This is a genomic window from Rhizobium sp. NZLR1 (assembly GCF_017357385.1).
Lineage (GTDB): Bacteria > Pseudomonadota > Alphaproteobacteria > Rhizobiales > Rhizobiaceae > Rhizobium.
On the sequence record NZ_CP071635.1, the window covers coordinates 1 to 112,726 of the forward strand.

Sequence of the window (112,726 nt, forward strand, 5' to 3'; positions counted from 1 at the left end):
GGTAGTCAATATGGTCGCTGCTCCGCTGGCCTATGCGAGTATTCCGACTGTTGCGACTTGTCACAAAGCATCGCGAAAGGCGCACCTAAACATACCACTTACTGGATCAGGCGCACGTCACTTGTAACCGGCAGCGTCCCCGGGGTAACGCTGAGCGCAACAAGCTGGGCGAGGATCGAAAAGACTTGTTTGGTGTTTTCGGCGCCCCTCTCTGGGACGCAATAAGCCGAGCCACGGTAGACTGTGGCGGCAAAGCAGTTGTGCGATCGTCCCCGAGTGACTTTGATAATCGATGTGTCGGTCGCCCGCCGAAGGGCCTCCTCCGTCTGGAGCCTGAAGGCATTGGGGTTGGATCGCATCAATGCTCCAAGATAACGAAAGACAGCAAAAGGCGAGCGCAGGGAAATGGAGAAGGTGAAGGAAGCTTCACCTTCTATATCGTTGTGAAACCTTACTACGAGGTCCTTCGGCGTCGCGCCCGTGCCCGACCAGTTCGCGCTGCAGATCTGGCCAGGGCCCTGACGGACTAGGTTGCGCTTGAAGGCGTCGTCGCTGTGTTCGGGTCGGTCCCCGATTTCATAATCACGATCGATGCCAACTTCTGGATGTCTGCAAGCGACGCTCAGGCCCGCGCCCTCATGGAGCATGAGCTATCGCACTGTGCGCAGGAGCTCGACGACTTCGGAGCCCCGAAGTTCCGCAAGCGTCGGATTCACCCGAAGCCGCGCACAACGCCAGGGTCGCAGAAGCCCAAAACAGCCTATTTTTGCGCCATTACGATGACCCGCTGGCAATAAATTTCATTTTTTTATGGACATCGAGCGTATATCCACCTACATAGCGTTCAACGCCTCCGCAGAAGCGCTGGTTTCGAATGGAACATGAAGCGCCGAACGCAGACGTTACTGTCGAGGATTGCCATTATGGCAGAGCCATACTTGGATGGCCAGATACGTGATTAAATCTATAACGCTTTTCTACATTGAAAACACAACCGACACTTGGAAATGCACAGCAAATACTGTCGTCTCGACAAGCGTCGGCTAAAAAAGGAGAATGCCTAGCCTCTTGAGCTCGGCGCCCAAATTATATGAATTCTGCAACTGAAAAAGACGCGCCGACACAATCGGCAACGACCAAGATCAGCCTCAAGAACATCTACAAAGTCTTCGGCGAGCATCCGAAAAAAGCCTTCGCACTACTGCGGGCCGGAAAGACCAAGTCTGAAATTCATGCAGCAACGGGCTGCTCGATCGGCGTCAACGACGCCAGTTTCGATATTCGTGCCGGCGAGATATTCGTGATCATGGGCCTGTCGGGCTCCGGCAAATCAACGCTGCTGCGCCTTCTCAACCGACTGATCGAACCGAGTTCCGGATCGATCGAGATCGATGGCCGCGACATCACCGGCATGTCGCGCAGCGAGCTGATCGCGCTTCGCCGCCGCGACATCAGCATGGTCTTCCAATCCGTTGCACTGCTGCCGAACCGCACGGTCCTCAACAACGCCGCCTTCGGTCTCGAAGTCGCCGGTGTCGGCGAGGCCGGCCGCAAGCAGAAGGCACTGGCGGCGCTGAAGGCCGTCGGCCTCGATGGCTATGCCGACAGCCGCCCGGACCAGCTCTCCGGTGGCATGAAGCAGCGCGTCGGCCTTGCCCGCGCACTGGCCAGCGAGCCGACGATCCTGCTGATGGACGAAGCCTTCTCGGCCCTCGACCCGCTGATCCGCACGGAAATGCAGGACGAACTGGTTCGCCTGCAGTCGGAACACAGCCGCACCATCGTTTTCGTCAGCCACGATCTCGACGAGGCGATGCGCATCGGCGACCGGATCTGCATCATGCAGAACGGCAATGTCGTGCAGGTCGGCACGCCCGACGAAATCGTCACCCAGCCGGCCAACGACTATGTTCGCTCGTTCTTCCGCAATGTCGATGTCGCCCATGTCTTCAAGGCCGGCGATGTTGCCCGCAAGTCGCAGGTGACGATCATCGAGCGCGAAGGCGTGTCCGCTGCCGCAGCGCTCGAGCGAATGAAGAACTACGATCGTGAATACGCGATCATCCTCGGCCGCGACAAGACCTATCACGGCATGATCAGCCAAACTTCGCTGATCGAGAAGATGCGGGCCAAGGCAGCCGACCCCTATCGCGGCGCTTTCCTGACCGAGATCCAGGCCATTCCGGCTTCCGAGCCTTTGTCGAACGTGCTCGGCAAGGTCGCCGCTAGCCCATGGCCGGTACCCGTCGTCTGCGATCGCAACCGCTATATCGGCTCCATCAGCAAGTCGGCGCTGCTCGAAACGCTCGATCGCGCCAGCTGACCCCAAACACATCGGATATACTATGAACTTCGATATCGGAAACGGCATCGACGCTGCCGTCAATTACGTCCTCGACAATTTCTCACCGCTGCTGGACGCCATCGCCGCGACCATCGGCTTCGTCACGGATGGCATCCAGAATGCCCTGCTGGCTATCCCCATGCCTGTCGGCATCGCGATCTTCGTGATCCTGTCGCTCTGGCGTGTCGGCATCGGCTTTGCGGTGTTCACCGCGCTCGGCCTGCTGCTCGTCAATCACATCGCCCTCTGGGGCCCGATGATGGAGACACTATCGCTGGTGATCGCCTCGACGCTGATCGCCATGCTGGTCGGCCTGCCGCTCGGCATCTCCATGGCGCGCAAGGATTCCGTCGCCGCCTTCGTGCGCCCTGTTCTGGACCTGATGCAGACTATGCCGGCCTTCGTCTACCTGATCCCGGCCGCGATGTTCTTCGGCCTCGGTGCCGTACCCGGCGCGATCGCCACGGTGATCTTCTCGATGCCACCGGTGGCCCGCCTCACCAATCTCGGCATCCGCCAGGTGGATGGCGAATTCATCGAGGCCGGCAATGCCTTCGGCTGCACCGCTACGCAGTTGCTCTTCAAGGTGCAGTTGCCGAATGCCCTGCCCTCGATTATGGCCGGCATCAACCAGACGATCATGTTGTCGCTGTCGATGGTGGTGATCGCCTCGATGATCGGTGCCGGTGGCATCGGCAACACGGTACTGACGGGCATCCAGCGTCTCGATGTCGGCACCGGCTTCGAAGGCGGTATCGCCGTTGTCATCCTGGCCGTCATTCTCGACCGGATCACCCAGAGCCTCGGAAAACCCCGCGCCGCCTTCTGGCTGGGACTGTTCCGCAAGACCGAGCGCGAGGAACTGGCGACCGCTACCGCCTGACCCCCGCGTCAGACCAATGCGGGCAACGACCCGTCTAATGCGAACCTTCACAAAAGGAGCACATATGTTCAAAACACTCGCAACCCTCGGCCTCGCCGCCGCCCTTCTCGTTGGCACCGTCACAGCGACCATGGCTGCGGATGCCAAGCCGGTGAAGATCGGCTGGGCCGCATGGTCCGACGCCGAATTCGTCACTAAGCTCGCTGCCAGGCTGATCGAGACCAAGCTCAACCAGAAGGTCGAGCTTGTGCAGGCAGACGTGGCGCCGCTCTACCAGGGTGTCGGCCGCGGCGATCTCGATGCGATGATGATGGCCTGGCTGCCGCAGACCCATGCGGACTATTATGCCAAGGTCAAGGAGAAGGTCGAGACGCTCGGCACCGTCTATGACGGCGCCAAGCTCGGCTGGGTCGTCCCGGACTACATTCCCGCAGACCAGATCGGCTCGATCGAGGATCTCAAGAAGGAAGACGTCCAGAAGAAGCTCTCCGGTACCATCCAGGGCATCGACCCCGGCGCCGGCCTAACGCGCCTGTCGGAGAAGGCCGAGAAGGATTACGGGCTGGGCAGCTACAAGCTGCAGATCTCCAGCGAAGCCGGCATGCTGACCACCGTCGATCGCGCCGTGCGCGGCGAAAAGTGGTTCGTGGCCACCGCCTGGAGCCCGCACTGGATGTTCGGCAAGCACCAGCTGCGCTACCTCGACGACCCGAAAAAATCGTTGGGTGAAGCCGAGCACGTCGACATTCTGGCGCGCAAGGACTTCAAGTCGGAATTTCCCAAGGTTGCCGACTTCCTGTCGCGCATGAAGCTGCCGATTCCCGATCTGGAAGCGGCGATGTTTACCGCGCAGCAGAGCTCCTATGATCAAGCAGTCGACAAGTACATTGCCGACCACCCCGACCAGGTGAAGAGCTGGATCGGCGAGGAAGGCTGATCTCCGACATCATGCTCCCCAGCACCATCGTGCTGGTGAGCATCTTCGCAAGATCGAGCAGGAGCGACAGTTGTATATCGACAGCCCGGACACGTTCTACACGACTGACGACACCATCGGCGGCCGGATATCGCTGGCGCGCGACGCGAACGGCCTGTCGGTCGAAGCCGCCGCCCTCGCAATCGGCATCGCGGCAGGCACCTGGATCGACTGGGAAAACGATCGTGACGCTCCCTTCCCCGACCGCCTCGTGATGATTGCCGAAGCGCTCGGGGTCAGCCTGGCGTGGCTCGTCAGCGGACGTGGCGAAGGGCCAACCTGGATCACCAGTGACAACGCTTCTGCCTTTCGTCCGGACTGACGGCCAACGGCCGCGCCAAACGATTTCAGCAGGACAAGGAACGACATCGATGGATACCAGCACAATCACATCCGAACTGACGCAGAACATACCTGGGGCGCCGGCCCTGGAAGCAGGATCGACAACCGGCCAGCCGATCGATCTCTCCGCCATGCACGCCCTCTATTCGGATATGGGATGGCTGATCGCCGAGCGTTTTTCATCGCTTGAAGACCGCCAGAGGGTATTCGAGCTGATCGAGCTCGGCATGCGAAGCGGTGACCCCAAACTGAAGCATGCGGTATCGACCGGCTTGATCGAAGCGATGATTTCCCGCACCGGCGCGCAGCCGGCGAGGTGGCGACAGATCTCGGCGGAGCTCGGACCGTTGTCCGCTGCCTATATCCACGGATAGCTTTTTCCCCTGCCAAGTTCCGCCCATCTCGGCCGGCATCAGCGTGGATCGCAGATGCCGGCCTGTTCGTCTTCGGCCAGCCCCCTTCCTCGTGGCGTTGTTGCGTGGATCACCCGGCGACTGATATTGAGCGGTTGTTTTCAGTCTCCTGATCCGGATTTCGACGATGCCGCACACGTTCGATGCCGATCGGCGGGACAAGATTGCCAAGCAGAAATATCAAGTGACGAATTGGCCGGCATATATTGAAAGCCTGCGTCAACGTGGTGATTTGACCATCTGGGTGAAGGATGAGGCCCTGTCTTTATGGACGGCGCGGAGGCGGACATCGCGGGGTGGTCAGCCGAAATACTCGGATCTGGCGATTACGTTGTGCTTGACCCTGCGCGTCGTCTACGGGCTGGCGCTACGCCAGACCCAAGGCTTGATGCGCAGTGTCGCGGCGCTGATGGGGTTCGATATTGCCGTGCCTGACTTCTCCACCCTGTCTCGCCGGAGCAAAGGGCTGGCGTTGCCGTCGACAAAGTCCCGACCCGCAACATCAGGTCCGGTCCATCTGGTTGTCGACAGCAGCGGCTTGAAGGTCTTCGGCGAGGGCGAGTGGCTGGAAAACAAGCACAAAACCAAGGCCAAACGCAAAAGATGGCGCAAACTGCACCTTGGTCTCAATCTTGTCAGTGGTGAGATTGTTTGTTCCGATCTGACCGCGGATGATGTCGGCGATCCGACAGCGTTACTAGGACTTCTGGACCAGATCGGTGGCCCCGTCGAGAAGTTCATTGCCGACGGCGCCTATGATGGAACGCCAACCCGAGATCTTCTGGCGACACGCTTTGGTGAGATCGTGGAGGTCATTATCCCACCTCCCAAGACTGCCGTTGCCAGCCCTCAATCGGTGCTGGTTCCATCTGTCCGCGATCGCCATATTGCAGAAATCCAGACCAAAGGGCGGATGGCATGGCAGAAATCCACCGGCTACAACAAGCGCGGTCGCGCTGAGACCCAGATGGGTCGACGGAAGGCTGTGATCGGGCCCAAACTCAAAGCCCGAAATTTTGACAATCAGAAGACTGAAGCGAAGATTGGCGTCCGTGTTCTTAACAGGATGACAGAACTTGGCCGGCCCAAGTTCGAGCGCGTTGCATGAAAAATGCAGTGGATAGGGTTGCCTTGTCCAAAGTCTGATCCATGCAACAGTGTTGTTGGTGGGAGCCCAGGCACGTGATATTGCGGCACGGTGACAAATGCCCGATGTCACCGCATTTATTCTTCCACCAACCGCAACACTGGCGGGGCTCCACATGCGCGGAACGCCTTTAGGTCGACTTGAACCATCGGGCCACGCGGCGTGTGCATGGTGAGGGTGCTGATATCGACATCAATACCGGATTTGTGTACGTCGCGGATGGCGTCGTTCATTTGTTGAAGGGCTGCGCCTAGTCTTTCCTCAGCATGCTTCTGTCTTGCGAGGTGAGATGTCATGGTTATCCTGATCGTTTGCTGTTCGCTTTCCGCTTATGCGGGTAGCTTTTTGGTCCGCGCTGGGGTTATCTCATCCCTGGGGAAACGTGCGCGGATCCACGGAAGTTTTTCGTTATAACAGTCGAGAAGACAGCCTCATCCGACACTATTCGTTTTCACCGTCGGATCGACTGGAGATCGAACTGCGGAGGCGTGATCATAATCGGCTCGGCTTGCCATTCAGCTATGTTTAACGCGATACCCGGGCCGGTTAACCTGACGGTGCCAATCACCCGTCCTTGTAGTAATAGCTATAGCCGTTGAGCGCCGGGGCGCCGCCGAGATGGGCGTACAGCACCTTCGAGCCCTCGGGGAAGAAGCCCTTGCGTGCGAGATCGATCATCCCCTGCATCGACTTTCCCTCATAGACTGGGTCGGTAATCATCGCCTCGGTGCGCGCCGCGAGCCGGATCGCCTCGTTGGTCTCCTCCGAGGGCACTCCATAGGCGGGATAGGCGTAGTCAGGGTTGATGACGATCTCGTCTTCACGCACCGACCGACCAAGGTTCACGAGTTCCGAGGTCGCATCGACGATCTTCCGCACCTGATCCCGCGTCTGCTGGAGGGTGCCCGAGGCATCGATGCCAATCACCCGGTCGGCCCTGTCTAGTGCGGCAAAGCCGACGATCATTCCGCCCTGGGTTGAACCGGTGACAACGCAGACGATGATATAGTCGAAGATGAAGCCGAGGTCCTTTTCCTGTGCCGCGACTTCCTCGGCGAAGCCGACATAGCCGAGGCCTCCGAACTTGTGTACCGAAGCGCCAGCCGGGATCGCGTAGGGCTTGCCGCCCGCATCCTCTACCGACTGAATCGCATCCTCCCAGCTCTTGCGGATGCCGATGTCGAACCCATCCTCGACCAGCCGGCTGTCGGCGCCCATCAGTTTCGTCATCAGGATATTGCCGACACGGTCATAGACCGCATCGTAGTGCGGTACCCATTTCTCCTGGATGACGACACATTTCATGCCGATCTTCGCCGCAGTCGCAGCCACCATGCGGGTATGATTCGACTGGACCCCACCGATCGACACCAGCGTATCCGCGCCGGAGGCGATCGCGTCGGGCACGATATATTCGAGCTTCCTGAGCTTATTGCCGCCCATGGCGAGGCCGGAATTGCAGTCGTCGCGCTTGGCATAGATGTCGACCTTGCCGCCCAGCGCCGCAGTCAGCCGCGGCAGGTGCTCGATCGGCGTTGGGCCGAAGGTGAGCGGGTAGCGTTCGAACTTTTCCAACAGTGACATCGATCAGGGCCTCCGTGCCGAATTTGTGGTCGAAGGCTAGTAGATATCGTTTGAAAGGTGCTCTCTAATTTTGCTTTAAAAGCTTTCTTTATCGGCGTAATTTTTCGGTGGTAGAATCCACTTCTTCAATAATACGAGGTAAAATGAAAGAGTCTTCCACAGAGGATTTCGATAGGATAGACCTCAAGATTTTGCGCGCCCTGCAATCGGAGGGCCGGCTCAGCAATGCCGATCTCGCCGAGCGCGTGAATGTCAGTGCTGCAACTTGCCACAGGCGAACTCAACGCCTCTTCGAGGAGGGCTACATTACCGGCGTGCGGGCGGAAGTCGCGCCGGGCGCCGTAGGCCTCGGCGCGATGGTCATGGTTGGCGTGGTACTGGATCGCTCCACGCCTGAGAGCTTTGGTGCCTTTGAGGGCGCGGTCATGGAGCTGAAGGAAGTACTGGACTGCAATTTGGTCGCCGGAGATTTCGATTATCTCCTGAAAATCCGCGTCCGCGACATGGCCGATTTCAACAAGCTCCACGGCCAGAAGCTGATCGCCCTCCCAGGCGTGCGCCAGACGCGCACCTTCTTCGTGATGAAGGAAGTCAAGGAGAACGCGAGGTTGCCCTTCTAGCGTCGTCGGCAGCTATTGTGGATGCAGCATCTATTGTCCGGTTCCGCGCAGACAGCGGATGTCAGGCGACTTTTTCTGACATCACCGGCCCCACGCTCTGTGCATCAAACATACGGTCTCACCGTTCACACGATGGAGGCACTCCATGGCGAGGTTATTTGGAGGTCTGCGATAGTTCAGTCTCCCGACGATCCTTGATGCGCAGCTGCACCAGCTTGACGCCAAGCGGTACCAGCCGGGCAATCCACTCGGCGCCGTCGACGATCAGGTAGAACGGATCAAGCTTCATGTGAACACCGCCTTTCCGATCACCGGCGTGGAGGGGACGGCCATGTCGCGTGGCTCCAGCACGCCAGCGTCAAAGGCCTGCTTGCCGGCGGCGATTGCCGCGGCAAAGGCGGCTGCCATCGCCGCGGGATCTCCGGCGCCGGCAACGGCGGTGTCGAGCAGAACCGCATCGAAACCGAGCTCCATGACCGCAGTTGCGTGCGACGGCCGGCCGATGCCGGCGTCGACGATCAGCGACACGTCGAGAGCGGGATCGAGATGCTCGGAATGAAGCAATGGGAAACAAAGGGCGTGAAGGTCGACCTAACTGATCTAATAAGGCGTCGCCGGTTCAGATCCTTTCAAGAGCAGGCATGGCGCATCGACTGATCACCTCAACCAGTACCCAAAGAAACTAAGGTCGGTGGACTGCAATCACCACCGCGGTTACGCCTCTTCATCGCTTTGCTGGGATATGGCCCAGGACAGTCTCGATGATTTGAACGGCGTCGCCATCGCCATCTCCGCGCCAAGCGATGACCTGGTCTGGCCGAATGAGCACAAGCGGCTCGCGATAAATTGCCCGGAGTTGATCCTCTTTTATATCGACGACGGTAAGATCCATTCCGGCCATTCTAGCGGCTGTAACGAACTCGGTTCCTGGCGAGGAGGAGGGGCGAAGCCGCAGGAGGGTCCATTCAAACCCAAATCGGTCGAACAATGACGTTTGACAGTTCAACCAAACATGGGGCGCTCTGCCCCCGGGCGCGGCATTTGGAACGTAGACTTCCGGCAGGTCCGGAGCTTGTCCTTCCCCTTCGGCGAGGACTATCGGTGAATGGTCGTAGCGAGCGCCGAACGTCACGCCGGGTATGTTGAACTCGGACCGCCCATGTGCCTCCAGATAGGCGCCGGCTTCCCGTCGCAAATCCGATCCGAGATCCGAGTCCGCCTCGATGTCGGGTTTCGGGACGTAGTTTCCGATGGATTCGGCGAACGCCCGAGCGAAACCGGTGTTTCGCACGGCCACCGGGCGTCGCTCCAGTTCATAGGTATCGAGAAGGAATGACGGTGCATTTCCTTTCACAACAGAGGCGAGTTTCCAACCTAGATTGACCGCGTCATCCACCGCCGTATTGTACCCCAAGCCACCGGCGGGCGTAAAAAGATGAACCGCGTCACCGCCGAGAAATATCCGCCCAGCCTGAAACTTCTCGGCGACAAGGGCAAACCCGGCCGTCCAGGTGCCGCGAGAAAGAATTTCCCCCTCAACGGGATACCCGACCACCGTCTGGAACATCTTCAGCGCTTGCGCATCGGATATATCGTCTTCGCTCTCGCCTTCCTTTAGTTGGGTGTGAAAAGCAAACTCGCCTTTGCCGTCGACGGCGGCCATAAACGCCCGGCGCTCAGGATTGAACGCCACGTTCATCCAGGCGGGTGCAAAGGGAACAACCTCATAGAACTGCGGGCAGCGAAGATAGAGGGCAAACATTTTCCCGCCGAAGAAATCTCTGACTGCCCCGCCATCGCCCTGATATCGAATGCCAAGTGTCCGACGTATGAAGCTTTTCGCGCCGTCTCCTCCAATAAGATACTTGGCTCTTACGGAGCGCGTGCTCTCGGAGCCGACCTGACTTGCGGTCATGGTCACGGCGTCACCAACGTCTTCGAACCGGGATATCCGCCACCCGTAGTTCACCGAAACCGTAGACAGAGCTTCGGCGTGCTTACGCAGAACTCGCTCGACAAACTTCTGAGAGACACGGTGGGGCAATTCGGCCGCGCTCCAGGATCCTGTCATTGTCAGGATCTTCTCGCGCGCCTCTTTGGCTGAGGGAAGACGAAAGCGCGCCAATTCATGGCGAGCATATCGCGTGAAATATGCGATATCGGTTGGAAAATCTTCAGGCATGCCGAGTGCACGGATCTCATCCGCAAATCCCAGGCGTCGAAAATGCTCCATGGTCCTGGCCTGAGTGGCATTGGCCTGCGGATTAAAAGCCGTCGAAGATTTCTCGTCAAAAAGAACGGTTGAAACGCCTCGGCGGCCAAGCTCATTGGCCAGCATCAGTCCGAATGGACCGCCACCCGCGATAGCGACATCGTAAACTTCGTGAGTCACGGTAAAACCTCCCAAATCCGCTGGCGCGAAAATAGTAAGGAAACCGGACCAATGTCAATCGACTTGATCAATCTCTTTGTTGATTTGACACTCTACATATTTCCCGAGTGCTTCCACCATGAGATCGACCATTGCCGGCCCGAGCTGATCACGCATCTCACCTTCTGCCACCTCCAGGCTTTGATGAAAGGCCTCCAGCCAAACGAAGCCGCTGTCTGTGAAGCATACGAGCTTTGCCCTGCCGTCGGCGGGATCTTGGCGTTTTTCAATGAGGCCGGTTCGTTCCACCTGATCGACCAGTTCACTCATCGATTGCTTTGTGAGAGAGGCGCGTCGCGCGAGTTCAGTGAGCCTGGTCCCGTCCTCGTCGAGGTTTCGGGTTAGATTAATGTGTGCCGCGGTAAGTTCGGAATGCCCTTTGGCTTTCAGATTTTCGATGATCCTGTTCTCGAATATCCTGACGGCCTCATTCATCCGGCGGCCAATGTTGCTCCTGCGCCATGCGTTTCGTAAAATCATTTTATACCACCTCGGAAGCTATCAATTTATACGAGTAAGCCTGCGGCAAGTATTTTTCCAGCCCCTCGATTTAAATTGGTTGACATGTACCGCTCTCACAAAATATAGTCAGGATACCGTACTAAATAAGGCGTCTTGGAGGAGGCTTTATGAAGGCGAGGCTCTTGCGGCCGAAATGGGGACCCACTGTGCTGCACATGGTTCTCGCCACCAAAAGAACAGTCGACTCAATAGGCCACCCGTCGACGTACAGTCAAATCGCTCAGCAGAGCGGAACATAAGAGGAGGATGTCTGAGCAATGGTAAAGGCAAACGGCGCGCGATCACTACAGGATTTGGTCGACGAGAAAGCCAACCTCGTCGAGTATTTTTACAACGACACGCTTGCGCCCCATTACCGGGCGCGTACCGGGCTCACCGCTGCGTTCATTCCGCCGGAATTCACAAACTGGCGCGACGAGCAGCGTGCCTGGCGCGAGACCGCGATCCTGTTCGACCAGTCACACCACATGCCGGAACTGATGCTCAAAGGTCCCGATGCATTTCGTCTGCTTGAAAAGCTCGGCATCAACAGCCTGGCGAATTTTACGATCGACCGCGCCAAGCAATTCGTCGCTTGCACGCCACGCGGCCATGTCATCGGCGACTGCGTCGTCTACAGACTTGCCGAGGAAAAGTTCGAGCTGATCAGCGGCATGCCTGTCCTGAACTGGGTACAGTTTAACGCGGAACAAGGCGGCTACGACGTGACGATCGAGCGCGACGACCCGACGCCTTACAACCCGACCGGCAGGCGCTGGTTCTACCGTTTCCAGTTGGAAGGTCCCAATGCCGGCCTGATCTTCAACGCTGCGGTCGAGGGCGGCGCCCCGGAGATTGCATTCTTCAGAACCGCGAAGGTTAAAATCGGCGGATGCGAAGTGCTCGTTCTGCGGCATGGAATGGCGGGCCATCTGGGAGCAGAGCTTTCCGGACCGTACGAGGACATGGAAAAGGTGCGCGCCGCGCTGCTTAGAGCCGGTGAGGCGCATGGGCTGAAGCAGGGCGGGACGAAGACCTATTTTAGTACGATCTTCGAATTTGGCTGGATGCCTTACCCACTGCCGGGTATCTACACCGGGGAAGAGCTGCGCGATTTTCGCCAATGGCTATCTGGAAACGGTTGGGAAGCGAACGCCCAACTTGGCGGCAGCTTCGTCTCGGATAATATCGAAGATTACTACGTCACCCCGTGGGATCTCGGCTACGGCCATATTCTCAAGTTCGATCATGACTTCATCGGGCGCGAAGCCCTGGAAGCCCTGCCCGTGGAGAAGCGGCGCCAAAAGGTCACGCTGGTATGGAACCGCGACGACGTTGCGGCAATCTTTGCGTCTTGCCTCGGAGACGGGCCACGATACAAGGCTATAGACCTGCCGGTCGCCTATTATGGCTGGCCCCAGTTCGATGAGGTGCGGGGTCGGGATGGCATGCTCGTCGGTCACTCCTGCCATTGCGGTTACAGCAACAACGAAGGCGAAATGCTGTCTCTCGCCATGCTCGACGTCCAAAACGCGACTCCCGGGACGGAAGTGACGCTCACCTGGGGAGAGCCTCGTGGCGGGTCCCGGAAGCCGCATGTCGAACGGCACGAGCAGTTCAAGGTCAGAGCGGTCGTGGCGCCCGTTCCCTATGCAAGTTCCGTTCAAAAGATGAAGCGCGCTGCGATCAGCTGATTATTGCCGGTATTCGCTCAGCGCATCTTCGTCAGAGCGAACACCGGTGTTGTCCTGGCTACGGATACCCTGCGGTCTGCTACTCGGCAACGTTCACATTCTTCTTGCTCAATGAGAATTCGCCTGTCTCGCAGGCGGGATGGGTTTTTATGGCTATGTCGCAAGCAATACATCTCCGAGACCAGAGCGATGTACTGGATGACTTTTCGGTGGAAGTGACGACAAAAGATACCGCACAGCTGGCGGCCATGTCTGGCGCGATCCCCAAAGGCACGATCATCTCGATTCCGTTTCTGTCAACGGAAAGCGATGCCGACCGGATTAGGGCGGCCAAAATGGTCCGACAGGCGGGATACGTACCCTTGCCTCACATTGCCGCCAGACGTCTGGAGTCGGAATCCATGCTATCGGCAATGCTGTCGGCGCTTGTCAATGACGCCCAGGTGAGCCGATTGCTCCTAGTCGCGGGCGATGCCGACCCTCCCAAGGGCCCGTTCTTGGATACCGCTACGATCTTACGTAGCGGTATCCTCGAACAGCATGGGATCAGCAATGTCTCGATAGCCGGGCATCCGGAAGGACACCCGGTCCAGAACGCTGCCATGCTCACCAGTGCGCTGCTGGAAAAGCGACTAATCATGGAAGCAGCAAATATCGAGTGGTCGATTTTCACTCAGTTTGCGTTCGCATCGGAACCCGTACTTGCCTGGATAGGTGAACTGCGTCGATTGGGTATCGAAGTCCCGATCCACATCGGTATTCCTGGCCCGGCAAGCGTCAGAACGCTATTGAAATTTGCAGCGGTTTGCGGCGTTTCCGCATCCACATCCGTCCTCAAGAAGTACGGTCTATCGATCACTCAGTTGTTGTCGAGCGCGGGGCCAGACGCTCTGGTCAATGAGTATGCTACCGGCTTGAGCAACGCCGAATATGGCGATGTTCGTCTGCATTTCTATCCGTTTGGAGGACTACACAAAACAGTGGACTGGTTGCAAGAGTACCGGACGCGACCTTCCTAAGGCGCCGATGTGATTGTCAGGACGCCTGACTAGACTGGAGCATTTCCGACTCGGACAACACGGATAGGCGGTCCATGTATGCGGAGAAAACTTGACGTATTAGTACGGTTTCCGTACCAATACTAGCGGAGGAAGTGGCGCTTCAGCGTCAAGGCGCCCGGACGCTTTTCCGGTTGGGAGGGAAAAAAATGACATTTTCGAAATCGACGTTGTATCTCGTCGCATCGGCTGCGTTTTTCGTAACCGGCACGCTCGCTCAAGCCGAGACGATCAAGGTCGGCGTTATCGCTACATTCTCCGGGCCAAACGCAATCTGGGGCAAGCAATTCCGCGAAGCGATCGATGTCTATGTCGCGCAGCACGGAGACGAGGTTGGCGGTCACAAAATTCAGTTCATCTACAAGGACGTTGGCGGACCCAACGCCGACGCCAGCAAGGCAGCGGCCCTGGAACTTCTTGTCCGCGACGGCGTGAAGTATCTTGCTGGATTTGACTTCACCCCCAATGCCGTTGCGGTCGCTCCCCTGACAAAGCAGGCAAAGGTGCCGGCGGTGATTTTCAATGCCGCGACATCATCGATCAACAAGCAGTCGGACTTCTTTCTCCGCACAAGTTTTACGTTGACGCAGCTCGCTCAACCGGCAGCCGAGTGGGCGGCCAAAAATGGCTCCAAGAAAGTCGTGACTGCCGTTTCGGATTACAATCCCGGCATTGATGCAGAAACGGCCTTCTCCGCCTCTTTTGAGAAAGACGGCGGGGCGGTTCTCGAAAAGATCCGAATGCCGCTTCAGACCAATGATTTCGCGCCATTCATGCAGCGTATCAAGAGTTCCGGTGCCGATACCGTCTTCACTTTCCTGCCGGTGGGCCCTGCGACGTTCGCTTTCACCAAGGCCTATAATGAAAATGGCCTGAAAGCTGCTGGCGTTTCTTTCCTTGGCGGTGGCGAGACCGACGAGACCACACTTGATGCGCTTGGAGACCAAGCTATCGGCCTGGTGACCGCATACCACTACTCCGATGTCCACGATTCTGCGCTGAACAAAAGCTTTGTCGCAAAACTGCAGGAACTTCATCCGGGCTCGCGCGCCAACATGGCATCAATCGGCGCCTATGACGGCGCGGAGTTGATCTACCGGATGATCAAGGCTGCAGGGTCTGACGGCACAAAAGCCATCGAGGCGGCCAAGGGCATGGAATGGGAAAGCCCACGCGGGCCGGTGAAGATGGATCCGGTCTCACGGACGGTGGTGCAGAATGTCTATCTTCGGCGTGTTGAAAAAGGCGCGGACGGCAAACTGGTCAATCGGGAGTTCGCGACTGTCCCGAACGTACCGGACCTCGGCTTCAATCCCTGATCCACGGTGAGCGCGGCGGGAGTTTTCCGCCACGCAACGCCCGACCTCGCAAATCTCAGGTTAGAGAATGTCCCTCATTCTAAGTATCGTCGTCGATGGCGTCGCCTACGGGATGATATTGTTCATGATTTCCGTCGGGCTTTCGATCACGATGGGGCTCATGCGCATTATCAACCTCGCGCACGGCGGGTTTGCCCTGCTTGGCGGCGCAGCCGTTCATCTGCTCACCACACGTCTGGACGTAGCGTTCATTCCGGCGTTCCTCGTCGCCGTTCTTGCGGTTGTCCTCGTTTCCGTGCTTCTCGAGCGGCTGCTCTATCGCCACATCTATGGCTTCAACGAGCTGGGCCAGGTGTTGGCGACCATTGGAATCGTCTTCATCATGATCGCAACCGTCAATCTGTTCCTGGGCTCCACGATCCTGCCGCTTGGCGCCCCGGCGATTTTCACGACACCGATCGATCTCGGGTTCAGGACGCTACCGTTCCACCGGCTGGTCGTTATCATTTCCGGTTTGCTTGTGCTGGCCGGTCTCTGGTTGCTGATGGAAAAAACAAGGTTCGGCATCTACTTGCGCGCAGCTGTCGACAACAGGATTGCGGCCGCCTCGCTCGGCATCAACACGCCGCTCGTCTATCTCGTTGCATTCGCCACCGGCGCCGGTCTCGCGGCGGTAGGAGGTATACTCGGTGCGGAACTGCTTCCGATCGAGGCCTACTATCCGCTTCGTTATATGGTGCTGTTCCTGATTGTTGTGTCTGTGGGTGGACTTGGCAGCATTTCCGGCTCCTTCCTTGCTTCGATTAGCCTTGGTATTCTCGATACTGCTGGTCGCTATCTATTGCCGGGCATTGGTACCATCTTCTTTTTCGTGGCGATTGTGGTGTTGCTCGCGCTTCGGCCCAACGGTCTGATGGGGAAAGCGCAATGATGGACCCCGTCCTTTCGACGTCGCCGAGGCGCGCGCCGACCGCCCTGAGCTTCCTCATCCCGTCCATTTCCGTCGTGGTCGGTGCGAGCCTTGCCTTTCTGATATTCCCGTACGACCTGTCGTTTCTAACCCGGATCGTCATCATGATGATCTTCGTCGTGTCATTCGACCTCATTCTCGGGCAGGCGGGAATAGCAACACTTGGTCACGCGGCCATGTATGGATGCGGCGCCTATGCCGCGGGACTAATTTCGCTTCACCTGTCGCCCGACCCGCTGCTCGGGCTCCTGGTCGGTGCCGTGGCGGGCGCAGTGATGGCGTGGATTTCCGGGCTTGTCCTGCTTCGCACCCACGGCATAACTCTGTTGATGATTTCGATAGCCGTGACCATGGTTCTTCAGGAGACCGCATCCCAGGCACGTTGGCTAACGGGCGGCGCCGACGGCCTGGCCGGCATCACGGTTGGACCGCTGCTGGGGCTGTACGAATTCGATTTTGTTGGACAGGTCGCCTTCATCTACAGCGTGTCCATTCTTGCGGCCGTTTTACTGCTCTGTCAGGTTCTGATCGGCTCCCCGTTTGGGCTCGCTCTTCGAGGAATTGAAGGCAGCGCCAGCCGGATGCGCGCAATCGGTACGCCGGTCTATCGCCGAAAGGTGACGGTCTACGTTATCGCCGGCGCTATTGCCGGAATTGCCGGCGCCCTTGCGGCCCAGGTGACAGGCCTGGTTGGCATCGAAGTGTTCAATTTCTCCTTGTCTGCCGACGTTATGGTGATGCTGATCCTGGGAGGAGCCGGACGGCTGTATGGCGCGCTGGTCGGGACATTGCTCTTCATGGTGGTCCATCATGTCGCGGCAAGCATCGATCCCTTGAACTGGCTCTTCGTGATCGGCTTCATGCTTCTCATCGTGGTCTTCGTGCTCCCAAAGGGTCTAGTTGCTCTTCCAGGTCGCTTGGCGCGATTGCTCAGGAGGACGTCATGAACGACGGGCTTTCCATTGTTGGGCTTTCGAAAAATTTCGGAGGCCTGCAGGTCGCCCGGGACCTGACTCTCACGTTGCCGCGGGGCTCGCGCACCGCACTGATCGGGCCAAATGGTGCCGGCAAGACGACTTTCGCAAATCTCCTGACCGGTGTCCTGAAGCCGACATCGGGCAAGATCGTGCTGAACGGTCAGGATATAGGATCCCTGAGCGAATCGGCTCGGGTGAGGGCAGGCGTCGCGAAAACCTTCCAGATAACCAACCTGTTTCGCGACCTGACCGTTCGCGAAAACCTGCGGCTGCCGATACTGGAGCGGGAAGGCCGCACGCATCAGTTCTTTCGTCGGGCGGACGGGTGGAGCGATATCGAGGCTGAGATCGCCCGGTTGATGCAGGATCTCAATATCCAGCCGCTGGCAGACAAGCCGGTGCGTGGACTGGCTTACGGGCAGCAGCGGCTGGTGGAATTGGCACTGACACTGGCGGTGAAGCCGAAGGTTCTTATCCTGGACGAGCCGGCGGCAGGCGTACCCTCCACCGAAAGCCATTTCATCGTGGAGGCCATCAAGCGGCTTCCGCAGGATCTGTCGGTCCTCATCATCGAGCATGACATGCAGTTAGTGTTCGAGGTCGCAGACCGTATCATCGTGCTGGTGAATGGCGCGATCCTGATGGAGGGAACGCCCGACGAGGTTGTCGCCAACAAGCAGGTTCGCGAACTCTACCTGGGAGCGGGCCATGTCTGACATTCTCCTCGAACTGGACGGTGTCGTGGCCGGCTATGGCGATACCCATATCATCCGCAATGTTTCGATCCGCATTCCAAAAGGCGAGCGGCTGGCGATCGTTGGGAGAAACGGCGTCGGTAAAACCACCTTGCTCTCCACGATCATGGGCCAGACACGGCAACACGCCGGAAGCATTAAACTCAGGGGGGCGGCGATCGATACGCTCGCCTCGCATCAGAGGGCGAGACTGGGGATTGGCATCGTGCCGCAGACCCGCGACATTTTCGGATCGTTGACGGTCGAGGAGAACCTGGTTGCGGGACTTCGGAATGGATCGACTCTGGAAGAGGCTTACGATCTGTTTCCTCGGCTGAAGGAGCGTCGTTCCAACGGCGGGCGCCAGCTTTCCGGAGGCGAACAGCAAATGCTGTCGATTGCCCGTGCTCTTCTGGGAAAGCCGGAAATCATTTTGCTGGATGAGCCGCTGGAGGGGCTGGCACCGGTTATCTGCGAAATGCTGATGGACGTTTTCCACAAGCTGGCCGATCAGGGCCACACGATCGTTCTGGTGGAACAGCATGTCGGCCTGGCACTCAAGTTTGCAGAGCGCGTCATTGCGCTCGACCAAGGCAAGATCGTCTTTGAGGAAGAGGCGGCAAAACTGGCCGCCAATCGCACCGAACTCGACCGCTTTATCGGTCTTTCCGCCCAATAAACCGGCGCGGACGGCAGACCAGGCACGATGGCCTTCCATGAGCTCAGCGGGCTGAAGCATTTGTCGGGAAAGCCCGATGAGCATCTATTGAAGAGCCCTAACAGATACGGGGATAGAATGAAGAACTATGTCTTGACGGTTGCCTGCCAAACCACACGTGGCGTTGTCGCGGCGATTTCCGGCTTCCTCGCGGCCAAGGGTTGCAACATCGTCGACAGCTCGCAGTTCGATGACCGGGACACCGGCAAGTTCTTCATGCGCGTCAGCTTCATCTCCGAAGAAGGCGTGTTGCGGCCCGAGCTGTCGGAAGGCTTCATGACGGTAGCGGACAAATTCGGCATGGAATGGGATATTTTCGATGCGCAAGAGCGCATGAAAGTGCTTCTCATGGTGTCGCGTTTCGGCCATTGCCTCAACGACCTGCTGTATCGCTGGAAGATCGGTGCGCTGCCGATCGACATCGTTGGCGTGGTGTCAAACCATTTCGATTACCAGAAGCTGGTGGTCAATCACGACATCCCCTTCCACCACATTCCGGTGACCAAGGCCAACAAGCCGGAGGCGGAGGGACGCATCATGGCGCTGGCCGAGAGCACCGGCACTGAGCTGATCGTACTCGCCCGTTACATGCAGATCCTCTCCGACGAGTTGTGCCAGAAAATGTCCGGGCGGATCATTAATATCCATCATTCCTTTCTGCCGAGCTTCAAGGGCGCCAATCCCTACAAGCAGGCCTATACGCGCGGCGTCAAGCTCATCGGCGCGACGGCCCATTACGTCACTGCCGATCTAGACGAAGGGCCGATCATCGAGCAGGACATCGTGCGCATCACGCATGCGCAGTCGGCCGAAGACTATGTCTCCCTAGGTCGTGACGTGGAGGCACAGGTGCTCGCCCGCGCCATCCACGCACACATCCACCATCGGACCTTTATCAATGGAAATCGCACCGTCGTCTTCCCGCCGAGCCCGGGAAGCTATGCCTCCGAGCGCATGGGCTGACCCGGCAGCGAAGACAGTTGCACCGTTTGCATCCAAGAGGAGAAGACCATGCGCGAGCCGTTTATCTACAAAGGCACTATTCCTCGCATCGTGTTCGGTGTGGGGACGATCTCCATGGTGGCCGAAGAACTGCATTACCTCGATCGGCGTAAGGCCCTTGTCCTGTCGACTCCATTCCAGGAAAAGGATGCGCAGCGCCTTGCCGAACAGTTGGGATCCGCCTGTGCGGGGCTCTTCAACGGTGCCATGATGCACACGCCCGTCGACGTGACGATCGAAGCGCTTCGCGTCTTCTCTGACAAGGGCGCGGACTGTGTCATTTCCTTGGGCGGTGGTTCGACGATCGGGTTGGGAAAGGCGATCGCCTACCGAACCGATGCGCCCCAGTTGGTCATCGCCACAACCTATGCCGGATCGGAAGTGACCCCGATCCTCGGGCAGACAGAAAACGGCATCAAGACCACCGTGCGTGATGCATCAATTCTACCGGAAACGGTGATTTACGACCCTGAGCTAACGTACGACCTTCCTGTCAACATGACGGTGACGAGCGGCCTCAACGCCATGGCCCATGCCGTGGAAGGACTTTATGCGCAGGATCGCAACCCGGTTTCCTCAATGATGGCGATGGAGGGCATAGCCGCCTTGCACGAGGCACTGCCTGCCATCGTGGGTGATCCCCGAAATCCCGCGGCCCGCACCGATGCCCTCTACGGCTCCTGGCTCTGTGGCGTTGTTTTGGGTGCGGTCGGAATGGCACTGCATCACAAGATCTGCCACACGCTGGGCGGCAGCTTCGACCTGCCGCATTCGGAAACGCACGCTATCCTTCTTCCTCATACAGTGGCGTATACGGAGGCGGCGGTACCGCACCTGCTGGAACCTGTTGCCGCTTTATTGGGGACGGATCGCGCGGCGCCTGGGCTTTACGATTTCGCGCTCGGCATAGGCGCCCCGACCAGGCTCCAAGATTTCGGACTGGCCGCCGAGGATCTGGACAAAGCCACAGATATTGCCATGCGAAACCCTTACTGGAACCCCCGGCCTCTGGAAGCTACGGCAATCCGAGAGATGCTTCAGATGGCATGGGAAGGGGCGAGGCCGGCTTCGTCGTGAACCCGGAGGCCAGAGTGATCCACATCAGGAACCAGGTCCGCGCCTTTTTAGCAGGTAGGCTTCGGGATGAAGGCAAGCCAATTCTCACTCGAAAGGAACAGGTATGACAAATTATTTCACCGAAGAAGCTTCCGTCGAGGCGGTAAACGGGCGCATGGCCTCCGACATCGATCCTCGCGTGAGGGAGGTCATGACCTTGCTTGTGAAGCATCTACATGCCTTCATCAAGGAAGCGAAGGTTTCGCAACAGGAATGGGAAACCGCAATTCGGTTTCTCACGGAGACCGGCAAGATTTGTTCGCAAGAACGGCAGGAATTTATCCTGCTATCCGACACGCTAGGCGTATCCATGTTGGTGGATGCGATCAACAACAGGAGGCAACCGGGCGCAACGGAAAACACCGTGCTTGGACCGTTCCATGTCGCCGGGGCTCCCCGTGTTGCGATGGGCGATCGCATCACGCTTGACGGGAAGGGCGAGAGCTGTGTCTTCGAAGGCACTGTGGTCGATCTGGACGAACATCCGATCGAGGGTGCAATCATCGATGTTTGGTCAGACAATGCCGAAGGCTTTTACGATGTGCAGCAACCTGACATCCAGCCTAAATGGAACAACCGCGGAACCTTCGTGACCGGCTCCGATGGACGCTACAGCTTCGTCGGAATCAAGCCCGTCTCATACCCCATTCCCGCAGATGGGCCTGTGGGCCAGATGCTGAAGCATCTTGGCCGGCATCCCTATCGGCCTGCACATATGCACTACATCGTCACGGCCGCCGGCTTCCAGAAACTGGTAACCCATACGTTCGTCGGCGACGATAACTATCTTTCATCCGACGCCGTCTTCGGTGTCAAAGCCACGTTGATCGCGCCGTATGAGCGTGTGCTCGGCGGTGGAACCGTCTGGCGTTCGCCATTCGATTTTGTTCTTAACCCACTGTAAGGCGGCCGAGATGCCAAATATGAAGATTTACGTGGATCGATCACTGCCAGAGCAGTCTCAACTGAACATTGAGGCCGCTCTGGTGCCGCTTAGCAAATTGTTATGCGAAAGGCTGGACGTCAACATCAACGCCTGCCAGTTTGCTGTCATTCCAGTCTACGCGATGGCCAACCTCCCGGCGGTGAACCTCGAGCTTTTCCTCCTGCCGAAAGCAGAACGGACGCGTCAGAAACTCATGGATCTTGCCAGGGAAATCCAGCAATTGGTCGGGGACGCTGCGATCACACAAGTTGCCGTTCGGATTTCCCAGCTCGACCCTGCGACGTTCATAGCCTTGAAGTGACTCGCCGGTCGGGGACCGTGCTTCGCAGGTTCGATTCCTGTCAAGGCGTGGGGTTCGAAGACGGTCGAGCAAGTGGGATGAGCGCTACTAGCCATGTGATAACCGGCCTTGGCGCCCCTTCTGCGAGAAACGGGCGCCAAGGCGCTACGTGAATGCGTCGTGAGCGTGTTGTTCCCGCGCAGATCAGGGTCTCAGGTCATTTAGTTGATCGCACCCTTCTGCGATGCGGGCCGTGGAGGAGCGCCATAGGTGAGGTCGAAATCGCCTGGAGGGAGCAGGGCGGCCCCGTCGTCGAATGCCCCGCAAGTTCCGATGGGTTATGGTACCAAAATTCTCCATCGGGCAGTCTGTCGGTGTGAACGCCCGACAAAATGCGTGCCCCTGTCGAGAGCCTTCGTTCGCTTGCCCGATGAACGGTTCACTCGCCGGCTTGTCGGACTGGGTATTCTTCTGGGAGTTCCGCCGGAGCGATGATCTCGAAATCCGCGGGCATGGCGTGCTGATCGGTTCCCAGGAGCGCCAGCGTCCAATAGTCAGAATCCTCCCCGAAGATCGTGGAGACCCGAACGATCGTTGGTCGTCCGTCGAAATACTTCGAGGACTTCGCCCAGTAAAATGCATTCGGAACCAAACTCGCTGCAACCATGACGCCTACTCCCGTGACCTGTGGACGATAGCAGAAACCCTGGAAATGAGAATGCCTCAGCTTGTCCAGGTAGTGGAAAATGATCGCTCGTCGACCTACCCGCTTCCGATGCGCGTCTTCGCACGACGACCTTCCGGCGCGAAGACGCGGCACGGCTCCGAAGCCGCCGTTCGTCGTCGGGCAGAACCTTCAAATGGGCGGCTCGAGCTGCAGACACGAAAGCTTGTCTCGCCCTAGTGGGCCTCAGTTCGCCTTGAAGCGACCGCAGACATGTGAGACGACACGATTTCCTGTTTCCTTGTTGAGCGTGTGAAATCGAACCTTTTCGCTCTCGCTTGTCGCCGGACTCATTGCCACGGGACATGTAACCAGCGACAGCTTGAGATAGCCCTTCCAGTAGGCGCGCGGCATGGCTGGTCTCCTCAGCTCGCTTTACGCTGCACGGCCAGGATGCAGGTGGCATCCCTGTTGTCACCTTCAGTTTGAATTGCTAAGTGCAAAAAAATATGTCAAAAATCCTCTTAATGCAAAACTCGATGATTCCCATGAGGGCCCAATGATCAGTGATGAGCGACGTTTCGAGTTTGAATCCGCGATCCGTCGGGACGTACCCCGCGACCTACTCGTCGAAATTGAACATCAATTTGGGATGGCCGCCCAACAGGCAGAGGCCGCGGTAAGCGGGTCACAGGCCGCAGTCACCCATGGGGTGGCGCTCTCAAGGCGGCGCGCAAGCCGAGCAACCGGTCTCGTCCGGTTTCAAATTATCGATGAGATGTTCGAGCAGATGCTCAATCGCCATGGCGCAGAATTCGTCAAATCGGTTCCGATCGAACAAGGCCCTGATGAAATCAAAGACGCGCCAGTTTATCTGACCACCGGCCGTTTTGGCCATACAATGATCGGTTTTGCATCCCATCGTGAAGTGGATGATCTGCCGATCAAGAATACGACCCGATCTGCTTTGTGCAATCAAAACCGCGGACTGTCATACGACCTGTTTCATCCGCCAGAGATGTTTACCGACCGAGAACGTTTTGTCGTCATTATGGTCCGTCGTGATGCCCACGCTCTTGGAAAGATAGCGTCAATTACGGTCTGCGTTGCAGACGCACGATCGCAATCGTTCTTGTTTCAGGCTGATATCAAGGACTTCCTGGCTGGTTACGGATCGCTAGCGCAACCGGCGGCCAAGGCCTTCTCCCTTAAACAGGTGAAGAAGTCATTCAAGGCCTCCAAAAAGGACGGCCCCGCGGATGAGAAGAAAGGCAATGAAAATTAGGAACGACCGTGCGTAGTGGAGTGCAAAGTTTTGTTGGCGCGAGATTGGCTGAAGCGAGGCAAGCGAGAGGAATAACTTCCCGCAAGGCGCTGGCCGATCTGATGCAGCGCGCTGCGAGCACAGTCATCCGTTGGGAAGAGGGTGAAACCGCGCCGGAACCCGCTGCCTTGACCGAATTGGCTTCGGTCCTCAGATTGCCAGAGGACTTCTTTTTGACTGCCCGCCGCGAAGGTAGTGGCCTGTCGTTTTTTCGCTCGTTTGCCGGTGCTTTGCGCGGCGACCGCTTGTCACAGCAAGTCAGGTTGGCATGGCTCGAGGATGTTACGGCGGTGGCTGAACATTACGCCCACCTTCCCGAGATAAATGTTCCCGATCTCCTGCAGGGGCGTAACTTTCGCAATCTCCGCGATGAGGACATCGAGGCGTACGCTCAAGCAGCAAGAGAGCATTGGGGCCTGGGCCTTCGCCCTATTCTCAACATGGTCGAGCTGCTGGAGCGAATTGGCGTCGTAGTCGCCAGCGAACCGATGGAAACCGATCAATTGGATGGGCTGAGCCGTTGGGGATCGGATGGTCGCCCATACGTACTGCTTGCCAGCGACAAGCAGTCTTTTTCCCGACGCCAATTCGATGCCGCTCATGAACTAGCCCACCTGGTGCTGCACCGAGCAGTGACCGAAGAGGAATTCGTCGAGAACTTCAAAGCCATTGAAGACCAGGCTCATCGTTTTGCGTCCGCTTTCTTGCTCCCGGCAAGCCAATTCAGTGTTGAAATCGACACCGCTGCTATCTGGGAACTGGAGCGCCTGAAGGCGCGTTGGAAAGTTTCGATCAAGGCACAAATTATGCGTCTGCAGCGGCTTCAGATTCTGGACAAAAGCTCTGCAACTCGTCTCTACAAAATCTACAGTGCGAAAGGCTACTCCAGGCGGGAGCCGTTTGACGATGTTTGGCCGATGCAGGAACCGACATTGCTCGCGGATGTGTTCAAGGCATTGGTCGATGCGGGGCAAGTCACCAAAGAGGATTTGCGCGAAGATCTACCGCTGTTTCCGCACGACGTTGAAAGTCTGACAGGTCTACCATCCGGATGGCTGAGCTTGCAGGCTGCGAGAATCGTGGAGCTTAAGCCCGTCGTGACGCCGCGTGACAACCTCGGTGGGGTTCGCGGAGAAGTAGTGCCGATCAAACGGAACGGTGACTGATAACCACATTTCGGTCCAGTTTGCATTTTCAGCCGCTTGTTAAATATGGGAAATCATTGTTGAACGGGTAATTCTCCCGCCCTGTCGACGGTTCGAATCCGTTCAAGAATGCACTCGAACCGGTTGGTCGGATGGCAGTGGAACTCCGCTATCTGCGCTCGGAAATCTATCGCTGGCTGAAGCGGATCCACCGATCAAGTGGCTCACCCCATTCGATCGCTTCAAGGCCTGAATACCGGGCCGTCGAATGACGCGCAAAGATGCGCCTCTCAAGGTGGCGACCCCGTCGACACTTTGAATCGGCGCAGACTAAACAACAGGACAGCGGCGGCGAAGATTGCGACCAAAGAAGCAATCTCAATTACGGTTCGAAATCCGTAGGCCCGTGCTATTACCCCTACGGAGGGGCCGGCCAACCCGCCGCTGATCACTATTGTGTTCCAATAGATTGCCGTTGCATATGCCGGGCGAGCTTCAGCTTGCGATTGGACGAAGCTGGTACCAAGGCTGGCATAAGGCACGTAGTACAGCCCCTCCCTTGTCGCACCGACAACATCGGCGGATAGCTCTGGACCATGGTAACGAGCAAACAACGCTGTGGCGATCAATGGCGTCCGAATCCCGAACCAGGCGAGTGCTGCTTGCCCTGCGCCTCGCATTTGCGCCAATCCATTTCTGAGAACAGACATTTGAAGCAAGCTCCACACATGATTGTGTGATCATGGTAATTACAACGGAAGGAAGAGCAGGTCCGTTTAAAACGGACCTGCCAGAGGAAGGTATCCTCAGTTGGCGACGAAAGAGAGGTTCCACAGGACTTTGCCATGGGAGATTGTCGGAGCGGAGGTCTGCGTGCAGGTAGGGGCCCGAGTTCCACCTGAAATGGCGACCCAAGCCGGCGTTCCGGCAAGTGAAAGCGCTTGGCCGGTAGCAGGATCATAGTTGACGCTCAATGAGGCTCTGCACGTCCGAGCCGGAACGACACCTCTGGTCACATCGAAACGAAACGTCATGAAGCCGTCGATGGTGTTGCCTTGCACCGTAAAGACAACTGACGCTCCATTAGAGATGCTGGAGGGGAAGTTGGGCGTGCAGCCGACGCATCTGATACTGCCGACATTCGCAGTACCGGATGTGCTGTTGTTTTTGATTGTCACCTCAGCCGTGGCAGCAAGAGCCATAGCAGGAATTGCCGCTGCCATGACGGCAGCGACAATCAATTTTCGAAAAAGCATGGTCATTTCTCCAAGTGTCACAATATTTTCTTTGGACGCGTCAGGTTATGCCGGGTGTTGAGCATCGCTCACACAAGAGCTTGAACAACCGGGCGGAGAACTCGCATCTGCCGTTTCAATGCGCCAGGGATTCCGATCAATCGGGAGCCTGCAACATTTTGTTTCGCTGTTCTCCGCTGTTCGCAATCTCTTCGTTCCAGATCGCACAAAACCTTCTGCCAACCAAATTCGCAGTCACCGACTGCAAGCCATGGCCCAGTGGAAAGCCGTCAGCGGCCAGCTCGTCTGAAACTGTCCGCACGGGCCTTGACTCGCCTGCCATTCAAATTTCCGCCGATCGCCATCCATAGCCGTCGATAGCCGCTGAAATTATGAGGGTGCAAAAAGCGGAAGATGGTCCCCTATCGAATACTCTTGTACTCTGCCGCCGAGTACTGGCGGGCGACGCTGCCTCAATCGACGACCGTGCCGAACACGTCGAGTCCGAGTAGCTTTACGTTTTGGAAACATCCCAGCACATCGGTCCGATCAGGAAGACAAGCTGAAAAGCCGCTAGAATTTCTAGCGGCCCTTTTGATCGCAGAGGCTTGGGAGTCAAATTACTCTGCGGCGAACTGTTGAGGGCTAAGACGCAGCGCAGCTGCGCGACGGTGGCCTTCCAGTTGCTCGGTGGCACTTTGGCGAATAGCTGCCGGAGCTACGGCAGCGACTCCACGCTCGTCGAGCCACTGGTGCGTGGCAATCTTGACGTATGAGCCAACCCAAAGGCCACCCGTATAGCGACCGGCTGCCATCGTTGGCAGGGTGTGGTTCGTACCGCAGCACTTGTCAGAGTACACAACGCTGGCCAGTTCGCCGATAAAGATCGAACCGTAGTTGCGGAGCTTCTTTGCGGTCGCCTGAGGGTCACGGGTGTGAACCTGAAGATGTTCAGTGGCGATGTAATCGGAGTAGGCGATCATCGTCTCTTCGTCTTCGACGACGGTCACTTCGCCGTAGTCCTTCCACGCAACGCTGGCAACCTGAGCGGTCGTCAAGGTTTCGAGCTGCTTTTCGACTTCCTTGATCGTCTCTTCAGCAAGCTTACGGTCCGTCGTAACCAGCCCTACACGGGTGCGCACGTCATGCTCAGCCTGAGCCAGCATATCGGTCGCGAGGGTTGCGGGGTTGGCGGTCTCGTCAGCGACGATGAAGATTTCGCTTGGGCCTGCAAGCTGGTCGATACCGACCTGACCAAAGACCTGCCGCTTTGCTTCGTTTACAAACGCATTGCCCGGACCGACGATCTTGTCGACGGCAGGAATCGTTTCAGTACCGTAGGCCATTGCAGCAATCGCCTGGGCTCCGCCGACGCGGAAGATTCGGTCTGCACCGGCGAGATGGCAGCCGGCAATCATAGCCGGATGGGCATTCGGTGGAAGGCACGCGATGACCTGGTCACACCCGGCGACTTTTGCAGGGACAACCGTCATGACGGGTGCCGAGAGGAGCGGATAGCGACCACCCGGGACATAGCAGCCAACGATTTCTATCGGGATGACGCGATGGCCAAGGTGCAGCCCCGGAAGCGCCTCAATTTCCAGCGGGAGTATCGTGCCCAGCTGCGCTTCGGCGAAGCGACGGACGTTTGCAATGGCAAACTCGGTGTCTTCGCGAGTTTGCGGGTCGAGATCGGCGATAGCCTTGAGCTTCTCTTCGTGAGTAACTTCGAAGTTGGTCACGTTGGCCTTATCGAACGCGACAGAGTATTCGCGAACGGCGGCGTCGCCATGCTTACGGACATTCGCAATTATATCCTTTACGGTCTTTTCGACAGGAGCCGTATCCGAGACAGCATCTCGGGTCGGTTCCTTGACCCGTATAAACTTACCTTTCAGCGCATCGAGACGCGACGTCATCAAAACCTCCTATGTGGGATGATCCTGATGAGCATCGTGAAACTTTGGCACCCTCGCAATTGCCCACAAACCACGTGTTCATTATAATCACCACTTCAGTAGTCGCTAGCTCCACGCAGGTATCTCGATTGTGGCGAAGGTGGCATTCTCAGGCGGTGCAATAAAGGGAACCGATAATTGCCAAAGATTGGTAGTAAGCTCCGGGAACTGCGCCGCCGCCGCGATCTCGGTGTGAGGGAGTTGGCGGCGCGCTCAGGAATTTCACATTCGACGATTTCGCTTATCGAGCGAGACAAGATGAGCCCTTCAATAGATACGCTCGGCGCGGTATTGGACGCTCTAGGAACGACCCTTCCGGGATTTTTTTCCGATCTCCAATCCAGCCTGCCATATTCTCCATTCTATTCGTCTGAGAACTTGGTGGAGATTGGAAAGGTTGAAACAATTTCATATCGTGTCATCGGCCTCGATCATCCCAATCGACAATTACTAATGTTACACGAGCGCTATGCACCCGGGGCTGACACCGGCGAAGAGTTTACGCATGCGGCACAAGAGGCAGGCATGGTCCTTTCCGGAGTGGTCGAAATCACCGTCGGTAACCAAAAAAAGGTTCTGAAGCCGGGTGACGGCTACTACTTCGATAGTCGCCTTCCACATCGCTTTCGAAACCTACATGATGGACAGAGTGAAATCTTGAGTGCCATTACCCCTCCGACATACTAACGTGGCTGTCATCTATTGCTGGTGAGTATAGTCACCGGGGACGTTATCCCTGCTTCCCTAAGTCGGAAAACCTGCTTTTCTAGGTCGATAACAAAAAGGGGAGCGTCCTATGGTTTTTTGCAAAGCTACTTTCATCGCGTCAACTGTTCTCGCGGCTAGCGGTTTCCATAGCCGCGTGATCTGACAAGTGTATCCCGGGGCGGGAACTTCCAAAAGGCACGGCGCAAGATCTTCTTCGAGCCGGCTCGTGCAGTTTTCCCCTTCGCCACTTCGATGGACGAGACCCGTGCTGACCTTGTTCTTTGCGGGGCCAAGCCAAAGAACATTGGCGCGCCAAAAGTTCTCGACAACTCGAGAAAATATCGGTCCCGCGAACGCGGCTGCAGGGTTTCCTTTTATCGTGGGAACGATGCTCATCGCGGGCTCCAATGAATACCAAGCGAGCCTAGCAGAACATAGTTTTCCGGCGGAGCGTCTTTTCTCTCCGGAAAGCTCAAAAAGACGGCCAAAGGCCAGCAGTACTCTCCAACGCCGTTGGAAAGTTTGGTGTTGAGAGCCCGTACTGGGCCAATCGATGAAAAGGGGAATAGCAATGTTTAAGAGACTTATTGCTTCGGCGCTGGTAGCGTCGTCTGTAGCTAGTTCTGCGATGCCGGCAAATGCAGCAAAAGATGGCGTCACGCTCGGTTTCGCTGTGGCGTTCACGGGTTGGGAAGCAGCTTACGATGGTGAAGCCACCAAGATGGCTCAGCTGTGGATCGAGCAGCGAAATGCAAAGGGCGGGCTTCTCGGCCATCCGATCAAACAAATCCAGCAAGATACGAAGTCCGACCGCGTCGAAGGTGCCAAAGCGGGCCAGGCGATGGTTCAGGGCGGCGCGGATGTTGTTCTGGTGACGGCCGACTATGACTACGGCGCTCCGGCGGCTCTGCAGGCACAGAAGGCGGGGCTCATTTCGGTCTTTCTCGGCGCGTCTGATCCTAAGGCAGGTGTAGCAGGCGTCGGCAAGCTTTCGTTCACTGCCAACAATGCCGGTCAGGTTGAAGGCGCAACGATGGCCGAATGGGGCATCAACAAGCGTGGCTTCAAGAAGGGCTATGTCCTTGTGGACAACCTGCTCGAGTACAACAAGTCGTCCTGCGCCGGTTACGAGTGGGCGTTCCCGCTTCATGGCGGCACCATTGTCGCCAAGGACGAGTTCAAGAACGCTGACGCTTCGATCAGTTCGCAGGTCACCCGCCTCGCCAATGCGGTTCGCGACGAAGGCGTCGACAACGTAATGCTTTGCTCGGTTACGCCTGGCGGTGCCAGTGCCATCAAGCAGATCCGTGCAGCCGGGATTAACATCCCTATCCTCAGCAACACGGGCATGGATGGTCTCTATTGGAACAGTGCAGTTCCGGACCTCAAGGACTTCTACGTGCCTGTACAGGCAGTATTCTCCGGCGATCCGCGCCCCGAGGTCGAAGCGCTGACGAAGGCGTATGAAGCAAAATACGGTGGCCGCCCCGCGACGCAGTATGCTTACCCGATTTATGCGTGGCTGGACCTTTACGCGCAGGCAGTAACGAAGGTCGGTTCGACTGATGCCGAAAAGGTAGTTGCCGAGATGAATACCTACAAGGAGGTTCCGACGGTTCTTGGTACGCGCTCCTTCTCTGACCTCGTTCACATCCAGACGCAAATCCCGATGTTCGTTACCGAGATCAAGGACGGCAAACAGAACGTCATTGAGGAAGTGAAGATAAGCCAAGATATTCCAAACGACGTTCTCTACCGCCTGAAGAAGTAAAGGCGTAGAACTGGGCACGCCGGTTAACTGGCGTGCCCCTACAAAAAAAGGGGAATATCATGGCTGACATTTTGTCGCTTCACTCAGGCAATGACGCTGCTACGCCCACCGCTAGCGGCCTGGTTGCAAGGAATCTGACCGTTCATTTCCAGGGTCTTGCGGCAATTTCAGATGTTTCACTTCACGTGGGTAACCGGGAAATCTTTGGCCTGATTGGACCGAACGGTGCCGGAAAGACCACGCTGGTAAATTGTCTCACGGGGTTTCAGACCCCGACAGAAGGAGCGATTTTTCTTCATGGTTCGGACACAGCTGGTTGGCGAGCCGACCGGTTTCGCCTTGAGGGTATCGCGCGTACTTTCCAGGCGGGGCGGTTGTTCAACGACTTGAGCGTTCTCGAAAATGTAGAGGTCACTGGCCTTGGGCTTGGCCTGGCACGAAATCCAGCGCGTGCGGCAAGTTATGAGCTGCTCGAATGGATTGGCATCGCAGATAAGGCCTCCATCGCAGCCGGAGCTTTAGCCTACACCGATCAGCGCCGATTGAGCATCGTGCGCGCCCTCGCCGTCGCCCCCAAATTCATTCTCCTCGACGAACCAGCAGCTGGCATGTCTGACGCGGAAGCTGACGAACTCGTACATCACATTGCCGAAATCCCTGATCGCTTCGGATGCGGGGTCCTGTTGATCGAACATAACATGCACGTCGTGATGAGCATTTGTCACCGCGTGCACGTCCTCGACGGGGGCAAAACCCTGGCGGTCGGTACGCCGGATGAGATCAAACGACATGAGGGCGTTCTCGCCGCCTACCTCGGCATGGAGGCCTGACCCGATGTCAAACACCATCCTATCGCTATCCCACATTACAGTCCGATATGGACAGATGACCGCGTTGCGAGATGCTTCGATCCATGTCGATAAGGGCGAGGTCGTGTGCATAATCGGCCCCAATGGAGCGGGTAAGTCCACTATGCTCGCAGCCGCCGCTGGCGGCGCACCGGTTGTCTCTGGCAACATTCAGTTCAATGACAAAGCGATCACCGGAGTGGCTCCGGAAAAGATTGCTCGCCTTGGAATTTCCCTGGTGCCTGAGGGACGACATGTCTTCGGCTCGTTGACTGTGGAAGAGAACCTTCAGATCGCTGGATACATCCAGAAGGACAGCGGTCAGGCCAAGCAGGACGTCGAACGGGTGCTGACATATTTCCCCCGTCTTCGAGAGCGCCTGAAGTTTCCGGCTGGCCGCCTTTCTGGTGGTGAGCAGCAGATGTTGGCAATCGGACGGGCACTCATGACCCGCGCAAAACTGATCATGGTCGATGAGCCTTCGCTGGGTCTGGCCCCGAAAATCATCGACCAAATCTATCAAATCCTGCTGGATATCCGCCGCACGGAGGGTCTCACCCTCCTGATCAACGAGCAAAGTTCTAACCGCATTCTCAAGCATGCCGACCGCATCTACGTGTTGCGTGGCGGAGTAATCCAACTTGAGGGCAGGGCGGCTGATCTCGCGGACGGCGAAGCTATCCGTGAAGCCTACTTCGGCTTCCAGCACTCCGACGCCCGGGAGACACAACAATGATCAATTTCATTCAGAACATGGTCGATGCCCTAAGCCTGGGCAGCATCTACGCTCTTGTGGCGCTGGGCATCGGTCTTCTGTTCGGCATTCTTCGGCTCATCAACTTCGCACATGGCGATCTGATCACTATCGGTGGCTATAGCCTGATCGTGCCATCCGCAGATGTTACCTCCCAGATGCTCATCGGAAACTGGAGCTGGTGGACGCTGCTTCCGTCGGTCTGCCTGATCGTTGTGATCGTCGCCCTGCTCACAGACGCACTGGTATTCCGACCCCTTCGGCGCGCGAACGCGACAACTCTGATGATCGGATCATTCGCCTTGAGCTACATTATCCAGAATGGTCTCCTTCTGGTCTACAGCTCACGTGCCAAGGCCGTCGATCTCTGGCCGTCGTTGAACACTCAGATCGAACTGGGCGCTGTTCGCCTGCCGGTCCTTCAGCTTACCACCATCGGGACGACATTGGTATTGATGGTTGCCCTGATCGCTTTCCTGCGCGGCACTCGATACGGCGTCCAGATGCGTGCCGCCGCAGAAGATTTCCGCATGGCCCAGTATCTTGGAGTGAATGGTAACTTCGTAATCGGCATGGCATTCGCGGTAACTGGCATCCTGGCCACGGCAGTCTCTCTTCTTTACGTCACCCAGACTGGCTCTCTAAGCCATACAATGGGCGTTCCGCTGGCACTCTTCGGATTTGTGGCCGTCGTCATCGGAGGGATGGGAAGCTTGGTTGGAGCAGTTGTGGGCGGCTTCTTGGTCGGCATTCTCCTGGTGATGCTGCAAGCTTACCTACCTGCCGATCTTCGTGGCTTCCGAGATGCCTTTGCCTTCGGAATCCTTGTCCTGGTCCTGCTCGGTCGTCCCTCGGGTCTCTTCCCAGCTAAAAACATCATTGAGCGAGTTTGAGCCATGAAGGGACACACAAATCTTTCGCATTTCGGCCAGCATTCTTCAGCAGTCGTGCTGTCGTTGGTCGTCGCAGCAATCGCGCTTGTCACCACGCTCGTTGGCGATGAGGCCATTGCAACCTCCGTCACAGAAATGCTGATTAGAATGACGCTGGTGGTCGGCCTTACATCTTCATTGGTAACTCAGGGATCACTTCATTCGGTCACGTCGCGTTCTCCTGCTTAGGCGCATACGCGGTCGGCTGGGCGACTGCAGAACCGACGTTCAAGCAGATTATGCTGTCGGGGCTTCCGACGTTCCTGCAGGAAAACCAGTATCCATTCTGGATGGCCATGATCGGTTCGGCGCTACTCCCCGCTGTCGTTGCTCTACTGTTTGGCCTGGCGATTATGAGATTGAACGGGATCGCGGCATCGATTGCGACCTTCGCCTTCCTCATCATCGTGAACAGCGTTTTTGCCAATTGGGATAGCGTCACCGCCGGTGTCAGCTCAATCATCGGCATTCCGACGGTCGTGGGTCCTTGGGTAGCAACTGGTGGGGCAATTTTCGCAGTTCTGGTCGCCAACCTGTTTCAGACCTCGCGATTTGGCATCATGCTGCGAGCCTGCCGGGACGATGAGGTTGCTGCCAAAGCTTCCGGCGTTCGCGTGGTCCGGGTTCGACTAATTGCTTTCGTACTCAGCGCTGCCGTAGCCGGTGTCTCTGGCGGTCTCTATGCCCAGTTCCTCGGAATTCTGGCTATCGATGCCTTTTACCTCAACCTGACATTTATCGCCTTGGCGATGCTCGTCGTCGGTGGAGTAGGCAGCCTGACCGGGGCGGTATCCGGAGTAGTCGTCGTGACGGTGATCGTCGAGGTTCTCCGGTTTCTGGAACGGGGTTTTACGCTCGGCAGCACTTCAATTGCTTTGCCGCCCGGCAGCCAGGAGATCGGTCTTGGCATCATCATGGCCTTGATTCTGATCTTCAGACCCGGTGGCATCGCTGGTGGACGCGAACTTTTCGCCCTGACCGGCAGAAAGCGCCACTCGGAAAAATTACTAGCGGATGCCAGTCAAACGGCGACTGCCACACACTGACAGTTCGGATTTATCGTACGCGGCAATCGCTCTAGGGCGATATTTCGTGAAGGCCTTTGTTGGCGGCGCTGCCGCACGTGAATTTGACGGAGAACCCAATGACATATCGTATTTCGGTCGATACCGGCGGCACCTTCACTGACGTGGTCGTATCCGACCCCGAAGGCAATCTGACCATCGGTAAATCGCTGACCACGCCGGATCGAGCGTTCGAAGGCGTCAGCAACTCAATCACCAACGCAGCAGAGCAGCTCGGCAAGACGCTGATCCAGCTGCTTGCGGAAACTTCGCTGTTCATCTACGGCACCACGCGCGCCACGAACGCGATTGTTACCCGCCAGGGTGCAAAGACCGCGTTCCTGACGACGGATGGTTTCCCGGATGTCTTGGTGTTCAAGGAAGGTGGAAAGCGCAATCCCCACGACTTCAGTGTCGATTTTCCGGAACCGTACATTCCTCGTCGCCGGACCTTTGAAATCGACGAGCGGATGAGTTCGGAAGGTACCGTAAGCCGTCCCCTCAACGAAGCTCACGCCGTCAAGGTGTTGCTGCAGTTGAAGGAGGAGGGCTACGAGGCCATTGCTGTGAGCCTGATCTGGTCCGTGGCGAACTCTGCGCACGAACGGCGCATTGGCGAATTGATTGAGCAACACCTTCCGGGTTTGCCATATACATTGTCGCACCAGTTGATCCCTATTGTTCGTGAGTATCGTCGCGCTTCCGCCACTTCAATCGACGCGTCGCTGAAGCCCCTGATGCAACAGCATCTCCGTCGCCTGAACAGCGATTTGCGCGAAGCGGGTTACGAAGGAGACGTCCTAGTCTCGACCTCAATTGGCGGCTGCAACCAGATTTCCGACGTCATCAGCAAGCCAATCCAGCTCGCGAAGTCCGGTCCTTCGATGGCACCGGTAGCCTCCCGTGCGTTCAGCACCATCGAGAACTGCGGCGGCGACATCATCGTCTGCGATACAGGCGGAACGACCTTCGACGTCGGTCTCGTCCGAGAGAATCAGCTCGTCTACTCGCGTGACACCTGGCTGGGTGGAGAATGGACCGGTCATCTCCTCGGAATCTCCTCCGTCGATATCCGCTCCGTAGGCGCTGGCGGTGGTTCCATTGCCTGGATCGATGACGGTGGCCTTCTGCGCGTCGGTCCTCACTCGGCTGGCTCGGTTCCGGGGCCGGCTTGCTACGGACGCGGGGGTCAGAAGCCTACGGTATCGGACGCCGCCTGTGTGTTGGGATATTTCAATCCTGATTACTTTCTGGGTGGTCGGATGACGCTCGACAACGAAGCCGCCCGCAAAGCTGTGGAAACGGTTGCGACAAGCATTGGTCGGTCCATTGAAGAAGCCGCATACGGCATCCTGAACCTGGCTTCGGAAGTAATGATCAAGGCGATCCACGACATCACCATCGGGCAGGGTATCAATCCGCGCGAAAGTGTCATTCTTGCCGGGGGCGGGGCCGCTGGCGTCAACATCATGCTGATTGCGAAGGAGTTGGGCTGCAACAACGTGCTGCTCCCGAAGCAGGCATCTGCCTTGTCAGCGTCCGGTATGCACTTCGCGAACATTCTGACGGAGGAGTCTGTTACCCACTTCACGACAAGCGCCAACTTCGACAGCGCCGGTCTGGCTAACACATTGCAGGGTCTGACCGACAAGCTTGACGCCTTCTACGCCGGTCTGAAGAACCTACCGCCAGGCACCAAGCACCGCATTGAGTATTTCGTCGAAGCTCGTTACGCGAGCCAGGTTTGGGAAATCTCGACACCGGTGCTCGATCCCGACTTGTCGTCGAACGAGGCGAGGAACGCACTCATCGAGAGCTTCCACCGCACACACGAGCGTCTCTTTGAAATGCGTGACGAAGGAAGCGCCATCGAATTCATCAGCTGGAAGGCCCGCTTGAGCGTCGAAACGGGCATCTCGCAGACAGCCAAAGAGCCGGTCGGATACTCGGAGAATTTCTCCGGTCCGGAAATGTACCGCAACTGCTTTTTCGGTTCCAGTAATCCAGCCAGGACCAGGATTCATCAGGGCGACAACATTAAGCCCGGCATGATCTTCCATGGCCCATGCATTATCGAAGAGCCCACGACGACCGTCGTTGTGTTCCCTGACATGACCGCCCGCGTAACGGCCAATGGCCATTATCTTCTCACGTTTTGATCGAGGCCTGATATGACCGACACTAATAACTCTAAGCTCGATACCGTCCTAACGGCAGTTCTAGCCAACCGGGTCGATGGCATCGTCCGAGAAATGACCAATACGATGCTGAAGACGGCACGATCCGCCGTCATCAACTCCGCCCGTGACTTCTCGTGCGCTATCGTCACCGGCACGAACGAGTTATTCGCCTGCGCTGAGGGCCTCCCGATCCACATTTTCGGAACAGACTTGCAGACCAAAGTAATGTGCGACAATCACCCGGACATCGCCGAGGGCGACTGCTATCTGCATAACGACCCATATTCCGGCAATACTCACGCTGCCGACCACGCTTTCATGGTGCCTGTGTTCTTCGAGGGCGAGCACCATTTTACAGCAGTTGCAAAGGCTCACCAGGCCGATTGCGGCAACAGCCTACCGACGACCTACATGTCGATGGCTAAGGACGTTTACGAAGAAGGGGCGTTGATTTTCCCGGCCGTACGCATCCAGCGCGATTACAAGATGGTGGGCGACGTCGTGAATATGATGCAAAAGCGCATCCGGGTTCCATCGCAGTGGTACGGTGACTTCATGGCCGGGATCAGTTCTGCTCGCATCGCTGAGCGTCGTCTGAAAGAGATGTGTGCAAAGTACGGCAAGGAAACGATCAAGACTTTTATCACATCCTGGCTTAATTATTCGGAGCAGCGCATGGTCAACGCCGTCCGTTCTCTTCCAGCGGCTAAACTTGAAAATCATGGCCGACACGACAGCATGCCATTCCTTCCTGAAGGTATCCCGCTCCAGGTGAAGGTCATGGTCGATCCGGACTCGGCCTACATCGACATTGACCTTCGCGACAATATAGACAACGTCGATTGCGGTCTCAACCAGAGCGAAGCCACAGCGACCTCCGCCGTCTTGGCCGGTCTGTTCAACAGCTTGAACAGCGACGTTCCGCAAAATGCGGGTTCATTCCGCCGCGTTCGCGTCCATCTCCGCGAAGGTGCGGTGGCTGGCATCCCGAAGTTCCCGCATTCCTGCTCGGTCGCGACAACCAACGTGTCGGACCGTATGATCAATCTCACGGGGGCGGCATTCGCTCAGCTTGGGGATGGGCAGGGGTTGGCCGAAGGGGCGGTTGGCCCAGGCGTCGGTATGGCCGTCGTATCCGGTCGAGACCCGCGCTTTAATGGTGCTCCGTTCATCAACCAAATCCATCTCAACATTAACGGAGGTCCGGCGTCGCCAAAGGCCGATGGTTGGATAACCTACGGCATCCCGGTCGTTGCGGGTCTAATGTATCGAGATTCTATCGAGATCGATGAACTGAAGCATCCGCTGGAAGTTCGGCGTCTCGCTCTTATCCCAGGCACGGGCGGGGCAGGGCGCTTCCGTGGAGCACCGAGCGCTGAAATCGAATTCGGGATTAAATCAGACGCGATGACCGTAATGTACCCTGGCGATGGTCAGGAAGAACCACCAAAGGGCGTGCGGGGTGGTCTCGATGGTGCCCGTGCAGAACGCTTCGTCATCCGTAAGAACGGTGAGAGCACCAAGCTGACTAACGCAGCTCGCATCGAGCTGGCCCCAGGTGATGCCGTTCGCGGAATCGATTGCTCCGGCGGCGGGTACGGTTCGCCGTTGGAACGTGATCCCGAGCGCGTGCTAGACGATGTCCTCGAACGATACGAGACCGAGGAGAGGGCCGCTGACGTCTATGGGGTTATCTTCGACAGCTATCCCGTCCGGGATGGTTCCAAAGTTGATGCGAGGGCCACCGACGAGAAACGACGTGCTCTGGCGACCATCTGAGAACAACCTTTATCACTTCCCTGGCCCGCACACTAAACGGCGGGCCTACTTTGCCGCGCCTTGGGCGCGGCTTTTTCCTTCGTCGAGATGTAACGACGCGTTTCTTCAAGCGATAAAAATGAGGTCGGAAAGTCGCGGCCCTCAGTGAAGACAGAGCGCTTGATGGACTGCGGGGTAATATTGTGCTCGAATTGGAATTTTGTAGCGGCCGGCTGTGTGGACAGAAAAGCCACCAAGCCGGGCGGGGAGACCAAAAAGCTTACTGTGCAGCACCTGAGGTCGCTTGATGATCGCGCAGATCATCAGGAGTGACGCTTGAGAGCCGGTGGTTATAGGTAGGCGCTGGAACTCAATCAGGAGGGTGGCTAGGAGTGATGCTCTCGAACGGCATGAGATCGAGAAGCGGATAAGCTATCCCGGAATAAAACTGTGGTGTCACCATCCATTCCGCCCATGTCAACAGGCGGTTCAGCGTGACGAAGAAGTCCTTCCAAATCTCACGTCAAAGACGTTTAGGCTCAACCGCCGGCATAGGCGATCGAGGACATCGGGCCCACCAATTCCTTTGGCGGGCCATCTACGAAGTCAGTACCGTGCTCCACGGGGCAGATGACGACGGGTTTTATTGGAAGGATAGTGGATGGGCGAAGGTTGCCCATGCCTTCCCGCGGCTGTTCAACGGCTATGAGCGGCGGCTGGCCGATCGCACACTCGCGACTATTCCCCTACTGCCTACGAGCGCGTCACGGGCATCACACTGAACGGCCGTCAGTCTCATGTGCGCGACAGGCAGGAATTCGAATGTCGCCATCTCAATGACTGGGTCGTCATCGCGGTTCTCAAGCACGATCTCGGGCAGCCCGCCAACTCGACAGAGAAGCCGCGACTGCCCAGATGTCAGCCTTTGAGTAGCCGAGCCGCGGGGCTTCGACCCCGCTTTTCTCTAATGCCTTCAACACCGTGCGACGTATTTTGGTAAAGAAAAAAGGGCCGACGGAAAACCGCGGCCCATGAGTGTGAAGGACATGCACCTCCCCGACCGAGAGATATGACAATGTCTAGCTTTTTTCGTCATCCCAAAGACGCGGTCGTTCCCGACCTCTGCATTGCCTGCCAATTGCAACGCTTTCGCTCGCCGCATGATTTGGGCGGTTGCCGTTACGCCGAGCGCCGCGCCAGCCATGAACCGGGAGCCAAAATCCCCAGGCAAAGCTGGCGCGTGGCTCATTGGTGCTATCGGTGCCTAAAAGAGCAACTACGGTCTATTGCATATCAGACATCACAGAAGGGGCTGTGTATGCAGGTCAAGTCCCAAGCTGTTTCCCCTTATCCACCGGTGTGACCTCCCAATCTATTAAGTCGATAGTACGCCGAAGGATCGCTTCAGCCCTAGTGAGGTCGGCCGAGCTGGCGATAATATGTCCGATTATATCCGAGCAATCGCCTCTCCGGACAAGGGAAACACCGGGCTCAACATAGAAGGCGACCTCAGCGATTCCTGGTACAGCGGCGGCAAGGTCGATACCGCGGATGTGGGCTAGCGTGCCGTCGCAATCGGGCGCTAAAAATTGGGCTACCGAAGCGCGGGATTGTCTTATGGGGTGATCACACTCTTCTCCAATCACGCACTTGATATGCTGCTCAATGATGTCCACACCGTGGGCAAGCTGAATCAGCCGTGGAGTGGTCCACCCTGGAAGACGTGGATTGACTTCCATTATGACGGGGCCGCTTTTCGTCCAAAGCAATTCGATGTTCGCTGGGCCCCAGCCAAGACCTAGTACTTGCAGGCATCGTAATGAGATATCCGAAATATGATCATACTGTTCCTCGGTCAGCTGGGCCGGGAAAATACTCTGGTAGGGGACAAAATGCGGTGGGGGACCGAAGTAGCCGGAACCGACTGCAACAACCTCATTTCCCATTGTTACGACGTCGTAGAAAGGGCCTTCTGCGAATTCCTCGACAAGAATCGTTTGCGAAGAACGCCGTGGGATCGTCTCTCCTAGCAGGTGGGCCGTATGTTCGGCGAGCTCGCCCGCATCGCGGCATAACCGGACGCCGCTGCTGCCGTTGCCCATTGCTGGCTTAACAATAACCGGCAGCCCTATGTCGGTGGCTGCCATATTCACGCTTGTTGCACTAGTTGCCCGCCGGAAACCTGGAACCGGTAAACCGGATTGCATGAGGAGTTGACGTTGAGCGTATTTGTCAGAGCACCGTTCGACACATTCAGGATCGGGGCCCGGCAGATTGAAGTGTTGGCATAGTTTTCCGACGGTCACATAGATTGATTCGCCGCGAGTGGTAAAACCCGTAATTCCGGCGATATCATAGGTTGCAGTTAGCTTGAGGCATTCATACAACATCGCATGGAAATCCTCGGTATCAACCGCTATCGCCTCACTGCTTTCCGCAATAATGTAGTGATAGTCGGTTGGATCAGTGGCCAGCGTAATTGGATGAAGTCCCTGGCGTTGTGCCGCGTGAACATACAGTTGACCATTATTCCTCGAACCTTCAACGAGGATGAGTGCTTTTCTTTTCATCGTGGTGACCTTTGACGTGCGAGCTTTATCTGGGCGTCCGCGACGGTTTCCAAAGAAAACCGGTTTCTGCAGCCATTTCTCCGGATGCAGAGGTTCACGTGTACCGATCGAGTTTCTCCGATCATTGAGTGGTATGATTTGCAAGTCTCAGTCATGGTATGCCCCCGCCAGAAGTCTGGTCTGGATATCGGATTGAAGCTGCGGCAGCTTGGACATAAGATATTTGTTGTTCTCCGCTATACGCTGGAGAAACTTTTGATCGTACATGGTCACATAGTTGAGCCTCGCAACTGCGGCTTCCTGCAACACCGGGATTGACGAAAGGTCTATTACAATCCGCGGTGCCAGCCGTAGAAGAGCGTCTTGAAGAACAGCTTGGTATTCTGCGTTTACGTCAGCGGTTGCGATGACAACGGCGGAATGCGGTTCCGGTTTGCACCCGATCTCTCCTGGACGCATCATGTCGACTCGTATTTTTGACCTGGAACCGAGACGTTTGCGAAGATTTTTAGGATTCCGCGTAACGACGACAGTTGAGCGAAACATTTTTCCCGGGCCAGTACTGACAAGTTCGCGGCCGAGCATACCGGCGCCGATCACGTAAAGGCGATCAGGTACAACTGAACCCGCAAGCTGCTCCGCAATCATGTCATAGACAATTCGATCGTAGTTGAATGGTGCCGTGAAGCGCTGCCGCTCGCGTGACCCGCAACTCACGTCAATTGCTAATCGCGCGATGCGGCAAATCCGAAGGTCCGGATCAAGCAGTCCCACAGCTTTCGAAAGTTGCTCTTGAATGTAGGGCTCCCCAAGGATCTGGGATTTGGCACCTGCGGAGATCTCTGCTAATCGCTGGGCGACAGCGTTTGGTCCTTCAACAACCTTGTGTGGAAAACCACGGAATACTTCGATGTCCGTGCTTTCGACGTCGAACTTTTCGCCATAAACTTCAACTCGTAAACAAGTCGTCAGCAAAAGAAGTCCACGTCTTGCGAGATCGACACCCAATGGCTTTATCTGCGCAGAGTGCCGTGCCATTTGAAGGGGTGAAGTCATTTCGTAATCTACGTAATGGCCAACAACTTCGTTCATAGCCCTACTCCTGACGTTTGTATGTGGCTTTCGGGTTGTCCGGAATTTCGCGGAAGCCTCCTGTGCACCTCTCCGAGCGGCGACTTGCAGAGCCACCGTGCTGGAATCTTAGGTACCGGATCGCCCTTGCGATTGACGACGAAGCTTTGGCTGGGATCAGCGCGGCGCTGAGGTATTGCGTTATAATCACTCCTCATTTTCGATTGCTGGTCACAACGGTCTTTCTGATCGTCGTGCCAATTGACTGATTCCGAAGAGAGAGGGACCTTAAACTCCGCAGCGGGTCGATGCGAAGTTGCAAGGCCAATGCATAGAAGAATCGTCGGCCGAGCATACCTTCGACGGCAGTGGCTTATGATCGTATTTGTCACCGGGTGGACGCGTATCTGCGCAGAGTCCGGCACCTGTTTGATACAGACCACGATGTGCATAGTCGTTTAAGCTCCCAATCAGATTCGGGCTTTAGGGACCCGGCTAACTCTGAGCACTACTCGTGCCAATCAGGTTGCGCCGGTAACCTCTAGAGATTGAACGTGTTTCGTTGTCGCTGTACGGAGGGTTTTGTAGGGTCGCCGACATGTGCTGTCGTAATTGGCCCCGGCTTTCGCCCGGAGAGTAGCGACGGAGCGTTCGCCATATCCTGGAGATCAAACTTAGCAGCAGGTATTTTTCCAAGCACTTGCGGGAACTGGGAAGCAATGCAGGTTCAGATATCTGGTAAGCCAGGGCGACGCTGGATATCGGGTTGAATGGTCCTGCGCGACACAACGATGGCCTCGGTCGTGGGCAAGCTCGCCCTTGGTGTAGGGGCGCATAATCGTACGTACGAGCAGATTTCTCCGGATACCGGCGCTGGAGCGTGTATTGATCGCAATGGTTTCGATCATTAATGCGCCCGCGCAAGGTGCTCGGGCACGAGTATGTTGATCGCGCTCTCGGCAGTGCCGATGATTTCTCCCGGCCCTTCCAGGATGTTCTCAATGAATATTGCTGGGGTGCAGCCTGGACCGACAACGGCCTCGACCTGAAGCAGCGCAGCCTTGTCAACCTTGGAATGCTCGCGGCCTTCAATCGCATGCACGAGTTCGGGATACATGTCCGCGGCGAAACGCCTGCCGGCGCGCGGGCTACTCCTCGAGCGGGACGAACGATCCTCCATCCCACAGAGACCTCCTGCCGGTCGAGTGACAAGCGCAGAACAGGCAGCGACGCGCCGTGGATGGCGGCCTGCAGCAGCATTTGCCAAACGCTTGATGATCCCAGTCAGCAATGACACGCTCATCCGCGCGGTGAGAAGAAAATCCATGACGCAGGATGATGCTCTAAACGTCGTCGGCGTTGACGATTGGGCTTTCCGCCGCAATCACCGCTATGGCACCGTTGTATGTGATCTTGAGAAGCGAAGGATTATAAAGCTTCTGCCCGATCGGGAGATCGCGACAGTTTCCACCTTCCTTGCTCAGCACCCCGAAATTGCGATTGTTTCCCGCGACCGAGGCGGGGGCTATCGTGAAGCTGCCGCTAAGGCTTTACCACACGCCGTTCAGGTCGCAGATCGTTGGCATTTGATGGAGAACGCCAGCGCGGCGTTCCTCGACGTCGTGCGCAAATCCATGCGAGCGATCCGTACCGAAATTGGTGCTACGACGATCAATCCTGCGCTACTCACCTGCGCTGAACGACTGCAATATGACAGCTATCTGCGGCGTGAGGACGTGAATTCGACGATGACCAAGCTCTCCTCCGATGGCGTTCCAATAAAGAAATCGTTCGACAACCTGGCTATAGCCGCGGAACAGTTCGCCAGATCGTCCGCGGTCACAGAACCGATGTCTTCCGTGTCAGACAAAGTTTTCTTGAGGCCATCTTACAGAAGCCGAATTGGCTAAAGCTTTACGTGCATAAGCTACTTATCATATTCCCTGGTGAGCAGAAATGGACGGACCGATAATTTTCAGGATGCGGCGATAACGACAATTGCGTCCTGTTCATATATCTAAATGAGTAGTGGTTAATTCCGAAGGAAGTTCGGAAATTTCAAAATACGCAGCTGCCGGTGCAATGTAGTTTCGGGGCGCCGGCAACATAAAACGATATTTATTCAAAACAAAACATGCAAAAATAGGAGGATAGGTCGTGAACTATCGGAGAATTGTTCTTGCGCGCTTTGCGCAAGCGTTGGCTTGCAACAGAAATCATTCTGCGTGCACCCGCTCAGGCGCCGGGAAGAATTCCACCGCCTATTGTGCAGATTCATGCGAGACGCTCCTGATGCCGGACATCGGCAAATAATGGCGCGCGAGGGGTTGCGCGCAGCCGAGGCAATCTGTGTCGATGCGTAATGGCTTGAGGCTTGCATGCAACCCCTACCATATCCACCCATTGTCGAAATTGTTGACGCTGCCTTTCATATGGCAGAGCGGAGGCTAAGATGACTACGGCATGTGATGAGAAACATATCGAATTGAAGCCGATTTCGAGCTGCAGACGAGAAGTCGAAGTCGCGATGGTGGAAATGCTCGTCAGTTTGCAGAAACGTGGATGGTCGGCTGCGGAATTGGCACTGGCGCTCGCAGATGCCTCCGAAGATCTCGTCATGCTGATTGCGACCAAAAGGCTTCGACCGAATTAGGTCGTGGTGACGATTTAACGGTTTGGGATTCCGCCGGAGGCGCAAATCAGATTCAAGGCTAACTTTTGGAGATCGGCCGTGGATTGTGATGCGCTTCGGGATGACCAGTGGGAACGGATCAAGGATTGTGTGCCGGGCGGCACGAAGGGCAAACGCGGCCCGCGCACGAACAACCGGCTGTTCCTGGACGCGCTGTTGTGGGTGGCCCGTTCCGGTGGTCGCTGGCGTGACCTGCCCGAACGGCTCGGCGGGCACTGTAAACTTAACGCTGCGAAGACAAGATCTGGGAGTGAGGCTTTGGTTCATTCGGCGTGCCGCGCGATTTGGCGCCATGCTTGCATGGCAGTTGCTCGCAATTCTCGATGGTGGGTGGATGGAATATCGTGGCGGGGAACGTTAAAGAGGTTGACGATCGGGTCGTGGACGGAAACGAAACGCTGAAGGTGTCGCGCTGACTTGAAGCGCTTCATGATCCTCTCCCGCCGTCGGACGGGTTGATGAGAGGGTACTGTCACATTGATTGAGCGGTAAGGAAATTGAGGTAGCAGCGCACCCATGACCGTGAGTGCACCGACAAGGCGGCCAAGCGCCTGCTGACGCGACTTCTGAAGAAACAGGGCATGCCGCCAAAGCGTATGATCACCGACATATTGCGCTCCTACGGGGCGGCCAAACGCCAGGTCATGCCGAACGTGGAACACCGCTCGCATAAAGGCTTGAACAACCGGGCGGAGAATTCTCACCTGCCGTTGAGAAAACGGGAGCAAACGCGACAGGGTTTCCGGTCGGTTGGCTCATTGCAACATTTCGTGTCGATCTTCTCCGCCGTCCGAAACCTCTTCGTCCCATCCCAGACCAACCGCTCCGCAGCACAAATTCGAACCCATCGACGCCAGGCAATGGCCGCGTGGGAAGCCGTGAGTGCACGGCCTGCCTGAAAAGCGCAGGCTCGGCCTCACGTGGCCACATTCAAACAACGTGACAACGTCCGGCGAAGAGCTTTTCACGCCATAGGGCCATGCCTGGCCTTTTTGAGGGAACGAGCGTCTGACGGCTCAGGAAACAGCCCGCGTCACGGAATTGAAATTCGGCATGCGCAGCGTCGCCTTTCGCTTTGGCGAGGAGTCCCTCCCGGCGCGCAAAGCGAAGGTCCGCGCCGCGGCTGGATTTGCAAGCGATGGAGAGAAATCATGTTGGAAAATCCGCATGTAGCGCGGATATTCGAACATGAATTACCTGTTAAAACAAAGCGTGTTGCAATGTCTGCACATAGAGCGGATAATTGGACATGATTCACGATAAACGGGCCGCGCTTTCCGCCTATACATCAAACTTGCTCTCCCAGGGGCGGGTGGTTTTTGATGGCCGAGAGGCGATCGAAGCGCTGGGCATCAATCGTGGCGCGTTCCTGGACTCAGCCGAGCGTTTGCAGCGTCGAAAACTACTCCTCAACCCGCGCCACGACTTCTATATCGTGGTCCCTCCACAATTCATGTCATTGGGCGCTCCGCCACCAACCTGGTACATTGACGCGCTGATGCGCCATGAGGGGAATTCCTATTATGTCGGTCTGCTTAAGGCTGCCGAACTGCACGGTGCCACGCATCAGGCCGTGATGGAGTTTCAAGTCGTGTCGGCCAAACGGCTCCCCAAGATCAGGGCCGGTCGCAACCGCGTCGTCTTCTACTACCGAAAGGATATGGAGACCGTCGCCGCGGGCGTTGTCGACAAGAAAACCGAGACAGGTTCGATGAGAGTGTCGTCACCAGCTCTCACAGCGCTCGACATTCTGCGGTATTCTCGTGGCGCCGGCGGTCTTGATAACATCTTCACTGTCCTCAGGGATATCGCGCCGCAGATTGATTTCGAAAGCCTGACCAACCTGTCGCGCGTCACCGAACGGCCGGTCGTGCAGCGCCTCGGCTACCTTCTCGACAGGCTGGGTCACGGCCCACGCCTGGCGTCGATGCGTATCGCCTTGGAAGACCGCGGCAACCTGCCCTGGACGGAGCTGGACCGCAAAGAAGCCGGCGATCCCGACTTTTCTACTGAAGTGCTTGAGCGCGACCCGCGTTGGCGGGTCATCGTCCGCCGCTATCCGGAGGCCGATGAATGATACCAGCTCAGAATATTGTCGCGTGGGGCAATGTCGCGCCTTGGGCCGATCAACGTCAGATCGAACAGGATCTGATTATCAGCCGGGCGGTGGTCGCGATATTCACCGACCCCTTCTTGCGCGAAGCCTTGAGGTTTCGCGGCGGCACAGCCCTCAACAAACTGCACTTCCCGGCTCCGCTGCGCTACTCGGAAGACATTGATCTCGTGCGCACAGAGGCCGGGCCGATCGGCCCGGTCCTGGACGCCTTGCGTGTCGTCCTCGAGCCGTGGCTTGGACACGGTCAGTACGAGTCAAGTCCGGTCGCACCCAAGTTGAAATTCCGGATTGAGGCCGAGGACGGCGGCGGCGTCCCCATCCGCCTCAAGGTCGAAACCAACATCAGCGAGATCGAAGCGTATGATCGGCCGATCGACTTGCCGTTCGGCGTGACCAATCCATGGTTCACCGGGAATGCGTCCGTCCCGACATTCTCCCGTGAGGAAATGTTGGCCACCAAGCTGCGCGCGCTGCTGCAGCGGGAGAAGGGTCGCGATCTCTATGACCTGGCGCATGGCCTGGAGACGTTTGAGGGCCTGAATGTGGAGAAAGTGGCTGACTTTTTTGGCCGCTACGTCGCACTTTCGGGCCAGGTCATCACGCGGGCACAGGTTGAGCAACGGATGTTCGCGAAGCTTGCCCGGCCGCGCTTTCTGTCCGACATGCAGCCATTGCTTCCGACACAGCAGGCCGAAGCGCTGACCGACCAAACGACCCTCCAGTCATCTACTAGCGTTTTTGCGGCATTCATCGAACGCTTGCCCGGTGACACGTGGTTACGCACCGCTGAAATGCGCAAGCGCTTCGGCGTGGTGTAGAGATATGAATTGGAACGATGACGTCGAGGGTGGCCTGGGATGAGCGACGGAACGAGAGAAGAGGAGCCGCCGACGCACTATCTTCGCCAGGACAATGATGGGTCCGGGACGCAGGTGTGGCGTATCCAAGACTCTGAGGCAGTGAGGCTGGGTGTTTCCAATCCCGAGCAGGGCGCGGGGACCTATATTAAAAGGGGCAAACGGGCCTCGATTTGGGCGGCATTTCGAGAAGACACTCCTTGGTTTACTCCTGGCGGACCCGAGACCGGGCCGTTTCATCGCCTCGATCTCCCGCCAGCTCACTACTATCGTCGCATCGCCAGGCCGCTAAATGGCAGCTTCGCCCATCCTAAAAACCCCGGCGCCGGCGAAGAGCGCGACACGATTGCCGTAGGTGCTGGTCAAGCGCGCGCTCTGACGCATCATCTCGATCGCATCTGCCAAACCGTCCATCCCCATACCGAAACGCTGGGTGTTTACGGTCACGAAATCCGCAACCTGCTGATCCTTGCAGCGACCGAGGTCGAAGCGCATTGGCGGGGGGCCTGGTCGCGAACGGTAGGTCGGGCCAGAAACTCAACACGAACGACTATGTGCGGTTGCTACCGGTCATGCGCCTCGATCAGTATGCGGTCGGCTTTCGTCCCTATCCGTGGCTAACGCCTATTCGCCCCTTCGCCGGGTGGAATTCTCAAGATCCCACCAAGACTCTCCCCTGGTACGACGCTTATAACCGGGTCAAACACGATAGAGAAACACAATTCAGTGACGCGCGGCTCGAACACACGTTCAACGCCGTCGCCGCATGTGTGATTATGCTTGCAGCTCAATATACCCCTTCGATCGGCTTGGGTGGTCACTCGGATCTGAGCTCTTTTTTCCAGTTTGCCGAGACGCCGGAATGGACACCAGAACAAAGCTACGCGAGCATCTCACACGACCAAGATGGCCGCTGGGTGCCGGTTGATCACCCAGCGCTCGTACGCAAGTAATGAGACTGGATATCGGGGGAGGGGGCGGCGCGGGCAATCATGGACATCGATCAGGGTGGACGAGTCATCCTTGCGCATGTGAGTGTAGCTGCTGCTGAATGACGTCTGTGTGGACGTCGATGCGATAATATTTGAGCGTAGGCAAACGTACATCTTGCGCCAAACGCTTTCTCATTTATGAGGCATGATACATCTAGATGTATGAGGGTCTTATGGCAACCGGATACATGCTGTTGACAGGCGCAAGCCGCGGGATTGGCCACGCAACGGTAAAGCTCTTTCAGGAGAAAGGCTGGCGCATCCTCACAGTGTCGCGTCAGCCATTTTCAGAGGAATGCGCATGGCCGACTGCAAGGGAGAGTCATATCCAGGCTGATCTTGCAGATCTCTCTCAGATCGGCCGGCTTGTCGCAGCGGTTAGGGAGCGTCTTCCTGATGGGAAGCTTCACGCACTGGTCAACAATGCCGGCATTTCGCCCAAAGGCCCGGGCGGATCAAGGCTGGGCGTTGTCGGAACCGATGCTGAAACCTGGACGAAAGTGCTGAACGTCAATCTGATCTCGACGGCGCTGCTCGCGCGGGCGCTCCTGCCGGAGCTTGAGGCGGCCAAGGGTCTCATTGTCAATGTGACTTCGATCGCGGGCTCACGCGTTCATCCTTTTGCCGGCGTTGCGTATGCGGCGTCAAAAGCCGGCCTCGCTTCCTTGACCCGCGAGCTCGCCCATGAGTTCGGCCCGCGTGGTGTGCGTGCAAACGCGATCGCTCCGGGCGAAATCGAAACCTCAATCCTGTCGCCGGGCACCAACGCATTGGTCGAGCAAGAAGTCCCGATGGCTCGGCTTGGAACGCCCCGCGAAGTGGCAGAAACAATATACTTTTTATGCAGTGACGCCTCCTCGTACATCAATGGCGCCGAAATCCACATCAACGGCGGACAGCATGTCTGATCTGCCGAGGGGAGGGGCGGTCGTGGAATGCGATCGGCGGGCACCGTAAACTTAACGCTGTGCGCAGATAGCCGTATTGGCGCGGAGCCGCCAAGCGAGCGGGCATTGGGTGGAGGCCGGATCACGGTCGATAACGTACGCCCTCGGCCGTCATACCCTCGACAGACGAAACATCCGTCACTCGATCCCCACTAGCGACCAGAAGCTCTCGCCTTCTTTGGGGCCGAAATACCGCTTTCCCGCTCAAGCTTTTTGCGAGCGAGTTTACGGACGCGCCTGATACCCTCGGCCTTCTCACGAGCACGTTTTTCGGACGGCTTTTCAAAACGCTCCCGAAGTCGAGCCTCCCGGAAAACGCCCTCGCGCTGCAACTTCTTTTTCAAAAAACGGAGCGCTTGCTCAACGTTATTATCACGTACCAAAACTTGCATTCTAAACTCCCTAGGATCACTGACGCGCCTCATTAGATCCATGTGCTTTTACGAGCAAGGCTTGGAAGACCGATTGCCTAAATTCTTTGTCGTCACTGTTTCATGGCACGATCGCGAATGGGCTAGAGGTAAGCCTTGCCAGCGGTTGATGGGTCAGAAGTTCATATCCTTTGAAGACCGGTGAGCTTTCGGTGTCCATATTGTTCAAACTCCGACTTTTTTGATGGTGCCATTTCCGTGGCGATCTGCTGATTTACAATCCATTGCCAATGGCTTCCTGAGGACCTATTGAAGATTGCGGATTCTCGCCTGCGCTGTCGCGACGATCCATTGCTTTGTTCTCAGTTCCGGATTTTCATGCCGCATGATGTCGGTCACGACCGCGACGCTATCCGCCCCGTGAGCAAGGGCGTCTTCGATCCGTTCGACATTCAACCCGCCGATGGCGACCAGAGGCAGGTCGCCGATGCGCGATTTCCATTCGCTCAGCCGCGTCAGCCCTTGCGGCGCCCATTTCATCTGCTTGAGGATCGTCGTGTAGACCGGACCGAGTGCGATATAATCAGGCCTCGCTGCCAGTGCGGTTTCCAGCTCGCGTTCGTCGTGCGTTGAGAGGCCGAGTTTCAGGCCACTCGCTCGGATCGCGTCGAGGTCCGCTGTCGCAAGATCCTCCTGGCCGAGGTGTACGAAGCCGCAACCTTCCTCGATCGCAAGCCGCCAGTGGTCGTTGACGACCAGCTGAGATTGATGTTTAGCGCAGACTGCAACTGCGCGACGGATCTCGGCGCGTAGTTCAGTCTCCGGACGATCCTTGATGCGCAACTGCACCAGCTTGACGCCAAGCGGCACCAGCCGGGCAATCCACTCGGCGCTGTCGACGATCAGGTAGAACGGATCGAGCTTCATGTGAACACCGCCTTTCCGATCACCGGCGTGGAGGGGACGGCCATGTCGCGCGGCTCCAGCACGCCAGCGTCAAAGGCCTGCTTGCCGGCGGCGATTGCCGCGGCAAAGGCGGCTGCCATCGCCGCGGGATCTCCGGCGCCGGCAACGGCGGTGTTGAGCAGAACCGCATCGAAACCGAGCTCCATGACTGCCGTTGCGTGCGACGGCCGACCGATGCCGGCATCGACGATCAGCGACACGTCAGGGAAATGGGCCCGCATTGCTCTGAGCGCTGTCGGATTGAGCGGCCCGGCGGCACTGCCGATCGGAGCGCACCAAGGCATCAGCACCTTGCAGCCGGCCTCCAGCAGTCGTTCGGCCACGACCAGATCGTCGGTCGTGTACGGGAAGACTTCGAAACCTTCGTTGACGAGAATGCGAGCCGCCTCGACGAGGCCGAAGACATCCGGCTGTAGCGTATCATGGTTGCCGATGACCTCGAGCTTGATCCAGTCGGTGGCGAATAGCTCGCGTGCCATCCTTGCGGTCAGCACCGCTTCCCCGACGCTGTGGCAACCTGCAGTGTTGGGAAGGATACGAACGCCGAGTGCGCGGATCATCTCGAAGAAGGCGCCCCCAGTGCGGCCGCCAGACATCTCACGACGAAGCGAGACGGTGACTATTTCCGTCGCCGATTGCCTGACAGCCTCGGAGAGGACGGCAGGAGAGGGGTATCGCGCTGTGCCGAGCAGCAGACGGGAGTTTATTTCGGATCCATAAAGCGTCAGCATCCGTCAGCCTCCTTGCATCGGCGACAGGATTTCGATCCTGTCATTGTCGTTGAGCGAACGATTGAACCGGTCTTCGCGATGGACCAGCTCACCGTTGACGGCTGTCGCCAGCCAGTCACCCTCGTATTCCATCAGGACTAAAAGCTCCGACAGCGTCTCAGCCGCGACATCCTGGGCCTCGCCATTAACGATCACTTTCATGAGGCATTCCTTCCCGTGGTATGTTGGTTGAAGACAAGTTCAGCCGCCTCGGCCGCCATGGCTGGCGCGAGCAGAAAGCCGTGACGGTAGAGGCCGTTGAGCGAGATCACCTTTCCCTGATGGCTTGCACGTGGAAGATTGTCCGGAAAGGCTGGGCGGATTCCGACACCCGTTTCGATTATGGTTGCATCGGCAAAGGCCGGAAATAGCGTGTATGCAGCGTTGAGCAGTTCCATCAGTGAACGGGCGACAATAGGCCCGTCGAATTCCGTCTCGATCATCGTCGCGCCGACCATGAACAGACCGTCTCCACGCGGGACGATGTAGACGGGGAAACGCGGATGGAGCAGGCGGACCGGCCGGGAGAGATCCACGTCAAAGCTTTTAAGGTAAAGCATTTCGCCGCGGACGCCGCGTAACTCCTTGGCCTCGCCGATCTGCGCAGCGCCCGTGCAATCGACGACACTGTCGAAGCTCTCCTCATGCGAGCTCTCGCCCACGAAGGTGACCCCCTGAACCGTCAGCTTGGTGCGCAGCAGAGTCAAAACTCGCCGGGGATCGAGATGGGCTTCGCGGCGAAAGAACAGCCCGTGCCGGAACCGCCCGGCAAGGGAGGGTTCCAGCGCCGCGATCGCCGGCTCTTCCAGCCATTCATAACCCGTCGTGCGGCAGGCAAAGCGTCGCAGTTCACCAAGATCGCGAGCCGAGGCGACCACGAGCGTTCCGTTTCGTCGCACCTCTCCCGGCACAATTGCCTCCCATTTGTCGGCGGCGGTGAGACCGCGCATGAGTACCGCAACATCAGCACTCTCCCGCTCGCACCAGGGCGCCAACATTCCGCCCGCGAGCCACGAAGCAGCACGCAGGAAACCGTCATATGGATCGAGCACAGTGACCTCGGCATCTCGAGCGCGCAGTTCATGCGCCACCGTCAGGCCGGCAACGCCGGCCCCTTTGACAAGAACACGCATCTCATTCGCTCGTTTGCTGCAGGGTTTCTACCGGCATATAGAGGCCGCCGCCCTCGCGATAACGTGCCGCCATCGCCTCCAGTCCCTCCTTCTGCGCTTCGGCGCGGATATCGTGCGAGATGCGCATCGAGCAGAATTTCGGTCCGCACATGGAGCAGAAATGCGCGACCTTGTGCGCCTCCTTCGGCAGCGTCTCGTCGTGGAAGCTGCGGGCGGTTTCGGGGTCCAGCGAGAGGTTGAACTGATCCTCCCAGCGGAATTCGAAACGGGCACGCGAGAGCGCGTCATCGCGCAGCTGTGCCGCCGGATGCCCCTTGGCGAGATCGGCGGCGTGAGCCGCTATCTTGTAGGTGATGACGCCTACCTTCACGTCGTTGCGGTCGGGAAGCCCCAGATGCTCCTTGGGCGTGACGTAGCAGAGCATCGCCGTGCCGAACCAGCCGATCATCGCTGCGCCTATCCCAGAGGTGATGTGATCGTAACCCGGCGCGATATCGGTCGTCAGCGGCCCGAGCGTGTAGAAAGGCGCCTTGCCGCAGACTTCGAGCTGCTTGTCCATGTTCTCCTTGATCTTGTGCATCGGCACATGGCCGGGGCCTTCGATCATCACCTGGCAGTCTTTCGCCCAGGCGACCTTGGTCAGTTCTCCCAGTGTTTCCAGTTCGGCGAACTGCGCCGCATCATTCGCGTCAGCGATCGAGCCGGGGCGCAGGCCATCGCCGAGCGAGAAGGAGACGTCATAGGCGCGGCAGATGTCGCAGATCTCCTCGAAATGCTCGTAGAGGAAGCTTTCGCGGTGATGACGGAGACACCACTTCGCCATGATCGAACCGCCGCGCGAGACAATGCCGGTCACCCGGTTGACGGTGAGCGGGATGTAGTGAAGCCGCACGCCGGCATGGATGGTGAAATAATCGACGCCCTGTTCGGCCTGTTCGATCAGCGTGTCGCGATACACCTCCCAGGTCAGGTTCTCGGCAATGCCATCGACCTTCTCCAGCGCCTGATAGAGCGGCACGGTACCGATCGGCACGGGCGAATTGCGGATGATCCATTCGCGGATGTTGTGGATGTTGCGGCCGGTGGAGAGATCCATGACGGTATCGGCGCCCCAGCGGGCCGCCCAGACCATCTTCTCAACCTCCTCCGCCATCGATGAGGTGACGGCGGAGTTGCCGATATTGGCGTTGATCTTCACCAGAAAATTGCGGCCGATGATCATCGGTTCGGCTTCCGGATGGTTGATGTTGGCGGGGATGATCGCCCGACCCGCCGCCACTTCCTGCCGGACGAATTCCGCCGTCACATGGTCGGGAATGTGGGCGCCGAAACTTTCGCCGTCGCGGACTATGGCGTCCGCCTGCGCCTTGCGGCCGAGGTTTTCGCGGATGGCTATGAATTCCATCTCGGGCGTGATGATGCCGGCGCGCGCATAAGAGAGCTGGGTGACTGCACTGCCATCCTTTGCGCGCAGCGGCTGGCGTAGCGCGGGGAATTCGGGCGTCAGCCTTTCGCCGCTGGCAAAGCCGTTGTCTTCGGGACGGACATGGCGGCCCTTATAGGCCTCGACGTCGCCGCGGGCGAGAACCCAGTCACGTCGCAGTGAGGGCAGCCCCTGTTCGATACGGATCTCGGTGCCCTCGATCGTATAGGGGCCGGACGAGTCGTAGACGACAACGGGCGGCTCGCCCGATGTCGGATGCAGGCTGATTTCGCGCATCGGCACGCAAATGTCGGGATGGATGTCCCCCCGACTGTAGATCTTCCTGGATGCCGGCAAGGGGCCGGTGGTGACGGTTGGGGTGATATTCTTTGCGGCGATGTTCATGGTTTGAGGCTCCAAGTTTGAGTTTGGAGACCCAGTCCTCAGCCGGAATGATGGAAAGACGCCGGCACGGATTCCACGCGTGAATCCGAAACCTCTCGAGCGCTTGCACCGTCCCTACGCCAGTATGAACTGGATCAGGTTCAACGGGTCACTGCGCGCGATAGCAGTATCTCAGCCCCTTGCCGGGACCCCCCTGGTGAATGCCAAAAAGGGTAGAGGCTTGCCGAGGGGACTGTCAAGCGACAATCTGCGACGGCTTGGGGTCAGGTTACACTCAGGCTATCGTGCTTGGTCGCCGCGATCAAACGAATCGACAAGTCAGTCGCCCGACCGGCACGCTTCCGCAAGGCAGGCGCTTTTGTCGCATGCAGTGGCTGTCGATTTTTATCCCGCGCAGTTCAGCAAGTATGCTGAGTACCGAAGCGCTATTGAGAAAGCAGGCGCGGAACTGGAAAGTCTAGTACTTTGTCCGTGTAGCTTTCGACCAAGGCGCTAAACGGCGTGCCGTCTCGAAGTTTCAGTATGGCACGATGTTCGAGCAGGAACGGCGGCAGGCTGAGGGAACTTGTTTCATGCGCTGTTAAGCCCTCCATGTCCCAGCCTTCGGATAGAGGGGACCAGAGCAACTTGGCAGACAGGTTTGTGCGAGTGAAATTAAGAGCCTGAACGGCTCTGCCAAACGCGATATCGCTGGTCTTCAAAGCCTGATTCATCTCTGCAGTTAATTTTGCGGGTACATACCAATTGTCGGCTTCCGACAAGACGCGGTCGCCGCAGACCAGGCGGACGCGGCGATAAGCGATCAGCTCACCGGGTCCGACGGTCAGAAGTTCACGGATGTGCTCATCGGCCGGCTTGTCTTGCCCGCCCACACGCTGAGCTACAATCTTAGAACCTTCCGGTGCGAGCTTGTGCGCGGCGCACCAGCGATCAAGGGTCAACGTAGCACTGGCGTTACTCAGGAGATTGGCATTCAAGGTCTGAAGGACCGCAAGCGCTTCCACTCGAGATGTCGGCGAGTTCAGCCACTGAGACCCTATAGACGGTTCTTGCGCAATTGCGATCTGGGTGCCCAGGACGATGGCAGTCGCTGCAAGTGCGGCGATGCGAATGCGTTTCGAAGAACAAAATGACACGGAGAACGGTTCCTTTCTGCAGTAAATTTGATGGGCGAACCCTGCGCGTCAAATTTCCTTGATTTTGGCAGGCGAGCGCGCGTTGTCAGCGTATTTGATGCCAGCAGCAAGATTTGAACTGCGCCTTGCGGGTACCGTTTAACGGTCGGGTTCCCGATAGACTTTCATACCATCTTCCGATGTTCCTGCCGTGCTGGTTCACACCTGTTGAAGCCTGTGTGCCCGAGCCGTCCTTTGCTTGCGTCGCATCAAGGTCGTCCATGATATCCTCCATCCGCTCGCCGACCTGTTGTTGGAGTTTGCAAGCGTTGGCGACTGAGCCGATGCTTCCATCCTGGAATATGGAAACTCGATAGACGTGGATTTCAAAGGAGGAACGTGGCGGCCGGTCCAAATTCTCCCAATTCACTTAACGGTTTAGCGCCTTTGTCGTCCTCTCGCTCGTTGCGGGATGTTCATACAGCTGGATCGGATAGAATAGGTAGCAACCGAAAGCAAAATCCAGGAGCAATTGTTCGAAAAAGGTCTTCTTCGTCGACGCAGAGCCCTCCTGCCGGTCGAGTGACAATTGTAGACCAGGCAGCGACACGCCGTCGATGGTTGCCAACCGCAGATGCGAGTAGCCAAGGCGCTTGTCTGATTTCTTTTGGTGATCCATGTCGTCGTGCTCCTTGTGCAAGCCTCCCGACGATGACGTCGCCGGCAAGATTTCAGCATTCATGGGAAAGAATCTTCCTGTTGCACTGTCGTAACTCATCATAACAGGACACTTGATGAAAACGGCAAGCAACGCAATAGATGCGTCGGATATATTGCAAAGTATATCGTTTCCAATTTGGCATATCTTACTCTCTATTGCGAGAAACCCGTGAGTATGGAATATATTATTGGATATATTTCTATATATATCGCATTTCGTGTCTTTGGCGGCCGCGTGAAATGGCAACTCTCTAACGGCTACGCAAACGCTCGCTGGTCGAAACGGCAATCGGGCGATAAAAGTCCATCATCGGGCGGCGTCTGCGGGCGAGGTCGCGGCCTGGTCAGCAGACCGAAGGCGCCATCGGCTGCGCCGTTCTCAATCGCATGCTTGACTGCGCACGCCCGAAATTCGTCCGCCGCAAGGCACCCTCGGCATGATCAGCCGTTTCAAAGATCCCCATCCGTTCAATTCCAGATCTGTGCACTAACGCCCGCGGTCGTCGCCGATCGCATTTGTAGAGTTTGCTGTCTCAATGCATCACTTCTTCTCGGAGCTTAACGCGGCCGCAGAGAGGAACGCGCGGAAGTCGACCGTCGATTCAAGGAGTCGGACGCTGACGCTGACAGGGTCCCCATGGCAGGGGTACGGCCGTCAGCATTCGGTTGAGAATTCGGGCCATGATCGTTTTTACCCCTCGTGTATTTGCACAATCTATGGCCAGCGACATGGTCATGAAATAAAATTGCATCGACAAGTGCAGATGACATGTCGTCGCCAACGACCTCTCCGGAGAGGTCTGCGCCGGAGCCAGGAGGTCTGCGAGGGCGAGTGTAGAGTTGCCGCCTCGACCGGCCCAGTTCAGCGACTGCCCGGTCCATTGCGGCGGCGCCGCTCTTGTTAATCTCTCCTGCCATCGGGTTCGATATTCCTGAAAAAATCCGGGGACGGATGGGGTTCTCTCATTCACGACGACGATTCTTTCAAGAATGAGAGACTTCACAAACAACGATGAATGGACCTCAAAGTGAAATAGATAGAAGCTTATCAAAACTGCGTCATGTTGCCTCTCGATCACGCGAGAGCTGACGAAGAGATTGGACAATATGGCATGTGTCGGCTTTGCACCATTGTGGTGCCATCTGTGAAAGACGCTCGACATTGGCGCTGTTGAAGACTGCGCACTTAAGTCATCAAATCAGGCACCAAAAAATTTGGGGTTCGCGCGAGTCAACGTAGCGGCGAAGGAGAGGCTAGTCGTCAGCATCGAGATGGTCTTGATATCTTATGGAGATGTTCGGCCTTTTTCTGGCGGCCCTGGTAATTGTTTTCGGCCAGCGTGCTGAAAACCCGGCGTGAGGAGGGTGCAGCCGGGCACCGCTTTGTGGAGGAAGTGAAAATGAAAAAGTTTATCCTGGGCACCGCGATGGCGCTCGTCCTGTCGACGGCCGCTCACGCAGAAACGGTCGGCGTCTCGATGGCGAAATTCGACGACAATTTCCTGACCGTTCTGCGCAACGGCATGACTGATTATGCAAAGACACTGAGCGGCGTGACGCTGCAGGTCGAAGACGCACAAAACGACGTTTCCAAGCAGCAGAGCCAGATCCAGAATTTCATCGCCTCCAAGGTCGATGCAATCATCGTCAACCCTGTCGATACCGATGCGACCACGGCAATGTCGAAGCTCGCGGCCGATGCTGGTATTCCGCTTGTCTATGTCAACCGTGAACCGGTCAACGTCGACACGCTGCCGGACAATCAGGCCTTCGTTGCTTCCAACGAGCTGGAATCCGGCACGCTGGAAACCAAGGAAATCTGCCGTATTCTCGGCGGCAAGGGCAAGGCCGTCGTCATCATGGGCGAGCTTTCCAACCAGGCTGCGCGCATGCGGACGCAGGACATCCATGACGTCATCAAGACGGATGAATGCAAGGGTCTGGAGATCGTCGAAGAGCAGACCGCCAACTGGGACCGCACCCAGGGCGCCGACCTGATGACCAACTGGCTCTCCAGCGGCATTGAATTCGACGCCGTGATCTCCAACAACGACGAAATGGCGATCGGCGCCATCCAGGCGCTGAAGGCGGCCGGCAAGGATATGACCAAGGTCGTCGTCGGCGGTGTCGACGCCACGCAGGACGCGCTTGCCGCCATGCAGGCGGGTGATCTCGACGTCACGGTGTTCCAGGATGCCGCCGGCCAGGGCAAGGGCTCGCTCGATGCAGCGCTCAAGCTCGCCAAGGGCGAGAAGATCGAAAAGAAGGTCTACATTCCCTTCCAGCTCGTCACGCCTGCTAACGTCAAGGACTTCGTCACCAAGAACTGAGGCGAACGCCACACAGGATGCGGGCTTTGCCCGCATCCTCTTTTCGGGCGCTCGACGTTCCTCAAATCCTTAAAGATGACGGACCCTTGAGCTCTCAGGCTGCTGCGCTTGATCCCCATGCGCCGTTCTCAGGCGATCTCTTCAAGACGACGGCCGATCAACAGCGCCCGGCAGGTTTCTCACAGGCTCTGGCCGAATCTGCGGGCCATGAGCGTATCGCGCCGAGGCAACTCTCGAATTGTTTGTCCATCGTTCTCCGCTTGGGAATGATCAGTGCATCACTCCCTACGAGCTTCCCTACTACCTCTCGTCGGCTCCTACGCAAGGGTTGTCCGCCCTTCATCGCGTCAGACCTGTACTCCGCTGCACAAACTGATAGAAAGTGCGCCCGCGGAATTCGAAGAAACTGTCCGTTGCCGGACGCGGTCGGCAGCGGTGGAACTAGAAAACGGATGCACGTTTTCCGGCTGCCAAAAGGAGCCTTAATCGACATGAACATGGTCTCGAAGATTGCGAAACCCCCAGTTGCCCCGTCCGTTGGCGCTCTGCTTGCAGAAGCTCGCCTGGCTCGCGGCTATTCGCTGGACGACGTCGCAGAAACCACTGGTCTGACTGTGGCAGAGGTGACGGCTCTGGAGAATGACGCGGATTTCGACGCGTCGAGGATCCGAAGGACTGCATCCGCTCTAGGGATTCTAGAAAAGATATGCGATGCGCCGCGCTGACATCGTTGAACAGCTTTTTCCACGGCTCTACTTCTCAAGGAAGGTGGGTGCAGCAACTCACGGGTCGCGCTTCAATGGGAAGCTGTTCAACTCGGGCACAGTTTTCAAGAGTAGGGGCAGGGAACCTCGGCTGTGATGTTCGACAACCAGCTGACTCTTCAAGGGGAATGGCGTGGCTGGCGCAGTTCTTCCGCTCGCAAATTAGGCATCATCGCGTGCAGCTCGATTCCAAGGTTCAGCAGTCTCTTGGGAAACTTCGTGGGAATCCGCTGTATGATCTCGTTGGGTGTTTTGCATCGGTTTGACGCCCATCGAAAGCTCAACACGCGGTTCACCCGGGTGGCTTGCCCAATAGACGCTAGACGATCAACCGGAAGGACAAATAAAACATGCAACTGAGCCCCCCGCCCCCCGTCGAGTCAGCGCTCAACGCTATTGGCAATACACCGGTCATACGCCTGCGTCGCGTCGTACCGGACGGGAGCGCTCAAGTCTTTGTGAAGCTCGAGTATTTCAACCCGACAGGCTCGTATAAAGACCGCATGGCAAAATCCATCATAGAAGAGGCTGAGCGCCGCGGAGATTTGAAGCCAGGAATGACAGTAGTCGAGGCGAGTGGGGGAAGCACTGGGTCCTCGCTCGCCTTCATTTGCGCAGTGAAAGGCTATCATTTCATTGTGGCTTCTTCCAACGCCTTTGCCATGGAGAAGTTGCGTACCATGCGCAGCTTTGGCGCAACCGTTGATCTGATCCACAGCCCGTCCGGCGAAATCTCGGCCGATCTAATTCCGTCTATGATCCGTCACGCCCAGGAGGTCTCCAACCGGTCGGACTGCTATTATTCGGACCAGTTTAACAACCGTGACGCCTTGATTGGCTATGAGGAAATCGGCCATGAGTTGGTCAAACAATTTCCAGACGGTATCGACGCCTTCTGTGGCGCAGTTGGTGTGGCCGGAATGACAATGGGCGTGGCAAGGATTCTGAAGTCGCGCTCAGCGACGGTTCGGATCGTGGTTCTGGAGCCGGCCTCTTCACCCGTCATATCGAAAGGTTGGGCCGGAACCCACCACGTCGAGGGGATAGGGGTAGGCTTCGTTCCGCCTTTGCTCAATCAAGATCTCTATGACGAAGCGCGCAGCATTCCGGAAGAGGAAGCACGCGCTATGTGTCACCAATTAGCACGGGAGGAAGGATTGCTGGTCGGTACGTCCACGGGCCTCAACGTCACTGCGGCGATTCGTTTGGCCAAGGAGTTGGGGCAGGGTAAGACGGTCGTCACGGTCGCGAGCGACACCGGTCTAAAGTACATGAACGGGAAGCTTTTTTCCGATGCCTGACAACGGTCGAGCGACGGCCGGGACGACGCTGGACCTTCGGTTGAATTGGAACCTGCGCGACAAAACGCCCCGGCCCCTAGGCAAACGCGCCCCTCGTTGTATCGGCGGCGCAGTTTTTTGGAGCATCCTGTCAACGTGACGATCGCCAATCTAAACGGCGTCAAAGTCCAAGCCTGGCTTGCCCACCTTCTTGCCTGCGTTGCCGATGTGTCCGTCAGAAAGCTGATCAACTGCTTCGGTCGAACTGGTAATCGACTGAATTGAACTCTTAGGCGGCATAGTCTGCGGCCCTGACGACGGCTTACGGCCTAACATTGTCGCATGAGTGATTTTTACTCCGACCCCGACGCAGGAGCCACCCTGTTGCCGCGACGCTAAGGGATGCCGGCTCTGTCGAGAGGTAACGGACCGTTGGATTTAGAGCGAGTAACGCGCAGAACCGTTGCTTCATACGTAGCCATGTCGGGAATCACTACCTCGAGCAAGAAATCATGGTCTCCGGAGACGAGGTGACATGCTATTACTTAGGGCATGGAGAGGACGGCCTCTCAGAAGGAGTCAGCGTTGTCGTGTGAGTGTCGTGCGGCGTGACGGGATATCCTCTCTCCAATTTGGGTAGGCCGGCACGGATGACCGCGGACGATCAAGACCGCCAGCCTTTTCCTCAGGCGCTCTAATCTGTTGCGGGACCGCCGAAGGCGTAATCCGAAGTATTTTGGCCGCCCGCTCAAAGCTTGCGCTGCGAAGGAGTGCGACGAGTGCCTCAAGTTGAAATCGATCTAACGTCGTCAATCTGCCTTATGCCAATTAAGGAAATCTCATTTGTTCGCGCCCAATTCCCGTCTTAGACAATGAACACCCAAGACATCATGATGATAGGCAAAGGAGACCGCTAAAATGACTATTGTGTCGCGAGACAAGTTCGAAATGCTGTCGAATATGACGCCCTCGCTCGAAGACGGCGAGTATGTGTTCTGCTCGTTACCCAATGAAGGGAGCAAAGTCCACAATCTGAATCCGATTGGGACATTTCACGAAAGAGAAGGTTTGACAGTCATCCTTGAGAAAGGAGAGGCGCACGAAGCGGGGTTCGAAACTTCACTTGCGATGCGCCAGATCACCCTCAATGTGAATTCTGCGCTCGATGGCGTCGGCCTTACGGCGGGGGTTGCTGCCTGTCTCGCAGAAGCTGGCATACCGTGCAACATGGTGGCAGCATATCACCACGACCACATCTTTGTTCCGGCGGGCCTAGCTGATCGAGCATTGCATCTGCTGGAAACGCTGCAACGCGAGTCCGCGCGGGCGATGCGCAAATGTTGACGAACAGTATTACCCGCACATAGCCGGCGAAGCTTTACTAACTTCGCTGGCAAGCGGCAGCTCGAGCAGACCTGGGCGTTCCTCGCCGAGGCTCCATCGCGATCAACCGAGAAGCTGCGAAGATCGTCGATACGGGCTATCATTGTTTTGGCGAAAACCGTTCGCAATCGCCTGACGTGGGCAACACATCGAGTTTTTAAAGGGAGCATGACAATGGAGTCGGCCGAGTTAGGGCACTCCACGATCGTTGGAATACGGTTAATGTAGAGATGTACGATCAAATTTGCGGATGCCAACTGATCCAGGTCACGCGGAGCAATGATATCTACTCAGGTTCTCTACAAAGCGGGAGTTTGGGCATCCCAACACCAACTCGCTTAATCGCCCTTCCGCACGTCAATCTTCCCATCCACCATGATCTTCAGCGCTCGGATCATGCCGGCGAGGTTGAGCAGAACACCCTCGACTTCATCGTTATTCGCAGCAGCCTCTGTCATCAACGCCGCGATCTCAAGGTCCCCCATCGCAACATAATTTCCGCGGCTGGGGCGAGTGCCGGTTTCCAGGCGCATCTCCCGCACCATTCTTACCGCGCGTTCGACTAGGCGGCGGTATTCGTCAGTGCTCAGTTTGTCGACCTCGTTGGCCGCCCGGGTGAGTTCAGAGATAAAGTCGGCAGTGTAGGACATTTGCAGATGGTTTGCCGATGGGTAGGACCTATCAATGTTTGCCAGAAGGCCGGGGTGTTTGCCGGGTTCCTCGCGGCCTGCATCGGTCTTACCGAGGTTACCGAATTGCTTTAAATATTGCGCGGTATTAAGTGAACATTGTGGCCGAATGCCGCGATAATGCGACACTGGCACCGACAATCCGCGGGCGGTCGCACCGAAAGTCAGCGCTCGGCGGTGCGCCTCTCGATAAACGGACAAACGATCAAGATGCTGCCGGGGTGGCCCGGACTCCCGCATCGATTTCCTCCGCTCAGAACGCGATGTAGTCAACAAGAATCAGTCACAATGAAGCGGTGTCAACGGAACTATATCCCGACGGCTGCGATTCTATCGTTTTGTCACAGTTGCGTCCGTAAGTGGTTCTCTGCGACTGGAGCCGCGTTTGAGCCGAATACTTAAAAAGGATAGACCGAATGGACTGCAGTCGTTATCTGAAAGGCTTGTTGCGATACTGAAGACGTCGCTGAAAAATTACCACAGACACCCGAGGCTTCTTAAAGTGAAAAAAGTGCAGCGCAGCTTTGCCGTCGAGTACAAATCAGGTCGGCGAAAACTCAATTCTAAACCGAATTCGATTTGGGGAGACACGGATCTCAAGTCCGTCGCGCAAGATCTGCAAGACGAGGCAATGCCATTTCTTTCGGCAGCGCCTCGGGCTAGCAGCAGCGAGATGCTTTTACCCGGAGAGCAGACCGGGCCGATGTTGACACTGCCGATCGGGCAGGAGACAAAGGCAGCGGCTTTACAGGAGACCATAATGGCCGACGAAAACGATACGATGACCAATGCTGACACGCCGGTCGCCGCGGCGCCCGATGTACCGAAGAAGGTGCGCAAACCTCGCGCCAACAAGGCGGTGCCTGCAACGGCCTCAGCCGCCGTTTCGGCGGAGCCGGCAGTTGCTTCGGGTGCCGCAGCTGGCAAGCAGAAGAGAGGCCGCAGGCCAAAGGCTGACGAAGGTACGGTGAGTGCCAAGCGTGCGCCCGTCAAACGCGCTCCGAAGGCTATGCAAATAGCGGCTGCACCGCCGGTGGCGGCAGTTGATGAGATCGCGGATCTTCTGCAGCTCGAAGAGGAAAACCAGAGGCTGCGCAAGCTGCTGGCGGAGAAGCTCCGTGCTGAAAATGCCGATCTGCGAAAGCGACTCAACCTCGGTTGATTGGCTGCAGACGGCCAAGTGCTGGCCGCATTCTCATGCTTATTGAAGTGTACTTTTTGGCGGCGGTTCGTTCTGCCGCCAACGCTTTTGCTCGCGGTATGCATACCGGGGTAGAATTCGAGGTCGAATAAAATGGCGTCTCCTTGGAAACTTCTTGCCCGGCTGGTGTCCGCGCGACGGCAGCAGAGGCAAGAACACGGCTCGACCGATGACGTGAAGCCGGACGCATCAGCCATCGCCGAGCCAACTGAAACAGCAGACAACAACGAGTTGGACGGCGCAGACCGTCCGGCGGACGAAAAGCCAGTTCTTCACGGTCATTCCGCGGCGGTTCCGGCGGACCCGGATCATTCCGAGGAAACGGCAAGCGTTGTTGATGACACGACAGATGTCGAAAGCGCGAGGCCTATGGAAGCGTCGGACCCGGTTTTGACCGACGAGGCCGATACAGACGCGCATGCCGCACCAAAAGCCTTTCGAGTTGGCGAAGGTCAAACGCGAAAGCGCGGCATGCGGGGCATGAAAGCGAAAACGATTGCAGGCGTTATCCCACCTGCTCCAAGCGCTCTCACCGCTTTTGACGATGCAATCAATCTCGACGAAGAAATCAGGCTTCTGCGGGACCAGTTGGCGCGCAAGCTTCAAATGCAAAATGCACAATTGAAGAGGATGCTGGAGCGGTTCGAACGCTGAAGCTGTCATAAACCCATTCTCCGGACCTTGGGTATGAGCATCGTGTCAAACGCCGTTCCCTAAGCTTGGCCAAAAACGAACTTGGCGCCTCGTCGGGCAACAAATTGAAGGCACTGCGCCCATACTCGAGTTCCGGCTAATCAGCATTAGGAGTGTCGGTTCGGAGCCATCAAGACCAATTAGTCCGCGCCCCGAAAGTTGGATGGAGTCACACGGCTGGATTGATGGAAATACAGATCCGTTTCTGCGTCGCGTACAATCCAATGGAAGCTGCCGCCGTCGCCTGGGTAGGGATTTTGACGCCGGCAAGACTTATCGATCGAACAATGCGCATTGACAACATGCCGCCGTCGAAACGGGCGACGACGGACTTGCCGCCCACTGATGAAAAACCGCTCAGCGGCAGGGTAATACCAACGAGCGCTAATCAAAACCGGTGCGCCCAGTCACGCATTCCAATCGACATGATCTTCCAAGGCTGAGCGACCAGCTTGTTCCATGCGTCGCAGCAATGGGCGACGATGTCCTCGTAATCTTTGAAGATCCGGTTGGACAACCAGTTGTCACGCAGAAATTGCCACACGTTCTCGACGGGATTTAATTCGGGCGAGCTTGGCGGCAGGAAGAGCAGTGTGATGTTGTCGGGCACGTCGAGCTTCGGCGTGACATGCCACCCCGCCTGATCAACGATCAGCACGGCATGAGCGCCGTCATCGACGGCCTGGCTGATTTCGAGCAAATGCTGGTTCATGGCGCTGGTGTCGCAGTAGGGAAGAACGAGACCCGCACCTTTGCCCTTCTTGGGGCAGATAGCGCCGAAGATATAGGTCCACATCGTGCGTTGATCGTGCGTTGATCGTGTGGTGCCAAAGGCCTTGTTCCCTTGCGTGCCCATCGCCGGGTGATCTTGTTCTTTTGGCCTATCCGAGCTTCGTCGGCCCACCAGAGCTCAATCTCGACGTTCTTCGGGAGCCTGCCTTTGATTGCTGCCAGTGTGGCGGGGAACTTTTTTTAAAACTCTCCAGGTCGCCTTCGTTCTGGGCGTAATGGCGCGGGCGGGCAGACAGCTTTGCAAAGCCGAGCGCCTTCAATTCGCGGCCAATGGTCGTTTCATCGACGGATATCCGATATTCTTGGAACAGCCATTGAACAAGATCCTTGCGCCGCCAGCGCACAACGCCATGCACCGCCGGTATCGGGCCACTTTCGACGATCTTTGCCAAAGCCTGGCGATGCACGTCGGAAAGCTTTCCTTGATTGCCGGGTGCTTTGCCATTGATGAGCCCTGACGGGCCACGCGCATTGAAGCGAATAACCCAGTCGCGGACAATTTGCAGGGTCACGCCTCCGATCCTGGCCGCATCGCTGCGGGAATGGCCATCATAGATTTCGGCAAGGGCAAGAAGCCGCCGAGCCTGTGCCGCATCCTTCGTACCTTTGGCCAACGCCCGAAGAGCGAAGCCGTCGAAGTCATCGCGCAGTGGAATTCCTGATGTCATCCGCAAACCTCCGTTTGCGGTATTGATTCAGAACTCAACTGATTTGGAAACCTCAAAAAGAGTCACAGACCGCTCACGCTGGTATAAGATCATTCATGGTGGGTGTGGTCTCCGGGAAATGATTCGGATCGGCTTTAGCAACAAAATCCTATGTTATTTCAACGGCTTGTAATACTTCCGCCAACCTACCATGAGTTTTCCGGGCTAAGTGCCTGCCTGTTGGATGCTGCAGTCAGCTGCCTTGGGATTCCCGTAACGTCTTTGAACGGCTATGTCCTCGGGATACCCACTAATTCAGACTTCGGCCGAGCGTCAGTAAAAAGCGTGGATCCTCAGCCAATCAGGGCTGCACTTCAGGAGCATGACATTGTCATTGCCGCGGGTGGTCAGACAATTGATCAGTCGGGCAGACTAACGTTTCTCGGCAGAAACAGCTCAGATCTGACAGCAGTCGTGACCGCAGCTATGCGGGAAGAGCAAGCCTGCCAGATATATTCAGATGTTAAGAGCGTCTACACGGCAGATCCCAATCTTGTCCCAGGGGCACGATTATTCCCGAAGATTGCGTACCGGACAATCGTGCAGATGTCGCGGCATGGCGCAAAGGGCAGGCTCTCGCTTGTCGAAAAATTGTACGTCTCCGTTGTATAATGGGGCGCCGCGATTTCTGTTTCTGCGCTGGGATATCTGAGAATTGAGTTTGCTGTCGCAGATGCTGTCATAGCCGCCGCACTTCTTGATCCAGCTCGAGCCCAGGGTACGATCTAACCCCGATTGCGGTTGCGAAGATGAGCGCGTTGCCGGCAGATGTGGTGCCGGGCACATTTCGGCACAAAACATTCCTTGACCGCCTACGACCCAGAAACAGGAGCCGCGCCCAAAATAGAAATGTCAGACTTGGCCAGCGCAAGCACCGCGGGCGTGATCCAAACTCACCCAAGGGCTAGCTTTCATAGAGTCGCGCCGCTTGGGGCAGGATTTTTCAGTTCAGGTCCAAGCATGATAGCCTCAGAAGCCCGCGACCTTGGCGAGTGCCCGCTTCTCGCGGCGGCGCTGGACCGAAGAGGCGATGTTCATCTCTTGCCGGTATTTCGCAACCGTGCGGCGGGCGAGATCGACGCCGCCCTTCTTCAGCATGTCGACGATATCGTCGTCGGAAAGTATCGCCTCCGGGCTCTCCTGCAGGGTCAGTTCACGGATCTTGTGACGCACGGCCTCGGCCGAATGGCTTTCGGCGCCCGCGACGGCTTTGATCGGGACGGTGAAGAAATATTTGAGTTCGAAGAGGCCGCGCGGCGTCAGCATATATTTGTTCGACGTGACGCGGCTGACGGTGGATTCAACCATCTCGATCGCCTCGGCGACCGTCTTCTGGTTCAGCGGCCGCAGGTGATCGACGCCGTGCAACAAGAAGGCGGCCTGCTGGCGGACGATTTCGCTTGCCACCTTCATGATGGTTTTTGCCCGCTGGTCGAGGCTGCGCATCAGCCAACTGACCTTCTCCTGGTAACCGGCAAGGAAGGCCCGAGCTTCGTCGTTCTTTTTCACCAGGGAAGAATAGGACTTGTTGACCAGCGGGCGCGGCAGCGTATCCGGATTGAGCTCGACCAGCCAGCCGCCATCCGAGGAGGCTCTGACGACCACATCGGGTATGATCGCTTCGGAAACAGCTGCCTCGAAATCGCTGCCGGGCTTGGGATTGAGCTGACGGATCTCGCCGAGCATGTCGAGAAGATCTTCCTCGTCGACGCCGCAGAGCCGCTTCAGCGTGGCAAAGTCGCGCCGGGCCAGCAGTTCGAGATTTTCGACCAGAGCCTGCATGGCCGGGTCGTACCGGTCCTTCTGTCTGAGCTGGATCGCCAGACATTCGGCCAGGCTACGGGCGAAAACACCCGGCGGATCAAGGCTCTGGAGGGTGGCGAGCACGCGCTCGGCCTGTGCGAGGCTCGTGCCCAGCCTCTCGCCCGCCTCGACGATATCGGCCTGCAGATAACCGCAGTCGTTGAGCTGGTCGACGAAATTCTGCGCGATCAGCCGGTCGGCCATGTCAGGCAGGGCGAAGGGGATCTGCTGGGCGAGATGATCGCGCAGCGATACCTGGCCGGCGCCGAAATCGTCGATATCGTAGTCGGCGCCCTCGCCGCTGCCCGGCATCGACTTCCACTGGCTGACGAGCTCCGGCGCGTCGAGGCGCTGCGGGGCCGCGTCGTCAGGAAAGACATCGGTGTAGTTGGCGTCGAGCTCGTCGTTCAGCCGGCTGGTGCTGGCGCTGCCGCCATTGTCGTACCAGTCGCTGGAGGGCGCCTCGGCGCGGTTGTCATAACCATCGTCCCCACCGGCATCCGGCTGATGAGCATACTCTCCATCTTCGGTTTCGCAGCAATCGCCACCCGCCTCGTCGTCGTCCTGAAATTCGAGCAGCGGATTCTGTTCCACTTCTTGAGCGATAAACTGGCTGAGTTCGAAATGATTCATTTGCAGCAACTGGATGGATTGCATCTGTTGCGGTGACATCACTAGGGACTGGGTCTGGCGCAGGAAATGATTGGCGGAAGGTTTCATGATAAAGTTCCACTTAATTCTCGGGTCCATGCCTGATCATGACCTCAGAGCACGGAGATCGATGCCTTAACGTGAAATTGGCACGCTTGGCATCATGAACCACTTGGGGCAACTTTGGCGCCTCGGCGCGCAATAGCCTTCAACAAACGTGCCAAACCATCGACTGGATTCCAAAAAAGAATATGCTTAAGTTTCAGTGATTTATGGCGAACAGTGAACTTGGTTACGAAAGGGCATTTGTCGCGAAGCCGACAAACGACGGTGCAGATTGTCGCGACTGTCCATATTCCTTTCGTGTTTGGACCCAGTGTGTGGTTAGGGTTTTCGTTGATCGGTTTCGTCCTCGGCGAGGATTCGCCAGGCGGCGCCTTGAAGGTCGTCATACTGGCCGCTCTTCAGCGACCAAAGGAATGCCAGGAGTCCCATTCCTCCCATCAGCAGCGCGATCGGTATGAGATAGATCAGCATGTTCATGCGGCTTCGACCTCCGCACTCCTGCCGATCCCTCCTCGAGTGTGCATATCCGGACGCTTGCTGAGGGCGTTCAGCCGCAGTGCGTTGGTCACGACGATGATCGAAGATGTCGACATTGCCACCGCCGCTATCAGCGGCGTCGCCAATCCGGCGATGGCGATCGGCACCGCCAGAACGTTGTAACCAATGGCGAGAGCGAAGTTCTGCCGGATGAGGCTGGCGGATCGTCGCGCAACGGCGATCGCTTCCGGAACAGCGTCAAGGCGATCGTTGAAGAAGACGAGGTCGGCCGCCTGTCTGCCGATATCGGAGGCCGTGGCGGGCGCCATCGAGACATGCGCGGCAGCAAGCGCCGGGGCGTCGTTGATCCCGTCGCCAACCATCAGTACGCGACGACCTTCGCCATTCAGCCTCTGGCATTCCTCGACCTTCTGTTTCGGCGTCAGAGAGCCCAAAGCCCTGTCGATACCCAGGGCATGCGCCGTATTGTCGACGACGGCCTGCCTGTCGCCCGACACGATCAGCGTTTCAAGACCGGCTGCACCGAGCCGATCGATGGCCTCGCACGCACCCGAACGAAGCGTGTCGTCGAAGAAGAAGCGGGCGAGATCGACGCCATTCTTCGACAAGACCACTTCCGAGTACGGACCATCGGCAGTCCGGGGTACGAAGCTGGTTCCGCCGGCAAACGCTGTGTTGCCCAATCGATAGATATCCGCTCCGTTCCTGGCCTTCAGTCCGCCACCGGGGATTTCCGTGACGCTGTCGAAGGATATGGGGGCGGTTTCGGCGTCCCGCACCAGAGCCTGAGAAAGAGGATGCCGTGAATGCTCGGCCAATCCGCAGGCGATTGCAGTGGCGCTCTCGTCCATGGTGTCCACTCCGGCAAGCCGCGGACTGCCCATCGTCAAGGTGCCTGTTTTGTCAAAGGCCACGGTGTCGGCCTCGGCCAGTCTTTCGAGTGCTGAACCGTCCTTCACCATGATGCCCTTCCGGAAAAGCTCCCCCGCAGCGACAACCTGGACCACGGGCACGGCAAGACCCAATGCACACGGGCAGGTGATGATCAGCACCGCTACGGCGACCAGCATGGCCTGTTTCCAGTCTCCGCCCAGGATGCCCCAGGCAAGGAAAGAGACCAGTGCCAGCAGATGCACGATCGGGGAATAGAGTGCGGCAGCGCGATCGGCGATCCTGCGATAGCGAGCCCTTCCGCCCTCAGCGGCTTCCATCAGGCCGATGATCTCGGAGAGAAGCGAATTCTTGGCAATTCTCGTTGCCCGCAACACCAGCGAGCCGGTCAGATTCATTGCCCCGGAACTCACTTCGCTGTTGATGGCAACGGCGACGGGGCTACTTTCGCCGGTGACGATGGAGAGATCCACGTCGCTTTCTCCGCTGACGACTATGCCATCGACGGGAACCCGTTCGCCTGCGGCTATCGAGATTTCATCCCCCGCCGCGATCTCTTCTACCGCAATGTAATGTCGCGACCCGTCCGGATTGATCAGCAATGCTCCGCGCGGGGCCAGTCTTGCGACTCCGTTGATCGCCGCCCGAGCCTTTTCCCGCATGACATGATCGAGAGTTCTGCCGATCAGCAGGAAGAAGAGCAGCGAGACCGAAGCGTCGAACCATGCATGCTCGCCGTGATGGACGGTCTCCCACAATGAAACGGCATAGGAGAGCGTCACGGCGAGCGAGATCGGAACGTCCATGTTGGTGCGCCCGTGCCGCATCGCATTCCAGGCCGATTTGAAGAAGAAGCGCCCCGCATAAACCAGCGCGGGCGCTGCAATCATCGCCGAGATCCAATGAAACATGTCGCGCGTCGCGGCATCTGCGCCCGACCAGACCGATACCGAGAGCAACATGATGTTGGCGGCCGCAAAACCGGAAACGCCGATCGCGAGGAGAAGCTGATTTCTGGTCTTGTCGTTCTCGGGAGCTGAGGGCGTGAAGAGATGCGCGCGGTATCCGGCCGAGTTGATCGCTGCGAGGATCTTGGAAGGATCGGTTGCACGCGTCTCGATCTCCTCCTGGTAAACGCAGGTCACCCTTCGAGCCGTGAGATTGACTCGCGCTGTCTTGACGAAGGGAAGCGTCAACAACGCCCTTTCGATGGTCGAAATGCAGCCGCCGCAGTGAACGTCGGGAACACTCAGGTCCAGCTGACGCAATCCCTCGCCGAGCGGCTGGCTGGAAAGGCGAACCTCTTCGGCACTGGATGATGTCGTGCTGAGGGCAAGCACGCTTTCTGCGTCCATGGTACAGCAGGTCATTGGCCTAACTCCGCAGTATCGAGGCGTTTTGCCTCATGCATGACGACCACGCCGCCGTTTCGCGAGATGGCCTCGACGATCCAGTCACCTTCGGCTAGATCATGCTCCGCTTCGAACCGCCCCGCGGCTGTCCTCCTGAGCGTAAGGTGGAAGTCCTCGTGGTCTCCGACGGGCCGTTTGAAATTCAGAACGACGTCGTCGACGATCGCAGGCGATCCGCTCTTGTCGTGAATGTCGTAGCGGATCTCGTGCCCCTTTATGGAAAGGGTGCCCTCAATGCCGGAAGTGGCCATTGCCTTCATCGCCGCCGCTTTGCGGTTGAACTCCTGACTGGCGACATAGGTGTTTTCCACGACCAGACCGCTCCAGCTGGAAGAGGCATAGAAGGCCATGGTGACGTTTACCGCGATCACCACGCAAAAGAATGCCGAGGTCGCAAGCAGCATGTGCAGGCCTGTAAAACCTTGAGCGGAGGTCTTCATTTGATGTCTCCCGGTGCATTGAACGCCGCGCGGTAGGTTGCGCGATCGGCATGATCGGTATCTTCGATAACGAACAGAAATTCATTGGTCGCGGCTCCCGTAGGCTTGCGCGTAACGAAGACCTTGAGCGTCGTGGCCGCGTCGGGTTCGGCATGGACTGTAAAGCTGCGAGCGTCTTCCTTGCCGAACTCAGGAATGCGCATCGTCGCCCCCTCCAGCCCGACCAGGCTTATGTTCACATCCCTCGGCGTCGGCACCATGTTCAGGACACGAAGCGTGTAGCCATTCCGTAGAGAGCCGTCGCTTTCCAGAACATATTGGGGGTTTCGGTCGTGAACGACGTTGAGTTCAAGGCGCTCCCGAAAGGCGAGATGGACGAGCATGGCCATGCCGACCGACGCCCAGGCGACTGCGTAAAAGACGGTTCTCGGACGAAAGATGATACGCCAGTTGAAGTACCGGATCGCCGGAACGAAAGTTCCATTATCGTTTCGAACCCTGGACGGCTGGACGGCCGTTCGTCCTTCGTCCGTGGCAAGCGACATGTTGCTCGAATATTCGCTCAGCGTGGCGTAGGCGATCAGGCCGCGAGGCTTCCCGCGCTTGTCCATGACGCCGTCGCAGGCGTCGATGCAGAGCGCGCATGTGATGCACTCCATCCGCTGCCCGTCGCGAATATCGATCCCCATCGGACACACCGCCACGCAGGCATTGCAATCGACGCAATCCCCGACAAGCAGGCCCTTGGCTCGAGCTTTCTTCGGGTAACGCGACCGCTGCTCGCCCCGCCAGTCATTGTAGGTGACGACGAGAGAATTTTCGTCGAGCATCGCACCCTGGATACGTGGCCACGGGCACATGTAGGTGCACACCTGCTCTCGCATCAGACCGCCGAGCACATAGGTCGTTGCAGTAAGGATGGCGACGGTGGTGTAGGCGGCTGCAGGCGCGCGGCCGGTGAACAGGGAAACAAGCAGGCTCGGCGCGTCGGCAAAATAAAAGATCCACGCTCCACCCGTGACGACGCCGATCAACAGCCAGGTCGAATGTTTGACCACACGCTTCCTGAGCTTGGCAACGCTCATGGGACCAGCGTCAAGCTTCATTCGCGCGTTTCGATCGCCTTCGATCGCACGTTCGACGACGAGAAAGAGATCAACCCAGACGGTCTGCGGACAAGCGTAACCGCACCATGCGCGGCCAACCGCGGAAGTGACGAGAAACAGGCCGAACCCCGCCATGACGAGGAGACCCGCCACATAATAAAATTCCTGGGGCCAGATTTCGATGAAGAAAAAGAAAAAGCGCCGTGAAGACAGGTCGATGAGGATTGCCTGGTCAGGCGCGTAAGGACCGCGATCCCAGCGAATCCATGGCGCGAGATAGTAGATGCCGAGGGTGATCAGCATCACGATCCACTTGAACCGACGGAAACGTCCCTCTGTACGCCTGGGAAAAACCTTCTTTCGAGGTGCGTAGAGAGGCTGTCGATTGCGACGGGCATTGACCGGCTTGACACTGAGCCTTTTGATGTTTTCGGGATGTGATGCAGTGTTGAGGTTCATAGGACCTATCCGATTTCACCTGCCGTTGTCCCATCTGCCGCGCATCCGTCCTTGATGCAGATCAAGAGCGAGGGCCTTCCCGCGAAGCGAAACGCCACGCCTCTGGAGAGGCGTGGCCCTGAGCTGCGGGGAACAACCACAGCTGGGACGTCCTCGACAAAATTGCGGTTAACGGCTTGTCTGCTGGTGGTTTTTGAGGCGGGTCAAACTGACGATCGAACTGCCGATCTTTGCCGGATCGTCGTGATCGTATAATGGGGGCATCGTCCCAGCGCGCTCCGATATACGCGATCGGATGTCGGCGCGCGGCGTGCCGTAGAGGCCGAGGATTGGATTGTGGTCATGATCTGACATGGCATACTCCTTAGGTTCCGCCGCCGAGCGAATGGACGAAGATCGTCAGTTCCTTGACCGTCGTGTCGCCGAGACGCCCTGCCCAAGCAGGCATGACGCCGTGTTTGGGAGCGGCTACCTGGCGGATGATCGCATCCTCGCCGCGTGCCTTCAGCCAGATCGCATCGGCGAGATCCGGCGCGCCCATGTCGGCCTTTCCTTTGGCGTCGTCGCCGTGACATGCGGCACAGTTATCGAGGAAGACCTGTTTTCCGGCCTCTGCGAGACCGGGGTCCGACGGTGTATTGGTCAGTCCCCAGACGTAAGCCGCGACCTGTCTTGTCTGGAGGGGATCCAGAACATCGGTAAAGGGCGGCATCTCGGAAGCATGAGTGTCCGTATCCCCGTCGAAGCGAATCCCATGTGCGATCGTCGCCTGGATGGCATCCAGGTCTCCGCCCCACAGCCAATCGTCGTCGTTGAGGTTCGGAAATCCCGGCCCGCCGGTTGCTCCCGAGCCATGGCATGGCGCGCAGTTCACCTTGAATGCTGATGCGCCGCCGGCGATCGCGAATTCGCGAAGGGCAGAATCGGAATCGATCTCGTCCACCGTCTTGGCGGCGATCAGATCATGAAGCGCCGTCTGCGATGCTTTGGCCTGATCCAGGTTCTGCCGCAGCTCGGCGCGGCTGGAAAAGCCCAGCATACCCTTCGTGGCGTCGGTCATCATCGGGATCGCGGGATATGCGATCGCATAGCCCAACGCCCAGACAATGGTGGCGTAGAAGGTCCACACCCACCAGCGGGGCATCGGATTGTTGAGTTCGCGGATGCCGTCCCATTCATGTCCGGTCGTTTCGACGCCGCTAAATTCATCGATGTGTTTTTCCGACATCTCAATCATCCTTCAAGGGAATATCGGCGGCCTCTTTCGCCGTCTGCTTGCTGCCTGGGCGAAGGGTGAACACAACCGCGCCGACGAAGAATGCCGTCATTGCCAGGAGGCCCCAGCTGTCGGCGAAGTGTCTCATTGCAGTGTAGGTTTCCATGGATCACCTCATCGGTAGCCGGTCGCATCGTCGTAGGTCGAGAAATCGACCAACGTTCCGAGCATCTGCAGGTAGGACACCAAGGCATCCATTTCGGTTAGCGCAGCAGGATCGCCGTCGAAATCGCCGGTCTTCGCCTTCGGATAGCGGGCAAGCAGGGCCGTGGTATCTGCGTTCGGATCGGCTTGGGCCTTCATGTCGGCCTCCGCGTTCGCCAGCATGTCGTCGTCATAAGGCACGCCCACGTCCTCGTTGGCCTTCAGGTCCATTCCTACGTCCTTGACCGTCACCCTCTGCTCTTTGAGGAAGGCGTAACTCGGCATGATCGACTCCGGCACGACTGCCCGTGGATCGGCGAGATGCTGGACATGCCATTCATTGGAGTAGCGTGCGCCGACACGGGCCAGATCCGGCCCGGTTCGCTTGGATCCCCACTGGAAAGGATGATCGTACATCGACTCGGCGGCGAGCGAGTAATGGCCGTAGCGTTCGACCTCGTCGCGGAACGGCCTGATCATCTGGCTGTGGCAGAGGTAGCAGCCTTCGCGGATGTAGATGTTTCGTCCGGCCAGCTCGAGCGGCGTATACGGCCGCATGCCTTCCACTTTTTCAATCGTGTTCTGCAGGTAGAACAGCGGTGCGATTTCGACGATGCCGCCGATGCTCACGACGAGCAGCGAGCCAACGAGAAGAAGCGTCGCGTTCTTCTCGAGGATCTGATGTTTATCTAGTATCGATGCCATGTCTCACCTCATTCGGCAGGCTGTGCTTGGGGCACGAAAGTGGTTGGGATCGCAGCTTCGTCGCGCAGATGGCCGCGGATCGTCATGAACACGTTCCAGGCCATGACGAGACCACCCGCCAGGTAAAGCGTTCCGCCCACGGCGCGAAGCACGTAGTAGGGGAACATCGCCGCGACCGTCTCTGCGAAGGAATAGACGAGGAAGCCTTGGGAATTGTACTCGCGCCACATCAGTCCCTGCTGGATGCCGGCAACCCAAAGCACGGCGGCGTAGACGACGATCCCGAGGGTTGCGAGCCAGAAGTGCCAGTTGACCATCCGCAGGCTGTAGAGACGCTCGCGTCCCCAGAGCTTCGGCGTCAGATAGTAGATCGCACCGAAGGTGATCATTCCCACCCAGCCGAGAGCGCCGGAATGCACGTGCCCGATCGTCCATTCGGTATAGTGGCTGAGCGAATTGACGGTTTTCACCGACATCATCGGGCCTTCGAAGGTCGACATCCCGTAAAAGGCGATGGCGACGATCATCATACGGATGATCGGATCCGTGCGAATTTTGTCCCAGGCGCCCGAAAGGGTCATGAGACCGTTGATCATGCCGCCCCAGGAGGGCATCCAGAGCATGATCGAGAAAACCATGCCGAGCGTCTGGGCCCAGTCGGGCAGCGCCGTGTAATGCAGATGATGCGGACCGGCCCAGATGTACATGAAGATCAGCGCCCAGAAGTGGATGATCGAAAGCCGGTATGAATAGACGGGTCGGTTGGCCTGCTTCGGCACGAAATAGTACATCATGCCCAGGAAGCCGGCGGTGAGGAAGAAGCCGACGGCGTTGTGGCCGTACCACCATTGGGTCAGCGCGTCCTGGACGCCCGAGAAGACAGAATAGCTCTTGGAGCCCAGGAACGACGCGGGAACCGCCAGGTTGTTGACCACGTGCAGCATGGCGATGGTGACGATGAAGGCAAGATAGAACCAGTTTGCCACGTAGATGTGCGGCTCTTTGCGCTTCAGGATCGTTCCAAGATACACTGCGAGATAGGCGACCCAAACGATCGTCAGCCAGAGGTCGACGTACCACTCGGGTTCGGCATATTCACGGGCCTGGGTGATTCCAAGAACGTATCCGGTCGCAGCCAGCACGATAAAAAGCTGGTAGCCCCAGAATACGAACCAAGCCAGGTTGCCGCCGAAAAGACGCGCGCGACAGGTGCGTTGCACCACGTAGAACGACGTCATGATTAGCGCGTTGCCGCCGAAGGCGAAGATGACCGCCGACGTGTGAACGGGCCGCAGCCTCCCGAAATTGAGATAAGGGGCGATGTTGAGGTCAGGAAAGGCCAGTTGCAGCGCGATGATCACGCCAACCAGAAAACCAACCACGCCCCAAAACACCGTGGCGATCAAGCCATACCGTATCACCTCGTCGAAATAGCCGGACTTATCGACTTTGCGCTGTTGGCCTGCCGGCGAAAAGTCAACCTTCCTGACCATCAGCACAGCCCCCATAACGAGGCAGAGGCAAAGTATGCCCATATGGACCGCAAAGAGATGATCACGCGCGAATGCGGCTACTAGCAGCGCTAGAAACGCCGCGACCGCGATCACCATCGTTTCCGTTGTGTAATTCATGATGTCGTCCTCAATGCGCCGACGACCGCGTCGCGGCCGTCTTTCTCGCCAGGACTGTCACGAAGCCGCAAATTGCTCCTTGATCCACATCAACGAGAGGACAGAAAGACGGCCGCGGCTATAAAGTAAGGCCGTATGTCCGTCTTCGCGCCTGAGGTGGCTCGCCCTACACTGGTTTTCCGAAGGTTGCTCGGACAGGCCGAGCCGATCCTCATCACAGGAGGACGAGCCGTGGCAGATTATAGAGAAGCTTTTGTCGGAATCGATGTCGCCAAGCTGAAGAATGCGATTGCTGTTGCCGAATCTGGCCGGGAAGGAGAGGTCCGCTATTTCGGCGAGGTTGATGCATCCTATGCCAGCATGCGCCGCATTATCCAGCGAATAGCCGCGAAGTTTGATCGTGTACATTTCTGCTACGAAGCTGGCCCAACCGGTTACGGCCTGCATCGGCTGATCCAATCCCTTGGCCATGAATGCATGGTTGTCGCTTCGTCATTGAATCCAAGGAAGCCAGGCGACAGGGTGAAGACAAACCGTCGAGATGCACTCGCGCTCGCCCGGCTATTGAGGGCCGGCGAGCTCACAGCGGTGTGGGTTCCCGATGAGGGTCATGAGGCGATGCGAGACCTCGTTCGCGCCCGGGCTGCTGCAGTCGAGACGTTGCGGGTTCACCGACAACAGATCAGCGCCTTCATGCTCAAGCATGGTCGCATCTATCCACGCATGAAGGGCTGGACGATGCGATATCTGTGCTGGCTGCAGGAGCAACAGTTCGATCACCCCGCTCATCAGATCGCTTTGCAGGAAATGGTCGAGGCGGTGCGCGTCTCGAAGGAGCGCGTCGAACGACTGGAGAAGGTCATCGAGGAATTCGTACCGAACTGGTCTCTTGCGCCGGTCGTCCGAGCTCTACAGACGCTAAGAGGGGTCGATCTGATCGTGGCCGTCACCTTTGCCACGGAGGTCGGCGACGTGAGCCGATTTGAAAGCCCGCGCCAACTGATGGGCTATCTCGGCCTGGTACCTGGCGAGCGATCAACGGGTGAAACGGTTCGACGAGGTGCGATTACCAAGGCTGGCAACGGCCGGGTTCGACACATGTTGGTCGAGAGCGCCTGGACTTATCGCCATCCGCCGAAGGTCGGCGCGAGGAAGCTGGAGATAGCATGGAAGGCTCAGACCCGGTTGACGGCTCGTTATCGAATGTTGACCGGACGCGGAAAGCGAACGACGGTGGTTTGTACCGCCATTGCCCGTGAGTTGACCGGCTTCATGTGGGCTGTTGCAAGGGAGGCGCAGGCGATCAGATCATAGATCGCCACATCGAACTTGCACCTCGCGCATGGGCGGGGGCGGAACACGGCAGGGGAACACCCGTCAGACGCTTTGTGGCCGGCATTTGACCGACGCCCGCAGTAAGATCGGAGCAGCCCCGGACGCACTATCGGGAATGCGGTAGCCAATCCGCGCATCAGAGCTTGATCACCGACGTCCTTGAGTTCCGCCTCCACCCATACGCGATCATCATCATGAACAGCCGTTCGTTTGGGCGATCGGTTCCTCGCGCCTAAAGCATTGACAACGGACATCAGAGCGCTGTTCTGGGGCCAGGGCAAAGGGAGGTTGAGCTTAGTGCTACGTTGCGAGCTGGCGAGCAGTTAGAGCCTCTGCCTGTGCCATCGCCGCAGCCTTGGTTTTGAAGGGGCCGACATCGTTTTCTTCGGTGTCAGGTAACCACTTCGGAAGGAACCACCTCCAGCTGTGGCGTTCTGGTGCTGGCCGAGGTGGAAAAACGACTGCGGGTGGCCGGATCTCCTCGCCGGCGCTTCTATCGCCGTTGGCCGATCGCATCCTGCGCAGAGATTCAAGAATGGGCGCCGGCACGATTTCTTGAACTCACCGCGCCCTACCGTCTTATGCTTGCCGCTCCAAATGAGGAGCGGACATACAACGGAAAACTTCCATGCAAGTGTTCAGTACGGCAATTTCAAAGGCACGGCGCAGGCCGATGGCCACGACCGAGTTGATTTCCGAGCGCACCTTGAGCAAGAGGGACTGATTAAGCAGAACGGGCTTCTCGTCGGCGTCGAGGCTTGGTCGGGGGAAATCACCGCACAGCCCAGTGACAAGCTTCTCCAAATCACAGCGCTGCTGGCCGAAACACGCAGCCACGACGGTGTCAACATCGCCATGAAGCCCGGCTCGGCCTCGTCGCCCTGGCTGGGCGGGTACAGCGGCTCGGTCTTGAAGGCGCGCTGGGCCCAGTGCGTTGTGCGCGTAGCGCGTGGCCGGGCTGGTGCCTTCGGGCAAGGTGCTGGTGCTGGTGCTGAACCTGCTGCGCTGGCGCGACGAGGTCAAGACGCTGGAAGGCCTTGATCTGCCGGCCGCGGGCGTCAAGGGCGCCAAGGTGACTGCGACGGAAATGAAGATCGCCGAGCAGCTGGTCGGCGACATGTCCAGCACTGCGGCGACAAAGAAGCGCAGTGCCAAGACCGCTGCCAAATCCGGCGGCGCCGGCCGAAAGGCAGCCTTGGAAAAGACGGCCGCCAAGACCAGGAAGGCGGCTTAACGGCCTGCCATCCGAGATTCAGCGCGCCGGAAGCTGTCCGATTTCCTCGCGCTCCGGTGCGGCGATCACTCTGTCAGGGCGCCTCCTGGGCTTGCGCCGAAGGCTGGTTGCAACACGTGCCGAAAACATCCTTTGCGCGCTCGGTGGCTGCGGCTCTTTGTGCACTGCTCAATTCGTTGTATGGCTCCGTCTCGAAAGAGAATTTGCCGGAATCGAATGCCTCCCCTTTGGATTGTTGGGCGACCATGGACCACATGGCCGATGTAGTTATGTCTTTTTGCCCGTAGGCGCTGACGCCGGTCAACAAGGCGGCAAGCTGGGCGCCTCTCAGATTTCCCTGTTCGGTCAGATGCACCGCTTCGTTCAGCCAATCCTTGTAAACGGCGGGATCGACGACGAAGGCCTTGTTGGTCAGCTTGGCTTCGGCCCGGGCGGCATCTGCGGCGCGGAAATCCTCGAACAAGACAATGGCCTTGGCATTGACATCCCCCGCGGCTGCGGCTTCGCGCAGCAAATCGCCGGAATTCCGGATGTCTTCCGCGGTGACACCGCTGCACTGCACCTCCATCGTGCGAATCTTGAAAGCGGTGGCGGCGACAAGATCTTCGAAGTTCCTGTCGCCGCTTTTTTCCAGTTTTGCGGCGTCGGCCAGATCCTGGTCGTGATTGCTCCTAGATTCGAAATAGCTGGCGCATACCCGCGCCAGCATCGCTGCGCCGTAGGCGGGATGCCCCCCGTAATCCTTGGCCTGCAATGCATATTGCGCCGGATTCAACAGATCGAATCGAACGGGAGCTTGACGGTCGGCAGGCAACACCTCGGCCGTTGGTGCAATTTCATCCGACTGGTAAATGCAATAGACCGCCAAAGCTGTAAGCGATACGAGAAGGACGCGCAGCAATTTCTTTTTGCCTGTTGACTTTGAGTAGTAGATCGGCATTTTTTTCCTCAGAGTGTGACGCTTGCCCACTGCTTTCAACGGGCCGGCCGAAGATTCGAACGGGCCAATTCAATTCAAGATTTCACGTCGTGACCCAGTTCCTTGACGTTGGCGGACATCGTGTTGCCGTCATCGTTGAAGGCAAGCAGTTTCTGCTCAGCCTCGGCTTGCGCATTGGCCCAGCGACGATAGAGGTCGGCGCAGAGTGTGGACTGCGTGCGGGGCGTGCAGCCGTTTCTGCGGTATTGGCTCATCAGATCCGCCGCCTTGTTCAAGGCGAGCGCGGTATCGCGGTAATTCTTCTCGATGCCCAGAAATGCGTTATTTACTTTTGTCTTGTCGTCGACAATTTCCTTGTAATTCGGCACATTGTTTCTTTGCGCGTTGTCGATCGCTCTTTGCGCAGCAGGAATTTCGGAATCGATCTTGCTAAGAATTGCCTGCGTCGCCCATCCGCAGGCGCTGGCGGCGGCGGTCACGGTCCCGGCCTTGACGATTGCCTTGATGTGCGTCGCAGCTCCGGGCCTGGTGGCCGGCTTCCACGCGGCTACAAACCCGGCGGCGGTAGAGCCGCAAAGATTGGTGAACAGAGCCCGGGTAAAGGCGCCATTGCTTTCTCCGGTTGCCACGGTAATGACCACATTGGTCAGGCCAATCGTGCCCCAGCCAGCCCAGCCGCGCCAATCGAAATATTCCTTGACCAGATTCGCGGTGGTCCAAAAGCCGCTCAAGATCTGGCCATTGTCCGGCGTGACAGCATACCCCGACCCTGCCAGCAAGCTGCCCGACAACAGGCAGGCACAGGCGATTTTTGAAAGCTTCCTCGGTGATTTTTGCTTATTCATGTTTTATGTTGCGCTTGATTTTTGAGCCGATGACTTAGTTAGCATTTCGCCGGTGGTGAGCGCCGCATCGAGATTCGATGGTGATGTTTCCCCGTTGACGCCAAGCATGGCTGCTTTCCGCTTGTCGGTCATTCCAGACATTGCGCTAACCACGGCGATAATCTTACTTCCTCCTGCAGTCCGCAGCTCAGCTAAATGCCGAGCAACTTGAGCGTAGTGACAAGGATCTCGAAAACTCGAGCTCTCAAAATTGACAATGGTCGTTTTCATGTTTCACCGATCAAGTTATTGGCGATCGCAAGCTGTGCGATGAGGAGTGCGTTGAGTGCGGCCCCAACCTGAAGGTTGTCGGCTACCACCCACATCCACAGCCCGCGCGGATTCTCGGGATTTACTCGGACCTGTCCGACGTGAACATCTGCGGGATCTCCCAGAAAGCGCGGCGTTGGATATCCGTCGCGAATTTCATCAGTATAAAGTCGAACACCTGGTTCATTTGCCAGGAGCTCACGGACCTGTTCTAGTCGAACATGATCGTCGAACTCGACGTATACCGCCTCGGAATGACCCGTCTTTACCGGCACTCTAACGCAGGTGGCGGTTAACTGCAGGTGAGGCATACCGAAGATCTTCCGTGACTCTTGAACCAGCTTGCGTTCCTCAATAGCCACGCCTTCGCGGGAAATCTCTCCGATCTGCGGTATGACATTGAACGCGAGAGGGACAGGAAACCTCTCCGCAGGGGGGCCGGCGCTCCCCTCGATCACGGCTTGGGCACCGTTTAGTAGCTCTTTACACCCGAGCAGGCCCATTCCAGACGCTGCCTGATAGGTGGTCAAAATGATCTGGTGAATGTCGAACGTCGCTATCAGCGGTTTCAGTGCCCGAACCAGCTGTATCGTGGAGCAATCTGGGTTTGCTACTATTCGAGACGGTGGGCGAACGGTAAGTGAACAGGCGTTAACTTGTGGTACGATGAGTGGTACGTCAGGGTTCATTCGAAAGGAGTTCGAGTTGTCAATCACCAAGGTGCCTTGGGATGCGAACGGAGCCCCCCATTTGGCGCTTACGTCATCGCCTGCGCAGAAGAATGCGATATCGGTTTTTGTATCGGCGATATCGCCGATGTCGCGGAGTGCCTCAACTAAATATGTTTGGTCTCGAAACTTGAATTGGCGCGCACCCGAACCGGAGGAGAACAGCTGCAGTCGATTGATCGCAATCTCGCTTTTTTCCAATAACTTGATCAGGGCCGTTCCGACCGCCCCGGTTGCTCCAACGACAGAAATATCTAATGCTCTCATGAGTATCCTCATTTAGAAGCTCATGGTTGGATCTTGCTTTCAAATTTCGAAGCTCGCGTCGGCCGCCCAAGGATGTAACCGGAAGGCTGTCGAACTCGTCGGCGGGTTTAAATGCTCCGAGGTCGACCACATCAAGTCCGGACGGGTTGGGTGACCATGGTTTCACTCGCGACAGTCGCTTCGGCGACGCAAAGAATAATCACAGAGAGGTAGGTCGCGGCTTGATGCACAGTGCAATGCCTCTTCTCTTCAGATCGTTCGACTTTCGACCTGGTGTTTCCTGTGATGATTGCCTCCGAATGGCAGATCGAACTGATGCGATTGTCTCGCACTGTGGATGGCGCCGGCGGCTTCTACCGCTCGGAACGGAATTCAAGATTCGTGCACCGCACGATGATCAACGGCGATATGAGTCTGGCAGTTCTTGGGACAGACGCGGGCGCACGCTCCGCAGCCGATACAGCGGCCGGGATAATCAATGACCATGATCACGCGACTGAGCTCACCATTAAAGTCGTCCTCGCCATCGCAGACACCCAGCATTTCGCCTGCTTCATCGATACCGTAGGGATGCATGACCTCACGTGAGCAGACCTTGAAGCAGCGGCCGCAGCCGATGCACGTGGCAGGGTTGATCGAATTCAGATATTCCGGCATCCATCGGGATCCGTCGCGAGTCACGGATGAGCTTGTCATAGATTCCTCCGATTTAGCGAGTTCTGCCTATGACAAATGTGACCGCCGAAGGCGCGCCCATTGCGAGACAAAATGCGAGCCGGCAGCTGTCTAACGCCGCTATCTTTGTCCCGGTGCAATCCTCACCTTCCCTTCGGTGTCTTCCGATCTCGTCGGAGATGTCTTCTAACCCAGCGGCTTCCACGAAGGTCCACGCGTCGCGTATCGCGTCGTAGTTGGTCAATCGTTTGGCCGATTCAAACTGCGCTTTCAGTCCTTTCATAGCTTGCGTGGCGATCGCGGTTCGCAAAGCGCCCAACTGCCGTTTCGGCCGCTGGTGATGGAATCTGCCATTGAACTGCGAGAGGCGACGAACTGATCTCATTTTTGCGATTCCCGCCTGTCGGTTGAGTCAAGTGGGCCAGGGGTTCGGGGGTGGTTAGTCTGAAGGATGTTCGCGAAGTCGAAGATCACGTCGCGGGTCCCTCGGTACAAGATTGTAAGCTTGTGCTGGCTGCCGAGGCGGTCGAACATGGGGAACCCCACCCGCATCAGCGGGACGCCGAGACGTCTGGCAGCTTCTCGGCCGTGCGAGTGTGTGACGATAAGATCGGCCGTTGCGGCGAGACTTTCCAGATCACTGAGATCGCCGACTTTGACGGTCTTCGCCGGTACCATCTCGAGCGCCTTCGAGGTGCCGGTCGTGGTGACCGCGGCCGCAATTTCCGCACCCATGGCAGTAAAAAAGTCGGAGAGCTGGAAGAGTTGATCGGGCTCGGAGGCGATTGCGATCTTCTTGCCAGCCATATGGGAATGTCCGTCGAGCATGGCATCCTGCAACTGCATTCGGTTGCGGCGGACATTGAGCGGTGTCTGTTTGCGTGACATAGCGGCAAGCACGCGAATAAAGCGATCGACGTTTTCTAGGCCCGTCAGCGATCTAAACAGCACGTACGGCACGCCGGTCAGTCTCTGCAGCGCTTCAGCCGGTCGGCGCATATGCTCACCGATTGCGATACACTGCATCGTCGCACCGAGATCGCGGATCTCCTTCAATTTGGTGCCGCCATACGTTGTCGGCATCCATTCTTCGGGGATGGAGCCGTCGAGCGCTCCGGATACGTCGGGCAGAATAACCGGGTCGAGCCCGAAGCTTACGGCCGTCTCGCGCAGATGTTCTATGTCAGCAACTGTTAAGTTCCAGCCAGGCAAGATCGCGATCTTCCTCGGATTGCGATACTGCTTGTCAGGTCGCGCTATTGCCTCGATCACGGCGGTAACAGCTTTGGACCACCCTTCCTCTATCGCGCCGTCAAAGTCCGGCGTGTTGGCGAGTACCACTTCGGTGCCCGCAAGTTCCATCGCCCGCTTGCGTTTGATGTTTTCGACGTCACCGGCGACATCCTCGTCGCGGGCCTCTACCGATGCGGTCGTGCATATCCCGATCAGTCGTGGCCGTGTGCGGGTTTTGAGGTTGAGAATTGCCTCTTCGAGACGATCCGCGCCGCCGACGATTATCGCGGCTTCGTTCATCGCCGTCGTTTGCAGCGGGATCGCTTCATTGAAATGCCTCACGAGCAGTGCGAGCGCGAAGCTCGTACATCCCTGGCTGCCATGGAGCAGCGGTATTGCGCCGTCGACGCCCAGAAAGGCGAAGGCAGCACCAAGCGGCTGAGACGACTTCAGGGGGTTGACCGCCGCCGACTTCGTTTGAGATACGACGCGTGCCATAGTACGACCTCAACATTTTTTGCGAGTGATCTCGCGGTTTTGGTTGCGCTTACACTTCTCTTTTCGCTCGTTTTTAAACGACCAAGGCCGGCTCCCATGGCGCCGGCTCGCGCACCTGCGGCCACATCGGATTGTGGATTGCCAGGTCAATTTGTCGAGCAAGTTGCACCATTCCCTCATAGCCAGCGTAAGCGTGATGACGCTCCTGGTTAATGTCGAGCCAGGGCAGTTTTGCCTTTAGCGCTATATACTGGGTGCGTCCGCCCGACAGCATGATGTCAGCCTTTCTCTCGAGCAGAAGCGAGAAAAGCTCGCGCGGCGACATCGACTCGAACAGGAGGTTCTCCTCCTTCAGGGTCTGTTTCACTCGCTCCCTATCTTCGAGCGTCGATTTCTTGACTGATGTGCCGACGATCTCCATGCCGATCTCCATCAAGGCATGGACGACGGACCAGGATTTCACGCCGCCTGTATTTAGAAGCACGCGCTTGCCCTCAAGGCGAGGTCGGTAGGCTTCCAGCCTCTTCCACACCTTTTCCTCTTCTTCCGCTACAAGGATTTCTGTGCGATGCAAAAGCGAGGGGTCAGCACCCTTCTTTACAAGCAGATCGGCGATCCGCCGGAGGGCCTCCGAGGTGCCCGAGATGCCATAGAAGGAGCCTTCGAAAAATGGAATGTCCCAGCGTTCCTGCATCTTACGTGCCAACGCAACGAACGCTGTCGAACACACCGTCATCGCTGCGCGCGAGCGGTGGGCGGAGGCGACTTGCAGATATCGCGCGTCTCCGGGAATACAGGCGCGGACGCGGATGCCGAGCTTATCCAAGAGCGGCTTCACCTGCCAGAACTCACCCGAGAGGTTAAATTCGCCGAGTATGTTGATGTCGCAAAGGCCTGGTTCATCGGGCTCCACGGTACCTATGACATGCTTGAGCAGCGCCTCGCCCGCTAGCTTGTTGCCGAGGTTTTTAGACCCGACAAAGCCTGGCGCATTGACCGGCACCACCGGTAAGGCAAATTCGTCCGTCGCTCGCTTGCAAACAACGTCGATGTCGTCACCGATCATCGCCGTAACGCAGGTTGAATAGACGAAGATTGCTGCGGGCGCATACCCATCCTTGATTTCCCGGATCGCTTTAAAGAGCTTCCGTTCACTGTGTCCCATGACGATGTCGATTTCCGTAAGATCAGTCGTGAAGCTCGTGCGCCAAAGTGTTGGGCCTGACGAGGCAGCGCCACGGTTGTCCCAGGAATTTCCCTCGCAGGCGAGCGGCGCGTGAATAAGATGTGCGACATCCGTGATCGGCTGCAGTGCGACCTTGGCGCCGTCGAAAGCGCAACCGCCGACGGCCGTTCCCGGGGCCATTGGCCTCGCGCAATTCCTGAGGCGCGCCTTGGGACCCTTGCTGCCGCTCTTTTCACTCGCTAGCTCGTGGAAGGCATCTTTGTTTTTGGCGTTGAGCGAGGACATTCGTCTGCCTTCATATCTGGTTGAGAGATAGGCCGCCTGGCCGGCCGCCGCTTTTAGCGAGTGAGGTCGTACGAATAATCTGTCACACCCGCGTGCATTGTTTCGCGATCGAGGTTGTCGAAGATCTTGTCGAGGATCGCCGTTAAAAGACGCAGTCCGCCTTGGTAACCCATGAGGGGGAATCGATGATGATGGTGCCGGTCGAAAATTGGAAACATCAGCCGAACCAGTGGGGTACCGGTGTCCCGTTCGAGATACTTCCCATAAGAATTTCCGATCAGGAGATCCACCGGCTCGGTGAACAGTAGCGAGCGCAGTGCCCAGAGATCTTTGCCTGGCCAAACCTGTGCATTCTTCCCGAAGGGCGAGGATGCGAGGAGTTCCTTCATCTCGTCCTCCCAAGCTGAGGTGCCATTTGTGGCGAGGCAGTGGGTTGGCTCGCCGCCGGTCTCCATGATGAAGCGCGCCATCGCATAAACGAAATCTGGATCGCCGTAGATCGCGTATTTTTTTCCATACAGCCAAGCTTGGCTGTCCGCCATCGCATCGATGAGTCGGCCGCGCTCCAGACGGATCGCCTCGGGAATTTCTCTGCTGGAAATCTCCGATATCACCATCAGAAGTTCGTCGGTAGCTTCGACGCCGAGAGGGTAGTGGAAGGAGGTCGCCGCTTGTCCAACGTCTCTGCAGTAATCTAACGTCTTGCGAGTGTTGTAATATTGCAGGGACAATGTCCACTCCGCGTTCAACGCCGCCTTCACGTCATTGATTTTGGTCCCGCCGTCATACATCCGAAATTTGCCATCGGAAGGCGTATCGAACTGATCTGATGCGTCCTGGATGAACATGTAAGTCACTTGCATCAAGTCGAGCAGGCGTTTTAATTCGCGATTGTTCCCAACGCAGAAGCCATCAAATCCAGGAATGATGTTGATAGTAGCGGTGGCTTCATTTCGCGCGGTGCCCTTCCAGAAATTCTCCAGCACACCTTTTACCATGCTGTCATAGCCATCGACATGGCTGCCGACAAAGGCAGGTGTGTGGGCGAAGGGGACATCGAAATCGCGCGGGACCGAACCTTCACTTTTGGCGTTTTCGATAAAACCATGCAGGTCATCTCCGATGACCTCGGCCATACATGTGGTCGACACCGCGATCATCTTCGGGTTATAGAGCTTGTACGTGTTGGCGAGACCGTCGACCATATTCTTCAGGCCACCAAATACAGCGGCGTCTTCTGTCATCGATGACGAGACCACCGATGACGGCTCCTTGAAATGGCGCGATAGGTGCGATCTGTAGTAGGCAACGCAACCTTGGCTGCCATGGACGAACGACATCGTTCGCTCGAATCCCGCCGCTGCGAAAACCGCGCCGAGTGGCTGGCAGGCTTTGGCTGGATTGACGACAAGGGCTTGGCGGGCCAAGTTTTGCTCGCGGTATTCCCAGGTCTTCGTGAATTCGCGTTGGTCTGACACGACCTGATCAGGGTGTGGGCATTCGAAGTTCAACTTTTTCTCGGCTAACATCTGCCTGTATTCCGGCTCGCAGAATAGGGGCGCGTGGTCGAGAGTTTTCTCAGCTGATTGCGGCATAGAGTCACCTCTTTCGATCTGGCCGCGGCTCAAGGGCGGTCCAGAAACATGCGTCGCTTAAGCCGTTGCGCGTTTTTTACGCGCGAACGCTATGTTCTCACCCAGCAACCGCCGCCAAAGCGCGGTCATTTTTCCAGGGCGCGTCGTAGAGACGCCAAACTGGATTGTTGATCGCCATGTCCATATCCCGAGCGAAAATCGCGAAGCCGTCATAACCGTGATACGGACCAGAATAGTCCCAGGAGTGCATCTGACGGAATGGAATGCCCATTTTCTGCACCGGGTATTTTTCTTTAACGCCGGACCCGACGAGATCGGGCCGAATTCCCTCGATGAATTTCTCTAGTTCGTAGCTAGTCACGTCATCGTAGATCAACGTGCCTTCTTTTACGTAGTGGCCGGTGCGCTGATAGTCGTCGCCATGACCGAATTCGTAGCCGGTTCCTACGATTTCCATTCCGAGGTCCTCATAGGCGGTGATGACGTGACGAGGGCGCAATCCGCCGATGTAGAGCATCACCCGTTTGCCAGAAAGGCGCGGCCAATATTTGTCGACCACAGCCGAAACGAAGGGTCGGTATTTGGCGATGACTGTTTCCGTTCTATCTTCGATCTCCGGCCCGAAATGCTTGGCTATGTTGCGCAGCGAGGCTTCGATCTGGAATGGGCCAAAGAAATTATACTCCATCCAAGGAATGGCATATTTTTCCTCCATGTGTCTGGAGATGTAATTCATCGACCGATAGCAGTGAATGAGGTTGAGCGTAGCTCTCGGAGCGCGCTCCACTTCGGCGAGAGTTGCATCTCCCGACCAGTTGCCGACCACGCGCAATCCGATCTCTTCGAGCAGGATGCGCGACGCCCATGCATCGCCGCCAATGTTATAGTCGCCTATGACATTGACGTCGTAAGGACCCGGCTCGAATTTTAAGTCTTTCTTGTCGAAGACCCAATCTCGAATTGCGTCGTTGGCGATGTGGTGGCCAAGCGATTGCGACACACCACGGAAGCCTTCGCAGCGCACCGGCACGACGGTCGTCGTATGTTCTTTGGCCTTTTTTCGCGCTACGGCCTCAATGTCATCGCCAATCAGACCGATCGGACATTCGGACTGCAGGCTGATGCCATTGCTTAGCGGGAAAAGCTCAGCAATCTCGTCGATGACCTTTTCCAGTTTCTTGTCACCGCCGAAAACGATGTCCTTCTCCTGGAAATCGGAGGTAAATTGCATCGTCACGAAAGTGTCGATGCCTGTCAGACCGACGTAATAGTTGCGACGTTGCGACCAGGAGTATTGACCGCAGCCGACCGGCCCGTGTGAAATGTGAACCATATCCTTGATGGGTCCCCAGACGACGCCCTTTGAACCGGCATACGCGCATCCGCGGATCGTCATCACGCCAGGAACAGACTTGATGTTCGACTTTACCTCGCATTCGCTAATCGTGTTTGGGTCCTCGCCGGCGTCCTTTTCGCTCGTTGCCACGCTAAGGTGTTTACTGCGGCGCTTCGCTGCTTTGCCCGGATATTGCGACAGCACGTCTGCTATAAGCTTCGCGTGGAAGCCACTGTCATTGTCGTATTTGAGGCTCATTGACCCTACCCCTTAGAAAATCCGGATGAAGCCTCATTGGCGAAACCTCCCTCACGGGATGGCGAGCGCTTTGCGTGTCGCTGCACGCTCGTATCAGTGTGATCACTGGGCAGCTATCACTTCGCATCCCTGGCTTGAAGTTCGGCAAGCATCTGCTCATCGGTTTTCATGATCCCGAAATCGAGAAGCATGTCCTCAAGTTCTTCCATGGTGATGGGGGTCGGGATGGTGCCTTTGCCAGAATTGTCATGTATTCTTTGGGCAAGTGTCCGGTACTCGGCCGCTTGCTGAGAGTCCGGCGCATATTGGATTACCGTCATCTTTCTAAGCTCGGCATGTTGGACAATGTTGTCGCGTGGCACGAAATGGATGAGCTTAGAATTGAGTTTGGCAGCCAGCGCTTCGGCGAGGTCGATTTCGCGGTCGGTCTGACGCTCGTTGCAAATGAGCCCACCCAGGCGGACGCTGCCGCCTGCGGCATATTTTAGAATGCCCCTGGCGATATTGTTGGCGGCATAGAGGGCCATCATTTCGCCGGACATGACGATGTAGATTTCCTGAGCTTTGTTTTCACGGATCGGCATCGCGAAGCCGCCGCACACAACGTCACCGAGCACGTCATAAGACACGTAGTCGACATCGTTGTAGGCACCGTTCTCTTCGAGAAAGTTGATCGACGTGATAACGCCGCGTCCCGCGCAGCCGACGCCCGGCTCCGGGCCGCCAGACTCCACGCATTTGATACCTTTATAGCCGACCTTGAGCACGTCTTCGAGTTCAAGATCTTCAACCGAACCTCTCGTTGCTGCGAGATCAAGAACCGTATCCTGAGCCTTCGAGTTCAAGATCAGGCGCGTAGAATCAGCCTTAGGATCACAGCCGACGATGAGGATCTTCTGCCCATGGTCCACAAGGGCGGCTAACGTGTTTTGGGACGTAGTGGACTTGCCAATTCCGCCCTTTCCATAGAATGCGATCTGACGCAGAGCTGCCATGCTTGGCGTTCCTTCATGTGTTCGAAGCAAATGCGGTTATCCCGCAACGCGGATGCGGAGGCCGTTCCGCTGCCTCGCAATAGCTCTCAAGATTCGTGCCAGGCAGGCCGATTGAGCTGACCAACAATAATTAACTGCTGTTTCAGCTACCTGGACGGAAAATACGCGATTGGGCGAGGAAGAATGCTTGTCGCAAAGCCGACAAAAGTGACGACGATCGTAAATGGATGTCGAGAATTTCGGTTAATCGGGCCATCTGGAACTGCGACTTACGACCCATGCAGGAAGAAATTAAGGAGATCGCATTGTCCTCAATTTTGGTAGAGGGGGAGTCCCGATCGCCGATGTCTGTCGGCGGCAACATGCCGGCATACTTCTTCCTCCAATTGAAGTAGGTCGCCTGACTGATGCGTTGCGGCAGATCGCAGCAACAGACACCTTCATCACTTTGCTTCAGAATGAACGCCTTCTGCGCGTCCGAAAATTGCGATGCCTTCATCGTTGTTCCTTTCCCAGCCAGAAAATGCACCGGAAAACTTTAGCTAAAACTGGTCCAGTTTGAAGGGTTCAGATCGGCTGACGAACGCCCTGCTCCGATGGAGCCGGTAAGTTTGTTGGCGCGGCAAAGTGCTTGCTGGCTGCTGAGTGTTGACCAGCTCAGGCAACTGGGGTAAACGAAGACAGAATATATACGCCAATGAGAAGATAAACCGTCACGATGATATCTATGCTGCATATAGCCACTTTCCGGACATGACCTTGCATCGGGCAGCTATCGGCGTCAGTCGTCCATTGATGGGCTGGGGCCAACACCGGAGCCAGGGGCCGCAGGAAGATGCTCCTATTCGCTTCGACAGATCAACGAACTCCGTGCTTATCTCGCTTCGGCCCATCCGAAAGAGGCTTTGAAGTTTTGCCCGCAGAGCCTCGAGGGTGAATCGAGCCCGATACGGGAAGCGCGGCTCAAGAACCGATCGTTGTATGAGCTGTCAGGGGTAGCGGTAGGCCGATAAGCGATCGAATCGCTGACTTCCACCAATGCGGAGGTAATGGACATCGTATCCAAGGTTTTGGGCCGTCCCCCGATCTATATGTCACAGGCTTCGTGCTCCAGGACTGCAGGTAAGGCGAACTCCTAATCCAGGGGACTTAGCAGATGAGCTCACGCACGCAGCGCATACGCTTCATGCTCGCGGCCGCGAAGACCGATATCTGCAGAGTAACGTTTGGAGAGAAACCTGATGCGAATGCTGCTTAGAGACCCTTGCCTTCCACTCAACTCCACTTTCAAAGGAACATCGTCTTGACTGAATCCGATCGCTTTGTGTGGCAGAAACTTGGTTGCCATTTCAAGACCAATGATTTGGCAGTTCTCGTGAGCTCACGCCGACAGTTTACCGCACATCTCCTGGCAGATCTTCAAACCATTATCGAGGACCTAGTCGCACCTTGGTCCCCTGAGCTCTTGGGCTTCAGGCCCGCTCGTCTCACGCGAGGATGTTGAGGTGGTCTTTTCTCTCGCTGAAGCAGAGCGCAGCCCTTCGAGAGGCATGAGGAAACGGTAAGAAGACACATCGTAGAGCAAGACGATGAAGACGATTGCGGTTCCTGCTGACGCTTGCAAGACGTCCAGCGCGTCATGCCGGTACTTCCCCGCTGTTCGTGCGGTGGAATATCTGGCGCCGACAATCGCCGCGTAGGACGTCTTCTACATGCCGCTTTAAGTCATTGGCTGTCGGCAGCGCTTGCCGGTCACCTTCCGCCCTTTCATCGCATAGAGAGTGAAGTGCCATCAGGTCCGGACAACCCTTGCCGACGCTGCCGATGTGGCGCGTCAATCACATCGAGCCCTCGCCCGAGATGTTGGCGTTACGCGCCAACGGTCCGATCCACCGCGTGCGCTTCCCGTCCGGGCACGAAGGTTGGTGGGTAACAGGCTAAGAGGAAGCTAAGGCGGTACTGTCCGACTCGGCGTTCCGGCCCTCGGGAATGCCCCCGGCGGCATTCACCCCGGCTACGGTGATTCTCGGTTCGCCGGGGTGGCTGGGCTCGCACGAGGGCAGCGAGCATGCCCGGTTACGCACGATCGTGGCGCCGGCCTTTAGCAACCGCAGGGTGAAGCTGCTCGCGCAGCGAATCGAGGCGATCGCCGCGCAGTTGTTCGAGACGCTGGCGGCCCAGCCCCAGCCCGCCGACCTGCGGCACTACCTCTCCTTTCCGCTTCCGGCCATGGTCATCAGCGCGCTGATGGGCGTGCCCTACGAGGATCACGCCTTTTTCGCCGAGCTGTCCGATGAAGTGATGACGCACCAGCATGAAAGCGGCCCGCGTAGCGCGGCGCTCCTGGCCTGGGAAGAATTGCGCACCTACATTCGCGGCAAGATGCGAGGCAAGCGCCAGGATCCGGGCGACAACCTGCTGACGGATCTGCTCGCGGCGGTCGACCAGGGCAAGGCGACCGAGGAAGAGGCGATCGGCTTGGCCGCGGGCATACTAGTGGCGGGGCACGAGAGCACCGTCGCACAGATCGAATTAGGCCTGCTGGCCATGTTCCGCCATCCGCAACAGCGCGAACGCCTGGTCGGCGATCCATCCCTCGTGGACAAGGCAGTGGAGGAAATCCTGCGCATGTACCCGCCGGGCGCGGGCTGGGACGGCATCATGCGCTATCCGACGACCGACGTGACCATCGCGGGCGTGCATATTCCCGCGGAGAGCAAGGTGCTGGTCGGCCTGCCGGCGACGTCGTTCGATCCACGCCATTTCGACGACCCGGAAATCTTCGACATCGGACGCGCCGAAAAACCGCACCTGGCGTTCTCCTACGGGCCGCACTACTGCATCGGCGAGGCGCTTGCCAGGCTGGAACTCAAGGTGGTGTTCGGTTCGATCTTCCAGCGCTTCCCCACGCTGCGCTTGGCCGTGGCGTCTGGAGAACTGAAGTTGCGCAAGGAGATCATTACTGGCGGGTTCGAGGAGTTGCCGGTGCTCTGGTGATGCGCGGACACCACCGGGAATCGCGATCTTTCCGCAATTTGCCGGCGCACCTATATGGAGGCGTGCGGCCAAGCTGCTTTCGCGTTCTCCTGTTGCGGGGAGGGGTGGCCCGACCATCCCGACACCCGCGTCCCTTGGCCCACATGCCATGTGAAGGCGGGAACATGGTGCAAGCGTCCGTCCGGTCATCGCGCCGCCGAGCTTCATATCGAGCACGCCGCCATTGCGGCCGGCGCGGCGCAGCTATTCCCTCGATCTGCAGGACATTCAACATGGGTGATAAGAGCGTAGAGGACTCCCATCGGCGGCACGGAACCGAAAACGAGCCTGACCGCCCCGCCTTGAGCGCGGACGGTCAATGCGTGCCGACTATCGGAAGGCGCAACATCAACGACGGCTTGCCGGGATACAGCCCGGCCTATTCGGCGGTCCTGCGATCGAGCATCGCTATCGGAACGCGCCGCACCCTTTGCAAGACGGCTGGATGCCTGACTACGAGATCGAGCGGTTTCAAGACCTGACGCCTGAGCAGCAGGCGCAGCGTCCTGCCGCCGATCCGCAAACGCCGTGGACGCACCACCATCAACGGCTGCGAAACATGGCGGGAACGGGATGGCTCGATGTTCACGACCACCCGCGACCGCCTCACGCGCAAGCGCATCATGCCGCTCTTTCGAAGCGCTCATAGGAGGATCGCCCAAGCCGACATTGCGAAACGTGCGCATCGATCTTGACCCCGTGGACTAGGCCACCATTACCGCCGCGTTGGTCTTCTGGCGCGATGCGAAAACCCGCCCGGACGAGTTGGAACATCTGTCATGCGGGTTGGCGAATTCGCCGCCCTCGATGCGCAGGGTATCGACAAGCTCGCCGCCGCGATCAACCAACGGCGACCTTCCCGGTGATGACGCGTGGAATTGACGGGGATGATCGAGGATCAGGAGAGGAGGGCGAGTGCGTCATGCGTTATGACAATGAGCGCGGCAAGGGCGATCATCGCCATCTGTGATATCGAGGAACCGATGGAATTCACAACGCTGGAAGCATTGTTCGATGCATTTCAGGCGGACATGGAAAGGATACTCGCATGAGGACGCTCGTCATCAGACTAAGCTCGATTGCCGATGCCAAGGCCCGCTTCGTGAATGCGGGGCAAAAGGCATTGGAAGGCGTCGTCGTTCCTGCTACGCCGTCGGTGAATTTTCCAAGCTACGACGACATGCACAGGGTGCTTGCGCCGCCGCGGCTTGCGATCGTGAAGGCGATGGCAGGGCAGGGGCCGCTGGCGATACGGGAAGTCGCCCGACGTGTCGGCCGGGACGTGCAGGCCGTCCATAAGGATGTGACGACGCTTGTCAACGCGGGTGTCCTGGACCGGACCGACGCCGGCGTCGAATTCCCCTATGACCAGCTTCATTTCGAGTTCGATGTGAACGCGGCCGCCTGATCCGGTAGCCAATCAGGCCATCGTTTTCTGGCCGCACTGGGTTTCGGTTTGTATCCGTGCGACCGCCTCTTCCTCCCGAGGGAAATGGTAGACTTCCCTCTTGGCACCAGAGCCGATGCGCCCCCAGCGCCGCGTCAAGCAGACCTCCCCAAATAACGTCGGCTCGATTGACATAGCGTAAAATCGGGCCATGTTTTTCGAAGCGTCGAAGGTATGCATCCGGTGAAGGCCGCAGGTTAGGCTGCTTGAGCGTTCAGTCCTTGTGGCTGCCAATTCAGCAAACAAATGAAAAACTGCTGTGCAAGCTCCGGCCTGCGGGCGGAGGATGCGATGAAACAGCAGAAGCGCATCCTGGTCAACAATCCGCGCAAGCTCGACTACGACCAGGCCTGGGCGATCTATGCCAGCGCGCTTGCGGGCCGCGGCCCGGCCGCAGGCGAGTGAGCCGGCCATCCCCCGAGCTCGGACGACCAACCGGAATTCTCGCAGATGCTGCTGCGCATGTCGGAAATGTGGCGCAGCAACATGGAGCAGTCAGGGGAGGTTGGAAAATTGTGGTTCAACTCGATGATGCCCTTTTTCACCACGCGCGCGGCTGACAGCAGCTTGTTTGCCGCCGCGCAGGGCAGCGAGATCTCAAAAACCATCAAGCACATGGTGGAAAGCCCGCGCCTTGCCGACATGTGGAACCTCGACCGACAGGTCTACGCGCTGATGGCGGCCTGGATGGACGTGGGCCAACGCATGGCGACCTATCACGCCATCGCCACCGTGCCGTGGAGCAAGGCCTATGAACGCTACAGCGCGACGCTCGCCGACACGAAGGAAGGAGACGCCAAGGATTTCGGCTGGCGCAAGGCCTTCGACAAATGGAGGGACATTGCCAACGAGGAACTGATCAGCAACCTGCGCTCTAAGGATTTCCTCGCCGCGCAGCGCGAATTGCTGCTCGCCGGGCTGGACCTGCGCACCTGCCAGCAGCAAATGACCGACAGCGTCGCCAAGCTGTTGGGCGTTCCGAGCCAGCACGACTTCGACGAGCTGACGCGGCAGTTCACGGAACTCAGGCGGGAGCTGCGCGCCAGCCTCAGGGCACAGCGCGATGCGGCCGAAGGTGCACGCGGTGTCGCCACACAACCAGGAAAGGGATGAGCCATGACCGAACCCCGCGAAACCGCACATGCAAGCAACGATAGTCTTACCGCACACTCGTCTCGCAGATCGCACGAATACGACGTCCGGACCGGCCTGATCGGCCTGGAGAGAGGTGTAGTGGTAGGTGGTCCGATCGAAGTTCAACGGCCCACAGGCACGCCGGATCGAGACCATCTAATCCCGGCACATGTCCTTCACCCCTCCCGCTTCCGAGCAGGCCCTGGGCGTTTCGGCGAATGGACCTCCCGCAACATATTGAGCTCCAGCGTCTGCTCTGCGACAATCCGTTTCAACCGGGCGATTTCGTCTTCGAGCTGCTTCCGCTTCTTCACCTCCGGAATGGCATCACTCGCGTCCCGAGGCGTGCCCGCTTCTGGCGAAGACTTCCTGAGATCTTCGCGGATCCCCGCGATGGTGAGTCGTCTGTCTTTTCTAAGCGATGCGATACGCTTTAACCGCGTAACGTGGTCAGCGTCGTACCGCCGGTGGCCCTTTTCCGAGCGATCCGGTACGATGAGACCCTCCTTCTCCCAAAGCCGAAGTGTCGATGCAGAAACTCCCGCTAGACGTGCAGCTTCCGCAACGCGATAGATTTTCTTTTTGTGGTCCATCTCGGCACTTTCGTTCAGCCGCAATTTTGCCGGTTAGAAATACGCTCGATCCAAGGAAGCGTCTTGAACGCTGCATTGTTTGCAAAACGCGTTCGCACAGGGAAAGACACGGGCACATTTGGAGAAAAATACCCGTGGCAGATCGAAATCAGTGTGGGATTTCATAGCCATGTGTTCGATCACTCGCAACAGCGACGCTGGCGAATTTATCAGACAGGTCAGCGAGAAGGCGCCTTTCAAGGGCTGATCCTGCTCACCTGCGGCGTTGGGCCACATCATCCGCTTCCTCGCACCGATCACTACCGAGGAAAAATGCTTTCGGCACATCGCTCGCATTGCTTGCAGAGCGCGCAGGCCTGTCGACTGGTATCTTCATGTTCGTGCTCTCCGAGGATTCCCATTTATCGGCACGAAATTCACGGAGAACGAGAAGGTGCGCAAGCTCACCTTCACCGGCGCGAGCAATGTCGGCAAGATCCTGATGCTCCAGGGCGCCAACGAGATCATGAAACGCGGCGCCGAGCTTGGTGGCAACGCCGCTTATCGTTTTCGATGACGCCTCGCGGCGAGTAGGAGCATAGCGGACCGCCTCGGCTGTCTTGGACTTGCCGGAGGCCACTAGTTTCTGTTTATGGACTCCGAGCACGTGTGTGTGGCCAAACACCGCCAGTCCCTGCTGGCTCGCCTTAAGCAAAAGGGAGGGCCAGCCCGCTCCTATTTGGCCTCAAGGAATGCTCGAATTCGCTCTCCCGCCTGAGCAATGCTCAACACGCCATCCATGTGCCCTCGCGTGCCTTCCAGTTCGACGAATTCGACCGGCGTACCGTCGGATTTAATAATCGTTCCTGTCTCCCGCACTGCATTTCCAGGAAAAATCAGGTCTTCGTCGGTATAGATCAGCATCACGGGCACATCGATATTCAGAAGCCCTTTGTAGAGGCAGTCTTTGGGCTGTCCAGCGACGAACAGCTGATTGGCGCGCGCGAGATAAAGGAAATGGTTCGCATCTGACTGGGCTACTCGTGCTGCGCCCGCCTCGTTCAGCTTCGTGACAACCCTATAATCATTCGCCCAACTCTGCCCGGGATCCGCACCTTCGCTGGCCCAGTCACGCCCAAATGTACCGTCGGTCCATTCTGCCGAATTTGCCTGCAGTGTTAAAGTCTTCATCGCTTGAGCCAGCCCTGCATTCGGCGCCTGGCCTGTGTAATAATCTCCACCGTTCCAGTTTGGATCCAGTTTGATCGGCGACGCCCAGACGTCCAGCCACGCGATAAGGTTCGCGTCTGCCCAACCAGAGGAAATGACCGGAATCACCCGCTCCAACTTGTCGGGATAGCGTGCTGCCCATTCATAGCTTTGCAGCCCTCCCATGGAGGCGCCCATGACAGCATGCCATTTCCCGATCCCCAGTTGCTCCATCAGCCCTTTCTGCGTATCAACGAAATCGCCGATTGTCATGATCGGGAAATCCATACCCCAAGGCTTTCCTGTTTTGGGATTGATCGTCGCCGGTCCGGTGGTGATGACGTTCGGATCGTTGGCACCGAGATTGACCGGTGTGTCTACCGACACGACAAAGTATTTTTCCGTATCGATGGGCTTGCCGGACCCGATGATCGCATCCCAATAGCCGGCGCTTACATCCGCCTCCTTATATTTTCCCGCTGCGTGACTGCTTCCACTGAAATAATGCGGAATCAGGATGGCATTATCTTTGGCGTCGTTCAGCGTGCCATAGGTTTCATACCCCAGCCGCATTTCGGGAACCGTCCTGCCTCCACGTGTCACGAAGTTCTTCAGGGTAAATTCCCGCTTCTCAACTAAAGGCTCGTACGCCAATGCCGGGCCGGCCATCATGGCGACAGTGATAAGTATTTTCAGGCGCATTTACTTCTCCTTGGTCGGTTACCAACGAAACAAAGTGGTGGCCTCAGCCTTCCAAAGCCGTATCCTAGTCACTGGATTTCACATTGATCCAGGTCAAAACTTCTGAGCTTATAAGGGGCTTATTCGCCCCTGTAGGATCATGTCGCGGCCAGACCGCGGCGACTTCTCAAGAGTAATACTCTGGTGCCTTCTTGAAGGTCGACCACGCATCCGGGTCGTGACCGGTGACGACGTTTGCCCCCGTCCTCTCCGCGATTGTGCGCAGCTTCTGTACAGAGCGAACAGTATCCACCGTCGATGCGAGGAAGCCGGGCAGCGCCTTTTCTTCCCAATGGTCGAGTGTGTAGGCGGCATCGATCGTCAGAAGCAGCGGCTCGCTGCTGGGAAGGCGGACGAGAAAGGATTGATGGCCCATCGCATGGCCAGGACTGAAGATCGTCGTCAGCGTTCCGTCGCCATAAACATCATAAAAATCGTCTTGAGTGCCGTTCAAAAACTGCCATTTCAGACCCGGGCGATCGAAATCCTTGCGGATATAGCCGCCATCGGCAAACCAGTCGGGCGTGAAGGCGTATTCATATTCGGCCCTCTGCACGATATGCGTGGCATTCGGAAAGCGGCCGATCGCGCCGGTATGGTCGAGATGCAGGTGGGACTGCACGACATATTTAACATCCGCCGGATCAAAGCCGAGAGCTTTGACCTGATCGACGCATCCTTTGTCCTTGTCAAGCACCGGCCAGTACACGTCGCAAATACCGCCCCAGTGGCCGCGCGGGTCCGTCGCGACTTCAATGGCGACTCCACCGTCGATGATTGTGTGACCGTCGGGATGGGTGATCAGGTAAAAAGGAACCGGGATTTCGTAATCCGCACCATTTCCCTGATTCATTTTGATGTTGTGCACTTTGCATTTCAGGGTGCCGGACTGAAGCATGTAAAGTCGGATATCCGTCACGTTGGACCTCCCGTGTTGATATGAACGGCGAATTTCTGCGGAAATCTTCAGAAGGCTTCCCGATACAGCGCCAGCGCATCCTCTTCCCGAACCTCGACCGGATTGTTGACGAGCAGGCGCCCCTGGTTTTTTATCGCATCCGTAGCCAGCATGGCGAGGCTGTTGTCGGTTACCCCGACATCGCGGAGCCGGCGCGGCGCGCCGCTTTTATCCATCAGCACCTGCATATGGGTAACGAAGTCCTCGGAACGGGCCGCAGTGTCGCCGCTTCCCTTGACCCCAAGCACATCGGCGAGCTCGGCGTAAAGCGGGGCAGCCGCCTGTGCATTGTAACGAAGGACTGGGCCGAGCATCAGAGCGTTCGAAAGACCATGCGTAATGTGATAATGTCCACCCAGCGGATAGGCCAACGCGTGGACCGCAGCCACCGGGGAATTGGAGAAAGCCTGGCCCGCAAGCATTGCACCGAGAAGCATGCCTTCGCGAGCATCCCGGTTTGTCGGCTCCTTGCAGCCAGCGATTAGATTGGTGCCGAGAAGCCGCAACGCCTCACGCGCAAGCGCGTCCGAAAGCGGGTTTTTTTTATGCTTACTTGTATAGGCTTCGATGGCATGCACCATCGCATCGATGCCGCTTGCTGCGGTGTGAGCCTGCGGCAAACCAACGGTCAATTCCGCATCCAGGAGCACGAAATCCGCATAGAGTTGCGCCGACACGACTCCCATCTTGGTCGTCTCGCCGGTGGTGATGATGGAAATGTTGGTGACTTCGGAACCGGTGCCCGCAGTTGTCGGAACGAGAACCAGTGGAACACGCCCCCCCTGAACTTTGCCGATGCCATACATTTCGGCGAGCGGTTGTGCCGACGAGAGCAGCACCGCCGCGAGCTTTGCTATGTCCAAGGACGAGCCACCACCGAGACCAATGACAATATCGGCTGCGACTTGCCGCGCCTCCTCGACACAACCATACAAAACACTTTCCGGTGGATCTGGCACAACCCTATCGAAAATCGCCACGCTGAAGCCAGCCGCCTCCAGACTGGCGGCAATGGGCGCAATCAACCCAGCCTTCACAAGGCCCGCATCGGTGACCAAAAGCACCTTGCGCGCGGCAAAACGCGCAGCGATGATTTCACCTAATCGCTTAGCTCCGCCCCAGGCCATTTCAATGGATGGGACAGTTCGAAACTCGAACGGATTGATCGTCATTCAGTCCTCCCTTGTCGTCAGCTGCTTAAGCGATCGCCGAGCACAGATATTTGATTTCCAGGTAGTCATCGATCCCGTAACGGGAGCCTTCCCGTCCGAGGCCGGACTGCTTGACGCCGCCAAATGGCGCTACCTCGTTCGAGATCTGACCGGTGTTGTGACCCACCATGCCGTACTCCAGCGCTTCGGCCACTCGCCATGTCCGACGGACGTTTTCAGTATAGAAATAGGCAGCCAATCCGAATTCCGTATCGTTGGCCATAGCGACTGCCTCTTCCTCTGTCTCAAAGCTGAAGAGAGGCGCGACTGGCCCGAAGGTTTCCTCGCGTGCGACCTTCATCGCCTGTGTCGCTCCCGTCAGGACGGTTGGTTCGAAGAATGTCCCGCCAAGGCTGTGTCGCTTGCCACCTGCGACCACTTTCGCTCCCTGCGCGACCGCATCGCTAATATGGTCCTCGACCTTGGTAATGGCGTCAGCATCAATCAGCGGCCCGATCGTTACGCCTATCTGCGTACCTTCACCGACTTTCAGTGCAGAAACCTTCGCGGCAAGCTTTTCAGCGAAGACAGCGTAAACACCGGACTGCACGTAGATACGGTTTGTGCAGACGCAGGTCTGACCAGCATTGCGGAATTTCGAAGCGACGGCACCATCGACGGCGGCATCGAGGTCCGCGTCGTCAAAAACAATAAAAGGTGCGTTGCCGCCGAGCTCCATTGATAGTTTTTTTATCGTCGGCGCCGACTGCGCCATCAGAATTCGCCCCACCTCGGTCGATCCGGTGAAAGAGAGTTTTTTGACAATGTCGCTTTCCGTCAGCACCTTGCCGATCTCGCGTGCTTTTCCTGTCACAATCTGAAAAACGCCGGCGGGAATACCTGCCTGATCGGCCAGAACGCCGAGAGCAAGCGCCGTGAGGGGTGTCTGCTCAGCCGGCTTAACCACCATTGTGCAACCGGCAGCCAGCGCAGGCGCCGCCTTGCGTGTAATCATTGCTGCCGGGAAGTTCCAGGGCGTGATCGCAGCGCAGACACCGATCGGCTGCTTGAAAACCAGGATGCGCTTGTCGGTGGTGGGTGCGGGTATGATGTCCCCATACACTCTCTTTGCCTCCTCGGCAAACCATTGAATGAAGGAGGCAGCATAGAGTATTTCCCCCCTGGCTTCGGAGAGGGGCTTACCCTGTTCAGCCGTCAACAGCGCGGCGAGATCGTCTGCATTTTCTACTATCAGATCGAACCAGCGAAGCAGGACGGCCGCTCTTTCCTTGGCTGCAAGCGCGCGCCACGATCGGAACGCCATCTCGGCCGCTGCGACCGCCTGCTCAATATCTGCCGTCTCCAGCGCAGGGACGGTGCCGACAATCTCCCCCGTCGCGGGGTTGTTGACGGCTACGTTGTTCTGAGAGCTCGCAACCCACTTGCCATTTATCAGGCATCGATCGCGCAGCAGTTCCGTTTTTTTTAGATTGACCATGACCTCCCCCAAGCGTAGAGTTCAATTTGTTGAACCAATATCGTTATATTGAACTAGCCTGACAGGAGGTATCGAAAGTGTCAAGTGCAAGACTCGCCGCAGTGGACGACACTGCGATCGGCAAATCCGTCGACTCTGTTCCGGCGCTCAGGCGCGCGGTCTCGATCCTCGATCTTGTCACCAATTCCAGCGAGGCAATGTCGGCCGCCGACATCACACGGGCGATGTCGTTGCCAAAAAGTACGGCTCACGGCCTACTTGGCGTGATGGTAGAGCTTGGCCTTCTTGTTCGCAAACAGGACGGCACGTTCCGGCTCGGCCCGCATCCTATGCGTTGGGCGCACGGTTTTTTATCCGAGATGGACATGGTGTCAGTTTTCCGGAATTATTTCGCTTCCGACACCACATTGTCTCCCTACACGGTCACACTGACGACTCTTGACCGTCACGAGGTCGTCTATATTGATTGCCGTAATTCCGACCAGCCCCTGGGGCATACTTTCCGGATAGGAATGCGCCTTCCTGCCACCTTTACCGCGACAGGCAAAATGCTGCTTTCCGAAATGCCGGAGGATAAGCTCGATGCTCTCTTCAGAGCGAACTTTCCTTTGCCCCTCACCTCTAGAAGCGTCAAAAATCTTGCCGCACTAAGGCAGGAGCTGGCTGACATACGTATGCGTGGTTTTTCGATCGATAACGGTCAGGTTCGCGAAGGGATGATCTGCATCGGCACCGCTCTGCGAGATCATACGAGATGCGCGGTTGCCGGCATTGCCATCAGCCTTCTGGAAAGCGAAACGACTCCGGCGCTTATCGAGTCACTCGGAGAGACGATGCGCAAATCAGCCGCCATTCTTTCCGAGCAATTGGGGCATAACAGCTCATCACGCATCAGTGTCGAAGGATAGCGCAGCGTTTTGAGAGAGCGGAAATTTACTGCCGACCAAAGGAGACCAGGTGGGGTTGGCTCAGCTTGAGCAACGTGGCTGCTCTTTGACCCTAAGGCAGGCCGTCGCAGCGTCGAACCGAATGGCTGCGAAAATCGTGGATTTGGGCTCACCGTCAATCCGATGCAAGTGTCAATGTCGCGGTTCGCTCGCCAGGCGAATGGCTACATAAGCAGCTGACGAAAATCCTCTCCACGTCGACTTGTTGATGGAGGTTTTGCCAAAAGCGAGCTTCTGGCGGAGTTCAGGAGAAGTCGTCCTCAGTGATTCTTCGTGAGGCTGACGGCGCCCGTTTCCCCTTTAGGAACAGTTCGCGCCGCTGATTGTACTCGCCTTCTGGCTGAACAGCCGCTCCTCCATCTTGACGTTGGTTGCAATACTCACTATACACAGTAATGAACCTAGTTCAACATAATGAACTCGGTGGCGTGGCCGCAGCGTGAGAGGACGCTTTCGGCCTACCACGCAAGCGTGTCATTGCACCGGAACAGGCAATTTGCCGTAGAGGAGGAATCTATGAAAAAGTCGTGGTCTCTGACCATTGCAGCCATCTTTCTGTCTGCCACCGCCCCCGATGGCCTCTCGGCTCAGGAGCCAAAGCCCTTCACTATTGGTGTTGTGACGTTCCTGTCCGGTGCACCGGCTGGTCCCTTCGGCATCCCCGCAAAGATTGCCGCCGAAGTCTTCGCCGAGCAGGTCAATGCCGGTGGCAAGCTCCCGGCGCCGTATGACAAGGTCGGCTTCGGCGGCCGTCCGATCGAACTCGTCGTCATCGACGAGGCCGGTGGCACCACCAAGCAGGTTTCCGAACTACGCAACCTCGTCGAACAGAAGGGCGTAGACATGATCGTAGGCTACACGTCCTCGGGCGATTGTCTTGCGGTCGCGCCTGTTGCCGAAGAACTGAAGACCATGACACTTCTCTTCGATTGCGGCACGCCGCGCATCTTCGAGGAAGCTGACTACGAATATGTATTCCGCCCCGTTGCAACCGCGACGATGGACAACGCCGGTGCCGCACTCTACGTCAACGAGACAGTCAAGAAATTCAACACCTACGCCGGCATCAACCAGAACTACGCCTGGGGTCAGGACGCCTGGAACGACTTCGAGGGCACACTGAAGAGCCTTCGCCCCGAAGTGACGCTGACGACCTCGCAGATGCCGAAGCTCGGTGCCGGTCAGTACAATACTGAAATCTCCGCAATTCTCGGCAGCAAACCCGATATCATTCATTCGAGCTTCTGGGGTGGCGACCTTGAGGGTCTCGTGCTTCAGGGAGCGCCACGCGATCTATTCAAGAACGCCACTGTCGTTCTGACGGCAGGCGAAACGGCGATTCATCGCCAGGCCAAACAAATCCCAGATGGCACCATCATCGGCGCCCGCGGTCCAAACGGCATCTTTGCACCGGACAACGCCTATAACGACTGGTTCAAAACCGCTTACAACGCCAAGTCCGCCACGCCCCCCAGCTATCCGTCCTACCACATGGTGCAGACGCTTTTTGCGGCGAAGTTCGCTTATGAGAAGGCACAGGGCGGCGACACCGCCAAGACGCCGACTACGGAGGAGATCGCCGCTGCTCTCAAGGGTTCCACCTTCCAGGGTCCCTCGGGCGAAGTGAAGATGTCGATGGGCAAGGGCAACCAGGCTGTGCAGGAAATGGTCTATGGCCGCATCAAAACCGTCAATGGCAAGCTGACCTTCGTCGATGTGATCCGTTACGCTCCAGAAAGGGTGAACCCACCGGAAGGCATGACCAGCCATGAGTGGATCAAGAATAAGCTGAAGTGACTTGTCCACCGCGGCATCGCTTGCGCGGGTTCTCCCGGCGCGTTTGGCGCCGCAATCCCTTTGAAGCGGTTTTCGCCCGTCGCATGCCACGCTGGCACCGAAAGATGAATCCCGCCCGTCGTTTCGAAATGGTGTGTGGCATGAACGCGTTTCTAGGCGCTATTATTGACGGCATTCTGTATTCCGCATGGCTCTTCATCATCGCAGTCGGCCTGACGCTGATCTACGGGGTGATGAAGATCCTCAACATGGCCCATGGCACGTTCTATGCCATCGGCGCCTACATGTCGGTGACTCTGCTGGGTTGGTGGTTCGCCCAGGGCCTGCCGCCCGCTGGAAGCATTCCGGTCATGATTGTCGCGGCGCTGATCGCCGGTACGATTGTCGGCCTCGTCGTCGAACGGGGCGTCCTGCGCTTTTTCGCGGGGCGCGATCCCGTCGTGCTGCTGCTGGTAACCTATGCGCTCTTCCTCATTCTGGAAGACGTGGTGAAGCTCATCTGGGGTGTCGATCCATGGATAGCCTCCGACCCGGTGTGGGCATTCGGCAACGTCTATCTCGGCCCCCTTGTCTATCCGACCTACAACCTCATTGTCGTCGTCGTGGCGATCGTCAGTGGTGGTCTCCTGACGTGGTTTCTGCAATTCACTGCCAAGGGGAAGATGCTGCGCGCCGTCATTCATGATCCGGAAGTATCGCAGGCGATGGGCATCAATGTCAGCCGCTGGAAAGTGTCGGCCTTTGTGGTCGGCTCGATCCTCGCCGCACTCGGCGGCGCCTTCACAGCGCCGACCATCTCGGTGGCGCCGGGCATGGGCGTCGAAGTGGTCGTCATGATGTTCGCAGCGGTGGTGATCGGGGGGCTTGGATCGATTCCTGGCACCATTGTCGGCGCCCTGATCGTCGGCTTCGTCCGCTCACTTGCGGTCCACTATTGGCCCGAAGTCGAAGTGTTCAGCATCTATGCAGTGATGGCTATCGTTCTCGCCATACGTCCGCAGGGGCTGTTTTCCGGTGTGGAGCTGCGCAAGATATGATGAACAAAACCAAAACCTTTGTGCCGGTCGCCGTCGGCGCGGCACTTTTCCTAATCGTCGCGGCCTGGGCGCTACCCACCTGGAACTTCGTCATCTCGATCGGCCTTGCCAAGGGGCTCGCGGTTCTCGGCCTCGTGCTGATGATGCGCGCTGGGTTGGTCTCGTTCGGCCAGGGACTTTATTATGCTATCGGCGGCTATTCCGTCGGCTTGATGGTCAATCTCTGGAGAATCAACGAAGCGGTTCTCTTGCTCATCGCCCCGGTCGTCATCGCCGCGGCGACTGCAGCAGTCGCCGGTCTCCTTCTGTCGCGTTACCGCGACATCTTCTTCGCGATGCTGACGCTCGCCCTGTCGATGCTTCTCTACGGTCTTCTGGTGAAGTCGGTGGAACTTGGCGGCACGGACGGCTTCAACATCCGAGGCGTGACCTTGTTCGGCCTGCCGCTGAGCGGTACTGCGCGTTTCAACGGCCTCGTTATCCTCGTCCTGATCTGTTTCACAGCGGTGATAACCGTCTGGTACTTCGGCAAGACGGCGCTCGGTCGCCTGCTGCCTGGCATCAAGGATAACGAGATTCGCGTCGAGTATCTCGGCGCGTCTGCAAGCAAGACGATCTATCTCTCCTACATCCTTGCGGCAATTCTAGCCGCCGTAGGTGGCTCCATGAGCGGCATTCTCGTCGCGCATGTGGATCCGGAAATGGCCTTCTGGGCAACCTCGGGCGAATTCGTGGTGATCGCAGTCCTTGCCGGTACTGGCAACATCTTCACGCCCTTCATCGCCGCGCTTGCACTCGAATTTGTCAGGACGTTCGCCTATCAGCATGCCCCCAACACTTGGCAACTGGTACTTGGCGTCATCATCCTCTCGATGATCCTGTTCCTGCCGACAGGCCTGGGCGGCATCCGTTTCGGTAAGCGCAACACGACCACCGTCGAGGCAGGAGAAAAAGCATGAAGCCGATTATTGAAGCAAAGAGCCTCATTAAGCGGTTCGGCGCGGTAACTGCCGCAAACGACGTGAATGTCGACATCATGTCTGGAACGATTTCGGGGCTGATCGGCACAAACGGCGCCGGCAAGACGACGTTTATCAATATGATTACGGGCTACCTCGGCCCGGACTCCGGTTCGATCCTGCTCGACGGACAGGAAATCGTCGGGCTTTCACCTCGTCAGATCACTCGGCGCGGCGTTGCCCGGTCCTTTCAGATTCCGCAATTGTTCAACTCGCTGACAGCGATTGAGAACCTGATGTTTGCCTACAGCGCCACGGACAGCGTTGGCATCAAGGGCTTTTCAATTCTTTCCGACGACGAGCTCGCGACCCATGCTGACGAGAGGCTCGAGGTGTTCGGACTTGGAGCGTTCCGCAACTCGATTGCCGGCACGATGCCCGAAGGCATCCGCAAGCTTCTCGACATTGCAATTGCCATGGTTGGCAAGCCGAAGGTTCTTTTCCTGGACGAGCCGACGAGCGGTGTCGCCAGCGAAGAAAAATTCTCGGTCATGGACCGCATTATTGATGCGACCCGTGTCGCAGGCGTCAGCGTGCTCTTCGTCGAACACGACATGGAGATCGTTGGCCGCTACTCCGACCGCGTGCTCGCTTTCTTCGAAGGCCGGGTGCTGATTGATGGACCTCCGGAAACGGTCCTCAGCGACCGACAAGTGCGCGAACTCATCATTGGTGAAGAACATTGCGTTCGCAGGGAGGATAACCATGCTTGAAGTGAAGTCAATCAACGTCTCCATCGGCGGGGTACCTATTCTGCGTGACGTTTCCATGAAGGTCGAAGCCCGCTCGATGGTCGGAATCGTCGGCCGCAATGGTGCCGGCAAGACCACGTTGATGCGTGCGATAATGGGGCTCTTGCCACTCCGGGCAGGTTCGATCCATTATGAGAAGAAGGACATTTCACGTGAGGCGCCGCATCTGCGCGTGCACCACCAGATGGGCTTCGCGCCGGAAGACCGGCGCCTTATTCCCGAACTGACTGTTGAGGAAAACCTGCTTATTCCGGCATGGGCAGCTGGCGTCACAGATGCGCAGAAGCGGCTCGACGATGTCTATGCGCTCATTCCGGAGGCAGCGGACTTCCGCCATCGCCGCGCCCTGCAGCTTTCAGGCGGCCAGCAGAAACTCGTGGCCATCGGTCGCGCACGCATGACTGGCACCCAGCTGTTAATGCTAGACGAGCCATTCGAAGGCGTCGCCCCCGCGCTTTCCAAGCGCATTTCCGAGGTAGTCGCATCCCTGCAGCCGCTTGGTCTTTCCATCCTTCTTTCCGGCGCCGATCTTCGGCACGCCGGTAAGGGCCTCGATATGGTTTATCGCATGGACCGTGGCCAGATCACTTCTATTTGACCGTCATTGGCAGCGCCTGTGCATCTCTGCTGCGTCCCAACCGCCGCATACGAAATTGTGAACCACTTCGGTAACCTGTGGTTTCGACGGTTGCTCTTTCAAGGCTGCGTTGAGGCATTCGCGCGGGCTTAGGAGCGCGGGTCTAAATACTGGTCATTCTTTGTTCTTCATCATTGCCGCCTGAAGCTGTGGGCAAGTGGGATCCTATCCCGAGGAATGGTTAGCGGGATAGCACTGGCCTACCAGTGTTTCGGGTGGGGTCGGTTGTTGATGACAATCAACTTACGACATCTCGTCACCTTTGTCGGCTTCGCGACACGCATTCGTCTTCGCCCAATCGCGCATTTTTCGCCCTGAAGCCTATCGAACCGCCCCTGCGTTTGCGGTGGTGATCGGGACGGATTGCGACACGACATGTCGGCAACCCTACAAAACCCCTCCGCCCGTGGGCGCGGGACTGCCGTCGGCGATTATTGTCGCGATGCTCAATCCCGGGCGCCGCGTCATGGCGGTCTGCGGCGACAACGGCTTCCACATGACCAGCCAGGAACTGGAGACGGCCCGCCGCCTCAAGCTCAACCTGGTCGTGCTCATCGTGGAGGACGGCGGCTACGGCATGATCCGCCATAAGCAGGCCGCCCGCGGTTTCCCGGATTTCGGCAACACCGTCGACAATCCGGATTTCGGGAAATTGGCCGAAGCCTATGGGGTCAAGGGCACGCGCGTCGAAGCGCTGGACGATCTGGTGCCAGCGCTGGAAGCCGCTTTCGAAGGCGGCGGCGTCCATGTCGTCGTAGTGCCGATCGATTATGCGGAGAACAAGTGAGTGCTCACCGACGAGCTGCAACTCGCGCAAAGCGTAACCGGGATAAACCGCCCTCAGGAGCCCAGGAGGTCAACAGCAATGATCATCTTTTCAGAGCGGACGGCAGGCCCTGCTGTCCGAGAAAGCAACAGGAGGACCACAACATGAAACAGTTTATCTTCCAGACCCCGCCAAACATTCGAGGCAGGCGCATCCAGCAAGATCGCCGACGTCCTCAAGGGCTACAAGGCCGCCCGGCGCCGAGATCTGGATCGATGGCGGGCATAATCCCGGTGCCGGCGAAGTGATTGCCGAAGCCATGGCCAATTTCGAGGAACGCCAGTCTTGGCCGCTTTTTCTGATCATCGGCATGATCAATACCAGGGATCCGGTCGGCTATTTCAAGGCCTTTACCGGCCTGGTCGAGAAGGTTTTCTGCGTGCCGATCCGCGGCAGCGAAGCGATGATCGATCCCGTGATATTGTCAAATGCCGCTTATGATGCCGGTTTGGTTGCCGAACCGATGTTGACGGTCGGCGATGCGCTGGAAGCGATAAAAGCTGTTCTCGATCCGGAGGCATTGCCGCCGCGCATCCTGGTCGGCGGCTCTCTCTATCTCGTCGGTGACGTGCTTGCCGACAACGGCACGCCGCCGAAATGAAGGCTGCGAAATGAAAAAGCCCGGTCGAGCCGGGCTTTTTCGTCAATGTGAAATAAATTCGTCGATATCAATCAGGCAGCGCTCGAAATCCAGTTCGAAAGGGCCGTCTTCGGCTTTGCGCCGACAGAGATATCGGCAACTTCGCCGCCCTTGAAGATTGCAAGGGTCGGAATGGAGCGCACACCGAACTGTGCAGCGAGTTCCGGGTTCTCATCGATATTCAGCTTGGCGACCTTGACCTTGCCTTCCATCTCGACAGCGATTTCTTCGAGGCTCGGAGCAATCATCTTGCACGGACCGCACCATTCGGCCCAGAAATCGACGACGACGGGTTCTGCGGATTCCAGAACTTCCGACTGGAAGTTATTGATATCGACTTTCACGGTAGCCATGGGCTGCTCCTTTACCGGAATTGGGTGTTGAACGGGCGTGTCGCAAAGCGGACGGCCGAACGCATTGGGCTGAAATACGTTCCGCAGCCGCTCGACAAATACACGCTGGTGATCTCTTCTTCTGAAATGGCTTCTGCGGGTGCGGGCCATTGCGACAGTCCTTCTTTTGTGAGAGTGCCGATCTCCCCGTCGTGACAGGAGACGCCGAAGATGTACCGGACCCCCTCGTTCTCAATCGCCGAGACAAGGAGGTTGGCCTCTTGACCATGCGCATTCTCAAAGTGTGCATAAAGTGCCTCCTGACGGTTTTGCATATGTATAAAGTCATTATTCCGTCATGGCGATATAGAACCGTTATTTATTAGTCAACTGTCAATAAGCTGCCACGCCAACAAACTTCCCGACTCGATCGGAAGGCCTTTCGTCCCTCATTGAATTTTCTCTTATTGAGGACGCAGCGAGACAACCTCAGCGATCCGCTCCGCGGTCCGGCGTGGGGCGTCTTCGCCCGGAAGGAACGATCCCCCGGCGGGCAATTAGTCGTCCTTGCCACCATGTTCCATGCTCTTGGCAAGCCACTCGGCCAGCTTCGCGTCATCGGGCGCGAAGAGGGCAGACTGATGCACGAAGCGCTCTTCCTTGAAGTGCTCGACAAGGGCAGCGCGGGTGTCCCGGACGCGCGGGCAGGGAACGACACTCGTGCCGCCGCAGGACGCTTCCAATGCCGGGCGAGAGAGGCACGCGAGGAACTCCTCCGTGCCCATGTTCGGAAGATAAGCGTCGGCACCGATGGCATCGCCGGCGACCCGGACAACGACGCCGCTGTCCGAACGATTGGTGCGGGCCGACAGCGCGTCGATCAAGGTCAATCTAGCCACGACGCGTAGCGTATCCATGTCGAACACCAGCTTGCCGCTTTCACCGATCAGCCGGACGACGTGCCGGACGAACCGCCTGGACCCATAGAGATGCCCGGAGACTTCGGAGCCGGAGTCGACCGAGACGTTCTGCCCGGCAAACGCAAGCACCAGCATTGCCATGAGCGTATCGTCCTCGATCGGAGCCCGTGCCAGCGCCTCGTGCAGCGCGTCGGTGCGGAAATCGCCGATCATGCCGATGCCGTTTCGGGTCACGTCCGGCCGGGTCTTGGCTGAAACGTCGATGGCCTCGTTTCCGTCCTCGCCGCCGGGCGCGGTCGGATCGCCCTTGCCTTTCGCTTGTCTGGCTTCCGGCATCCGAAAATGGGCAGACTGCACCTTGCCCTCACGATCGAGAAACATGGCGGTGCAATCGCCTTTGCCGGACTTGCCGTACAGGTAACGCCACTTACCGCGGATCTTGACGTAGGTCTCGTCGATCCTGACCGAACCACAATGCGAGCGCCGAAACTGGCGCAGCCGCTTCTCGATCATCGGAGCATAGGCAAGTACCCAGCGGTTAATCGTGCTGTGGTCCACTTCGAAGCCGCGCTCTTGGAACATCTCCTCAAGGTCTCGGTAGCTGAGCGGATACCGCAGATACCAGGCCGCCGCCTGCACGATGAGCCATGCTCGAAATGCCGCCCTTTGAAATCATCTTTCGACCAGCGCTTCAGCTTCTCGGCAATGGTATTCAGAATCACAGGCTCGCTCCACAAACTCGAAGCGAGAATTTCTCCGGCGAGCGTCAACAGACGGTTAACTAAGAAAATTTGCGACAGGCCCGGTCATCGCCCTGGCCCCGAGGACGCTGGAACGGGACGAGCGACTTGGTTTTTCGCAGTGAGTTGCTGCTATGGAGCGCCGACCT

The 112,726-nt window shown here is 57.5% G+C and carries 104 protein-coding genes, 26 pseudogenes and 1 riboswitch (1 of these 131 cut by a window edge); of the genes and pseudogenes, 68 read left to right on the top strand and 62 right to left on the bottom strand.

Annotated features, from left to right (window positions below; all coding sequences use genetic code 11):
- Positions 1–98: 98 nt before the first annotated feature.
- Positions 99–647, bottom strand: a complete 549-nt coding sequence (locus J3O30_RS28955) for a hypothetical protein (RefSeq protein WP_207585689.1) — start codon at positions 645–647, stop codon at positions 99–101.
- Here J3O30_RS28955 and J3O30_RS33435 point away from each other — a divergent pair.
- The 8 genes and pseudogenes from J3O30_RS33435 to J3O30_RS28990 all read left to right on the top strand — a co-directional run.
- Positions 606–797 (top strand): putative metallopeptidase, encoded by a 192-nt coding sequence (locus tag J3O30_RS33435; RefSeq protein ID WP_245275163.1) that lies wholly within the window; start codon positions 606–608, stop codon positions 795–797. The genes J3O30_RS28955 and J3O30_RS33435 overlap by 42 nt on opposite strands.
- Positions 798–1,090: 293 nt before the next feature.
- On the top strand, positions 1,091–2,323 hold the full coding sequence (gene proV, locus J3O30_RS28960; protein ID WP_027513131.1) for a glycine betaine/L-proline ABC transporter ATP-binding protein ProV: 1,233 nt from the start codon (positions 1,091–1,093) through the stop codon (positions 2,321–2,323).
- A 22-nt stretch (positions 2,324–2,345) separates the two neighbouring features.
- Positions 2,346–3,155, top strand: a pseudogene (locus J3O30_RS28965) (proline/glycine betaine ABC transporter permease); the annotation flags it as partial.
- A 136-nt stretch (positions 3,156–3,291) separates the two neighbouring features.
- The gene (locus tag J3O30_RS28970) at positions 3,292–4,164 is read left to right on the top strand and encodes a glycine betaine ABC transporter substrate-binding protein (protein WP_018481131.1); all 873 of its coding nucleotides are present in this window, start codon (positions 3,292–3,294) and stop codon (positions 4,162–4,164) included.
- A gap of 70 nt (positions 4,165–4,234) precedes the next feature.
- A complete protein-coding gene (locus J3O30_RS28975) occupies positions 4,235–4,525 on the top strand; it encodes a helix-turn-helix domain-containing protein (protein WP_011654142.1) in 291 nt (96 codons plus the stop codon).
- 49 nt (positions 4,526–4,574) lie between these two features.
- On the top strand, positions 4,575–4,919 hold the full coding sequence (locus tag J3O30_RS28980) for a hypothetical protein (RefSeq protein ID WP_011654143.1): 345 nt from the start codon (positions 4,575–4,577) through the stop codon (positions 4,917–4,919).
- A gap of 166 nt (positions 4,920–5,085) precedes the next feature.
- Complete coding sequence (locus J3O30_RS28985) at positions 5,086–6,066, top strand: IS5 family transposase (RefSeq protein WP_018516653.1); 981 nt, start codon at positions 5,086–5,088, stop codon at positions 6,064–6,066.
- Between the two features lie 421 nt (positions 6,067–6,487).
- Positions 6,488–6,654, top strand: a pseudogene (locus J3O30_RS28990) (DUF4158 domain-containing protein); the annotation flags it as partial.
- 15 nt (positions 6,655–6,669) lie between these two features.
- Here J3O30_RS28990 and J3O30_RS28995 read toward each other — a convergent pair.
- Entirely contained in the window at positions 6,670–7,689 is a 1,020-nt protein-coding gene (locus tag J3O30_RS28995) for a 1-aminocyclopropane-1-carboxylate deaminase (RefSeq protein WP_018481130.1), read from the bottom strand.
- 143 nt (positions 7,690–7,832) lie between these two features.
- Here J3O30_RS28995 and J3O30_RS29000 point away from each other — a divergent pair, with 143 nt between their 5' ends.
- Positions 7,833–8,309: an Lrp/AsnC ligand binding domain-containing protein gene (locus J3O30_RS29000; protein WP_018481129.1), complete on the top strand. Its 477-nt coding sequence runs from the start codon at positions 7,833–7,835 to the stop codon at positions 8,307–8,309.
- 154 nt (positions 8,310–8,463) lie between these two features.
- On the opposite strand, the gene J3O30_RS33675 is transcribed toward J3O30_RS29000, so the two are convergent.
- The 4 genes and pseudogenes from J3O30_RS33675 to J3O30_RS29015 form a co-directional block, all read right to left on the bottom strand.
- Positions 8,464–8,598, bottom strand: a complete 135-nt coding sequence (locus J3O30_RS33675; protein WP_259671673.1) for a hypothetical protein — start codon at positions 8,596–8,598, stop codon at positions 8,464–8,466.
- A pseudogene (locus J3O30_RS29005) lies at positions 8,595–8,840 on the bottom strand (hypothetical protein); the annotation flags it as partial. The pseudogene J3O30_RS29005 and the gene J3O30_RS33675, both read right to left, overlap by 4 nt.
- 193 nt (positions 8,841–9,033) lie before the next feature.
- Positions 9,034–10,701, bottom strand: coding sequence for an FAD-dependent oxidoreductase (locus tag J3O30_RS29010; protein WP_207585690.1), 1,668 nt, complete (start codon positions 10,699–10,701; stop codon positions 9,034–9,036).
- Between the two features lie 54 nt (positions 10,702–10,755).
- Positions 10,756–11,175, bottom strand: coding sequence for a MarR family transcriptional regulator (locus J3O30_RS29015; protein WP_077988017.1), 420 nt, complete (start codon positions 11,173–11,175; stop codon positions 10,756–10,758).
- 344 nt (positions 11,176–11,519) lie between these two features.
- Between J3O30_RS29015 and J3O30_RS29020 the strand changes: the two genes are divergently transcribed.
- The 11 genes from J3O30_RS29020 to J3O30_RS29070 all read left to right on the top strand — a co-directional run bounded on the left by J3O30_RS29020 (position 11,520) and on the right by J3O30_RS29070 (position 22,076).
- Positions 11,520–12,935: an aminomethyltransferase family protein gene (locus J3O30_RS29020; protein ID WP_018516648.1), complete on the top strand. Its 1,416-nt coding sequence runs from the start codon at positions 11,520–11,522 to the stop codon at positions 12,933–12,935.
- 149 nt (positions 12,936–13,084) lie between these two features.
- Positions 13,085–13,954: a methylenetetrahydrofolate reductase gene (locus J3O30_RS29025; protein ID WP_184501953.1), complete on the top strand. Its 870-nt coding sequence runs from the start codon at positions 13,085–13,087 to the stop codon at positions 13,952–13,954.
- A gap of 188 nt (positions 13,955–14,142) precedes the next feature.
- Positions 14,143–15,312: an ABC transporter substrate-binding protein gene (locus J3O30_RS29030; protein WP_077988015.1), complete on the top strand. Its 1,170-nt coding sequence runs from the start codon at positions 14,143–14,145 to the stop codon at positions 15,310–15,312.
- 67 nt (positions 15,313–15,379) lie between these two features.
- On the top strand, positions 15,380–16,243 hold the full coding sequence (locus J3O30_RS29035; protein ID WP_018484502.1) for a branched-chain amino acid ABC transporter permease: 864 nt from the start codon (positions 15,380–15,382) through the stop codon (positions 16,241–16,243).
- The gene (locus tag J3O30_RS29040) at positions 16,243–17,229 is read left to right on the top strand and encodes a branched-chain amino acid ABC transporter permease (RefSeq protein WP_246762892.1); all 987 of its coding nucleotides are present in this window, start codon (positions 16,243–16,245) and stop codon (positions 17,227–17,229) included. The genes J3O30_RS29035 and J3O30_RS29040 overlap by 1 nt, the downstream gene beginning before the upstream one ends.
- Positions 17,226–17,975: an ABC transporter ATP-binding protein gene (locus J3O30_RS29045; protein WP_077988013.1), complete on the top strand. Its 750-nt coding sequence runs from the start codon at positions 17,226–17,228 to the stop codon at positions 17,973–17,975. Before J3O30_RS29040 ends, J3O30_RS29045 begins: the two co-directional genes overlap by 4 nt.
- On the top strand, positions 17,968–18,672 hold the full coding sequence (locus tag J3O30_RS29050) for an ABC transporter ATP-binding protein (protein WP_028756325.1): 705 nt from the start codon (positions 17,968–17,970) through the stop codon (positions 18,670–18,672). Before J3O30_RS29045 ends, J3O30_RS29050 begins: the two co-directional genes overlap by 8 nt.
- Before the next feature lie 117 nt (positions 18,673–18,789).
- The gene (purU, locus tag J3O30_RS29055; RefSeq protein ID WP_184501952.1) at positions 18,790–19,674 is read left to right on the top strand and encodes a formyltetrahydrofolate deformylase; all 885 of its coding nucleotides are present in this window, start codon (positions 18,790–18,792) and stop codon (positions 19,672–19,674) included.
- Positions 19,675–19,722: 48 nt separating this feature from the next.
- A complete protein-coding gene (locus J3O30_RS29060) occupies positions 19,723–20,790 on the top strand; it encodes a maleylacetate reductase (RefSeq protein WP_077988011.1) in 1,068 nt (355 codons plus the stop codon).
- A gap of 103 nt (positions 20,791–20,893) precedes the next feature.
- Positions 20,894–21,733 (top strand): dioxygenase, encoded by an 840-nt coding sequence (locus tag J3O30_RS29065; RefSeq protein WP_077988010.1) that lies wholly within the window; start codon positions 20,894–20,896, stop codon positions 21,731–21,733.
- 10 nt (positions 21,734–21,743) lie between these two features.
- Positions 21,744–22,076, top strand: coding sequence for a hypothetical protein (locus tag J3O30_RS29070; RefSeq protein WP_245315060.1), 333 nt, complete (start codon positions 21,744–21,746; stop codon positions 22,074–22,076).
- A gap of 418 nt (positions 22,077–22,494) precedes the next feature.
- Here the strand turns inward: J3O30_RS29070 and J3O30_RS29075 are convergent, their stop codons facing one another.
- Entirely contained in the window at positions 22,495–22,707 is a 213-nt protein-coding gene (locus J3O30_RS29075; protein ID WP_348651598.1) for a hypothetical protein, read from the bottom strand.
- Positions 22,610–23,133: pseudogene (locus J3O30_RS33780) on the bottom strand (hypothetical protein). Before J3O30_RS33780 ends, J3O30_RS29075 begins: the two are co-directional and overlap by 98 nt.
- Positions 23,134–23,278: 145 nt before the next feature.
- On the opposite strand from J3O30_RS33780, the gene J3O30_RS29090 reads away from it, so the two are divergent.
- Together J3O30_RS29090 and J3O30_RS29095 are read left to right on the top strand one after the other, a co-directional pair.
- Positions 23,279–24,004 (top strand): hypothetical protein, encoded by a 726-nt coding sequence (locus tag J3O30_RS29090; protein WP_077988006.1) that lies wholly within the window; start codon positions 23,279–23,281, stop codon positions 24,002–24,004.
- 8 nt (positions 24,005–24,012) lie between these two features.
- Positions 24,013–25,209: an XRE family transcriptional regulator gene (locus J3O30_RS29095; RefSeq protein ID WP_063828064.1), complete on the top strand. Its 1,197-nt coding sequence runs from the start codon at positions 24,013–24,015 to the stop codon at positions 25,207–25,209.
- A 269-nt stretch (positions 25,210–25,478) separates the two neighbouring features.
- On the opposite strand, the gene J3O30_RS29100 is transcribed toward J3O30_RS29095, so the two are convergent.
- Positions 25,479–25,898 (bottom strand): hypothetical protein, encoded by a 420-nt coding sequence (locus J3O30_RS29100; RefSeq protein ID WP_018486480.1) that lies wholly within the window; start codon positions 25,896–25,898, stop codon positions 25,479–25,481.
- A gap of 96 nt (positions 25,899–25,994) precedes the next feature.
- A complete protein-coding gene (locus J3O30_RS33440) occupies positions 25,995–26,444 on the bottom strand; it encodes a hypothetical protein (RefSeq protein WP_077988005.1) in 450 nt (149 codons plus the stop codon).
- Positions 26,445–26,482: 38 nt separating this feature from the next.
- Between J3O30_RS33440 and J3O30_RS33445 the strand changes: the two are divergent.
- Positions 26,483–26,733 (top strand): annotated as a pseudogene (locus tag J3O30_RS33445) (IS6 family transposase); the annotation flags it as partial.
- Positions 26,734–27,043: 310 nt separating this feature from the next.
- On the opposite strand, the gene hisD reads toward J3O30_RS33445, so the two are convergent.
- Positions 27,044–28,342 (bottom strand): histidinol dehydrogenase, encoded by a 1,299-nt coding sequence (gene hisD, locus J3O30_RS29110; protein ID WP_077988004.1) that lies wholly within the window; start codon positions 28,340–28,342, stop codon positions 27,044–27,046.
- A gap of 177 nt (positions 28,343–28,519) precedes the next feature.
- Here hisD and J3O30_RS29115 point away from each other — a divergent pair, with 177 nt between their 5' ends.
- From J3O30_RS29115 to J3O30_RS29155, 10 genes and pseudogenes are all read left to right on the top strand, one after another.
- The gene (locus J3O30_RS29115) at positions 28,520–29,068 is read left to right on the top strand and encodes a cupin domain-containing protein (protein WP_077988003.1); all 549 of its coding nucleotides are present in this window, start codon (positions 28,520–28,522) and stop codon (positions 29,066–29,068) included.
- A 261-nt stretch (positions 29,069–29,329) separates the two neighbouring features.
- Positions 29,330–29,621 (top strand): annotated as a pseudogene (locus J3O30_RS33450) (hypothetical protein); the annotation flags it as partial.
- A 39-nt stretch (positions 29,622–29,660) separates the two neighbouring features.
- Complete coding sequence (locus J3O30_RS29125; RefSeq protein WP_207585692.1) at positions 29,661–30,860, top strand: ABC transporter substrate-binding protein; 1,200 nt, start codon at positions 29,661–29,663, stop codon at positions 30,858–30,860.
- A gap of 59 nt (positions 30,861–30,919) precedes the next feature.
- Entirely contained in the window at positions 30,920–31,690 is a 771-nt protein-coding gene (locus tag J3O30_RS29130) for an ABC transporter ATP-binding protein (protein ID WP_207585693.1), read from the top strand.
- Between the two features lie 55 nt (positions 31,691–31,745).
- Positions 31,746–32,444, top strand: a complete 699-nt coding sequence (locus tag J3O30_RS29135; protein ID WP_245315058.1) for an ABC transporter ATP-binding protein — start codon at positions 31,746–31,748, stop codon at positions 32,442–32,444.
- Positions 32,441–33,355, top strand: coding sequence for a branched-chain amino acid ABC transporter permease (locus J3O30_RS29140; protein ID WP_077987999.1), 915 nt, complete (start codon positions 32,441–32,443; stop codon positions 33,353–33,355). Before J3O30_RS29135 ends, J3O30_RS29140 begins: the two co-directional genes overlap by 4 nt.
- Before the next feature lie 3 nt (positions 33,356–33,358).
- Positions 33,359–33,583 (top strand): hypothetical protein, encoded by a 225-nt coding sequence (locus J3O30_RS33455; protein ID WP_246762893.1) that lies wholly within the window; start codon positions 33,359–33,361, stop codon positions 33,581–33,583.
- Entirely contained in the window at positions 33,547–34,440 is an 894-nt protein-coding gene (locus J3O30_RS29145; RefSeq protein ID WP_246762902.1) for a branched-chain amino acid ABC transporter permease, read from the top strand. The genes J3O30_RS33455 and J3O30_RS29145 overlap by 37 nt, the downstream gene beginning before the upstream one ends.
- Positions 34,441–34,538: 98 nt before the next feature.
- Complete coding sequence (locus J3O30_RS29150; RefSeq protein ID WP_131603343.1) at positions 34,539–36,617, top strand: hydantoinase/oxoprolinase family protein; 2,079 nt, start codon at positions 34,539–34,541, stop codon at positions 36,615–36,617.
- A 12-nt stretch (positions 36,618–36,629) separates the two neighbouring features.
- The gene (locus tag J3O30_RS29155; protein WP_077987996.1) at positions 36,630–38,417 is read left to right on the top strand and encodes a hydantoinase B/oxoprolinase family protein; all 1,788 of its coding nucleotides are present in this window, start codon (positions 36,630–36,632) and stop codon (positions 38,415–38,417) included.
- Between the two features lie 1,304 nt (positions 38,418–39,721).
- On the opposite strand, the gene J3O30_RS29160 is transcribed toward J3O30_RS29155, so the two are convergent.
- The gene (locus J3O30_RS29160; RefSeq protein WP_207585694.1) at positions 39,722–40,966 is read right to left on the bottom strand and encodes an ATP-grasp domain-containing protein; all 1,245 of its coding nucleotides are present in this window, start codon (positions 40,964–40,966) and stop codon (positions 39,722–39,724) included.
- Between the two features lie 147 nt (positions 40,967–41,113).
- Positions 41,114–42,058, bottom strand: coding sequence for a hypothetical protein (locus J3O30_RS29165; protein ID WP_207585695.1), 945 nt, complete (start codon positions 42,056–42,058; stop codon positions 41,114–41,116).
- A gap of 889 nt (positions 42,059–42,947) precedes the next feature.
- On the opposite strand from J3O30_RS29165, the pseudogene J3O30_RS33460 reads away from it, so the two are divergent.
- From J3O30_RS33460 to J3O30_RS29185, 4 genes and pseudogenes are all read left to right on the top strand, one after another.
- Positions 42,948–43,163: pseudogene (locus tag J3O30_RS33460) on the top strand (carboxymuconolactone decarboxylase family protein); the annotation flags it as partial.
- A 112-nt stretch (positions 43,164–43,275) separates the two neighbouring features.
- Positions 43,276–43,928, top strand: a pseudogene (locus tag J3O30_RS29175) (transposase); the annotation flags it as partial.
- A 561-nt stretch (positions 43,929–44,489) separates the two neighbouring features.
- Positions 44,490–44,690: a hypothetical protein gene (locus tag J3O30_RS29180; RefSeq protein ID WP_077987990.1), complete on the top strand. Its 201-nt coding sequence runs from the start codon at positions 44,490–44,492 to the stop codon at positions 44,688–44,690.
- A gap of 78 nt (positions 44,691–44,768) precedes the next feature.
- A pseudogene (locus J3O30_RS29185) lies at positions 44,769–44,933 on the top strand (transposase); the annotation flags it as partial.
- 59 nt (positions 44,934–44,992) lie between these two features.
- Here the strand turns inward: J3O30_RS29185 and J3O30_RS29190 are convergent.
- Positions 44,993–45,193, bottom strand: a pseudogene (locus J3O30_RS29190) (IS6 family transposase); the annotation flags it as partial.
- A gap of 72 nt (positions 45,194–45,265) precedes the next feature.
- Between J3O30_RS29190 and J3O30_RS29195 the strand changes: the two are divergent.
- The 3 genes and pseudogenes from J3O30_RS29195 to J3O30_RS29205 form a co-directional block, all read left to right on the top strand.
- Positions 45,266–45,628: pseudogene (locus J3O30_RS29195) on the top strand (DDE-type integrase/transposase/recombinase); the annotation flags it as partial.
- Positions 45,629–45,978: 350 nt separating this feature from the next.
- Positions 45,979–46,806: a type IV toxin-antitoxin system AbiEi family antitoxin gene (locus tag J3O30_RS29200; RefSeq protein WP_094231145.1), complete on the top strand. Its 828-nt coding sequence runs from the start codon at positions 45,979–45,981 to the stop codon at positions 46,804–46,806.
- Complete coding sequence (locus J3O30_RS29205) at positions 46,803–47,663, top strand: nucleotidyl transferase AbiEii/AbiGii toxin family protein (protein ID WP_207585697.1); 861 nt, start codon at positions 46,803–46,805, stop codon at positions 47,661–47,663. The genes J3O30_RS29200 and J3O30_RS29205 overlap by 4 nt, the downstream gene beginning before the upstream one ends.
- 327 nt (positions 47,664–47,990) lie before the next feature.
- On the opposite strand, the gene J3O30_RS33465 is transcribed toward J3O30_RS29205, so the two are convergent.
- Positions 47,991–48,197, bottom strand: a complete 207-nt coding sequence (locus J3O30_RS33465; protein ID WP_246762894.1) for a hypothetical protein — start codon at positions 48,195–48,197, stop codon at positions 47,991–47,993.
- 77 nt (positions 48,198–48,274) lie between these two features.
- Here J3O30_RS33465 and J3O30_RS33470 point away from each other — a divergent pair, with 77 nt between their 5' ends.
- Both J3O30_RS33470 and J3O30_RS29215 read left to right on the top strand, forming a co-directional pair.
- Complete coding sequence (locus tag J3O30_RS33470) at positions 48,275–48,655, top strand: hypothetical protein (RefSeq protein ID WP_246762895.1); 381 nt, start codon at positions 48,275–48,277, stop codon at positions 48,653–48,655.
- Positions 48,656–48,867: 212 nt separating this feature from the next.
- Positions 48,868–49,602: an SDR family oxidoreductase gene (locus tag J3O30_RS29215; RefSeq protein WP_077987986.1), complete on the top strand. Its 735-nt coding sequence runs from the start codon at positions 48,868–48,870 to the stop codon at positions 49,600–49,602.
- A gap of 191 nt (positions 49,603–49,793) precedes the next feature.
- On the opposite strand, the gene rpsU is transcribed toward J3O30_RS29215, so the two are convergent.
- The 8 genes from rpsU to J3O30_RS29255 form a co-directional block, all read right to left on the bottom strand.
- The gene (gene rpsU / locus J3O30_RS29220) at positions 49,794–50,033 is read right to left on the bottom strand and encodes a 30S ribosomal protein S21 (RefSeq protein ID WP_003554884.1); all 240 of its coding nucleotides are present in this window, start codon (positions 50,031–50,033) and stop codon (positions 49,794–49,796) included.
- A 285-nt stretch (positions 50,034–50,318) separates the two neighbouring features.
- The gene (locus J3O30_RS29225; protein ID WP_131624644.1) at positions 50,319–50,939 is read right to left on the bottom strand and encodes a thiamine phosphate synthase; all 621 of its coding nucleotides are present in this window, start codon (positions 50,937–50,939) and stop codon (positions 50,319–50,321) included.
- Entirely contained in the window at positions 50,936–51,709 is a 774-nt protein-coding gene (locus J3O30_RS29230) for a thiazole synthase (RefSeq protein WP_077987984.1), read from the bottom strand. The genes J3O30_RS29225 and J3O30_RS29230 overlap by 4 nt, the downstream gene beginning before the upstream one ends.
- A gap of 3 nt (positions 51,710–51,712) precedes the next feature.
- On the bottom strand, positions 51,713–51,910 hold the full coding sequence (gene thiS / locus J3O30_RS29235; RefSeq protein WP_077987983.1) for a sulfur carrier protein ThiS: 198 nt from the start codon (positions 51,908–51,910) through the stop codon (positions 51,713–51,715).
- Positions 51,907–52,881 carry a glycine oxidase ThiO gene (gene thiO, locus J3O30_RS29240; protein WP_077987982.1) on the bottom strand — a complete coding sequence of 325 codons (975 nt, stop codon included), beginning with the start codon at positions 52,879–52,881 and terminating at the stop codon, positions 51,907–51,909. Before thiO ends, thiS begins: the two co-directional genes overlap by 4 nt.
- Before the next feature lies 1 nt (position 52,882).
- Positions 52,883–54,709, bottom strand: a complete 1,827-nt coding sequence (gene thiC / locus J3O30_RS29245) for a phosphomethylpyrimidine synthase ThiC (protein WP_131624619.1) — start codon at positions 54,707–54,709, stop codon at positions 52,883–52,885.
- Positions 54,710–54,802: 93 nt separating this feature from the next.
- Positions 54,803–54,914, bottom strand: a riboswitch (TPP riboswitch).
- A gap of 220 nt (positions 54,915–55,134) precedes the next feature.
- Complete coding sequence (locus J3O30_RS29250) at positions 55,135–55,845, bottom strand: hypothetical protein (protein ID WP_094231141.1); 711 nt, start codon at positions 55,843–55,845, stop codon at positions 55,135–55,137.
- A 409-nt stretch (positions 55,846–56,254) separates the two neighbouring features.
- Positions 56,255–56,566 (bottom strand): hypothetical protein, encoded by a 312-nt coding sequence (locus J3O30_RS29255; protein WP_026237083.1) that lies wholly within the window; start codon positions 56,564–56,566, stop codon positions 56,255–56,257.
- Positions 56,567–56,773: 207 nt separating this feature from the next.
- On the opposite strand from J3O30_RS29255, the pseudogene J3O30_RS29260 reads away from it, so the two are divergent.
- The 4 genes and pseudogenes from J3O30_RS29260 to J3O30_RS29275 all read left to right on the top strand — a co-directional run.
- Positions 56,774–56,985 (top strand): annotated as a pseudogene (locus J3O30_RS29260) (IS5/IS1182 family transposase); the annotation flags it as partial.
- A 959-nt stretch (positions 56,986–57,944) separates the two neighbouring features.
- Positions 57,945–58,874: a sugar ABC transporter substrate-binding protein gene (locus J3O30_RS29265; RefSeq protein WP_077987979.1), complete on the top strand. Its 930-nt coding sequence runs from the start codon at positions 57,945–57,947 to the stop codon at positions 58,872–58,874.
- A 491-nt stretch (positions 58,875–59,365) separates the two neighbouring features.
- Positions 59,366–59,599, top strand: a complete 234-nt coding sequence (locus tag J3O30_RS29270) for a helix-turn-helix domain-containing protein (RefSeq protein ID WP_077988049.1) — start codon at positions 59,366–59,368, stop codon at positions 59,597–59,599.
- Positions 59,600–59,988: 389 nt separating this feature from the next.
- The gene (locus J3O30_RS29275; RefSeq protein WP_077987978.1) at positions 59,989–60,939 is read left to right on the top strand and encodes a cysteine synthase family protein; all 951 of its coding nucleotides are present in this window, start codon (positions 59,989–59,991) and stop codon (positions 60,937–60,939) included.
- Between the two features lie 374 nt (positions 60,940–61,313).
- Here the strand turns inward: J3O30_RS29275 and J3O30_RS29280 are convergent, their stop codons facing one another.
- Complete coding sequence (locus J3O30_RS29280; protein ID WP_281438275.1) at positions 61,314–61,460, bottom strand: Lrp/AsnC ligand binding domain-containing protein; 147 nt, start codon at positions 61,458–61,460, stop codon at positions 61,314–61,316.
- Positions 61,461–61,497: 37 nt separating this feature from the next.
- Positions 61,498–61,731, bottom strand: a complete 234-nt coding sequence (locus tag J3O30_RS29285; protein ID WP_077987977.1) for a LysR family transcriptional regulator — start codon at positions 61,729–61,731, stop codon at positions 61,498–61,500.
- A gap of 105 nt (positions 61,732–61,836) precedes the next feature.
- On the opposite strand from J3O30_RS29285, the gene J3O30_RS29290 reads away from it, so the two are divergent.
- Positions 61,837–62,262 (top strand): ACT domain-containing protein, encoded by a 426-nt coding sequence (locus J3O30_RS29290; protein WP_077987976.1) that lies wholly within the window; start codon positions 61,837–61,839, stop codon positions 62,260–62,262.
- 377 nt (positions 62,263–62,639) lie between these two features.
- Here J3O30_RS29290 and J3O30_RS33475 read toward each other — a convergent pair whose 3' ends face one another.
- The gene (locus J3O30_RS33475) at positions 62,640–63,230 is read right to left on the bottom strand and encodes a hypothetical protein (RefSeq protein WP_245315056.1); all 591 of its coding nucleotides are present in this window, start codon (positions 63,228–63,230) and stop codon (positions 62,640–62,642) included.
- A gap of 262 nt (positions 63,231–63,492) precedes the next feature.
- On the opposite strand from J3O30_RS33475, the gene J3O30_RS29300 reads away from it, so the two are divergent.
- On the top strand, positions 63,493–64,152 hold the full coding sequence (locus J3O30_RS29300) for a transcriptional regulator (RefSeq protein WP_077987974.1): 660 nt from the start codon (positions 63,493–63,495) through the stop codon (positions 64,150–64,152).
- A 132-nt stretch (positions 64,153–64,284) separates the two neighbouring features.
- A complete protein-coding gene (locus J3O30_RS29305; protein WP_077987973.1) occupies positions 64,285–64,845 on the top strand; it encodes a hypothetical protein in 561 nt (186 codons plus the stop codon).
- A gap of 427 nt (positions 64,846–65,272) precedes the next feature.
- On the opposite strand, the pseudogene J3O30_RS29310 reads toward J3O30_RS29305, so the two are convergent.
- Positions 65,273–66,344: pseudogene (locus J3O30_RS29310) on the bottom strand (IS630 family transposase).
- Positions 66,345–66,548: 204 nt separating this feature from the next.
- Here J3O30_RS29310 and J3O30_RS29315 point away from each other — a divergent pair.
- Positions 66,549–66,950: pseudogene (locus J3O30_RS29315) on the top strand (uridylate kinase); the annotation flags it as partial.
- A gap of 402 nt (positions 66,951–67,352) precedes the next feature.
- On the opposite strand, the gene rpoN reads toward J3O30_RS29315, so the two are convergent.
- The 10 genes from rpoN to ccoN form a co-directional block, all read right to left on the bottom strand.
- The gene (gene rpoN, locus J3O30_RS29320) at positions 67,353–68,906 is read right to left on the bottom strand and encodes an RNA polymerase factor sigma-54 (RefSeq protein ID WP_131624609.1); all 1,554 of its coding nucleotides are present in this window, start codon (positions 68,904–68,906) and stop codon (positions 67,353–67,355) included.
- Positions 68,907–69,221: 315 nt separating this feature from the next.
- Positions 69,222–69,380, bottom strand: a complete 159-nt coding sequence (ccoS, locus tag J3O30_RS29325) for a cbb3-type cytochrome oxidase assembly protein CcoS (protein ID WP_027681636.1) — start codon at positions 69,378–69,380, stop codon at positions 69,222–69,224.
- Positions 69,377–71,662 carry a cation-translocating P-type ATPase gene (locus J3O30_RS29330; RefSeq protein ID WP_131624607.1) on the bottom strand — a complete coding sequence of 762 codons (2,286 nt, stop codon included), beginning with the start codon at positions 71,660–71,662 and terminating at the stop codon, positions 69,377–69,379. The genes ccoS and J3O30_RS29330 overlap by 4 nt, the downstream gene beginning before the upstream one ends.
- Positions 71,659–72,144 carry a FixH family protein gene (locus tag J3O30_RS29335; RefSeq protein WP_207585698.1) on the bottom strand — a complete coding sequence of 162 codons (486 nt, stop codon included), beginning with the start codon at positions 72,142–72,144 and terminating at the stop codon, positions 71,659–71,661. Before J3O30_RS29335 ends, J3O30_RS29330 begins: the two co-directional genes overlap by 4 nt.
- Positions 72,141–73,709, bottom strand: coding sequence for a cytochrome c oxidase accessory protein CcoG (gene ccoG, locus J3O30_RS29340; protein ID WP_077987969.1), 1,569 nt, complete (start codon positions 73,707–73,709; stop codon positions 72,141–72,143). Before ccoG ends, J3O30_RS29335 begins: the two co-directional genes overlap by 4 nt.
- Before the next feature lie 168 nt (positions 73,710–73,877).
- Entirely contained in the window at positions 73,878–74,063 is a 186-nt protein-coding gene (locus J3O30_RS29345; RefSeq protein ID WP_028734518.1) for a hypothetical protein, read from the bottom strand.
- 10 nt (positions 74,064–74,073) lie between these two features.
- On the bottom strand, positions 74,074–74,937 hold the full coding sequence (gene ccoP, locus J3O30_RS29350) for a cytochrome-c oxidase, cbb3-type subunit III (protein ID WP_094231132.1): 864 nt from the start codon (positions 74,935–74,937) through the stop codon (positions 74,074–74,076).
- Between the two features lies 1 nt (position 74,938).
- Entirely contained in the window at positions 74,939–75,091 is a 153-nt protein-coding gene (locus tag J3O30_RS29355; protein ID WP_010067378.1) for a cbb3-type cytochrome c oxidase subunit 3, read from the bottom strand.
- Between the two features lie 8 nt (positions 75,092–75,099).
- Complete coding sequence (gene ccoO / locus J3O30_RS29360) at positions 75,100–75,834, bottom strand: cytochrome-c oxidase, cbb3-type subunit II (protein ID WP_027681630.1); 735 nt, start codon at positions 75,832–75,834, stop codon at positions 75,100–75,102.
- Positions 75,835–75,842: 8 nt separating this feature from the next.
- On the bottom strand, positions 75,843–77,465 hold the full coding sequence (gene ccoN, locus J3O30_RS29365) for a cytochrome-c oxidase, cbb3-type subunit I (protein ID WP_077987967.1): 1,623 nt from the start codon (positions 77,463–77,465) through the stop codon (positions 75,843–75,845).
- Positions 77,466–77,600: 135 nt separating this feature from the next.
- Between ccoN and J3O30_RS29370 the strand changes: the two genes are divergently transcribed.
- Positions 77,601–78,779: an IS110 family transposase gene (locus J3O30_RS29370; protein WP_246762897.1), complete on the top strand. Its 1,179-nt coding sequence runs from the start codon at positions 77,601–77,603 to the stop codon at positions 78,777–78,779.
- A 600-nt stretch (positions 78,780–79,379) separates the two neighbouring features.
- Here J3O30_RS29370 and J3O30_RS29375 read toward each other — a convergent pair.
- Positions 79,380–79,604 (bottom strand): hypothetical protein, encoded by a 225-nt coding sequence (locus J3O30_RS29375; protein ID WP_131624547.1) that lies wholly within the window; start codon positions 79,602–79,604, stop codon positions 79,380–79,382.
- Between the two features lie 145 nt (positions 79,605–79,749).
- On the opposite strand from J3O30_RS29375, the gene J3O30_RS29380 reads away from it, so the two are divergent.
- Positions 79,750–80,034, top strand: a complete 285-nt coding sequence (locus J3O30_RS29380) for a hypothetical protein (RefSeq protein ID WP_198943668.1) — start codon at positions 79,750–79,752, stop codon at positions 80,032–80,034.
- A 73-nt stretch (positions 80,035–80,107) separates the two neighbouring features.
- On the opposite strand, the gene J3O30_RS29385 is transcribed toward J3O30_RS29380, so the two are convergent.
- The 11 genes and pseudogenes from J3O30_RS29385 to J3O30_RS29435 form a co-directional block, all read right to left on the bottom strand.
- Positions 80,108–80,974, bottom strand: coding sequence for a hypothetical protein (locus J3O30_RS29385; protein WP_245384582.1), 867 nt, complete (start codon positions 80,972–80,974; stop codon positions 80,108–80,110).
- Positions 80,975–81,048: 74 nt separating this feature from the next.
- The gene (locus J3O30_RS29390; protein ID WP_077987963.1) at positions 81,049–81,819 is read right to left on the bottom strand and encodes a hypothetical protein; all 771 of its coding nucleotides are present in this window, start codon (positions 81,817–81,819) and stop codon (positions 81,049–81,051) included.
- A 3-nt stretch (positions 81,820–81,822) separates the two neighbouring features.
- Positions 81,823–82,089 (bottom strand): hypothetical protein, encoded by a 267-nt coding sequence (locus J3O30_RS29395; protein WP_184328257.1) that lies wholly within the window; start codon positions 82,087–82,089, stop codon positions 81,823–81,825.
- The gene (locus J3O30_RS29400; RefSeq protein ID WP_077987962.1) at positions 82,086–83,123 is read right to left on the bottom strand and encodes an aspartate-semialdehyde dehydrogenase; all 1,038 of its coding nucleotides are present in this window, start codon (positions 83,121–83,123) and stop codon (positions 82,086–82,088) included. Before J3O30_RS29400 ends, J3O30_RS29395 begins: the two co-directional genes overlap by 4 nt.
- 372 nt (positions 83,124–83,495) lie before the next feature.
- Complete coding sequence (gene fdxB / locus J3O30_RS29405; RefSeq protein ID WP_018517733.1) at positions 83,496–83,819, bottom strand: ferredoxin III, nif-specific; 324 nt, start codon at positions 83,817–83,819, stop codon at positions 83,496–83,498.
- A 360-nt stretch (positions 83,820–84,179) separates the two neighbouring features.
- Entirely contained in the window at positions 84,180–85,529 is a 1,350-nt protein-coding gene (gene nifN, locus J3O30_RS29410) for a nitrogenase iron-molybdenum cofactor biosynthesis protein NifN (protein WP_207585699.1), read from the bottom strand.
- A gap of 73 nt (positions 85,530–85,602) precedes the next feature.
- Complete coding sequence (nifE, locus tag J3O30_RS29415; protein ID WP_131624543.1) at positions 85,603–87,000, bottom strand: nitrogenase iron-molybdenum cofactor biosynthesis protein NifE; 1,398 nt, start codon at positions 86,998–87,000, stop codon at positions 85,603–85,605.
- Between the two features lie 53 nt (positions 87,001–87,053).
- Entirely contained in the window at positions 87,054–88,595 is a 1,542-nt protein-coding gene (gene nifK, locus J3O30_RS29420; protein ID WP_077987958.1) for a nitrogenase molybdenum-iron protein subunit beta, read from the bottom strand.
- A 97-nt stretch (positions 88,596–88,692) separates the two neighbouring features.
- Positions 88,693–90,189 carry a nitrogenase molybdenum-iron protein alpha chain gene (gene nifD / locus J3O30_RS29425; RefSeq protein ID WP_077987957.1) on the bottom strand — a complete coding sequence of 499 codons (1,497 nt, stop codon included), beginning with the start codon at positions 90,187–90,189 and terminating at the stop codon, positions 88,693–88,695.
- A 116-nt stretch (positions 90,190–90,305) separates the two neighbouring features.
- Positions 90,306–91,184 carry a nitrogenase iron protein gene (gene nifH / locus J3O30_RS29430; protein WP_028756151.1) on the bottom strand — a complete coding sequence of 293 codons (879 nt, stop codon included), beginning with the start codon at positions 91,182–91,184 and terminating at the stop codon, positions 90,306–90,308.
- Between the two features lie 352 nt (positions 91,185–91,536).
- Positions 91,537–91,683: pseudogene (locus J3O30_RS29435) on the bottom strand (transposase); the annotation flags it as partial.
- 265 nt (positions 91,684–91,948) lie between these two features.
- On the opposite strand from J3O30_RS29435, the pseudogene J3O30_RS33480 reads away from it, so the two are divergent.
- From J3O30_RS33480 to J3O30_RS29445, 3 genes and pseudogenes are all read left to right on the top strand, one after another.
- Positions 91,949–92,122: pseudogene (locus J3O30_RS33480) on the top strand (plasmid partitioning protein RepA); the annotation flags it as partial.
- An 886-nt stretch (positions 92,123–93,008) separates the two neighbouring features.
- A pseudogene (locus J3O30_RS29440) lies at positions 93,009–94,181 on the top strand (cytochrome P450).
- A 358-nt stretch (positions 94,182–94,539) separates the two neighbouring features.
- On the top strand, positions 94,540–94,869 hold the full coding sequence (locus J3O30_RS29445; protein WP_131624541.1) for a hypothetical protein: 330 nt from the start codon (positions 94,540–94,542) through the stop codon (positions 94,867–94,869).
- A 55-nt stretch (positions 94,870–94,924) separates the two neighbouring features.
- Here the strand turns inward: J3O30_RS29445 and J3O30_RS29450 are convergent, their stop codons facing one another.
- A complete protein-coding gene (locus J3O30_RS29450) occupies positions 94,925–95,068 on the bottom strand; it encodes a hypothetical protein (RefSeq protein WP_158081445.1) in 144 nt (47 codons plus the stop codon).
- A 59-nt stretch (positions 95,069–95,127) separates the two neighbouring features.
- On the opposite strand from J3O30_RS29450, the pseudogene J3O30_RS29455 reads away from it, so the two are divergent.
- Together J3O30_RS29455 and J3O30_RS29460 are read left to right on the top strand one after the other, a co-directional pair.
- Positions 95,128–95,272 (top strand): annotated as a pseudogene (locus J3O30_RS29455) (DUF6516 family protein); the annotation flags it as partial.
- Positions 95,269–95,628 (top strand): hypothetical protein, encoded by a 360-nt coding sequence (locus J3O30_RS29460; protein WP_028756149.1) that lies wholly within the window; start codon positions 95,269–95,271, stop codon positions 95,626–95,628. The pseudogene J3O30_RS29455 and the gene J3O30_RS29460, both read left to right, overlap by 4 nt.
- Before the next feature lie 12 nt (positions 95,629–95,640).
- Here J3O30_RS29460 and J3O30_RS29465 read toward each other — a convergent pair whose 3' ends face one another.
- Positions 95,641–95,847: a WGR domain-containing protein gene (locus J3O30_RS29465; protein WP_049810885.1), complete on the bottom strand. Its 207-nt coding sequence runs from the start codon at positions 95,845–95,847 to the stop codon at positions 95,641–95,643.
- Between the two features lie 99 nt (positions 95,848–95,946).
- Between J3O30_RS29465 and J3O30_RS29470 the strand changes: the two are divergent.
- Both J3O30_RS29470 and J3O30_RS29475 read left to right on the top strand, forming a co-directional pair.
- Positions 95,947–96,072, top strand: a pseudogene (locus J3O30_RS29470) (alcohol dehydrogenase); the annotation flags it as partial.
- Between the two features lie 45 nt (positions 96,073–96,117).
- Complete coding sequence (locus J3O30_RS29475) at positions 96,118–96,780, top strand: poly(R)-hydroxyalkanoic acid synthase subunit PhaE (protein ID WP_049810884.1); 663 nt, start codon at positions 96,118–96,120, stop codon at positions 96,778–96,780.
- A gap of 49 nt (positions 96,781–96,829) precedes the next feature.
- Here J3O30_RS29475 and J3O30_RS33485 read toward each other — a convergent pair.
- Positions 96,830–97,121: pseudogene (locus J3O30_RS33485) on the bottom strand (IS3 family transposase); the annotation flags it as partial.
- Positions 97,122–97,172: 51 nt separating this feature from the next.
- Positions 97,173–97,394, bottom strand: a pseudogene (locus J3O30_RS29480) (helix-turn-helix domain-containing protein); the annotation flags it as partial.
- Positions 97,395–97,720: 326 nt separating this feature from the next.
- Between J3O30_RS29480 and J3O30_RS29485 the strand changes: the two are divergent.
- Positions 97,721–97,954, top strand: a pseudogene (locus J3O30_RS29485) (aldehyde dehydrogenase family protein); the annotation flags it as partial.
- 154 nt (positions 97,955–98,108) lie between these two features.
- Here the strand turns inward: J3O30_RS29485 and J3O30_RS29490 are convergent.
- The 4 genes from J3O30_RS29490 to J3O30_RS29505 all read right to left on the bottom strand — a co-directional run bounded on the left by J3O30_RS29490 (position 98,109) and on the right by J3O30_RS29505 (position 102,930).
- Positions 98,109–99,284, bottom strand: coding sequence for a homoserine O-acetyltransferase (locus tag J3O30_RS29490; protein ID WP_028756147.1), 1,176 nt, complete (start codon positions 99,282–99,284; stop codon positions 98,109–98,111).
- A gap of 166 nt (positions 99,285–99,450) precedes the next feature.
- On the bottom strand, positions 99,451–100,242 hold the full coding sequence (attM, locus tag J3O30_RS29495; RefSeq protein ID WP_028756146.1) for an N-acyl homoserine lactonase AttM: 792 nt from the start codon (positions 100,240–100,242) through the stop codon (positions 99,451–99,453).
- A gap of 47 nt (positions 100,243–100,289) precedes the next feature.
- Positions 100,290–101,453: an iron-containing alcohol dehydrogenase gene (locus J3O30_RS29500; protein WP_094231119.1), complete on the bottom strand. Its 1,164-nt coding sequence runs from the start codon at positions 101,451–101,453 to the stop codon at positions 100,290–100,292.
- Between the two features lie 25 nt (positions 101,454–101,478).
- The gene (locus J3O30_RS29505) at positions 101,479–102,930 is read right to left on the bottom strand and encodes an NAD-dependent succinate-semialdehyde dehydrogenase (RefSeq protein ID WP_077987951.1); all 1,452 of its coding nucleotides are present in this window, start codon (positions 102,928–102,930) and stop codon (positions 101,479–101,481) included.
- Positions 102,931–103,007: 77 nt separating this feature from the next.
- Between J3O30_RS29505 and J3O30_RS29510 the strand changes: the two genes are divergently transcribed.
- The 8 genes and pseudogenes from J3O30_RS29510 to J3O30_RS29545 all read left to right on the top strand — a co-directional run.
- Positions 103,008–103,838, top strand: a complete 831-nt coding sequence (locus tag J3O30_RS29510) for an IclR family transcriptional regulator (RefSeq protein WP_131713993.1) — start codon at positions 103,008–103,010, stop codon at positions 103,836–103,838.
- Between the two features lie 555 nt (positions 103,839–104,393).
- Positions 104,394–105,674, top strand: a complete 1,281-nt coding sequence (locus tag J3O30_RS29515; RefSeq protein WP_207585700.1) for an ABC transporter substrate-binding protein — start codon at positions 104,394–104,396, stop codon at positions 105,672–105,674.
- Positions 105,675–105,814: 140 nt separating this feature from the next.
- Positions 105,815–106,711, top strand: a complete 897-nt coding sequence (locus tag J3O30_RS29520; protein ID WP_028756302.1) for a branched-chain amino acid ABC transporter permease — start codon at positions 105,815–105,817, stop codon at positions 106,709–106,711.
- Positions 106,711–107,670 carry a branched-chain amino acid ABC transporter permease gene (locus tag J3O30_RS29525; protein ID WP_245315054.1) on the top strand — a complete coding sequence of 320 codons (960 nt, stop codon included), beginning with the start codon at positions 106,711–106,713 and terminating at the stop codon, positions 107,668–107,670. The genes J3O30_RS29520 and J3O30_RS29525 overlap by 1 nt, the downstream gene beginning before the upstream one ends.
- On the top strand, positions 107,667–108,443 hold the full coding sequence (locus tag J3O30_RS29530; RefSeq protein WP_028756304.1) for an ABC transporter ATP-binding protein: 777 nt from the start codon (positions 107,667–107,669) through the stop codon (positions 108,441–108,443). Before J3O30_RS29525 ends, J3O30_RS29530 begins: the two co-directional genes overlap by 4 nt.
- Positions 108,400–109,080, top strand: a complete 681-nt coding sequence (locus J3O30_RS29535) for an ATP-binding cassette domain-containing protein (protein WP_245500483.1) — start codon at positions 108,400–108,402, stop codon at positions 109,078–109,080. Before J3O30_RS29530 ends, J3O30_RS29535 begins: the two co-directional genes overlap by 44 nt.
- 445 nt (positions 109,081–109,525) lie before the next feature.
- Positions 109,526–109,906 (top strand): annotated as a pseudogene (locus J3O30_RS29540) (thiamine pyrophosphate-dependent enzyme); the annotation flags it as partial.
- Between the two features lie 235 nt (positions 109,907–110,141).
- Positions 110,142–110,546 (top strand): annotated as a pseudogene (locus J3O30_RS29545) (bifunctional folylpolyglutamate synthase/dihydrofolate synthase); the annotation flags it as partial.
- A 71-nt stretch (positions 110,547–110,617) separates the two neighbouring features.
- Here J3O30_RS29545 and trxA read toward each other — a convergent pair.
- From trxA to J3O30_RS29570, 5 genes and pseudogenes are all read right to left on the bottom strand, one after another.
- A complete protein-coding gene (trxA, locus tag J3O30_RS29550) occupies positions 110,618–110,938 on the bottom strand; it encodes a thioredoxin (RefSeq protein ID WP_003544118.1) in 321 nt (106 codons plus the stop codon).
- Positions 110,939–110,949: 11 nt separating this feature from the next.
- Complete coding sequence (locus J3O30_RS29555; RefSeq protein ID WP_077987947.1) at positions 110,950–111,252, bottom strand: hypothetical protein; 303 nt, start codon at positions 111,250–111,252, stop codon at positions 110,950–110,952.
- A gap of 246 nt (positions 111,253–111,498) precedes the next feature.
- Positions 111,499–112,254 (bottom strand): annotated as a pseudogene (locus J3O30_RS29560) (plasmid partitioning protein); the annotation flags it as partial.
- Positions 112,249–112,559 (bottom strand): annotated as a pseudogene (locus tag J3O30_RS29565) (IS6 family transposase); the annotation flags it as partial. The pseudogenes J3O30_RS29565 and J3O30_RS29560, both read right to left, overlap by 6 nt.
- 150 nt (positions 112,560–112,709) lie before the next feature.
- Positions 112,710–112,726 carry the final stretch of a hypothetical protein gene (locus tag J3O30_RS29570; RefSeq protein ID WP_183628102.1) on the bottom strand. Its footprint extends 754 nt past the window's final position, so the window shows 17 of its 771 coding nt (coding positions 755–771); its start codon lies beyond the right edge, outside the window — the gene reads right to left on this strand; its stop codon occupies positions 112,710–112,712.

Excerpts from the sequence above, each read along its gene's own strand:
- J3O30_RS28995 (WP_018481130.1), bottom strand. The coding sequence starts at position 7,689 with ATGTCACTGTTGGAAAAGTTCGAACGCTACCCGCTCACCTTCGGCCCA.
- J3O30_RS29290 (WP_077987976.1), top strand. The coding sequence starts at position 61,837 with ATGACTATTGTGTCGCGAGACAAGTTCGAAATGCTGTCGAATATGACG.
- ccoN (WP_077987967.1), bottom strand. The coding sequence starts at position 77,465 with ATGAATTACACAACGGAAACGATGGTGATCGCGGTCGCGGCGTTTCTA.
- J3O30_RS29065 (WP_077988010.1), top strand. The coding sequence starts at position 20,894 with ATGACAAATTATTTCACCGAAGAAGCTTCCGTCGAGGCGGTAAACGGG.
- J3O30_RS29050 (WP_028756325.1), top strand. The coding sequence starts at position 17,968 with ATGTCTGACATTCTCCTCGAACTGGACGGTGTCGTGGCCGGCTATGGC.
- J3O30_RS29370 (WP_246762897.1), top strand. The coding sequence starts at position 77,601 with ATGTCCGTCTTCGCGCCTGAGGTGGCTCGCCCTACACTGGTTTTCCGA.
- J3O30_RS29275 (WP_077987978.1), top strand. The coding sequence starts at position 59,989 with ATGCAACTGAGCCCCCCGCCCCCCGTCGAGTCAGCGCTCAACGCTATT.
- J3O30_RS29215 (WP_077987986.1), top strand. The coding sequence starts at position 48,868 with ATGGCAACCGGATACATGCTGTTGACAGGCGCAAGCCGCGGGATTGGC.
- J3O30_RS29385 (WP_245384582.1), bottom strand. The coding sequence starts at position 80,974 with ATGCCGATCTACTACTCAAAGTCAACAGGCAAAAAGAAATTGCTGCGC.
- J3O30_RS29060 (WP_077988011.1), top strand. The coding sequence starts at position 19,723 with ATGCGCGAGCCGTTTATCTACAAAGGCACTATTCCTCGCATCGTGTTC.
- J3O30_RS29265 (WP_077987979.1), top strand. The coding sequence starts at position 57,945 with ATGAAAAAGTTTATCCTGGGCACCGCGATGGCGCTCGTCCTGTCGACG.
- J3O30_RS29090 (WP_077988006.1), top strand. The coding sequence starts at position 23,279 with ATGATCAGTGATGAGCGACGTTTCGAGTTTGAATCCGCGATCCGTCGG.
- J3O30_RS29355 (WP_010067378.1), bottom strand. The coding sequence starts at position 75,091 with ATGGAAACCTACACTGCAATGAGACACTTCGCCGACAGCTGGGGCCTC.
- J3O30_RS33440 (WP_077988005.1), bottom strand. The coding sequence starts at position 26,444 with ATGCTTTTTCGAAAATTGATTGTCGCTGCCGTCATGGCAGCGGCAATT.
- J3O30_RS33465 (WP_246762894.1), bottom strand. The coding sequence starts at position 48,197 with ATGCGCTTCGACCTCGGTCGCTGCAAGGATCAGCAGGTTGCGGATTTC.
- ccoP (WP_094231132.1), bottom strand. The coding sequence starts at position 74,937 with ATGTCGGAAAAACACATCGATGAATTTAGCGGCGTCGAAACGACCGGA.
- J3O30_RS29035 (WP_018484502.1), top strand. The coding sequence starts at position 15,380 with ATGTCCCTCATTCTAAGTATCGTCGTCGATGGCGTCGCCTACGGGATG.
- J3O30_RS29270 (WP_077988049.1), top strand. The coding sequence starts at position 59,366 with ATGAACATGGTCTCGAAGATTGCGAAACCCCCAGTTGCCCCGTCCGTT.
- J3O30_RS29125 (WP_207585692.1), top strand. The coding sequence starts at position 29,661 with ATGTTTAAGAGACTTATTGCTTCGGCGCTGGTAGCGTCGTCTGTAGCT.
- J3O30_RS29395 (WP_184328257.1), bottom strand. The coding sequence starts at position 82,089 with ATGAAAACGACCATTGTCAATTTTGAGAGCTCGAGTTTTCGAGATCCT.
- J3O30_RS29225 (WP_131624644.1), bottom strand. The coding sequence starts at position 50,939 with ATGAAGCTCGATCCGTTCTACCTGATCGTCGACAGCGCCGAGTGGATT.
- J3O30_RS29025 (WP_184501953.1), top strand. The coding sequence starts at position 13,085 with ATGGCTATGTCGCAAGCAATACATCTCCGAGACCAGAGCGATGTACTG.
- J3O30_RS29150 (WP_131603343.1), top strand. The coding sequence starts at position 34,539 with ATGACATATCGTATTTCGGTCGATACCGGCGGCACCTTCACTGACGTG.
- nifK (WP_077987958.1), bottom strand. The coding sequence starts at position 88,595 with ATGCCGCAATCAGCTGAGAAAACTCTCGACCACGCGCCCCTATTCTGC.
- J3O30_RS29500 (WP_094231119.1), bottom strand. The coding sequence starts at position 101,453 with ATGACGATCAATCCGTTCGAGTTTCGAACTGTCCCATCCATTGAAATG.
- J3O30_RS29160 (WP_207585694.1), bottom strand. The coding sequence starts at position 40,966 with ATGAAAAGAAAAGCACTCATCCTCGTTGAAGGTTCGAGGAATAATGGT.
- J3O30_RS29020 (WP_018516648.1), top strand. The coding sequence starts at position 11,520 with ATGGTAAAGGCAAACGGCGCGCGATCACTACAGGATTTGGTCGACGAG.
- J3O30_RS29475 (WP_049810884.1), top strand. The coding sequence starts at position 96,118 with ATGCTGCTGCGCATGTCGGAAATGTGGCGCAGCAACATGGAGCAGTCA.
- J3O30_RS29330 (WP_131624607.1), bottom strand. The coding sequence starts at position 71,662 with ATGACCTGCTGTACCATGGACGCAGAAAGCGTGCTTGCCCTCAGCACG.
- J3O30_RS29490 (WP_028756147.1), bottom strand. The coding sequence starts at position 99,284 with ATGCGCCTGAAAATACTTATCACTGTCGCCATGATGGCCGGCCCGGCA.
- J3O30_RS33455 (WP_246762893.1), top strand. The coding sequence starts at position 33,359 with ATGAAGGGACACACAAATCTTTCGCATTTCGGCCAGCATTCTTCAGCA.
- J3O30_RS28970 (WP_018481131.1), top strand. The coding sequence starts at position 3,292 with ATGTTCAAAACACTCGCAACCCTCGGCCTCGCCGCCGCCCTTCTCGTT.
- hisD (WP_077988004.1), bottom strand. The coding sequence starts at position 28,342 with ATGACGTCGCGTCTCGATGCGCTGAAAGGTAAGTTTATACGGGTCAAG.
- J3O30_RS29030 (WP_077988015.1), top strand. The coding sequence starts at position 14,143 with ATGACATTTTCGAAATCGACGTTGTATCTCGTCGCATCGGCTGCGTTT.
- J3O30_RS28980 (WP_011654143.1), top strand. The coding sequence starts at position 4,575 with ATGGATACCAGCACAATCACATCCGAACTGACGCAGAACATACCTGGG.
- J3O30_RS33470 (WP_246762895.1), top strand. The coding sequence starts at position 48,275 with ATGCGCCTCGATCAGTATGCGGTCGGCTTTCGTCCCTATCCGTGGCTA.
- J3O30_RS29135 (WP_245315058.1), top strand. The coding sequence starts at position 31,746 with ATGACCGCGTTGCGAGATGCTTCGATCCATGTCGATAAGGGCGAGGTC.
- J3O30_RS29045 (WP_077988013.1), top strand. The coding sequence starts at position 17,226 with ATGAACGACGGGCTTTCCATTGTTGGGCTTTCGAAAAATTTCGGAGGC.
- J3O30_RS29000 (WP_018481129.1), top strand. The coding sequence starts at position 7,833 with ATGAAAGAGTCTTCCACAGAGGATTTCGATAGGATAGACCTCAAGATT.
- J3O30_RS29445 (WP_131624541.1), top strand. The coding sequence starts at position 94,540 with ATGCGTGCCGACTATCGGAAGGCGCAACATCAACGACGGCTTGCCGGG.
- J3O30_RS29140 (WP_077987999.1), top strand. The coding sequence starts at position 32,441 with ATGATCAATTTCATTCAGAACATGGTCGATGCCCTAAGCCTGGGCAGC.
- ccoS (WP_027681636.1), bottom strand. The coding sequence starts at position 69,380 with ATGAACATGCTGATCTATCTCATACCGATCGCGCTGCTGATGGGAGGA.
- J3O30_RS29015 (WP_077988017.1), bottom strand. The coding sequence starts at position 11,175 with ATGAATGAGGCCGTCAGGATATTCGAGAACAGGATCATCGAAAATCTG.
- J3O30_RS29345 (WP_028734518.1), bottom strand. The coding sequence starts at position 74,063 with ATGTCAGATCATGACCACAATCCAATCCTCGGCCTCTACGGCACGCCG.
- J3O30_RS29530 (WP_028756304.1), top strand. The coding sequence starts at position 107,667 with ATGAAGCCGATTATTGAAGCAAAGAGCCTCATTAAGCGGTTCGGCGCG.
- rpoN (WP_131624609.1), bottom strand. The coding sequence starts at position 68,906 with ATGAAACCTTCCGCCAATCATTTCCTGCGCCAGACCCAGTCCCTAGTG.
- J3O30_RS28955 (WP_207585689.1), bottom strand. The coding sequence starts at position 647 with ATGCTCCATGAGGGCGCGGGCCTGAGCGTCGCTTGCAGACATCCAGAA.
- J3O30_RS29520 (WP_028756302.1), top strand. The coding sequence starts at position 105,815 with ATGAACGCGTTTCTAGGCGCTATTATTGACGGCATTCTGTATTCCGCA.
- nifN (WP_207585699.1), bottom strand. The coding sequence starts at position 85,529 with ATGGCACGCGTCGTATCTCAAACGAAGTCGGCGGCGGTCAACCCCCTG.
- J3O30_RS29230 (WP_077987984.1), bottom strand. The coding sequence starts at position 51,709 with ATGCTGACGCTTTATGGATCCGAAATAAACTCCCGTCTGCTGCTCGGC.
- J3O30_RS29515 (WP_207585700.1), top strand. The coding sequence starts at position 104,394 with ATGAAAAAGTCGTGGTCTCTGACCATTGCAGCCATCTTTCTGTCTGCC.
- J3O30_RS29555 (WP_077987947.1), bottom strand. The coding sequence starts at position 111,252 with ATGCAAAACCGTCAGGAGGCACTTTATGCACACTTTGAGAATGCGCAT.
- nifE (WP_131624543.1), bottom strand. The coding sequence starts at position 87,000 with ATGTCCTCGCTCAACGCCAAAAACAAAGATGCCTTCCACGAGCTAGCG.
- thiS (WP_077987983.1), bottom strand. The coding sequence starts at position 51,910 with ATGAAAGTGATCGTTAATGGCGAGGCCCAGGATGTCGCGGCTGAGACG.
- purU (WP_184501952.1), top strand. The coding sequence starts at position 18,790 with ATGAAGAACTATGTCTTGACGGTTGCCTGCCAAACCACACGTGGCGTT.
- J3O30_RS29040 (WP_246762892.1), top strand. The coding sequence starts at position 16,243 with ATGGACCCCGTCCTTTCGACGTCGCCGAGGCGCGCGCCGACCGCCCTG.
- J3O30_RS29390 (WP_077987963.1), bottom strand. The coding sequence starts at position 81,819 with ATGAATAAGCAAAAATCACCGAGGAAGCTTTCAAAAATCGCCTGTGCC.
- J3O30_RS29180 (WP_077987990.1), top strand. The coding sequence starts at position 44,490 with ATGACTACGGCATGTGATGAGAAACATATCGAATTGAAGCCGATTTCG.
- J3O30_RS29465 (WP_049810885.1), bottom strand. The coding sequence starts at position 95,847 with ATGCATACCTTCGACGCTTCGAAAAACATGGCCCGATTTTACGCTATG.
- nifH (WP_028756151.1), bottom strand. The coding sequence starts at position 91,184 with ATGGCAGCTCTGCGTCAGATCGCATTCTATGGAAAGGGCGGAATTGGC.
- thiC (WP_131624619.1), bottom strand. The coding sequence starts at position 54,709 with ATGAACATCGCCGCAAAGAATATCACCCCAACCGTCACCACCGGCCCC.
- nifD (WP_077987957.1), bottom strand. The coding sequence starts at position 90,189 with ATGAGCCTCAAATACGACAATGACAGTGGCTTCCACGCGAAGCTTATA.
- J3O30_RS29155 (WP_077987996.1), top strand. The coding sequence starts at position 36,630 with ATGACCGACACTAATAACTCTAAGCTCGATACCGTCCTAACGGCAGTT.
- ccoG (WP_077987969.1), bottom strand. The coding sequence starts at position 73,709 with ATGAACCTCAACACTGCATCACATCCCGAAAACATCAAAAGGCTCAGT.
- J3O30_RS33475 (WP_245315056.1), bottom strand. The coding sequence starts at position 63,230 with ATGCGGGAGTCCGGGCCACCCCGGCAGCATCTTGATCGTTTGTCCGTT.
- J3O30_RS29205 (WP_207585697.1), top strand. The coding sequence starts at position 46,803 with ATGATACCAGCTCAGAATATTGTCGCGTGGGGCAATGTCGCGCCTTGG.
- J3O30_RS33675 (WP_259671673.1), bottom strand. The coding sequence starts at position 8,598 with ATGAAGCTTGATCCGTTCTACCTGATCGTCGACGGCGCCGAGTGGATT.
- J3O30_RS29130 (WP_207585693.1), top strand. The coding sequence starts at position 30,920 with ATGGCTGACATTTTGTCGCTTCACTCAGGCAATGACGCTGCTACGCCC.
- J3O30_RS29525 (WP_245315054.1), top strand. The coding sequence starts at position 106,711 with ATGAACAAAACCAAAACCTTTGTGCCGGTCGCCGTCGGCGCGGCACTT.
- rpsU (WP_003554884.1), bottom strand. The coding sequence starts at position 50,033 with ATGCAAGTTTTGGTACGTGATAATAACGTTGAGCAAGCGCTCCGTTTT.
- J3O30_RS29070 (WP_245315060.1), top strand. The coding sequence starts at position 21,744 with ATGCCAAATATGAAGATTTACGTGGATCGATCACTGCCAGAGCAGTCT.
- J3O30_RS29505 (WP_077987951.1), bottom strand. The coding sequence starts at position 102,930 with ATGGTCAATCTAAAAAAAACGGAACTGCTGCGCGATCGATGCCTGATA.
- J3O30_RS29400 (WP_077987962.1), bottom strand. The coding sequence starts at position 83,123 with ATGAGAGCATTAGATATTTCTGTCGTTGGAGCAACCGGGGCGGTCGGA.
- J3O30_RS33435 (WP_245275163.1), top strand. The coding sequence starts at position 606 with ATGTCTGCAAGCGACGCTCAGGCCCGCGCCCTCATGGAGCATGAGCTA.
- fdxB (WP_018517733.1), bottom strand. The coding sequence starts at position 83,819 with ATGACAAGCTCATCCGTGACTCGCGACGGATCCCGATGGATGCCGGAA.
- J3O30_RS29460 (WP_028756149.1), top strand. The coding sequence starts at position 95,269 with ATGAGGACGCTCGTCATCAGACTAAGCTCGATTGCCGATGCCAAGGCC.
- J3O30_RS28985 (WP_018516653.1), top strand. The coding sequence starts at position 5,086 with ATGCCGCACACGTTCGATGCCGATCGGCGGGACAAGATTGCCAAGCAG.
- J3O30_RS29100 (WP_018486480.1), bottom strand. The coding sequence starts at position 25,898 with ATGTCTGTTCTCAGAAATGGATTGGCGCAAATGCGAGGCGCAGGGCAA.
- proV (WP_027513131.1), top strand. The coding sequence starts at position 1,091 with ATGAATTCTGCAACTGAAAAAGACGCGCCGACACAATCGGCAACGACC.
- J3O30_RS29255 (WP_026237083.1), bottom strand. The coding sequence starts at position 56,566 with ATGAATGCTGAAATCTTGCCGGCGACGTCATCGTCGGGAGGCTTGCAC.
- trxA (WP_003544118.1), bottom strand. The coding sequence starts at position 110,938 with ATGGCTACCGTGAAAGTCGATATCAATAACTTCCAGTCGGAAGTTCTG.
- J3O30_RS29165 (WP_207585695.1), bottom strand. The coding sequence starts at position 42,058 with ATGAACGAAGTTGTTGGCCATTACGTAGATTACGAAATGACTTCACCC.
- J3O30_RS29335 (WP_207585698.1), bottom strand. The coding sequence starts at position 72,144 with ATGAAGACCTCCGCTCAAGGTTTTACAGGCCTGCACATGCTGCTTGCG.
- J3O30_RS29200 (WP_094231145.1), top strand. The coding sequence starts at position 45,979 with ATGATTCACGATAAACGGGCCGCGCTTTCCGCCTATACATCAAACTTG.
- thiO (WP_077987982.1), bottom strand. The coding sequence starts at position 52,881 with ATGCGTGTTCTTGTCAAAGGGGCCGGCGTTGCCGGCCTGACGGTGGCG.
- J3O30_RS29305 (WP_077987973.1), top strand. The coding sequence starts at position 64,285 with ATGGCGTCTCCTTGGAAACTTCTTGCCCGGCTGGTGTCCGCGCGACGG.
- ccoO (WP_027681630.1), bottom strand. The coding sequence starts at position 75,834 with ATGGCATCGATACTAGATAAACATCAGATCCTCGAGAAGAACGCGACG.